Below are 109,560 nucleotides of genomic sequence, written 5' to 3'. Positions count from 1 at the left end.
CGGCCAGATGTCGCCGGTGGTGAAGGCGAAGCGGCCGGCGCCGAGCGCGACCGCGTGACTTCCCCAGGGCTCGCCGGCGCAGAAGCCCTCGATCGCGCCGTCGGCCAGGGCGCGCGCCATCTGCGGCGGTGGCACGACGACCAGGCGGCAGTCATGGTCGGGATCGAGCCCGCCCGACGCCAGCCATTCCCGCAGGAGGTAGTTGTGCGAGGAATGCGGGAAGACCACGCCGAGCGTCGGCGGCGGCATCCCGTCTTCGGCCCGGGCATGCAGCGCGGCGGCGAAGGCCTGCGCGGACAGCGGCGCGGCGTAGCCCTGCACGGCGTTCGCAAGCGCATGCGACAGGACCACTGTGTTGCCGTTGCGCGACATCCGGAGCGTGACGTCCAGCCGACGCCGCAGGCCGCCCGCGCCGGCAGCCAGCGCGACCGCCATCGGCGCGAGCAGATGTGCCCCGTCCAGCGCGCCGAAGGCCAACTTGTCCCGCAGCCCCGCCCAGGACCGCTCGGGCGAGAGCGTCACGCGCACCCCGGCAGCCGCGAAGAAGCCGAGCGCATCCGCCACCACCAGCGGCGCGGCGTCGGTCAGCGTCACAAAGCCGATGCGGAGGGCCGAAGCCATGCGGTCGCGTCCGGGAGGCCGAAGCCTCGGGGAGCGGACCGCCTTTGGACCGCCGGGTTGGGAATGATGGGCTCCGGCATCCCGCCACGCCGTTGCGGCGGGAGCCAGCCGCAATCGCTGCGACGGATCGGTGAAGAGCACGGGCTGGGCTGGCCCGGAAAGCCAAAAATGCTGCCCGCGAAGGCAATTTTGGCCAGATCAGACGGAGAATGCAAAATCGAAGCGCGAAATGCCTAGATTTCGCGCAGGAAGCGCTGCGCGACCTGCACCAGCTTTTCTCCGCGATCCATCGCCCAGCGCCGCATCAGGCGATAGGCCTCGTCCTCCGGCAGTCCGCGGCGCTGCATCAGCACGCCCTTCGCGCGCTCGATCACCACGCGGTCGGCCAGCGTGGCCTGCGCTTCCTCCAGCTTGGCGCGCAGCGCCTGGTGGGCGCGGAAGCGGCGGATCGCGACCTCGATCACCGGCCGCACGCGGCCCGGCGCCAGCCCTTCCACGACGTAGGCCGCGACCCCGGCCTCGATCGCGGCTTCGATCTGGTCGGGCTCCCCGCGCGCGGCGAAGACGACGACGGGGCGGGGCTCGTCGCGATGCAGCGCGCGCATGGATTCCAGCGCGTCGCGGCCGGGATCGTCGATGTCGCAGACGATGACCTCGGCCTCGGCCTCGCGCACGAGCGCGGTGAGATCGGCGGCGCTGGCGGCGACGGCCACCACTTGGCAGCCCGCGGATTCCAGGCCGGCCTGCACGGCCGCCGCCCGCTCCGGTTCGCCATCGACAAGAAGGACGCGCAAGGAAGCCCCTTCGACCCAAGGAGCCGTATGCCGCGATTGCCTCCGGCCCGAGAGATGGACCGGCCGGCAGCAAATGAGAAGAGGCCCCGTGCGCTACGCTTCGCCGAACCGGTAACCCACGCCAGGCTCGGTCCGGATCAGACCCGCAGCCGGCCCGAGCTTCTGCCGGAGGTGCCCGATATAGACGCGCAGATACTGCGCATCCTCGACATGAGCCGGCCCCCAGACCGCGGCGAGGAGCTGCCGCTGCGTCGTCACGCGACCCTCTCCGCCACGGACCAGCGCGGCGAGCAGGTCCCACTCGCGCGGCGTGAGCTTCAAGGGCTCGCCGCCCCCCACGCGCGCCGTCCTGCGCGCGAGATCGAGCTCCAGCGCGCCGACGCGCAGGATGCTGTCCGCGGGCTGCCTGGCCGCCGCGCCGGCGCGGCGAAGCGCGGCACGGAGCCGTGCGAGCAGCTCGCCCAGCGCGAAGGGCTTCTCGACATAGTCGTCCGCGCCCGCATCCAGCGACGCGACCTTCTCGGCTTCCTGGTCGCGGGCGGACAGCACGATGACCGGGGCCTCGGTGAAGCCGCGCAGCCTGGGGATGGCCAGCTTGCCGTCGCCGTCCGGCAGTCCGAGGTCGAGCAGCACCAGCGCCGGCGCGCGCTCCGCCGCCAGGCGCAAACCCTCGGCCATCGTCGTCGCACGCAGCGGCGCGTAGCCCGCCGCCTCCAGCGCGGGGCCGAGGAACCGGTGGATCTGCGGCTCGTCGTCCACGACGAGGATGCGCGGCGGGACGGCCTCGTTCATGCGCCGGGGAACCTCACCACCATCCGCGTGCCGCGCCCGTCCGGCATCGCCGGGCTTTCGGCGGCGATGCGCCCGCCCATGGCATGCACGAGGCCGCGGCAGATCGCGAGGCCGAGGCCGCTGCCTGCCGCGACGCGGTCGGTGCGCGTCGCGCGGAAGAAGGGATCGAAGACGCGATGGAGATCCTCGCCGGGGATGCCCGGCCCGTCATCCTCGACGGCGATCACCACCTCCGCTCCCTCACGCCCCACCCGCGCGGCGACGCGGCCTTCGGGCCCTGAGAATTTCAGCGCGTTGTCCAGCAGGTTGGTCAGCACCTGGTCGAGCAGCGCGGGATCCAGGCGCGGGGCGGTCGGGCGCGGGCCGAGGTCGAGCGCGACCTGCCGCCCATGCGTCCGCGCGGCGCGCGCGGCGGCGGTCTCCACGGCCTCGGCGACATCGACCGGCTCGCGCCGCGGCTCGACCTGGCGGTTCTCGATGCGCACCATGTCGAGGATGTTGGCGATCCAGCGGGACAGCCGCTCCGTCTCCTCCTCCGCGGTCGCCAGCAGATCGGCGCGCGTCGCTTCCGACAGCGTGTGGCCGGAGCTGCGCAGCGTCGAGATGGCGCCGCGGATCGAGGTGAGCGGCGTCCTGAGGTCGTGGCCGAGCGAGGTCAGCAGCGCCGTGCGCAGGGCCTCGGTCTCGGCCCGCGCCTCGCCGCGGGCGCGTTCCTCCATCAGCTCCGCGCGCTCCACCGCGATGGCGGCCTGGTCCAGCAGCGCGTCCAGCGCGCGGTCGGCCTCGTCATGCGGCGGCGTGTCGCCGATGCGCAGCCCGACCAGCCCGGCGAGGCCGCCCGCGGTGCGCATCGGCCGGAACTGCCAGGCGGCGGAGGGCAGCGTGTCCGTCCCGCGTCCCGCGGCGCGGCCATTGGCGACCGCCCAGCGCGCCGCTGCCATGCTGGCCTCGTCGGGCTCGGCGTCGATCGGCACGCTGGCGCGCAGCACGGGTTCGGGCGCGCTCTCGCCGGGCAGCGGCGGCAGCAGCAGCAGCACGCAGGCCGGCGCGCCCGCGATGCGCGAGGCCTGCCCGGCGATGGCCTGCACGAGGTCGCCCTTGTCGCCTGCGGCGCCGAGCTGGCGGCTGAGCTCCACCAGGCGCCGCAGGCCGAGAAGACGCGCGCGTGCCGCGCGCATCGAGCGCCCGAGGCGTCCGGTGGTGCCCGCCAGCAGCAGCGCGACGAGCGCGAAGACCACCACGCCCACGACGTCCTGGGGCCCCGCGATGGTGAGGCTGTAGCGCGGCGGCAGGAACAGGAAGTTCCAGCAGAGGAAGCTGAGCGCCGCGGCCACCGCGCCCTGCACCGGCCCGAAGCCCACCGCCGCCGCCACGATTGGCACGAGATAGACCATGCCGAGCGCGCCTTCCGGCACCACATCGTCGAAAGCGAGGCCGACCAGCGTCGCGGCGGCGACCAGCGCAAGGGTGAGCAGCCAGTCCGCCCAGCGCGGAAGGCCGCGGTGCTCGGGCGGCAGGGGACGCGGCGCGGCCGCCGGTTCCGGAACGAGGTGCAGCGTGAAGTCCGTGGCCTGTCGCAGCAGCGCCGCCGACAGCGTGCGGCCCGTCGCCCGTGCCCACCACCCCGGCCGGCCGCGGCCGATGACAAGATGCGTCACGTTGCGCGCCCGCGCTTCGCGCAGGATCGCGGCCGGCAGATCGGGGGCAACCACGGTTTCGGTCGTCGCCCCGAGCCGCTCCGCCAGCCGCAGCACGGCGCTGGGATCGGCGCCAGGGGCGGCGGTGGGCCGCTCGACATGCAGGGCGATCAGCGGCGCCTTCAGCGCGTCCGCCACGCGCCGTGCCTCCCGCACCACCGTCTCGGCCGAGGCGTCGGCGCCGACGAGCGCCATGACCCGGTCTCCGGCGGGCCAGGGGCCGGCGATGGCGTTGGCGCGCATGTAGCCCGTGACGTCGGCATCCACGCGCTCCGCCGTGCGGCGCAGCGCCATCTCGCGCAGCGCGGCGAGGTTGCCTTCCCTGAAGAAGCCCTGCAGCGCGCGGGTGGCCTGGTCGGGGCGGTAAATGCGGCCCTGGCGCATGCGCTCGAGGAGCTCGGCGGGCGGGATGTCGATCAGCTCGACGGCGTCGGCCTCCGCCAGCACGCGGTCGGGCACCGTCTCCGTCACGCGCACGCCGGTGATGCGGGCCACCGCCTCCGACAGGCTCTCCAGGTGCTGGACGTTCATCGTGGTCCAGACCTCGATGCCGGCCGCGCGCAGTTCCTCCACGTCCTGCCAGCGCTTGGGGTGGCGGCTGCCCGGCGCGTTGCTGTGCGCGAGCTCATCGAGCAGCAGGACCTGCGGGCGCCTTGCGAGCGCGGCGTCGAGGTCGAACTCCTCCAGCGCCTGCCCGCGATAGGGGATGCGGGCGCGCGGCAGGACCGGCAGGTCGCCGATCGCGGCCTGCGTCTCCGCCCGGCCATGCGTCTCGACGATGCCGGCCAGGACGTCGGTGCCGCCGGCAAGACGACGGCGGGCCTCGGCGAGCATCTCCATCGTCTTGCCGACGCCGGGGGCGGCGCCGAGGAACACCTTTAGCCGCCCGCGCCCTTCCCGCCGCGCCAGCGCGAGCAGGGCGTCGGGATCGGGGCGGGCGGGCTCGTCGGCCATTCCCTTCCGATAGCAGCCTCGCCGCGCCGCCGCCCGTGTCTTTACACCGTCTTTATGCGGGCGGCCCGGATCCCGCATGGAGCCTTTACGCGCCCCGGGCCTACTCCCTCCCCGATCCTTCGGACGGGAGCCACGCATGCTCGACATTCTCCTGCTGGCGCTGGGCGCCGGCCTGTTCGGCCTGATGGCGGCCTACGCGGCGGGTTGCGAGCGGGTGTGACCGCGGTGGCCGAACTCGTTCTCGGCGGCGTCGTGACCGCCGGCCTCCTGCTCTACCTACTGTGGGCGCTGCTGCGCCCCGAGGGTCTCTGATCCCATGACGCTGAACGGCTGGGCGCAGATCGCGCTCGTGCTCGCGGCCATCCTGGCGGCCGCCATCCCGCTCTCGCTCTATATTGCCGCTGTGGCGGCCGGGCGCGTCAGCTTCCTCGCGCCGCTCGAGCGCGCGATCTACGCGGCCGGCGGCATCGGCCCGACGCGCGGCATGGGCTGGAAGGCCTATACGCTCGCGATGCTGGCGGCCAACGCGGCCGGCTTCCTCGTCCTGTATGCGATCCTCCGGCTGCAGGGCGTGCTGCCGCTCAATCCGCAGGGCGTCGAGGGCGTTTCGCCCTGGCTCGCCTTCAACACCGCGATCAGCTTCGTCACCAACACGAACTGGCAGGCCTATAGCGGCGAGGCCGCGATGTCGTACCTCAGCCAGATGGCGGGGTTGGCGGTGCAGAACTTCCTCTCCGCCGCGACCGGCATGGCGCTGGCGCTCGCCCTCTGCCGGGCCTTCGCCGGCGGCGGGCTGAAGGAGCTCGGGAATTTCTGGGCCGATCTCGTGCGGCTGACCCTCTATGTCCTGTTGCCGCTGGCGCTGGCCGTGGGGCTTGCCTTCGTCGCGATGGGCATGCCGCAGACGCTGGCGCCCCATGTCGAGGCGACGACGCTGGACGGCGCGACGCAGACCATCCCGCTCGGTCCCGTTGCCTTCCAGGTCGCCATCAAGCATCTCGGCACCAATGGCGGCGGGTTCTTCGGCGTGAACTCGGCGCATCCCTTCGAGGGTCCGTCGGCGCTGGCGACCGCGCTGCAGATCTGGTCGCACCAGGTGATCCCCTTCGCGCTCGCGCTCACCTTCGGGCACGTCGTGCGCGACCGCCGCCAGGGCTGGGCGCTGCTGGCGGTGATGCTGGGCTTCGTGGTCGCCGGCACCGCGATCGTCTACGCCGCCGAGGCCGGCGGCAACCCGCTGCATCTTGCCGCCGGCGTCGATCCCGCGCTCGGCAACATGGAGGGCAAGGAGGTTCGCTTCGGCCAGGCGCTCGTCGCTCTGTTCACCGCGACGACCACCGGCGCGTCGAACGGCGCGGTGAATGCGATGTTCGACAGCTTCACGCCGATCGGCGGCCTCGTGCCGCTGTTCCTGATCCAGCTCGGCGAGGTGCTGCCGGGCGGCGTCGGATCCGGCCTCTACGGCATGATCGTCTTCGTGCTGCTCGCGGTCTTCGTGGCGGGGCTGATGGTCGGGCGCACGCCGGAATACCTCGGCAAGAAGGTGCAGGCGCGCGAGATCAAGCTCGCGATGCTCGCCGTGCTGGTGCTGCCGGCCGCGGTCCTCGGCTTCACCGCGATCTCCGTCGTGCTGCCGGTGGCGGCGGCGTCGATCCAGGAACAGGGGCCGCACGGACTGACCGAGATGCTCTACGCCTATTCCTCGGCGGCCGGGAACAACGGCTCGGCCTTCGGCGGGCTGACCGCGGACACGCCCTGGATGAACGTCACGCTCGGCATCGCCATGGTGCTCGGCCGCTTCGCCTACATCGTGCCGATGATGGCGATCGCCGGCAGCATCGCGGCGAAGCCGAAGCTCGCGGCCTCGGCGGGCACCTTCCCGACGCATGGGCCGCTCTTCGCCGGGCTGCTCGCCGGCGTGATCCTGATCCTCGGCGGGCTGCAGTTCATGCCCGCCCTCGCCCTCGGCCCGGTCGCCGAGCACTTCGTGCTAGCCGCCGGCAAGACCTTCTGAGGTCCCGCATCATGGACATGACAGTACCCGTTCCGGCCGGGCAGGCCCGCCGCGCGGCGCGCGGCGGCGCCCTGCTGTCCGGCCCCATCCTCCGCCGAGCCGCGGTGGACGCGGTCGCGAAGCTCGACCCCCGCCGCCTGCTGCGCAATCCCGTGATCTTCGTCACGGAGGTCGTCGCGATCCTGGTCGCGGTCCTGGCCGTGCGCGCCCTGGCGCTCGGGCAGCCCTGGACGTTCCAGGCCGGGATCGCGCTCTGGCTCTGGCTGACGGTGCTGTTCGCCACCTTCGCCGAGGCGGTGGCGGAGGGACGCGGCCGCGCCCAGGCCGACAGCCTGCGCCGGGCACGCACGGAGACGCAGGCGAAGCTGCTGCTGCGCGGCGACGACCGCAGCTTGTGGCAGCCCCGCGCGGCGACGGAGCTGCACGCCGGCGACCTGGTGCTGGTCGAGGCCGGTGACCTCATCCCCTCCGACGGCGAGGTAACGGATGGCATCGCCAGTGTGAACGAGGCGGCGGTCACGGGCGAATCCGCGCCCGTGATCCGCGAGAGCGGCGGCGACCGCAGCGCCGTCACCGGCGGCACGCTCGTCGTCTCCGACTGGATCGTGGTGCGGATCACCGCCGCCCCGGGCTCGACCTTTCTCGACCGCATGATCCGCCTGGTCGAGGGCGCGAACCGGCAGAAGACACCGAACGAGATCGCGCTCGACATCCTGCTGGCCGGCATGACGATCATCTTCCTGATCGCGGTCGCGTCGCTGGTCGGCCTGGCGAGCTGGAATGGCCAGCCTCCTTCGGTCGCCGTGCTGGCGGCGCTGCTGGTCACGCTGATCCCGACGACGATCGGCGGCCTGCTGTCGGCCATCGGCATCGCCGGCATGGACCGGCTGGTGCGCTTCAACGTGCTGGCAACCAGCGGCCGCGCGGTGGAGGCCGCCGGCGACGTGGACGTGCTGCTTCTCGACAAGACAGGCACGATCACGCTGGGCAACCGCCAGGCGGCGGGCTTCGTCCCCGTGCCCGGCGTGACGGAGCGCGAGGTCGCGGAGGCCGCCGTGCTGTCGAGCCTGGCCGACGAGACGCCGGAGGGCCGGTCCATCCTCGGCTTCGCGCGCGATCGCTTCGGCATCGCGGCGAAGGCGCTGCCCGTCGGCGCGCGCGCGGTTCCTTTCTCTGCGCAGACCCGCATCTCCGGGCTCGACCTGCCGCAGGGGAGCTACCGCAAGGGTGCGGTGGACGCCCTGCTGCGATCGGTGGGTGGCGACTCGCCGGCCGAGCTTCGCGCGGCGGTGGACCGCATCGCCCGCGCCGGCGGTACCCCGCTCGCCGTGGCGAAGGACGGGCGCCTGCTCGGCGCGATCGAGCTGAAGGACATCGTCAAGACCGGCATGCGCGCCCGGTTCGACGCGCTGCGCCGCATGGGCATCCGCACCGTGATGGTCACCGGCGACAACCGCCTGACCGCCGCCGCCATCGCCGCGGAGGCTGGCGTGGACGACTTCATCGCGGAGGCCACGCCCGAGGACAAGCTCGCCTACATTCGCAAGGCCCAGGCCGAGGGGCGGCTGGTCGCCATGGCCGGCGACGGCACCAACGATGCGCCGGCCCTGGCCCAGGCCGATGTCGGGCTGGCGATGCAGACGGGCACGCAGGCGGCGCGCGAGGCCGGCAACATGGTGGACCTCGACAGCGACCCCACCAAGCTCATCGAGGTCGTGGAGATCGGCAAGCAGCTGCTGATCACCCGCGGCGCGCTGACCACCTTCTCCATCGCCAACGACGTTGCGAAGTACTTCGCCATCCTGCCGGCAATCTTCGTGGCGTCCTACCCGGAACTCGGGGCGCTGAACGTGATGGCGCTGGCCTCGCCGGAAAGCGCGATTCTGTCGGCGGTGATCTTCAACGCCCTGATCATCGTGGCGCTCGTGCCGCTGGCGCTGCGCGGCGTGCGCTACGTGCCGGTGGGCGCGTCGGCGCTGCTGCGCCGGAACCTGCTGATCTACGGGCTGGGCGGCATCGCCGCGCCATTCCTCGGCATCAAGATCATCGACGTGATCATCACCTTCCTGGGGCTCGCCTGACCCATGACCGCCATCGTCCGCCCGGCCATCGCCGTCGTCGCCCTGTTCACGCTGCTGCTCGGCCTTGCCGTGCCGCTGGCCTTCACGGGCCTGGCCACCCTCGTCCTCCCGACCGAGGCCGGCGGCAGCCTGGTCGAGCGGGACGGCAGGGTGATCGGCTCTTCCCTGATCGGCCAGAACGTCACCTCGGCGCGCTACTTCCACCCGCGTCCGTCCGCGACGACCGAGGCCGATCCGGACAACGACGGCGGAACCAGGGCCGCTCCGTACAACGCGGCGTCCTCCGCAGCCTCCCAGCTCGGCCCGACCTCCGCGGCGTTGCTGGAGGCGGTCAGGGCGCGCGTCGTGGCCTCCGGCAGCGCGACGCTGCCCGCCGATGCCGCGACCGCCTCGGCCTCTGGCCTCGACCCGCACATCAGCCCGGAGAATGCGGCGCGGCAGGTGGCCCGGGTCGCGCGCCAGCGGGGCCTGCCGGAGGCGCGCGTCGCGGCGCTGGTCGCGCAGCACACGGAGGATCGCGAGTTCAACCTGCTCGGCGAGACGCGCGTCAGCGTCCTGCGCCTCAATCTCGCGCTCGACGCGTTGCGATGATCGCGTGCGGCAGGACAGGTCGGCGACGCGCCGGCTAGATCGGCGGCCTCCGGCGCTCCCCGGCGGTCGCGCATTCGAAGGCGTGGCCCGCGCGCAGCGCCAGCGCGTCCTCGAAGGGGCGCGCGACGATCTGCGCGCCGACGGGCAGCCCGCCCTCGCCGTAGCCCGTACAGACCGATACGACGGGCTGGCCCGTCAAGTTGAACGGCACGGTCAGGTTCGGCCCCTGCAGCGTCGCCCAGGTACCGAGGCTCTCGATCGGCGGCGCCTCCGCCGGCTGGCCCGCGGTGATCAGCAGGTCGCAGTCGCGCATCGCCGCCGCCACGGCGTCGCAGAGTTCGCGCCGGCGGCGCTGCGCCTGGACGTAGTCGGCGCCGGTGATGAGCGCGGCGATGGAAAGGCGTTCGCGCAGGATGCGGCCGTAATCCCGGAAGCGGGTCTGCAGCCAGGGCTGGTGGATCGCCAGGGCCTCGGCCATCAGCGCCACCCAGCCCGCGGCGTGGAATTCGCGCAGCGGCGGCAGCGTCACCTCGCGGATCTCGGCGCCTTCGCCTCGCAGCACCGCCAACAGTCGCTCGATGCCGGCGCGCACCGCGGGGCTCGCCGGCAGCTCGTCCTCGTGGAAGTGCCGGACGACGCCGATCCGTAGGCCGCGCACGCCGTGGCGAAGGCCCGACAGCAGGTCGGGCGTGGGGCGGTCGGCGGAGGACGGATCCTCCGCGTCGTGGCCCGCCATGGCCTGCAGAAGGATCGCGCAATCCTCCACTGTCCAGGCCATCGGCCCGACCGTGTCCATGCTGTGCGACAGCGGCAACACGCCGCGGCGGCTGCACAGGCCGTAGGTCGGCTTCACCCCGGCGATGCCGCACCAGGCCGCGGGCAGCCGGATGGAGCCGCCGGTGTCCGATCCCGTGCCGCCTAGGATGATTCCCGCGGCCACGGCAGCGCCCGTGCCGGAGGAAGAGCCGGCGGTGGACCGCGTCGTGTCCCAGGGATTGCGCGGCGGCGGCCAGGGCAGGTCGAAGGACGGGCCGCCGCTCGCGAATTCATGCGTCGCGAGCTTGCCGATCATCACCGCCCCCGCCGTCGCCCAGGATGCGACCGCCGCGGCGTCGCGCGCCGGGACGTGGTCGATCAGGATGCGCGAATTCGCCGTGGTCGGGATGCCCGCGGTCTCGTAGATGTCCTTGTGCGCGACGGGGATGCCGTCCAGCGCGCCGCGCAGCGTGCCGGTCATCTGGCGCGCCTCGGCCTCCTGCGCCTGGCGCAGCGCGACGTCGCCGGTGATGCGGAGGAAGGCGTGCAGGCGCGGGTTCAGCGCCTCGGCGCGCGCCAGCGCGGCGCGGGTCAACTCGACCGGCGAAAGCGCCTTCGCGGCGATCAGCCGCGCTGCCTCGGACAGGCTGCCGGGGATCGCGGTCATTTGCCGTCCCGGCGCGGCGCGAAGACGGGGGCGGGCTCGACCGCGACGCTGCCCGGCGTGTGCAGGCGCTCGATCAGCGCCATGAAGAGGCTGGACGCGCCGAGCACGCTCGCGCGGCCTTCCGGATCGAGCGTGATGCCGGCGCGCGCCATCAGCGCGTCGAAGACGGGTTCGGGAATTGGATCGGCCATGGTCGGTGTCCGTTCAGTCGAGCCGCGCGAGCCAACCTGCCGTACCCGGGGCGGAGGCGGGGTGCGCCTCCGTCACCCAGGGATCGTGGCCGGGGATGACCAGCGCGGGGTCGTCGGCCAGCGCCAGGACGGTGTCGAAGGCGTCCAGCGCATCGCCGACATGGAAGACGGCGGGGAAGGGGATGCGGCGATCGAGGTTGACGCGGTGCGCGACGGCGTCGGTCGCCAGGCACATCCAGCCGCGTCGCGTGCGCACCCGCACGACCTGCAGCCCGTCGGTGTGGCCGCCGACATGATGCAGCGTCAGGCCCTCGGCCAGCCGCACCTCGCCCTTGTGCAGCACCAGGCGGCCGGCGTGGAGCAGCGCCGTCGCGGCGGCGATGTCCTCGGTTTCGTAGCCCGCGCGCAGCACGGCATGGCGCATGGCCGGGCCGGTGACATGCGCCATCTCGCGCGCCTGCAGGTGGAAGGTCGCGGCGGGGAACAGGCCGGGCTGGCCGGCATGGTCCCAATGGAGATGCGTCTGCAGCACGATGCGGACGTCGCGCGGTGCGGTGCCGAGCACGGCCAGCGCCTCCTCGAGCGCGCGGAAACCCGCCTTGCCGTAGCGCGCGCAGCGCGCCGCGTCGGCTGCGGTGTCCATAACGACGATGCCGTCCGGCCCGCGCAGGATGAAGGCGTGGTAGGCGATCGGCATCGGCGCGTCGCCGCCAGACCCGCCCAGGAACCATTGGAAGGCGCGCCGCCCGTCATCCTGGGCATAGCGCAGCGCATGCACCTCCCACGTCACGCGCGCTGCCCCATCAGCGACAGGCCGCCGTCCACGGCGAGCGTCGTGCCCGTGACATAGTCCGCAAAGCCGCTGCACAGGAACAGGATTGCGCCGGCGACATCCTCCGGCAGGCCGGTGCGGCCGGCCGGGATCAGCGCGAGCTTCCGATCCCGCCAGCCCGGTTCCTCCCGCGCGGCGCGGTTGAGGTCGGTCTCGATCGTGCCGGGGGCGACGGCGTTCACCGTGATGCCGGCCGGCGCGAGTTCGAGCGCGAGCTGCCGTGCCAGCCCGCCGAGCCCCGCCTTCGACGAGCCGTAAGCGACGAGGCCGGGATTGGGCATCCACTGGTTGACCGAGGAGGTGAAGACGATCCGCCCGCCCGCGCCCATCAGCGCCGCGGCTTCCCGGGCCACAGCGAAGCCGGCGCCGAGGTTGATGGCGTGGATGCGCGCGAACTCGGCATCCGTGGTCTGGGCGAGAGGCTTGCGCAGCAGCGCGCCGGCATTGCTGACGAGGATGTCGAGCCCGCCCAGCGCGGATGCCGCGCGGCCTGGCAGTGCGGCGGCGGCTGCGACGTCGGACAGGTCCGCCTGCAGCGCGATGCCGCCGGTCTCCGCCGCCAGCGCGGCGGCGGCCGCGCCCTCATCGAGGTGATGCACCGCGACGCGCGCGCCGGCCCGCGCGAGCAGCATCGCCGTGGCGCGCCCGATCCCGTCCGTTCCCGCGCCAGTGACGAGCGCGCGTCGGCCGGACAGGTCGATGGCGACCCCCATCACTGGGCTGCCGGCAGCACCTCGATCGCCAGCGTCTCCTCGTCAGCGCGCGGGGTGAAGCGCACGCGGTCGGCGCGGCCCGCCCAGATCGCCTCGAAGGTCAGGATCGGGATCACCAGGTTCTGCGCGATGGTGCGCTCCATCGCCTCCTCCAGCACGCGGCGGCGCTGGCCGTCGTCCAGGATCTGGCGGCCGCGCTGGATCAGCGTGTCGATCTCCGCGTTGGAGATGCCGGAGTAGTTGATCGCGCCGAGGCCGAGATCGCGGTTCGGCGTGTGGATCTGGCTGGTCAGGAAGTAGCTGCTCTCGCCGGTCAGGCTGCCCCAGCCCGCGGCGTGCAGCGGCCATTCGCGGCGGGCGCGCTGCGGGAAGAAGGTGGCGCGCGGCTGGGCGGAGAGGTCCACGCGGATGCCGACGCGCTGTAGCTGCTGGGCCACCGCCTCGCAGATCTTGCTGTCGTTGACGAAGCGGTCGTTGGGACAGGCGAGGCCGGTTTGGAAGCCGTTGGCGTAGCCGGCCTCGCGCAGCAGGGCGCGGGCGCGGTCGGCGTCGAAGCGCGTGGGCGGGATGCGGTCGGAATGGCCGAAGAAGCCGGCGGGGATTGCCTGGTTCGCGACGCGTGCGCGGCCTTCCATCAGCCGCTCCACGATGGCCTCGCGGTTGATGGCGAGCGACATCGCCTCTCGCACGCGGGGGTCGAGCCAGGGGTTGCGCGGCAGCGCGTTGCCCTGCGCGTCGCGGGTGCCGGGCAGCGGATCCTTACCGACCTCCGGGAACAGCATGTAGACATAGGCCGAGGCGCCGCCATAGACGCGCGTGCGGCCAGATTGCAGCCGCGCGACATCCTGCAGCGGCACGCCGTTGATGAAGTCGACGTCGCCCGACAGCAGCGCGGCGACGCGCGCGCCGTCATTGGTGATCGGGCCGAAGGTCACGCGCTGCCAATGCGCCGGTCCCGCGAAGTACTCGGCGTTGCGCTCCAGCGCGAAGGGCTGGCCGGGCTGCCAGGATGACAGGCGATAGGGGCCCGTGCCGACCGCGGCCTGGCCGCTGTTGAACTCCTGCGTCGTCCGGACGCCCTTGGTGCCGGAGATGATGAAGATGTTGCTGATGTTGGTCGGCAGCAGCGGCACCGGCCCGTCGGTAAGGAATCGCACCGTCAACGGGTCCACCACCTGCACCTCTCGGATGCCCTGGATGTAGGTGGCGTAGGAATTCGGGTTGCCGGCGACCCGGGTGACACGATCGATGGTGAACTTCACGTCCTCCGCCGTCAGCGGGCTGCCGTCGTGGAAGCGGATGCCCGGGCGCAGCTTGAACTCCCAGGTCGTCTCGTCCACCGCGCGCCAGGATTCGGCCAGCGAGGGCCGCACCTGCAGGTTCGGATCGCGCGAGAGAAGCGTGTCGTAGATGTTGCGCAACGCCGAGGTGTTGGAGCCCAGCAGGTTGAACTGCGGGTCCAGCGTGCCGGGCTCGGTCTGCATGCCGATGGTGAGGTTCTGCGCGGCGGCCGGCATGGCAAGCGCGCTGGCGAGCAGGGCAACGGCTAGGCGCATCTCGGTCTCTCCTCGGGGCGTCGCGGCATTCACGCGCGGGGCGCGCGCGGTGTCAACGCGCCCGCGCCAGGTTGGCGCCGGCCTATTCCGGTAGTCCGAACAGTGCCGCGGGATTGGCGGCGCTCATCCGGCGCAGCTCGGCGTCGGTGAAACCCTCGCTCTGCAGCAGCAGCAGGTATTCCCGGAAGGCCTCGACGGGCGGCGGCAGCAGGAAGACGCCGGCATCGGTCGATACGATTGCCCGGTCGCCGGCCGCACGGAGCTTCGGCGTGAAGTCCTGGATCGTCGCGCTCACCGTGATCCTGTGCTTCTCCTCGTCCACATGCGTCAGCCCGACCTGCGTCGCATGCGTCAGGATGAAAAAGGACAACTCGACATAGCCGCCGAGCGCGACGACGGCCTGGATCTCCTCCGCGGTGAAGCGGCTGCCATGGCTGCGCAGCCTGGTCACGCCGCGGCGCTTCGCCTCCTCGGCCAGCGCCACCGCCTCCCGTCCGGAGACATGGCCGCAGTCGAAGACGACGTCCTTCTCCGCGCAGAGCTCCATGATGGCCGGCACGGGGTCGGGCACCTTGCCGCTGGGCGGCACCCAGAAGGTCGTCTCGAGGAAGGCGGGGCTGCGGCCCTCCGCGGTCGCGACGTGACGCGTGTGGTGCGTGGGCAGGCTGACGAAGCGCGCGCCGGTGCCCGGCCCGTAGCCGTAGCCGATGGCGGCCTTCGCGGCTTCCAGCGTCACGCCGCCGGCGGTCGGCTGCATGATCAGGCCGCCGAATGCATGCACGCCGAGATGGCCGAGTTCGTCGTTGCAGAGCGCGGCGAGGCCCGAGCTGTTCTGGAAGTTGCACATGATGCCGATGGCGCGCATGCCCGCCGCGGCGGCCTGGCGCACCGCTTCGAAGGCGTTGACAGAGCGTCCGTTCAGATGCGGCGCGCAATGCACGTGGCAGTCGATGGCTCCCTTGAGCAGATGCATCCCGGGCGGCGAATACGGCATCGCAGGTCTCCTGTCGCGGCGCGCGGCGTCTCCGCCGCCGCCGAAGTAGAGCACGGGACTGCCGGCCGGACAGCAGGGTGAGCGGCTGCCGCCGACCCGCGCAGCGCGCGCCGCCGCGGGGGAGCCCGCTCTCGACGCCTTCGCGCGCGCCCGCACGCCGCTCTGCCGCCGGGCGACGCCGGAGGACGTGGCGGACGCAGCGCTGCTCCTGCTTTCGCCCGGCAGCGACTTCGGCACTGGCCCCGTGATGGTCGATGGCGGGCTATCCGTCGGGATGTGATGGCGGCCGCGGCGGCGGCCGGCTTTGTCAGCGCAGCGTGTAGAGGAAGGCGACGATGTCGCGGGAATCCGCGCCGGTCGTCCCGGTGGGCGGCATGGCGGTGCGCGGATCGAGCGCGCGCGGATCCTCGATCCAGCGTCGCAGGTTGTCTGGCGTGTTCGCGGCCGTCCCGGCCAGCCAGACGCTCCGTCGCCGACACGTCAAGCAGACTGGTGGGGCTGGCCGGTGCGATGCGGCGGCCGATGAACCCGATGCGGATCAACCCCTCGGCACGCGCCGGTGCCGCGCCCAGCGAGGCCAAGCCAAGCGTCAACCGTGGAATCCTAGGCTGGCGGCGGGCAGGGCCGCCATCACGAACCGCGACGCCTGGGTTCACCTCGCCCGTGACCGCAAGCGCTTCAGCCTTCGTGGCCGACGCGCCGCGCGGGGTGGTCAGTCCGCGAAGCGGCCGACCGGTGCGCCGGCAATGCCGACATCCAGCACGACCAGGGCGCCGTCGGCCGGATGCGCCTCACCAGCCGGCGTCAGGCTGGTGACAAACAGCGTGCTCAGCCCGGGCCCGCCGAAGCAGGGCATGGTGGGCGCGCGCACGGGCATGGGGATGCTGCGATCCAGCCTGCCGTCGGGCAGGAAGCGGTTGAGCCTGCCGGCCGACACGCCCGCGCTCCAATAGCCGCCCTCCGCATCCACCGCGGCGCCGTCGGGGCGGCCCTGCTCCTCGGTGGGTCGGGCGAAGACGCGGCGGTTGGCGATCGCGCCGGTTGCCGCGTCGTAGTCCCAGGCCCAGATGATCGAGGCGCGGCTATCGGAGTGATACAGCGTGCGCCCGTCCGGGCTCCAGGCCAGGCCGTTCGACACGATGTAGCCCTCCGCCAGCCGCGTGCAGGCGCCGCCGGGATCGAGCCGGTGCAGCGCTGCGACGGGAAGCTTTTCCGGCCGGTCGTCCATCGAGCCCACGAGGAAGCGTCCGTCCGGCGACACCTTGCCGTCGTTCAGGCGGTTATGGGCGGGTTCGCCGGGGGGCCGCGCGACCAGCACCGGCGGCGCATCGGCGCGTGTCGGAACGAAGCGATGGATGCCCGATCTCAGCGCCAGCAGGATGGCGCCGGAGCGGCAGAGGCCGATGGAGCCGATCGCATCCGGCATCGGCCAGGTTTCTGTTGTGCCGGTCGCGGGATCGGTGCGGTGCAGCGCCGGAGCGCGGATATCCACCCACCACAAACGATGCGATTCCGCATCCCAGACCGGGCTTTCGCCGACGCCGGCGCGCGGCGCCGCTTCCAGGATCCGCACGCGGGGGCCCTCCCTGCCAGGGGAGAAGACTGCGGCAGCGTCGTCGCCTTGCCAAGTCAGTGGCGGCGCGCGGGACCGCGCGCCGCCGCCGTATCACAGGACGTCGGTGAAGCCGAAGCTCTGCGCGCTCTGAGTGTAGAGCACGGCGTCGCCGCCGATCCGGGTGCCGTCGTAGCTGATCGCCTCCACCCAGAGGTTGCGATCCTCGCTCAGCGTATTGCCCCAGAGGTCGTTGACGAAGGCGACCGAGACGCTGTGCTCGCCATTAGACCAGTCGCCGCTGATCTCCACCACGTCCACATCGCCACTGCCGTGCAGCGCGGAGGCCGTGCGCACGCCGCCCTGCTGCACGCCGTCCACGCTGACGGTGTACTGCGCGTCGCCGCGCCAGGCATCCTGCGAGATCTCCAGGACCAGAGTGTTGGCGCTGCCGTCGCCCGCCGGGGCCGGCGGGGTGGAGGAGCCCGTCGGCGGGGATGCCGGCGCGACCGGCGTGCCGGCGGAGGCGTTGTAGCTCGACCCCGACGTGTCGTAGCCCAGCGCCTGCCATTGCGACGCGCTGATCGACCCGCCGTAGTAGAAGCTCGCGCTGCCCGACAGGTTGTAGTCGTTGCCCTGGAACTGGATCGAGCCGTCATTCGTCGCGCCGCCGCCGATTCCGGTGGGCCCCTCGTCGGCGATGATGGTGTTGTCGTGCACGTTGACGTTGCGGGTCACCCAGGTGCCCTGCGTGCCGCTGCCGCGGCCCTCCTCGTACACGAAGACGCCGCCGCCATTGCCCGCGACGGTGTTGCCGGTAACCTCGGCGTCCTGCGCGTTGAAGATGTAGATGCCGGCGCCGCCCCAGCCGCTGAAGTTGCTGGTGTTGTTGTCGACCACCGTATTGCCGCGCAGGACGGAGCCGTAGTCGAGCTCGACCGCGATGCCCATCGCGCCATTGTGCTGGACCAGGTTGCCCTGGATCAGCGTGTTGTCGCAGTTGATGTCCGTCCAGATCCCGATGCCGTTCGCGGTGTCGTGGACATAGTTGTCCAGGATCTGGGTGCCCGTGGTCTGCGTGATCTTGATCGCCGCGGCATCCCCGGTGTTGCTGAAGGGTGAGTTGCCGGACGCGTTGTTGTTCCAGAACTCGTTGTTCTGGATGGTGGAGTTGGCAGTGCTCCAGGAACTGATGCCGTTCGACAGGTTGTCGTGGAAGGTGTTGTCCTGCACCAGCATCCCGTTGCCCAGGCGCAGCGCGGCGCCGTTGGAGATGTGGTCGAACTCGTTGCCTAGCACCTTCCAGCCCGTGGTGCTGGAATCGTTGCCGAGGATACCCGAGCCGTTGGGCGACGGCGCATAATCCGTGAAGCGGATGTTGGCGATGGTGACGTTCTGGTTGTTCCAGCCGTTGATGGCGTGGTCCGCGCCGTTGCCGTCGAGCACCGCGCCTTCCTGGCCGATGAAGGTGTCCCCGCTGCGCACCGAGAAGGTCTGCCCGTAATGGGTGCCGGCGCCGAGGACATAGGTCGTGCCGGCACCGTGCTGGTTGACGACAGACTGGATGTTGGTGCCGGCGCTGATGAAGACGGCGTTGGACGGCACGTTGTAGCTGTTGTTCAGAAGGCCTGCGGCCATGGCGATGCTTCTCCTGCATGGGCCGCCGGGACCGCGCGGCGCGATGGGGGGAAGCAGGCCGGTGCGTCGAGCGAAACGCAGCATCCCTTCCGGCATCGGGCGGGCCGATGCCGGTCGAGGTGCACGCGACGATCGCATGCCGAATCCCTCGCGATGGCGCGGACGCCATCACGCGGGTGGTTCCCATTCCCCTCCATCGCGCCGTGCGGACGGCGGCGGCGCGAGGAGGTCTAGAACGGATGGGCCGATATTCGCTGGTGCATAAGCAATCCGGCCGATCTCAACCCAGGCGTGAGCTCAGCCGGGCAGCCGTCCTTCCGGCGTATAGCGGTCCACTGCATCCGGCAGCGTGCGCGTCAGCCGCGACAGGACCTCCTCGCGGCTGAGTCCGGTATGCTGCGCGAGCTCGTCCAGCGTCTCCGGGCCGATCGCGGATTCCAGATGCGTCGGTTCGACGGGGCGGTTGGGGCCCGACCTCACCCAGGACTCCGCGGTCTCGCCATGCCCGGCGCCGCGGAAGCGATCGAGGAGGTCGCGCAGCCCATCGTTCAGCATCGCGCCCACGCTGCCGTCATTGCCCCGCGGCATCTGGGCGCCGGTCTGGCCGCCGGCGCGGCCCCCTTCACCAGGGACCCCCTGCCCGCCGGTGGCGCGGCCGAGCATCTCCGCCAGCTTGTCCCTGTTCTGGTATCCCGCCATGGCGAGGACCCCGAGTAGTGCCATCAGCGATGGCGTGCCGCGAGCCATGCGAACCTCCCTTGTGCCAGGCCGAGATCCGCCTTGGTGGACCGCGGCCCGGCCGCTGCTTGAGCGACTGAACCACCGCTTCGACACTTCGACGTCGGACACCAGGCGCTCGGCCAGGGAGAGGAAAGCCGGGCGCGGCGATCGGTTCCGCGCCGTGTCAGTCGCGCGGCGGGGCGGTGCTGCCGCGGACGACCACCTCGGGTTCCAGCAGCACTTCCTCCCGCCCGCTCGGCTCTGCCAGGGCACCGAGCAGCAACTCCGCCGCCCGGCGCCCCATCTCGGCATGCTGGATGCGCACGGTGGTCAGCGGCGGCGCGATGCGGTCGACGAAGGGCATATCATTGAAGCCGGTGACGGAGACGTCGTCCGGTATGCGCTGCCCAGCTGCCGCCAGCGCATCATAGGCGCCGAGGCAAAGCATGTCGTTCGCGACCGCGACGGCCGTGAAGCCGCCTTGCGCCAGCAGCGCCTCCATCGCGCGGCGCCCGGCTTCGATCGTATAGGCCTCGGCCGCCACGGTTGGTGCGGCGTCCGCGTCGAGGCCCGCCCCGCGCAGCGCCGCGCGGAACCCCGCCCGTCGGTCCGTCGCGGTCGAGACGCCGGCCGGACCGCCAAGATGCGCGATGCGCCGGTGTCCGAGGCCGAGCAGGTGCTTCACCGCCAGCGCCATGCCGCGGCGGTCGTCGTTCACGACCGCGGACAGCTCGGACCCCGGCAGGCGCCGGTTGATCAGCAGCGTCGGGATGCCGGCGCGGGCGCAGGCCTCGATCGCGCGGCTGCCCTTCGCGGCGGAGGCCAGCATCATCCCGTCCACGAGATGCGCGGCCATGCGTTCCACCAGCAGCAACTCGCGGGCGGGATCGTTGTCGGTGTTGGCCAGCAGCGTGGCGTAGCCCGCTTCGGCCAGGCGCGTCTCGGCCGCGCGCACGATGGGCGGGAAGACGGGATTGACCAGGTCAGGCACCAGGATGCCGATGGTGCGCGACCGCCGCGTTCGCAGCCCCGCGGCGAGGGTGGAGGGGCGCCAGCCCAGCTTCTCCGCCGCCGCGGTCACGCGCGCGGCGACCGCCTCCGTCACCATGCCGCGCGTCGCCGGGTTCAGCGCGCGCGAGACGGTGGAGGCGTGGACGCCCGCGGCCGCGGCGACATCGGCGATGGTCGCGCGGGCGGGGGCAGGGGACAGGCGGCGGGACATCCGGACCGGTATAGCCGCTGGCGGCGCGCCGTCCCAACGATCACGTCCGCAGGGCCCGCGTGCAATCGTTTGCAGAAATCGCTTGACCCCACCCCGGACGGGGGATAGTTGGACCGCCGAACGCCGGAGGATCGTCCCGCCCATGAGCATCGCCACTGCCCGTGCCGCTGCCGCCGCACCGCTGCCGGCCGAGGCGCGCGCGCTGCGTTTCGCGGCCTTCGGCGGGCCTGAAGTGCTGTCCTGCGGCCGCGTCCCGCTTGCCCCCGCCGCACCGGGTGAGGCGCTGGTGGCGGTGCGCGCGGCCTCCATCAACCCGTCGGACGTGAAGAACGTGGCCGGGCGCATGAAGCAGACGGTGCCGCCGCGCACGCCGGGCCGCGACTTCGCGGGCGTGGTGGTGGACGGGCCGGACGCCTGGCTCGGCGCCGAGGTCTGGGGCACGGGCGGCGACGTCGGTTTCGTGCGCGACGGCAGCCACGCGGAATACCTGCGCATCCCTGTGGAGGCACTGTCCCGCAAGCCGGCGAATCTGTCTTTCGCCGAGGCCGGCGCGGTCGGCGTGAATTACGTCACTGCGCTCATCGCGCTGGATTATGCCGAGGTGAAGCCGGGCGAGGTCGTGCTGGTGATCGGCGCGACGGGAGGCGTCGGGGGTGCTGCCTGCGGGGTCGCGGCCGGGCGTGGCGCGCGCGTGATCGCGGCCTGCCGCGGCGCGCCGGCGGAAGGCTCGCCGGCGCGGCATTCGACGGGCGAGTTCGTGGACCTGCAGTCGCAGGACCTCGGCGCCGCAATGGCTGCGATGACGGGCGGCAAGGGCGTGGACGTCGTGCTGGATTGCGTCGGCCGGCCGGACCTGGTGGAGGCGGCGATCGCCGCCCTCGGCTTCCGCGGGCGCCTCATCGCGATCTCCGGAACGCCAGGCGACCAGGTCAGGCTCGAGCTCATTCCCTTCTATCGCCGCGAATGCCGGCTGATCGGCCTCGACAGCCTGAAGCGCAAGGCGGCGGATTGCGCCGATCTGATGGACGCGCTGCGGCCTGGCTTCGAAGCCGGCACCTATCCCGCGCCGGCGATCGCGGAACTGATCCCGCTGTCGCGCGGCGCGGAAGGCTATACGGCGGTCGCGCGCGGCACGCGCGGGCGCGTCGTGCTCGACATGCAGGGCTGAGGAGCATCATCCCATGACCGACGGCCACATCACCTATACCGCGGAGAACCTGACCGACGCGGTGCTCGCGCGGATCCGCCCGGACGCGAACCCGCGCGTGCAGAAGGTCATGTCCGCGCTGATCCGCCACGTCCACGACTTCGTCCGCGAGGTCGAGCTGACGCCGGAGGAATGGGAACAGGGCGTCGCCTTCCTGTCCGAGCTCGGCCGCTGGTGCGACGACAAGCGGCAGGAGGTGATCCTGCTCTCCGACATCCTCGGCGTCTCCATGCTGGTGGACGCGATCGCCAACCGCACGCATGCCAGCGTGTCGGAAACCACGGTCCTCGGGCCCTTCCACCGGGAGAACCCGCCGCGCATGGAGAACGGCCAGCAGATGTCGCCCGGCGTGGCGGGCGAGCCCCTCGACGTCGCGGTGAAGATCTGCGACGAGGCCGGCAAGCCGCTGGAAGGCGCGCAGGTGGATGTCTGGCACACCTCGCCCGATGGCTACTACGACAGCCAGCTCGGCGACGAGCACAACATGCGCGGCCGCTTCGTCACGGGGAAGGACGGCGTCATCGCTTTCCCCACCGTGATGCCGTCGGCCTACCCGGTGCCGCATGACGGGCCCGTGGGGCGCGTGCTGGCCGCGATGGGCCGCGGACCGATGCGGCCAACGCATGTCCATTTCTGGATCAAGAAGCCGGGCTACCGCGACCTTATCACCCACATCTTCCGCGATGGCGACCCGTATCTCCACGACGACGCGGTCTTCGGCGTGAAGGCGAGCCTGGTGACGGACTGGGACGCCGCGAAGAAGACGGGCGGGCCCGCCCGACTGGAATACGAGTTCCGCATCCCCCGACAGGACGCCGCCTGATGCCGCTGTATCTGATCCACTGCACGCAGGTCGCCGACGGCCAGGCGATCCGCGACGCGCATTACGACGAGCACCGCGCCTACCTCAAGAACAGCCCGGTGGACATCAAGCTCGCCGGGCCGCAGGTGACGGACGACGATGCGAAGGCAATCGGCTCGGTCTTCGTCGTGGACGTGCCGGACCGCGCGGCGGCGGAAGCCTTTTCGGCCGGCGACCCCTTCACCAAGGCGGGTTTGTTCGAGCGCGTCATCATCACCCGCTTCCGCGACATCACCCGCGGCAAGCCGGCCTTCGGAGGAACGCCCGCGTGAAGCGGAAATACATCCTGACCTGCGCGCTCACCGGCAACATCACGACGCCGGAGCAGACGCCCCACCTGCCGATCACACCGAAGCAGATCGCCGATGCCGCGATCGACGCGGCGAAGGCCGGCGCCGCGGTCTCCCACATCCATGTGCGCGATCCCGAGACGGGCAGGCCCTCGATGTCGCTCGACCTCTACCGCGAGGTCGTGGACCGCATCCGCTCCTCCGGCACCGATGTCGTGATCAACCTGACGACGGGCCCCGGCGGGCGCTTCGTGCCGGACCGCGAGGACCCGCGGAAGCCCGCAGCCGGCACGACGCTGCTGCCGCCGGACCAGCGGGTCGAGCACATCGTCGCCCTCAGGCCGGAGATCGCGACGCTCGACTGCAACTGCATGTGGTCGGGCACCGGCGTGGTGATGAACACGCCCTGGTCCATCACCCGCATGGCCGAGCTGATCTACGCCGCCGGCACGATCCCGGAGCTTGAGGTCTTCGATTCCGGCGACATCGCGCTGGCGAAGTCGCTGATCGACCAGGGCGTGCTGAAGGGGCCGTGCCTGTGGCAGGTCTGCATGGGCATCCGCTACGGCTTCGACTGGAACCCGGAGACGCTGAACTACGCGCGTTCGATCATCCCCGCCGGCAGCCCCTGGGCGGCCTTCGCGATCGGGCGGATGGAGTTCCCGATGCTGGCGCAGGCCTGGCTGCTGGGCGGGCATGTGCGCGTCGGGCTCGAGGACAACATCTACCTCAACAAGGGCGAGCTCGCGACGAGCAACACGGTGCTTGTCGAGCGCGCCGTGCGCATCCTGCGCGAATTCGGCGCCGAGCCCATGACGGCGGCCGAAGCGCGCGCGGAACTCGGTTCGGTGGGTGGCTGGTCGCGATGAGCCGAGGCGTATTGGTCGTCACCGGCGCCGGCCGGGGCATCGGCGCTGCGATCGCGAAGGCCGCGGCGGCCGATGGCTGGATCGTCGCCGTGAACTACGCCCGCGACGCCGACAGCGCCGCGAAGACCGTCAGCGCGATCGAGGCCGCCGGCGGCCAGGCGTGCGCAATCCAGGCCGATGTCATGACGGAGGCCGGCATCGCCGCGCTGTTCTCCGCCGCCGACGCGCTGGGGCGCGTCAAGGGCCTGGTGAACAACGCCGGCGGCAGCGCGGAGGCGAGGATCGCCGACATCACTGCGGCCGACTACGACCGCATGATGGACGGCAATCTCCGCACCACCGTCTTCTGTTCGAAGGAAGCGGTGCGCCGCATGGCGACCGATCGCGGCGGCGAAGGCGGCGTCATCGTCAACATCGGCAGCCGCGCCAGCGTGCTCGGCGGCCAGCCCGGCCGCGTGATGTACGCCGCCGCCAAGGGCGCGGTGGACGGCTTCACCGCCGGGCTCGCCAACGAGGTCGGCAAGTCGGGCATCCGGGTCTGCTGCGTCCGCCCCGGCGTGATCCGCACCGAAAGCCACGAGGCCCGCGCCGGCGCCGACCGGCTGAAGCAGATCACGGCCCCGATCGCGCTCGGCCGCCCGGGCGAGCCGGAAGAGGTCGCCGCCCTTGCGGTGTTCCTGCTTTCGCCGGCGGCGAACTACATGACGGGCGCGCTGGTGGACATTGGCGGCGGCCGCTAGAACACGCCGCAACAGAGGAGAAACGTCGTAATGAAGCTTGCCCGTCGCAGCCTTCTCGCCGCCGCCTGCGCGGCCGGCCTGGCCGCTCCCGCCGTCGCGCAGAACTTCCCGAACCAGCAGGTCACGCTGGTGATCCCCTTCGGTGCGGGCGGCCCGACCGACATCGTCGGCCGCATGGTCGCCGAGGCGATGGGCCGCGATCTCGGCCAGCCCGTCATCGTGCAGAACGTGGGCGGCGGCGGCGGCACCATCGGCGTGCAGCGCGTGGTGCAGGCGCGCCCGGACGGGCACACCATCCTCTACACCAACATCGGCCTCGCCACGCAGCCGACGCTGTATCGCCGGCTTCCCTACAACCCTATCACGGACCTCGAGCCCTTCGGCCTGGTGACCTCGACACCGATGGTCATCACCGTGCGGCCGAACTTCGCGGGCAACACGCTGGCCGACTTCATCGCCTTCGCGCGCGAACGGCGCGACGCCGTGAACCTGGCCAATGTCGGCCTCGGCTCCGCTAGCCAGCTCTGCGGCACGCTCCTGCAGGCCGCCCTCGGCATCAATTTCACGCCCATCGCCTTCACGGGATCGGGCGGCGTCTTCCCCGAACTGATGGCCGGCCGGCTCGACGTCTATTGCGACCAGACCACCTCCTCCCTGCCCTTCGTGCGGGAGAACCGGATCCGCGGCCTCGCGATGACGACAGCGACACGACTGCCGCAGGCGCCCGAGATCCCGACCGCGGCCGAGGCCGGCCTGCCCGGCTTCGAGGTCGGCATCTGGAACGGCATGTACGCGCCGAAGGGCACGCCGGCGCCGGTGATCGAGCGCCTGAACCGCGCGCTGCGCGTCGCGGTGCAGGATCCGACGGTGATCGCGCGCCTCAACGACCTCGCCAGCCCGCCGGAGCCGCTGGAGCGCGTGAACCCCGCCGTGCACCGCGCCTTCCTCGAGGCCGAGATCGACCGCTGGCGGCCCGTGCTGCAGGCGGCGGGCCAGTTCGCGGACTGAAATCCCGCGATGGACGCGATCCGCGTCGTCGCCTTCGCGGGCGCGTCCAACCTGCCGCTCTGGGCCGGGCAGGAGCAGGGTCTTTTCGCCCGCCACGGCATCGAGGTCTCGGTCGAGATCACCCCGAACTCGCGGGCGATGGCGCGCGACCTGTTCGACGGCCGCTTCGACCTCGCGCTGACGGCGGTGGACAACATCGTCGCTTACGACGAAGGGCAGGGCGAGGCGGAACTGCCCGGCACCGCCGACTTCGTCGCCCTGTTCGGCGTGGATGACGGCATGCTGAACGTCATGGCGCAGGCCGATGTGGCCGACCTGCCCGCGCTGGCCGGCCGCAAGGTCGCGGTGGATGCCATGACCACCGGCTTCGCCTTCGTGCTGAAGGAGATGCTCGGACATGCAGGCGTCGCATACCGCGTGCACTGGGTCGCGGTCGGCGGCGGCGCGCAGCGCCTGGGCGCGCTGACCGCCGGCGAGCAGGCCGCGACGCTGCTCAACACGCCGCTCGACCTGGCGGCGGAGGCCGCGGGCTGCCGGCGCCTTGCGCGCGCGAACGACGTGATCGGTCCCTATCAGGGCATTGTCGGCGCGGTGCGCCGCGGGACAGTGGTGTCGCGCCGCGCGGCGCTGGTCGGCTTCATGCGCGGCTTCCGGGACAGCCTGGCCTGGCTCGCGGCGGAGCCGGCGGGGGCAACTGCGCTGCTCCAGCAGCGCATGCGGATGGCGCCCGCCGTGGCGTCCTGCGCGGCGGCGGCGCTGCTGGACCCCGTGCGGGGGATCTTCCGCGACCTCCGGGTGGACGAGGACGGGATGCGGACCGTGCTCGCGCTGCGCAGCCGCTACGGCGTGCCGGCGCGGCACCTCGACGATCCCTTACGCTATCTCGACCTGTCGCTGCGCGGGGAAGCGCTCGGCTGAGCCTTTAGCGGCAGGCCCCGCGCTCCACCGGGACGGGCCCGTCCGGCGTGGCCAGGGGACAGGTCTCGGACGCCAGGGGCTCCGGCGGGAAGGGGCCGGTGTAGGGCCGGATACCGGCCTGGGCCGGGGCGAGGAGAGCCATTACCAGCAGGACGGCGGAGCAGGCGAGGCGGGTCATCGGGGTGGTCCTTCAGGGGTTCCTGGCGCAAGCGCCGATGACCCCTTGTCGCACCCAGCCGTTTCACCGCGACTTCGCAGCCCGTTTCCAATGCGGCGCGCCACTGCGCCGCGGCGGTCTCAATGTTTCGATTGTCGCGCCGACGGTTTCAGCCGAACACGTCCGCCGGGCTGTCCCGGCGCAGGCTGTCGCCGAGCTCCCGGCCCATCCGCGCGGCATCCGCCGCCGCGCCGCGCAGCCTGCGCTTCAGCAGGAAGGACCCGTCGGCGCGCGCGACCAATCCCGTCAGCTCCACCTGGCCCTCGTCCAGCAGCCTCGCATGCCCCCCGATCGGCGTCCGGCAGGACCCGTCGAGCTCCGCCAGCAGCGCGCGTTCCGCCTGCGCCGCGACCGCGGCCTGGCGGCATTCGATCAGCGACAGCAGCTCGCGCAGCTCCACGTCGTCCGCGCGCACGGTGACGCCGACGATGCCCTGGCAGGCCGCGGGCACCATGACCTCGGGGTCGAGCACCTGGCCCGCCTCATGCGCCATCCCGAGCCGCCGCAGGCCGGCCAGCGCCAGCAGCGAGGCCTGCGGCCCGCCTTCCGCCCGCACCTTGGCCAGGCGCGATCCGACATTGCCGCGGATCACCTCGACCGACAGGTCGGGCCTCGCGTGCAGCAGCTGGCTCTGCCGCCGGACCGAGGCGGTGCCGACCATCGCGCCGCGCGGCAGGCAGGCGAAAGGATCATCCTCGCATGCCGCATGACACGCCGGCCCCAGCACGATGGCATCCCGCGAATCCTCGCGCCGCAGCGTGCAGGCCAGCACGATGCCGGGCGGCAACTCGGTCTCAAGGTCCTTCAGGCTGTGGACCGCGAAATCCACCCGGCCATCGGCCAACGCCTCATGGATCTCCTTGGCGAACAGGCCCTTGCCGCCGATATCGGCGAGCCGCTTGTCCTGCTCACGATCGCCCGCGGTGGAGATCACGCTCTCCTCGAAGGGCGAGGGCATGTCGGCCATCACGGGGCAGACCGCATTGATCAGCGACAGGAAGTGCCGAGTCTGCCACAGCGCGAGCGGCGAGCCCCGCGTGCCCACCTTCAGCGGCAGGCTGCGCGAGACGACGTGCCGATGCGGGCTGCCCACGCCTGTGGGGCGCAGCTGCTGCAGCGGCGCGTCGAGGGAGGAGAGGTTCATGCGGTGATCGCTCCGCTTCTCGCGCCGGTCATGCCCGCGCGAAGCCCAGCAGGTGGGCCATGTCCTTGAAGAAGATCTTCACGTGCGCCAGGGGATCGCGGCGCACGAGTTCCTTGTTCATGTAGCTCTGCCAGGTCAGGCGCTGGACGTCCTTGTCCTCGCAGATCTTGACGAACTTCTCGCGGCGCTTGTCCGACGAGTACCAGAAGTACTGCATGATCCCGAGCACCCAGAAGACGCGCCCGTGCTGCTTCATGAAGCGCTTCCGCGCCAGGCCGAGCGCGGCGGGGCTGCCGCTGCGGCAGAACTCCTCGGCCGCCTCGGCCGCCAGGCGTCCGCCGAGCATGGCGTAGTAGATTCCCTCGCCGGAGGCCGGCGCGACGACGCCCGCGGCATCGCCCGCCAGCAGCACGTCGCGGCCGTTGTCCCACTTCCTCAGCGGCTTCAGCGGGATCGGCGCGCCTTCGTGGCGGATGGTGCGGAGCTTGTCGAAGCCGGTGGCCTTCCGCAGGTCGGCGACGGAGCCGCGCAACGAGAAGCCCTTGTGCATCGAGCCCGTGCCGATGCTGACCTTGTCGCCATGCGGGAAGATCCAGGCATAGAAATCGGGCGACAGCTTGCCCTGGTAGTAGACGTCGCAGCGGTCAGCGTCGTAGCTCGGCACCTCGTTCTTCGGCGCCTCGACGATCTCATGATAGGCGAAAACGCACTTCACCTTGTCGGCGCCCGGCACGGCCTGTCGGCCGACCTGGCTGCGCGCGCCGTCCGCGCCGATGACGAGCCTGGCGCGCGCGCGGGTCAGTGGCGCATCGTCGGGCGCGCCCTTCGCGCGATACTCCACGACAGCGGTGCCGTCGGGATCGCGGGCCAGGTTCTCGAAGCTGCCGGTTGCGCGCGTCGCACCGGATTCGGCGGCGCGAATCCGCAGGAACTCGTCGAAATCCTCGCGGTCCACCATGCCGACGAAGCCGCCGGTGTCGATCGGCATGTCCACTTCCTTGTCGGAAGGCGAGACCATGCGGGCGGAGGTGATGCGCGCCACCAGAAGATGCGCGGGGATGTCGAAGTCGCGTATCAGCCGCGGCGGGATTGCGCCGCCGCAGGGCTTGATGCGCCCTGCCTTGTCGAGCAGCAGCACGCTGCGGCCCTGGCGCGCGAGGTCGTGCGCGCAGGTCGCGCCCGAAGGCCCGCCGCCCACCACCACGACATCGAAGGTCTGGGTCGTCATGCCGCTGTCCTCCGTCACGAAGCCGCCGCGGCGGCGCCGGGGTAGCGCGAAGGCGCCCGCGCCGCTTGCCCGATGCGCAGCGCCAGCCAGGCCGAGGCCAGGAACAGCGCTGCGTCGCCCAGGAACACCAGGGCGTAGCCGCCGACCGTGCTGCCGGTGGCGATGCGGCCGACGTCCAGCATCGCCGTGCCGAGGAAGCCGCCGAGCCCGAAGGCGATCGCCTGCGCCGCGCCGAACAGGCCCATCCGCACGCCCTCTCGCCCTGGCCGGCCCGCATTGACCAACTGCATCATGGCGGCGATGGCGGCCGCGGCGAAGGCGCCGTTCGCCATGCCGAGCGCGAAGCAGGCCGCGCGGAGCGGATAGGACTCGGCGGATTGATGCGCGAAGGCGAGCGACAGCAGCACGAGGAAGGCCACGCCGCAGCCGCCGACGATCCAGCAGCGCAGCGCACGCAGCCCACCCTTCGCGAGGCTCCCCACCACCGCGATCAGGATCATCCCCGCCAGCACCCCGCCATGCTGGACCGAGGACAGCCGCGTGGATTCGCCGAGCGTCATGCCGAAGACCGCGCCGGCGAAGGGCTCCAGGATCAAGTCCTGCGCGCTGTAGGCCAGCATCGAGACGAAGACAAAGATGGTGAAGTGCCGCGCCACCGGCTCCGACCAGACCTCGCGCAGCGCCGGCAGGAAGGCCGAGGGCGCGGAGGCTTCGCGCCGCGCCGCGCGGCTGCCCTCGACGCCGGCCACGGCCAGCAGGCTGACGAGGAAGGCGATGGCCGAGACGGCGGCGGTGACTGCCACCAGCCGCTCCGGCGAATACGGGTCAAGCAGCCGTCCCGTCGTCGCGGTCGTCACCACGAAGCCCGCGATCATCATGATCCAGACGATGGAAGCCGCCGCCGGCTTGCGCTGCGGCGCGACGCGTGCGGCCAGCAGCACCAGCAGCGACGTCCCCGCCGCCCCGACGCCCAGGCCCACCAGCAGGAAGGCCAGCACGGCGAGCAGGATCCCGGGGATCAGCGCCGTGCCCATCCAGGCCGTCGCCGCCGCCGCCAGCACGCCGCCGAGTGCCAGCACCGCCATGCCGCCGATGATCCAGGGCGTGCGCCGACCACCCTGGTCGGAGCCATGGCCGAGCCTCGGCCGCAGCATCTGCACGGCATAGTGAAGCGCCACCAGCGCGCCCGGCAGCATCGCAGGCAGCGCGTGCTCCACCACCATCACGCGGTTCAGCGCCGCGGTCGTCAGCACGACGATCGCGCCCAGCGACGTCTGCACCAGGCCGAGCCTCACGATGCCAGGCCAGCCAAGGGGAGGCTGCATGCTCATGGCGCCAGCGCCACCGAGCACGCCATCATGCCCGTCACGAAGAGCGTCACGCCGGCGCCGTTGTACCAGGGCGCCAGGCCCCGCGGGTCGGTGAGCCACTTCCGCATGGACAGGCCCTGCAGCGCCAGCACGACGGTCACGATCGCGGCGGCGATGGGATGCCCGAAGCCCAGCAGCAGCCCGATCACGACCATCTGCGGCACGGCCATCATCCAGCACGCCGCCAGCGCCGCGCGTTCCGGCCCCAGCATCACCGGCAGGGACCGCAGGCCGAATCGCCGGTCGCCCTCGATCGACTTGAAGTCGTTGATCGTCATGATGCCGTGCGCCGCGACGCCGTAGAGGAGTGCGATGGCGACCACGCGCGGATCCGGCGCCGCGCCCGACAGCACGGCCGCACCCGTGATCCAGGGCAGCGACTCGTAGCTGATGCCGCAGGCCAGCGGGCCCCAGATGCCGCTGCCCTTCAGCCGCAGCGGCGGGGCCGAGTAGATCCAGGCGGAGATGCAGGCCAGCACCGTCGCCGCGAAGCCCCACGGGCCTAGCATCCCGCCGACCAGCAGGGACAGCCCCGTCCAGACGATCGCGACATGAAGCCCCCAGCGCCCCGGCATCCGGCCGGAGGGGATCGCGCGATGCGGTTCGTTGATCGCGTCCACATGCCGGTCGAACCAGTCGTTCACCGCCTGGCTCATCCCGCAGACCAGCGGCCCGGCCAGCAGGATGCCGAGCACCGCATAGGGCCAGCGTTCCGCGAGCGACGCACCGGACGCCACGATGCCGCAGCCGAACGCCCACATCGGCGGGAACCAGGTGATCGGCTTCAGGATCTCCAGCACCGCCGATGGCGCGGGATAGCGGCGCTGCCGGCCGGCCGTGAGGTTGGCGGGATCGGCCATCTCAGCCCTCCGCGCCGTCATCGGCGCCGAGGTCGCCGAGCCCGTAGCGCCTGAGCTTCACATAGAGGCTTTGCCGCGACAGCCCGAGCATCTCGGCGGCCGAGGCGCGGTTGTCGCCGGTCAATTCCAGCGCCGCCTCGATGCAGAGCCGCTCGATCGCGTCCGTGGCTTCCCGCACCAGGTCCTTCAGCGGCACGCGCCCGATCAGCTCCGTCAGCTGCTCGACGGACCGGGTCGCGCCGGCACCGATGCGCGCCGGCGGCTTGACGCGCGCGCCGACGTCGCGGATCGCGAAGCCGTAGCAGGTCTGCCCGCCCTGCAGGACGGACACCGCGGCGATCTCCGCCTCCACCTGCCCGCCGAGCTCGCCGCTCAGCGTGGCGTTGTACAGCCGCACGGAGCCCCGCCCGCGCAGGCTGGCCATCAGCACCTCGAACTCGACGCCCTGCCGGCCGAGCCAGCGGTCCAGCGGCTCGCCGCGCGCCTGCTCCTCCGACGTCAGCTGCGCCATGTCGAGGAAGGCGGCGTTCGCCGTGATGATCTGGCCTTCGGCGTCGGTCACGACGAAGCCGTCCGGCACGCCATCCACCACCTTCAACATGCGCGCCCGCGCCTCGCCGAGCGGGCCCTCGCCTTCGGCCTGGCTGAGCTCGAGCCGCACCAGCACCAGCAGCCCGCCTTCCTGGCGGAAGGTGGTGGCGGAGACCATGACCTCCGGCCCGTCCTCGGCCAGGCGCGCGCGCAGGTCGTCGGCGCGGCCGGCGCTCCGCAGGCTGGCCAGCAGCCCCTGCAGGGCGGACCGGTCCTCCTGCGCGAAGACCTCCGGCAGCGGGCGGCCGGGCAGGCGGCGCGCGGCGCGCGCGAACAGGCGCTGGGCCGCGGGATTGGCTTCCAGCACGCGCAGCGACTCCGCATCCAAAACCAGGAGCGGGTCCACCGACATCTGGAACAGCAGGCGGTAGCGCGTCTCGGCCTGGCGCAGGCGCGAATAGTCGCGCTCCATGGATTGCTGCACCTCGACCAGGCGCTGCTGGAGCTGCGACAGCGGCCGCAGGTCGCGCCCGAACACCACGCGCCGCCCGCCCCGGCCCAGCGGCGCGATCGAGCAGAGCATCGGCAGCGCCGTGCCTTCCCCCGCCAGGTGGTTCACATGCCGCCAGCGCGGGGCGTCGCGCGATTCCTTGCCTGTCAGCAGGGCCTCGACCTTGGTGCGGCTGTCACGGGCGACGGCGTCGATCCAGGGACGGCCGACCCAGGATTCCGCGCCGTCGAGGTCGCGCGCGAGCTCCTCGCTGCCGAAGCCGATGTCGCGGATGGCGCCGGCATCATCAAGCACGAGCGCAAGGTCCGCCGACGCCACGACGAGACCCGCTGCGGCTTCCGCGTCGAGCTGTCCGAGCGACGTCCGAGGTGACCTGAACGCTCTCACGCAGCATCCCGTCCTTCGAGCCCCGCGCCCCCATTGCTGCAACAATCCTCCTCGGGCCGGACGGCGATGCCGCCGGACCGGCCGGTCGAAACGTCACGCCTCCGGCGCAAGGAGCGCCAGCAATGTCTCCGCCTTCAGCACCGCCTGCTGCCCGTCCGTCGCCGTGGCATCGGCGCCAACCAGGGTTGCAAGCTCCGGCTGCTCCATGAAGAGACCGCCGCCGACCAGCACGCCGATCTGCGGATTGCGCGAGGCGCGGCGGATCTCGTGGATCAGCGAGGCCAGGGGCTGAAGGCGGCTTTCGCAGGACATGGACAGCCCGATCATGCTGAACCACTGCTTGCGGGTGGTCGCGACGAGCTCCCGCGCCGAGGCGCCAGTGCCGCTGCAGACGTCCCATCCCTGGCGACGGAAGAACTCGCCGACCATCACCAGGCCGAAGCTGTGCTGTTCCCCGGGCACCGGCGCCAGCAGGATCCGGCGATGCCCGTCGCGGCGCCCGGGCCGCGGACCGAAGGACCCGCTGTTCTCCAGCAGCAACTGCTGCAGGCAACACAGGCCGACCGTCACAGCGGTGAAGTCGCAGCGATCCTCCTGCCACATGGTGCCGAGCAGCCGCGCCACCGGCGCCAGCACCTCGAGGTAGATGCGCTCCAGCGGCAGATTGCGCGCGCGCAGTGCAGCGACACCCGCCATCGCCGCCTGCAGGTCGCCGCGCAGCACCGGCTCGGCCAGCGTGCGGACATCCTCGGCGGTCGGGGCGATCGCGCGGTCGTCGCGGTAGCTCGGCGCGGCCGCGTTCTGCCGCGCCAGCACCAGGCGCGGGATGACTTCCGATTCCAGTGCGCGCGCGAGCAGTGCGACGCGCCGTTGCTCGGCAGGACGGCCGACCGGCGTCGCGAGATCGTCTAGATCGAAGGGAAAGTCGCGACTGCCCGACGGGCCGTCCGAATAGGCGGTGAGGGAGGTCGACGCGCTGTCGGTCATGCCGTCGAATCTCCCGCGCAAGTGGGCCTGGAGGCCATTGCCCTCTCCACGATGGTTACTGTCAGGTTCCCGGACCGATCTGTCAATCCCGATTTACGTCAATGGAGCTTGACACTACGCGCCGGCAGTCATTAGCCTTCCCTCATCAAGCGCGACGTGGGGAGAGACGATGAACCGCTGCCTTTCCCTCGCTGCCGGATGCCACCGTCTATGCGGTGCGTCCCCCGGCGTCCCGCCGCGTCAACCCGCGGCTGAACTCACGCGGCCGACAGCGGACTGCCATTGACGGGGGGTTGTCAAGCAATGCTTACAGCGAACCGCTTTTCCGGCCTGTTGGACAAGCTCGACGCCTCGCCCTGGGGCGCAGCGTCAGGACGCAAGGTCCACATGGCGCAGGAAAGCATCCGGGGCGGGCTCTACACGCCGGAAGAACGCGTGCGCCGTGACGCCACGCCCTGGACGCTGGTGCAGGGCGTGCTGGCGCCGGTGCAGTTCCTGGTCTTCCTGGTCAGTCTCGGCCTGGTGCTGCGCTACCTCGCGACGGGCGAGGGACTCGGCGCTGCGACGGCGTCCGTCGTGCTGAAGACGCTCGTGCTCTACACCATCATGATCACGGGCTGCATCTGGGAGAAAGAGGTCTTCGGCAAGTACCTCTTCGCGCCAGCCTTCTACTGGGAAGACATGTTCTCGATGCTCGTGCTGGCGCTGCACACCGCCTATCTCGGCGCGGTGTTCGCCGGCATCGGCGACGGCTACGGCCAGATGCTGCTCGCCCTGGCTGCCTATGCCGCTTACGTCGTCAACGCCACCCAGTTCGTGCTGAAGCTGCGCGCGGCGCGGCTGCAGGAAGCACGCATGACCGCGATGGGCGGGATGCGCTCCGCATGAGCCTTTCGGCTGCTGCCACCTCCGCCGCCGGCTGCGCCACCGCGCCGGTCCTGCGCGATGGCGGGCAGCACGTCCTGCGGGAACGCGGGCAGCACGAAGTCTTCTGCGGGCTCACCGGCATCGTCTGGCTGCACCGCAAGATCCAGGACGCCTTTTTCCTCGTGGTGGGCAGCCGCACCTGCGCGCATCTCCTGCAATCCGCCGCCGGCGTGATGATCTTCGCCGAGCCGCGCTTCGCAACCGCGATCATCGACGAACGCGACCTCGCGGGGCTGGCGGACTGCAACGACGAGCTCGATCGCGTGGTGACGCGCCTGATCGAGCGGCGGCCCGATATCCGCATGCTATTCCTGGTGGGCTCCTGCCCGTCGGAGGTCATCAAGCTCGACCTCTCGCGTGCCGCGCAGCGCCTGTCGAAGCGCTTCTCCCCGAAGGTGCGGGTCCTCAGCTACAGCGGCAGCGGTATCGAAACGACCTTCACCCAGGGCGAGGATGCCTGCCTCACCTCCCTGGTGCCGGAGATGCCGGCCGAGCCCGGCACCGCGCGATCGCTGCTCGTCGTCGGTGCGCTGGCCGAGGTGGTCGAGGACCAGATGCTGCGGCATTTCGCCGCGCTCGGCGTCGGCCCCGTGCGCTTCCTGCCCGGACGCAGCGCGGCTGAACTCCCGGCAATCGGGCCCGGCACGCGCTACCTGCTGGCGCAGCCCTTCCTCGGCGACACTGCGCGTGCACTGGAGTCGCGCGGCGCGACGCGCATCGCGGCACCCTTCCCGCTCGGCGCCGAGGGCACCACGGCCTGGCTGCGCGCCGCGGCCGAGGCCTGGGGCACGCCCGATGCGACGATCCGCGAGGTGACGTCCGTCGGCGAGGCGCGTGCCAGGGCCGCGCTGGCCGGGCATCGCGCGAAGCTCGAGGGCAAGCGCATCTTCTTCTTCCCCGACAGCCAGCTCGAGATCCCGCTGGCGCGCATGCTGTCGCGAGAACTCGGCATGCAGCCGATCGAGATCGGCACGCCCTATCTGCACCGCGCCCACATGGCCGAGGAACTCGCGCTGCTGCCCGCCGGCGTGCAGCTCAGCGAGGGCCAGCATGTCGAGCGCCAGCTCGACCGCTGCCGCGCGGCGAAGCCCGACCTGACGGTGTGCGGGCTCGGCCTGGCCAACCCGCTGGAAGCCGAGGGGATGGCCACCAAGTGGTCCATCGAGCTCGTCTTCACGCCGATCCAGGGCTACGACCAGGCCGGCGACCTCGCGGGGCTCTTCGCGCGGCCGCTCGACCGCCGCACCAGGCTGGAGCTGTAGCCATGCAGCTCTCCGTCTGGACCTACGAAGGTCCTCCCCATATCGGCGCGATGCGGATCGCCACCGCGATGCGCGGCGTGCACTACGTGCTGCACGCGCCGCAGGGCGACACCTACGCCGACCTGCTCTTCACCATGATCGAGCGGCGCGCCGCGCGGCCGCCTGTGACCTACACCACCTTCCAGGCGCGCGACCTCGGCGCCGACACGGCGGAGCTGTTCAAGACCGCCGCGCGCGAGGCCTATGAGCGCTTCCGGCCGGAGGCGCTGCTGGTCGGTGCGTCCTGCACGGCCGAGCTGATCCAGGACGATCCGGGCGGCCTGGCGAAGACGCTTGGCCTGCCGATCCCCGTCGTGCCGCTGGAACTTCCGGCCTATCAGCGCAAGGAGAACTGGGGCGCGTCGGAGACCTTCTACCAGCTCGTCCGCGCCATGGCCGGCCCGCATGCGCCGCCGCCCGGAACGAAGAAGGCGCCCGGGCCCATCTGCAATGTCCTCGGCCCCACCGCGCTCGGTTTCCGCCATCGCGACGACGTCGCGGAGATCGTCCGCCTGCTGGAGGCAATGGGCCTGCAGGTCAACGTGGTGGCCCCGCTGAACGCGACGCCCGCCGATCTCGCGCGGCTCGGCGAGGCCGACTTCAACGTCGTGCTGTATCCCGAAATCGCCGGCCAGGCCGCCGGCTGGATGAAGCGGACGTTTGGCCAGCCCGCGACCACCGTGATCCCGATCGGCGTCGCCGCGACGCGGCGCTTCATCGCGGAAGTGGCGGCGCTCGCCGGCCTTGAAGCCGCGCCGGACGAATCCACGCTGCGCCTGCCCTGGTACTCGCGCTCGGTGGACAGCACGTATCTGACGGGCAAGCGCGTCTATGTCTTCGGCGACGCGACCCACGCCATTGCCGCGGCCCATGTCGCGCAGCACGAGATGGGCTTCGAAGTGGTGGGGCTAGGCACCTATTCGAGAGAATTCGCCCGCGACGTCCGCGACGCCGCCAAGCTCTACGGCGTCGAGCCGCTGATCACCGACGACTATCTCGACGTCGAGCAGGAGATCGCGGGGCTTCAGCCGGAACTCGTGCTCGGGACGCAGATGGAGCGCCACATCGCCAAGCGGCTCGGCATTCCCTGCGCGGTGATTTCGGCGCCCGTCCACGTGCAGGACTTCCCGGCGCGCTACTCCCCGCAAATGGGGTTCGAGGGCGCGAATGTCCTGTTCGACACCTGGGTCCACCCCCTGATGATGGGGCTCGAGGAGCATCTGCTGACGATGTTCCGCGAGGACTTCGAGTTCCATGATGGTGCGACGCCCTCGCACCTGGGCGCGGCGAAAGTCGCGCCGGAGATGGGCATCGGGGGGGCGCCCGCCGCGCCGCCCTTGCCCGCGCCCGCAGCGGTGACTCCCCACGCCGCTGCGGGCGACCCTTCGCTGTCCTGGGGCCAGGACGCCGAGAAGGAGCTGAAGAAGATACCGTTCTTCGTCCGGGGCAAGGCTCGACGGAACACGGAGCGCTTCGCCGCCGAACGCGGCATCGCGACCATCACGCTCGAGACATTGTATGACGCCAAAGCGCACTTCTCTCGCTGACGCGCCGATGCGCGTGACGATCGTGACGATGGACAGCCACTTCGCGGGCGCGATGCTGCTTGCCCGCGGCGACCTGCGGCGGGAACTGCCGGGGCTGGAACTCACGATCCACGCGGCGGACGAATGGTCGGCAGATGCGCAGGCGCTGCAGCACTGTCTCGACGACATCGCGCAGGCCGACATCGTCATCGCAGCGATGTTGTTCCTCGAGGACCACATCAAGGCCGTGCTGCCGGCCCTGCAGGCGCGCCGGGCGAAGTGCGACGCGATGGTCTGCATGCTCTCGGCCGGCGAGGTGATGAAGCTGACCCGCATCGGCCGCTTCGACATGGGCGTCGAGGCCACCGGCATCATGGGCCTGCTTAAGAAGCTGCGGGGGTCGAAGAAGGCGGGCGGCAACTCCGGTGCCGGCCAGATGAAGATGCTGCGGGAGCTGCCGCGGCTGCTGCGCTTCATCCCCGGCACGGCGCAAGACGTGCGGGCGTATTTCCTCGCGCTGCAATACTGGCTCGCGGGCTCACGCGAGAACCTTGCGAACATGGTCCGGCTGCTGGTGAACCGCTATGCGGCGGGCCCGCGCGCCGGCATCGCCGGCACGCTGAAGGTCGCGCCGCCGATCCACTACCCCGATGTCGGGCTGTATCACCCAAAGCTCGGCGCCGGTGTGACGGAACGGCTGGAGGATCTGCCGCGCGGCGGGCGCACCGGCACGGTCGGCCTGCTGTTGATGCGGAGTTACGTGCTCGCGCAGAACGCCGCCCACTACGACGGCGTGATCGAGGCGCTGGAATCCCGCGGTTTGAGGGTGATCCCGGCCTTCGCTTCCGGCCTCGACAACCGGCCGGCGGTGGAACGCTTCTTTGTCAGGGACGGCGTGGCGGTGGTGGATGCCGTGGTTTCGCTGACCGGCTTCAGCCTGGTCGGCGGCCCCGCCTACAACGACAGCCACGCCGCCGAGGAGCTGTTGGCGAAGCTCGACGTGCCCTATGTCTCCGCGCATCCCCTGGAATTCCAGACGATGCGCCAGTGGCAGGCCGATCCGCGCGGCCTGCTGCCGGTCGAGGCGACGATGATGGTCGCGATCCCCGAACTCGATGGCGGCATCTGGCCCATGACCTATGGCGGCCGCTGCGGCGCCGACAGCCAGGGCAGGACCTGCCCAGGCTGCGACGGCATATCCTGCCAGCGCGACATGCGCGTGCACCCCGAACGCGCAGGCCGCCTGGCGGAGCGCGTCGCCCGCCTGGTCGCGCTGCGCCGCGCCGAGCGGCGGGAGCGCAAGGTCGCGATGGTGCTGTTCAGCTTCCCGCCAAACGCGGGCAACATCGGGACGGCGGCCTATCTCGGCGTCTTCGAATCCCTGCACAACACGCTGCGCGCAATGGCCGCCGCCGGCTACGACGTGGACGTGCCGGCCAGCGTCGATGAGCTGCGCGATCGCGTGCTGCACGGGAACGCCTCGCAGTTCGGCGCGATCGCCAACGTCGCCGCTCGGATTGGCGCCGACGATCATGTCCGGCGCGAGACCCACCTCGCCGAGATCGAGAAGCAGTGGGGCCCGTCGCCGGGCCGCGCGCAATCCGACGGCGCGACCATCCATGTGCTCGGCGCGCGCTTCGGCAACGTCTTCGTCGGCATCCAGCCCGGCTTCGGTTGGGAAGGCGATCCGATGCGCCTGCTCTTCGAGCGCGGCTTCGCCCCCACCCACGCCTTCAGCGCCTTCTATCGCTGGATCCGAGAGGATTTCGGCGCCCATGCCGTGCTGCATTTCGGCACCCATGGCGCGCTGGAGTTCATGCCGGGCAAGCAGGCCGGCCTCTCCGCCGAATGCTGGCCCGACCGGCTCATCGGCGAGCTACCGAATTTTTACCTGTACGCCTCCAACAACCCGTCCGAGGGAATGCTGGCGAAGCGCCGCGCGGGCGCGATGCTGATCTCCTACCTCACGCCGCCGGTGGCGAATGCGGGGCTGTATCGCGGCCTGCTGGACCTCAAGGCATCGCTCGACCGCTGGCGCGGCCTCGATCCCGATTGCGACCCAGGGGTGCGGCAGTCGCTGGCAGAACTCGTGCAGGCGCAGGCCGCAGCGGTGGATCTCGCACCGGCCGAACCCGCCTGGGCGCCGGCTGAGCTGGAAGGCCGCATCGTGAAGCTCGCGGAGGAGCTTCTCGAACTGGAATACACGCTGATCCCGCACGGCCTGCACGTGATCGGGGAGACGCTGACCCGCCAACAGCGTGCAGAGACGCTCGACGCCGCCGGCGTGACCGACGATGCGGAGCGCGCGCGCCTCGACGCCCTTCTCGCGACCGACCCCGAGATCCCCGCGATCCTGCATGCGCTCGACGGCGGCTTCATCCGCCCTGCGCCCGGCGGCGACCTGCTGCGCAGCACGGCCGTCCTGCCGACGGGCCGCAACCTCCACGGCTTCGACCCCTTCAAGATTCCTTCCGCCTTTGCCGTGAAGGACGGCGCGCGCCAGGCCGACCGGCTGCTGGCCCGCCACGCCCAGGATGGCGGCAGCCTGCCGGAGACGGTCGCGATCGTCCTCTGGGGCACCGACAACCTGAAGACCGAGGGCGGCCCGATCGCCCAGGCGCTGGCGCTGATGGGCGCCGAGCCCCGCCACGACAGCTACGGCCGCGTGTCGGGGGCCAAGCTGATCCCGCTGGAGCAGCTCGGCCGCCCGCGCATCGACGTGATGGTCACCCTCTCCGGCATCTTCCGCGACCTGCTGCCGCTGCAGACCAGGCTGCTGGCCGAGGCCGCGCTGCTCTGCGCCGAGGCCGAGGAGCCCGCGGAGCTCAACTACATCCGCAAGCACGCGCTGGCCTTCCAGGCGCAGCATGGCGGGGACATCCAGCAGGCGAGCCTCCGGGTCTTCGGCAATGCCGACGGCGCCTATGGATCCAACGTCAACGGCATGATCGACGCCGGCGTCTGGACCGACGAGGACGAACTCGCCGAGACCTATGTCCGCCGCAAGGGCTACGCCTACGGCATCGACGGCAAGCCCGCGCGCCAGGACAAGGTGCTGACGCATCTGCTCGGCAGCGTTGAGGTCACCTATCAGAACCTCGACAGCGTCGAGGTCGGGTTGACCACGATCGACCAGTATTTCGACACGCTCGGCGGCATCAGCCGTGCCGTGCGCCGCGCCCGCAACGGCGCGGAGGCCGCGGTCTATGTCGGCGACCAGACCCGCGGCGAGGGCACGATCCGCACGGTGGCCGAGCAGGTCGCGCTGGAGACCCGCACCCGCGCCCTGAACCCCAAATGGTTCGAGGCCCTGCTGTCCCACGGCTATGAGGGCGTGCGCCAGATCGAGGCGCAGGTCACCAACACCATGGGCTGGTCCGCCACCACCGGCCAGGTCGCGCCCTGGATCTACCAGCAGCTCGCCCAGACCTACATGCTCGACCCCGCCATGCGGGAACGACTCGCGAAGCTGAACCCGACGGCGTCGGTGAAGATCGCGAACCGCCTCATCGAAGCCCACGAACGCAATTACTGGCAGCCCAGCGAGGAAACCATCGAAGCACTCCGCCAGGCCGGCGAAGAGCTCGAGGACCGCCTCGAAGGCATCGCCGTGGAGATGGCTGCATGACCGTGATCATGAGACCCCCGCCGAATTCCAGCCTGTCGAGCCTCGGCGACGGGGAAGGGTCCGTACAGGTGCATGCGGATGGCGCCGCGAAGATCGAGGGCGCCACCGTCTTCGCGATCTACGGCAAGGGCGGCATCGGCAAGTCCACCACCAGCTCCAACCTGTCGGTGGCCTTCAGCAAGCTCGGCAAGCGCGTGCTTCAGATCGGCTGCGATCCCAAACACGACAGCACCTTCACGCTGACGGGCAAGATGATCCCGACGGTGATCGACGTGCTGGATTCCGTCGGCTTCCACGCCGAGGAGCTGCGCCCCGAGGACTTCGTCTTCGAAGGCCATAACGGCGTCCTTTGCATCGAGGCCGGCGGCCCGCCCGCGGGCACCGGTTGCGGCGGCTATGTCGTCGGCCAGACCGTGAAGCTGCTGAAGGAACACCACCTGCTCGAGGAAACGGACATCGTCATCTTCGACGTGCTCGGCGATGTGGTATGCGGCGGCTTCGCGGCACCCCTTCTCCATGCCGACCGCGGCCTGATCGTGGCGGCGAACGACTTCGACAGCATCTTCGCGATGAACCGCATCGTCGCCGCCATCAAGGCGAAGTCGGCGAATTACGGCGTGCGGCTCGGCGGCGTGATTGCCAACCGGTCGAAGGACACCGACCAGATCGAGAAGTTCAACGCGGTGTCGGGCATGAAGACGCTGGCGCACTTCCCCGACCTCGACGTCATCCGCCGGTCGCGCCTGGCGAAGAAGAGCCTGTTCCAGATGGACGACACCATCCCGGAGGTAAAGGCGGTGCAGGACGAGTACCTGCGGCTCGCCGCCGGGCTGCTGGCGGGCGTCACGCCGCTCGACGCCAATCCGCTCAAGGACCGCGAGATCTTCGACCTGCTGGGGTTCGACTGAGATGCCCACGGCGACCTACCAGGCCCGCAGGGGCGAGCTGCACGAATACTTCGACCGCACGGCGATCCGCGCGTGGGAGAGGCTGACCTCCGACGCGCCGGTCTCCGGCATCCGCGCCACGGTGCGCGCAGGCCGCGACGCGATGCGCGCGACGCTGCTGTCCTGGCTGCCGGCGGATCTTTCGGGAAAGCGGCTGCTGGATGCGGGCTGCGGCACCGGCGCGCTGGCGGTCGAGGCCGCCAGGCGCGGCGCCGAAGTCCTGGCCGTGGACATCGCGCCCGGCCTGATTGAGATCGCCAAGCAGCGCTCGAGCGATATCGCGGGGCGCGGCCGGATCGAGTTCCTGGCCGGCGACATGTTCGACCCTGGCCTCGGCCGCTTCGACCATGTGGTCGCGATGGACAGCCTGATCCACTACGCGCCGGCCGATACGGTCCGCGTGGTCGCGGGCCTCGCCGCGCGCACCGACGACTCGCTCGCCTTTACCTTCGCGCCGCGCACGCCGCTGCTGTCCGCCATGCACGCGGCCGGCCGGTTCTTCCCGCGCGGCGACCGCGCGCCCTCCATCGTGCCGGTGGCCGAGGCGCAGCTGCGCCGGCTGATCGGCCATGATCCCGCCCTGACCGATTTCGCGACGGGACGGGACCGCCGCATCGCCTCCGGCTTCTACACCTCGCACGCGCTGGAGATCGTCCGTCGATGAACAGGGTCGAGGCCAAGATCGCCAGGCTCTGGATGAAGGTCGGCACCGACCTTCTGCCCTTCGCCGATGCGACCTCGGACGACCTGCCGTGGTCGCGGCTGCTGCGGCTGTCGCTGTTCCAGATCTCCTGCGGCATGACGGCGGTGCTGCTGATCGGCACGCTCAACCGGGTGATGATCGTGGAGCTGCATGTCGCAGCCAGCGTGGTCGCGATCATGCTCGCCCTGCCTCTGGTCTTCGCGCCGGTGCGCGCGCTGATCGGCTTCAAGTCCGACACCCACAAATCGGTGCTGGGCTGGCGGCGCGTGCCCTATATCTGGTTTGGCAGCATCTGGCAGTTCGGCGGCCTGGCGATGATGCCCTTCGCGCTCATCGTGCTGTCCGGCGACACCTGGGCGCCGCCCTGGGCCGGTCAGCTTGCCGCGGCGATCGCCTTCCTCATGGTGGGGGCCGGGATGCACACCGTGCAGACGGTGGGCCTGGCGCTCGCGACCGACCTCGCGCCGGAGAAGTCGCAGCCGAACGTCGTCGCCGTGCTGTCGCTCATGCTGCTGCTGGGCATGGTGATCTCGGCCGTGGCGTTCGGTCTGTTCCTGTCGGATTTCAGCCAGCTCCGGCTCATCCAGGTGATCCAGGGCTGCGCGGCTGCGACGCTGATCCTGAACTTCATCGCGGTCTGGAAGCAGGAAGCGCGGGACCCGACCCGCACCCAGGGTATGCAGGATGGCGAGCCCGGCTTCGGCGAGAGCTTCCGCCTTCTCTGCGGCACCGGGCCCTGGAAGCGCCGGCTCTGGGCCGCGGGCCTCGGCTTCGCGGGCTTCTCGATGCAGGACGTGCTGCTCGAGCCCTACGGCGGCCAGATCCTGGGCCTCGGCGTCGGCGCGACGACGGGCCTGACGGCGCTGCTGGCCGGTGGCGGCGCGATCGGGTTCTGCGCGGGCGCGCGCTGGCTGTCGCGCGGGGTGGATGCGCATCGGCTCGCCGCCTATGGCTCGCTGGTCGGGGCCTTTGCCTTCGCGCTGGTCATCCTGGCCGGGCTGACCCTGTCCGTCGTTGTCTTCGCCATCGGTTCGCTCTGCATCGGGCTCGGCGGCGGGCTCTTCGCCCATGCGACGCTGACCGCCTGCATGCGTATGGCGCCGCCGAAGCAGATCGGGCTGACGCTCGGCGTCTGGGGCGCGGTCCAGGCCACTGCGGCGGGCACGGCGGTCGCGTTCGGCGGCATCCTGCGCGACGTCGTCAGCGAACTCGCCGTGCAGGGCCGGCTGGGCGAGGCGATGTCGGGCCCGGAAACCGGCTACCTCGTGGTCTACGCGATCGAGATCGTCCTGCTCTTCCTCACCCTGGCCGTGGTCGGCCCGCTCGTGCGCGGCACGGGCGCGTCCCGCACGCGACCTCAACCGGGATCCGGCCTGGCCGGGTCCGCCCACGTCTAGGCACACACGGAGGCTCGTCATGAATGCAGCCCATACCGGGGTCTTCCAGGATCCCGCGCTACTCTCGCTCTACATCTTCTTCGCGTTCTTCGTCGGCCTGGTGCTGTACCTGCACCGCGAGGGCAAGCGCGAGGGCTACCCGCTGATCTCGGACCGCGAGGGGCGCGTGCTCGCCACGCCGATCCAGGGCTTCCCGGCGGTGCCCGATCCCAAGACCTACCTCCTGGCGCACGGCCACGGCACCGTCTCCGCCCCCGCCCAGCGGGAGGAGCGCGACATGACCGGGATCCTGAAGGCCTATGACGCCTTCCCCGGCGCCTCGCAGATCGCGCTCGGCGATCCCATGCAGGATGGCGTCGGCACGGCGTCCTATGCGCTGCGCGCCGACACACCCGATCTCGACTGGGACCATGGCGCGCCGAAGATCGTGCCGCTGCGCGCCGCGCCGGGCTGGACGATCGCGGAAGGCGACCCCGAGATCCGCGGCCGGCCCCTGATCGGGCTGGATGGCAAGGTCGCCGGCACCATCGTCGACCTCTGGGTCGATAAATCCGACGTGCTGCTGCGCTATGTGGAGGCCGAGGTCTCCGGCAGCGGCAAGCGCGTGATCATGCCGATCGGCGTCGTTCACTGGAGCGGCAACGGCCCCGTGAAGTGCGACACCGCGACCTGCGCGCAGATTGCGGCCGCGCCCACCACCGCACACCCCGAGCAGGTCACCCTGCGCGAGGAGGACCGCATCAGCGGCTATTTCGGCGGCGGCGAGCTCTACGCCCTGCCCGGCGACCGCGAGAGCTTCGTATGAGCAAGCAGCTCCCCGGCTTCTTCGAACACGACAACGAGCCGGTGCCCGGCCTGCCGGCCGAGCTGCCGGCGGGCGAGCAGATCCTCTGGCAGGGCACGCCGAAGCTCGGCGGCCTGGCCCGGCGGGCGCTGCACCTGCGTTGGATGTCGGTCTACTTCGTGCTGCTGGCGCTCTGGCGCGGCGCCACGCTGGCGGGCGAAGGCGCCGGCGCGCTCGAGGTGATCCAGGGCGCGGCCTTCATCCTGCTGCTCGGCGCGGTGCCGATGGGCCTGCTGCTGGCCTATGGCTGGGCCAGCGCGCGGATGACGATGTACACCATCACCTCGCGCCGCGTGGTCATCCGTACCGGCGTCGCGCTGCCCGTGACGGTGAACATTCCCTTCGCCGTGATCGGCAGCGCCGGCGTCGCGCCGCATGCCGACGGCACCGGCGACATCGCGCTGCAGGTGATGCCGCCGCATCGCGTGTCCTGGATCGCGCTGTGGCCGCATACGCGGTCCTGGCACCTGACGAAGCCGCAGCCGACGCTGCGCGCCGTCGCGCAGCCCGAGCAGGTGGCCCAGGTGCTGGGCCGCGCGCTGGCCGCCGCGTCCTCGATGCCGGTCCGGCCCGTCGCCAACCAGCCCGTCCGCGCGGCCGACCGGCCCGCGGCCGAGGCGATGGCCTGAGGGAGGGCGCGATGGGGAGCGCCGTTTCCCGCCCGGGCACGCTGCCGCGGCACATGGTCATCGGCACCGCGCTGGTGGTCGCCGGCACACTGGCGCTGGCCAGCCTCGGTCACCGCGCGCCGACCAACCCGGCCGATGCGGGCGCGCGGCCGGTCGCGACCCGCGACCTGCGCTTCGCCGACCGCGCGGATGGCGCGATCGTCGTCACCGACGCCCGCAGCTTGCGCGTGGTGGAAACCCTCGCCCCGGGCACGGAGAACTTCGTGCGCGGCGGCATGCGCGGCCTGGCCCGCGAACGCAACCGCGCCGGCATCGGCGAGGACGTGCCCTTCCGCCTCAGCACCTGGCCGGACGGGCGGATCACCCTGCAGGACATGGGGACCGGCAACACGATGGAGCTGCACGCCTTCGGCAGGACCAATGCGGAGGCTTTCCTGAAACTCTTGGCAACCGAGGAGTAGAGCCATGACGGACCACTGGGGAGTGGGCCGGGCGATCTTCGGCGGAAAGACCGTCGAAGTGCCTTGCACAGTGGAGATCGAGCGGACGGCGGACTACTTCTTCGCCAACGCCATCCCCGAAGGGATCGAGCTCAGGCCGGGCGACCGCGTGCTGGTGCATGGCGCGCCCGACCACATCGACTTCGGCCGCACGCTGCGGTTCGAGACGACGGCCACCGTCTACCGCGCCGGCGCGATCGAGCGCTTCTGGACGCAATGGTCGGCGCTGTTCGAGGTGACCGAGCTCTATCACTGCGGCTTCGAGCCGAAGGAGTTCGCGGCATGAACGCCATGACACCCGGCGGGCGGCCGTCCTCCTCGTCCGAGACGACGAAGATGGCGATGACCGAGACGGCCCTCTCGCCGCGCTTCTACACCACCGACTTCGCCGCGATGGACGCGATCAGCGTTGACTCCGTGCGCGAGCAGTGGGACGCGCTGATGAAGGAGTTCCACGACGACCCGAACCGTGGCCACTTCATGCGCACCGAGGAATTCGACGCCTTCGACATCAACGCGCTGCCGGAAGGGCTGCAGAAGGAGCTGCTGGAGTTCCTGGTCAGCAGCGTGACGGCCGAGTTCTCGGGCTGCGTGCTCTATGCCGAGATCAGGAAGCGGGTGAAGAATCCCGACATGAAGGACCTGTTCGGCGTCATGGCGCGCGACGAGTCCCGCCATGCCGGCTTCATCAACGACACGCTGAAGGACATGGATGTCGGCGTGGACCTGGGCTTCCTGACGCGCGCCAAGAAGTACCACTACTTCCAGCCGAAGTTCATCATGTACGCGACCTATCTGTCGGAGAAGATCGGCTACGCCCGCTACATCACGATTTTCCGCCAGTTCGAGCGGCACCCGGAGCTCCGCTTCCACCCGATCTTCAAGTGGTTCGAGAAGTGGTGCAACGACGAGTTCCGCCACGGCGAGGCCTTCGCGCTGCTGATGCGCGCCAACCCGGACCTGGTGCGCGGCGTCAACCGCTACTGGGCGCGCTTCTTCCAGCTCGCGGTCTTCGCCACGATGTTTGTCCGCGACCACGCCAGGCCGGAATTCCACAAGGCGCTGGGGATGGATCCCACGGAATACGACATGCGAGTCTTCCGCATCACCGAGGAGATCTGCCGCCAAGTCTTCCCCGACACGCTCGATGTGGACAACCCGGCCTTCCTGCGGAACCTGCAGCGCCTGAACGGCATCGCGGAAGGGCTCGGCCGGGCCAAGGCGCAGGGCGGGGTCGCCGGCGGCCTCAAGCGCCTTGGCCTCTCGGCCGCCGCGGCGGCGGTGTTCGGGCGGCTCTACTTCATGCGCCCGCGCCGGCATGCGCTGCCGGACGACGCGCGCCTGTCGCCGGCCTGGTAGGGATGGGGGATCGCACCTTCATGGCCGACTACTGGCTTCCCGCCCTGGTGACGCTTCTCGTCTGGTGGGCCAGCACGGGGCTCATCATCTATCTCGACGGGCTGCGGCGGGAGACCTTCCGCTGGACCATGCTGGGTGCGACCTCGCTGCTGCTGGTCGCGCTGACCGGGCTGCATTCCGTCGCCTGGGACACCAGCGCGACGGGCGCCTGGCTTGCCTTCGCCTGCGGCCTGGTGGCCTGGGCCTGGATTGAGATCGCCTTCCTGACAGGCCTGGTCACGGGCCCGCGGCGGGAAGCGATCCCGCGCTCCACCCGCGGCTGGCCGCGCTTCCGCGCCGCGGTCGCCGCGATCCTCTGGCATGAACTCGCCATCATCGCGATGGCGGCGGTGATCGTCGCGCTGTCCTGGCGCGCGCCGAACCAGATCGGCACCTGGACCTTCGTCGCCTTCTGGGTGATGCGGCAGAGCGCGAAGCTCAACGTCTTCCTCGGCGTGCGGAACCTGTCGGAAAGCTTCCTGCCGGACCACCTGAAGTACCTCGAGAGTTTTTTCACGCGCCGCCCGATGAACCTGCTCTTCCCGGTCTCGGTCCTCGCCGGCGTGGTGGGCGTGGTGCTGCTGGCGCTCGCCGCGGTAGACCCCATTGCGACGCGGCACGAGACGATCGGCTTCACGCTGCTGGCCACGCTGGTCGGCCTCGGCCTGATCGAGCACGTCTTCATGGTGCTGCCAATGTCGGCGGACGGTCTGTGGAAATGGAGCCTGGCGGCGCGCCGGGCTCCAGCCCCCGCCGCACCGCAGGAGGGACGGGCCAGCCCGTCGTCGTTGACTTGATCGCGATCGAACCAACGTCCTCGCCGCTCCGCGGGGATGCCTGCCGCGCAGCGCCGCCGCGGAAGGGCCAGGTCGTCCCGGCGCCAACAGGGAAGTGGGGACCAAGATGAACTACGAGAGCTTCTTCCGGGCGCAACTCGACAGCCTGCGGCGCGAAGGCCGCTATCGCGTCTTCGCCGACATCGAACGCCAGCGCGGCGAGTTCCCCCGCGCCATCCGCCACGACTCGGGCAAGCAGCGCGAGGTGACGGTCTGGTGCTCCAACGACTATCTCGGCATGGGCCAGCACCCCAAGGTCATTGCGGCGATGCATGAGGCGCTGGACCGCTACGGCGCCGGCGCCGGCGGGACGCGCAACATCTCCGGCACCAACCACGCGCATGTCCTGCTCGAGAAGGAGCTCGCGGACCTGCACGGGACGGAATCGGCGCTGCTGTTCAATTCGGGCTACATGTCGAACTGGGCGACGCTGTCCACCCTGGCGTCGCGTATGCCGGGCTGCGTGATCATCTCGGACGAGATGAACCATGCCTCGATGATCGAGGGGATGCGGCATTCTCGCGCCGAGCGCCGCCTGTTCCGCCACAACGACGTCGCCGACCTCCGGCGCGTGCTGGCGGAGCTGCCGTCGGACTGCCCGAAGCTCGTCGCCTTCGAATCCGTCTATTCCATGGATGGCGACATCGCCCCGATCGCGGCGATCTGCGACGCGGCGGACGAGTTCGGCGCCATGACCTATTGCGACGAGGTGCATGCCACGGGCCTCTATGGCGCGCGCGGCGGCGGCATCACGGAACGCGATGGCGTTGCGCATCGCGTGACGGTCATCGAAGGCACGCTCGCCAAGGCCTTCGGCGTCATCGGCGGCTACATCGCGGGCTCCGCCGCCATGGTGGATTTCGTGCGCAGCTACGCCTCAGGCTTCATCTTCTCGACCGCGTTGCCGCCTGCGGTCGCGGCCGGCGCGCGCGCGGCCATCCAGCACCTGAAGGGCAGCCAGGTGGAGCGCGCCGCGTTGCAGGAACGCGCGCGCACGCTGCGCCGGCGGCTGGATGCGATCAACGTCCCGCATCTCGACAATCCGAGCCATATCGTGCCGGTGATGGTCTACGACCCCGTACAATGCAAGCGGATCAGCGACATCCTGCTCGACCGCTTCGGGGTCTATGTGCAGCCCATCAACTACCCCACCGTCCCGCGTGGCACGGAGCGCCTGCGCATCACGCCGGGCCCCGTGCACACGGATGCCGACATGGATCACCTCGTGAACTCCCTCGAAGCCGTCTGGTCGCAGTTCAGCCTGAGGCGCGCCGCCTGATGGACGCCGCCGGCCCCCGGGGAGGGGGTGCCGGCAGCGACCACCAGGTTGCAGCCGCACCAGGGATGAAGACCCGCAAGCCGCCGGCGAAGCCCGCGCGGCTGGTCTTCCCCTTCTCCGCCATTGTCGGGCAGGACGAGATGAAGCTCGCCCTGCTGATCGCGGCCGTCGATCCCGCGGTGGGCGGCGTGATGGTGTTCGGCGATCGCGGCACCGGGAAATCGACGACGGTCCGCGCGCTGGCCGCGCTGCTGCCGCCGATGAAGGCGATCGCGGGCTGCGCGTTTTCCTGCGATCCCGCGAAGCCCGGCCAGTTGTGCGAAGCGTGCCGCAGCGCATCCCGCCGCGTCGTGGTCACCGTGCCCGTGCCGGTCGTGGACCTGCCGCTCGGCGCGACGGAGGACCGCGTCACCGGCGCGCTCGACATCGAACGAGCGCTGGCCGAGGGCGTGAAAGCCTTCGAGCCCGGGCTGCTCGCCCGCGCGCATCGCGGCTTCCTCTACATCGACGAGGTCAACCTGCTGGAAGACCATCTGGTGGACCTCCTGCTCGATGTCGCGGCCTCCGGCGAGAACGTGGTGGAGCGCGAGGGCATCAGCGTGCGGCATCCCGCGCGCTTCGTCCTGATCGGATCCGGCAACCCCGAGGAAGGCGAGCTCCGCCCGCAGCTCACCGACCGCTTCGGCCTGGCCGTCGAGGTCCGCACGCCGAAGGACCTGCCGACCCGCATCGAGGTCGTGAAGCGCCGCGACGCGTTCGAGCAGGACCCGAAGAAGTTCGTGGCTTCCTGGTCAAAGCAGGAAGCGGCGACCCGCCGGCGCATCCTCGCCGCGCGCCGCCTGTTGCCGAAGGTCGCGGTGCCGGACGAGGCACTGGAGGCCGCGGCGAGGCTCTGCCTCGCGCTCGGCACGGACGGGCTGCGGGGCGAGCTGACCCTGATGCGCACGGCGCGCGCCCTGGCGGCGCTGGACGGCGATGTCGAGGTGACGTTGGACCACCTCCGCCGCATCGCGATCCCCGCGCTGCGCCATCGCCTGCGGCGCGATCCGCTCGACGAATCGGTCGCCGGCACGCGCGTCGAGCGCGCCCTGGCCGAAGTGCTGCCGTCGTGACTCCCGCCCCCGCCTCTTCCCCGTCCCCCGCTGTCGCGGGGAGCCGACGCACTGCGTCGGGGCCGGAGCGGCCGCCTTCGGCCGACGACGCGCAGGCTGGCCGCGCTGGGGGCAGCGATCCGTCAACCGACGTCACGCTCGCGGCGCAGTTGCTGGCGATCGACCCCGTCGGCCTGGGCGGCGCCGTCCTGCGGGGTGCGGCCGGCCCGGCGCGCGACGCCTGGCTCGCCGCGCTTCGCAGGTCGCTGCCGCCCGACGCCCCCTGGCGCCGCCTGCCGCTCGGCGTTCCGGACAGCCGCCTGCTCGGTGGGCTCGATCTCGCCGCGACGCTCGCCGCCGGCCGGCCGGTCGCGGAACGCGGCGTGCTGGCGGAAGCAAATGGCGGCGTGGTGGTCGCCGCCATGGCCGAGCGCATGGAGACCGCGACGGCCGCACGCATCGGCGCGGTGATGGATCGCGGCGAGGTCTCAATGCAGCGCGACGGGTTGTCGGGGCGACTGGACGCGCGCTTCGGGCTGGTGGCGCTGGATGAAGGTCTCACACCCGAAGAAGCAGTGCCCGCGGTGCTGAAGGCGCGGCTGGCGTTCCACCTTCAGTTGGACGACCGCTTCCCCCACCCCATCCCTCCCCCGCTTGCGGGCGCGCGTCCTGCAGCCGTGACCGCCGACGACACCATCGCCGAGGCCCTCTGCGGCGCCGCGCTCGTGCTCGGCGTGGACGATCTCCGCGCGCCGATCTTCGCGCTCCGCGCCGCCCGCGCGGCGGCGGCGCTGGCCGGCCGCACCGAGGTCACGCGCGAGGACGCCAACCTCGCCGCGCGCCTCGTCCTTGCGCCCCGCGCGACCCGCCTGCCTGCGCGGGAGGACGACCAGCCCGACCAGCCGCCCGAACCGCCGCCGCCCGAGGACCAGCAGAACAGGGACGACCAGCCGGACCGCGGGCCCGATCCGCAGGAGCTTCAGGAGATGCTGGTCGCCGCCGCGCAGGCCGCGCTGCCGGCCGGCCTGCTCGAGGCCCTCCAGCTCCGCGAACTCGCGCGCAAGCGGCACGGCGCTGAAGGCAAGGCCGGCGCCCGGCGCGATCAGGCACAGCGTGGCCGTCCCATCGGCACGCGGGCCGGGCCGCTTCGCTCCGGCGCCCGCCTCGCCCTGGTCGAGACGCTGCGCAACGCCGCGCCCTGGCAGCCGCTCCGTCGCCGCGAACGCCCGGGAGGCCCGCCGATCCAGGTGCGGAAGGAGGACATCCGCCTTCGCCGCTTCCGTCACAAGGCCGGCACGACCGCGATCTTCGTCGTGGACGCCTCCGGCTCCTCCGCGTTGCACCGCCTGGCCGAGGCGAAGGGCGCGGTAGAGATGCTGCTGGCCGATTGCTATGTCCGGCGCGACCAGGTCGCGGTGGTCGCCTTCCGCAACCGCGGTGCGGAGATCCTGTTGCCGGCGACGCCGTCCCTCGTCCGCGCCAAGCGCAGCCTGGCGGGGCTGCCGGGCGGCGGGCCGACGCCGCTCGCCGCGGGGCTCGACGCCGCGACCGCGATCTGCGCCGACACCGCGCGGCGCGGCCGCACGCCGCTGCTGGTGCTGCTGACGGATGGCCGCGCGAATATCGCGCGCAACGGCGAACCCGGCCGTCCGGCGGCGGAGGCCGATGCGCTCGCTGCTGCGGCACCAATCCGCCTCGCCGGCATCCCCGCGCTGCTGGTGGACACCGCGCCGCGGCCGCATCCCTTCGCGAAGCGCGTGGCCGAGGCGATGGGCGCGCGCTACCTGCCGCTGCCCGCCGCCGATGCCGCGCGGCTGTCCGGCGCCGTTGCCGCCGCCCGGCCGGCGGCGTGAGCCATGGGGGACCGCCCGACCTGGGACCGTGAAGGCCGCGACTGGCCGAACCGCGAGCACAGCCGCTTCGTCACCGCCGCCGGCCTGCGCTGGCACGTGCAGATCGCCGGCGATGGCCCGGACCTGCTGCTGATCCACGGAACCGCCGCCGCCACGCATTCCTGGCGCGACCTGCTGCCGCTGCTCGCGCGCCGGTTCCGCGTCGTCGCGCTCGACCTGCCCGGGCACGGCTTCACCGACCTGCCTTCGACGTCGCGGCTCACGCTCCCGGCCATGGCGCAATCCGTCGCCGCGCTGCTGCAGACGCTGAACGTCCATCCCGTCCTCGCCGCCGGCCATTCCGCCGGCGCGGCGATCCTGCTGCGCATGGCGCTCGACGGCCGCATCGCGCCGGAGGCCGTGGTCAGCCTCAACGGCGCGCTGATCCCCTTCGCCGAGAAGCACGCCGCCTTCTTCAGCAAGGCCGCGCGCATGCTGGTGACGCTGCCCTTCGTGCCGAGCCTGATGGCCTGGCGCGCCTCCAACCGCGCCGTGGCGGAACGCCTGCTGCGCGACACCGGCAGCCGCATCGATGCGCGCGGCGTCGATCTCTATGCAAGACTGATCCGCCACAGCGACCATGTCGCCGCGGCGCTCGGCATGATGGCGAACTGGGACCTGGTGCCGCTGCTGCGCGACCTGCCGCGGCTGCGCTGCCGGCTGGTGCTCGTCGTCGGCGCCAGTGACCGCACCATCCCGCCGGCCCAGGCCGAGAAGGTGCGCGCCCGCCTGCCCTCGGCGCGCATCGTGACCCTGCCGGGCCTCGGGCACCTCGCGCATGAGGAGCGCCCTCAGGTCGTGGCGGACCTGCTGCTCGACATCCACGCCCAGGCCCGGCCCGCCCCGGCCCTGGACGAGGCAAGCTGAACGCTGGCACCTTGTGTCAGCTTCGGTTTACACTTCCAACCGGACGTCGGGGACCCCGCCCATGCCGCCAGCGACTGCCGAGACCGTGCAAGCCGACCTCGCGGCCTGCCGGGCGATGCTGGCCGGCGGGTCCAAATCCTTCGCCGCCGCGGCGAAGCTGCTGCCGCGCCGCGTGGCGGAGCCCGCGACCGCGCTCTACGCCTTCTGCCGGGTCGCCGACGACCTGATCGACGAGGGCGGCGGCGCCGCGCGCCTCGCCGAGCTGCGCGTTCGCCTCGAGGGCATCTATGCCGGCCGCCCGCACGGTCATGTCGCCGACCGCGCCTTCGCCCGCGTCGTCTCCCGCTTCGCCATCCCCCGCGCCCTGCCAGAGGCCCTGCTGGAAGGCCTGGCCTGGGACACCGAGGGAAGGCAATGCCCCGACGAGGCCGCTCTCGAAGACTATGCCGCCCGCGTCGCGGCCGCCGTCGGCGCCATCATGACCCTGCTGATGGGCTGCCGCGATTCCCAGGCGCTGGCCCGCGCCTGCGATCTCGGCGTCGCCATGCAGTTGACCAACATCGCCCGCGACGTGGGGGAGGATGCGCGCAACGGCCGCCTCTACCTGCCGCATGACTGGCTGCGGGAGGAAGGGATCGCGCCCGCGGCCTTCCTCGCCGCGCCGGCCTTCACGCCGGCGCTCGGCCGGGTCGTGGCGCGGCTGCTGCGCCGGGCGGATGCGCTCTATCGCCGTTCGGAGGCCGGGATCGCCAGGCTGCCGCGGGACTGCCGCCCCGGCATCGCCGCGGCCCGCTTCGTCTATGCCGCGATCGGCCGCCAGGTGGAGCGGCAAGGGCTCGATTCCGTCTCCCGCCGCGCCGTGGTGCCCGCGCATCGCAAGCTCCGGCTGATGGCGCGCAGCCTGATCCTGCTGGGCAACCGCCCCGCCGACCTCGAGGCGCCGGCGCTGCCAGGCACCGCCTTCCTGGTCGAGGCGGTGGAGGCCACCCCGCTGCGCGAGGCGCCGCTGCCCCTGCCGGGCTTCCGCGATCGGCTGGTCTGGGCCGTGGACCTGTTCGACAGGCTCGACCGCATCGACGGCCGGGCAGCCGTTCCCGTCAGGTGAAGCTGACGCGCAGGCTCCGCCGGCGCGTTCGAACGCCGCCGGGGGGCTACGCCACGACCTGCCGATAGAGATGCCAGGTCGCGTGCCCCAGCACCGGCAGCACGACGGCCAATCCGACAAACAGCGGGATCGAGCCCAGCAGCAGCAGCGCTGCCACGACCAGTCCCCAGGCCGTCATCGGCACCGGATTGACCATGAAGGCCCGCACCGAGGTCGAGACCGCGCGCACCACGCCGCCATCGCGGTCGAGCAGCAGGGGGAAGGACATCGTGGTCAGCACCAGCACCGCGGCCGCGAAGACGAAGCCGACGAGGTTCCCCAGCAGGATCATGCGCCGCCCCTCCGGCGTGCCCGTCAGCGCGGCCCAGAAATCCACTCCCGCGGGCAGGCGCCCCATCGTCGCGCGCCAGATCGCATCCGCCGCCCACAGCCACAGGAAGAACATCACCAGCAGCACGACGCCGAGCGCCACGATCTCTCCGATCGCCGGAGAGCGCAGCACGTCGAAGACGTTGCGCCAGTTCGCGGGCTGGCCCCATTCCCGCCGCCGGCTGATCTCATAGAGGCCGAGCGCCGCGATCGGCCCGACCAGCGCGAAGCCCGCCGCCATCGGGTAGAACAGGTGCATCGCGTTGCCGCCGGCGGCCAGAGTGCCTGCGACCAGCCCGATGGCGGGATACAGCACGCAGAGGAAGATCAGCTGCGTCGGCGTCTCCAGGAAATCGGACCAGCCCCGCCGCAACGCGATGCCAAGCGCATCCAGCCCGATCCGTCGGATCGCGGGCTCGGCCGCCGAGACGGCCGTCGTCGTCCAGACCTCAGCCATGCACGCCTCCATCCCCATCGGGCGGTGGCCGGGGCCGAGCGGCCTCGGGCCACACGTTTCGGGAGATGGCACGGCCGGCCGTCGTGTCAGCCTCACAAGCCGGTGAGTGCGGAAAGCCGTTGACTTGAGTGTCAGGAAAGACTGACAGTGTCTACTGACAGGATGACTTGACGACCTGGCCAGGGAGTAGCCGCATGGATGTCGCCGCGCGTATCGAGGCCAGCCTCGCGGACGCCGTCCTTCTCGCGGAGGCGGCCGGCGCGCCGCCGCGCCTCGCCGCCGCCATGCGCCACGCCGTCTTTCCCAGGGGTGCGCGCATACGCCCGCGGCTGACGCTGGCCGTCGCCGGTGCCTGCGGGGACGACAAGCCTGCCTTGGCCTCCGCCGCCGCCGCCGCGATCGAGCTGCTGCACTGCGCGAGCCTGGTGCATGACGACATGCCCTGCTTCGACGACGCGGAGACGCGGCGCGGCAAGCCGAGCGTCCACCGGGCCTATGGCGTGCCGCTGGCGGTGCTGGCCGGCGATGCGCTGATCATCCTGGCCTTCCAGACCCTGTCGCGTGCCGCGCCCTGCGCGCCCGAGCGCCTCGGTCTCGTGCTGGCCGCGGTCGGGGATGGCGTCGGCGTCCCCTTCGGCATCGTCGCTGGCCAGGCCTGGGAATGCGAGCCCGCCGTGGATCTGTCGGAATACCAGCGCCAGAAGACCGGCGCCCTGTTCGCCGGCGCCTGCGTCGCCGGGGCCGCCGCGTCCGGCCATGCCGAGCCCGAGGCCTGGCGCCTGCTCGGCGATCGGCTGGGCGAGGCCTATCAGGTCGCCGACGACCTCCGCGACGCCGTGGAGACCGAGGAAAGCCTCGGCAAGCCTGTCGGTCGCGACGTGGTGCTCGGCCGTCCCAGCGCGGTGCAGGAATTCGGTCTGGACGGCGCCGTCGCCCGCCTGCGCCGCCTCAGCGAGGCCGCGGTCGCCGCCATCCCGGCCTGCCCGGGCCAGGCCATGCTGCGCGCCCTGATGCTGCAGGAAGCGCAGCGCCTGGTGCCCCGGAAGTTCGCCACCGCGGCATGAGTGCCACGACGGGCATCGCGTCGGTGCCCTCCTGGCGCGACCGGTTCCGCGCCTGGCGCGAGGGCCTGACCGCCTCGCCAGGCTTCCGCCGCTGGGCGGCGGGCTTCCCGCTCACGCGGCCCTATGCCCGCAAGCGCGCGCGCGCGCTCTTCGATCTCTGCGCGGGCTTCGTCTATTCGCAGGTTCTCTTCGCCTGCGTCCGGCTGCGCCTGTTCGACCACCTCCAGCAGGGCCCGGTCGAGGAAGCACGCCTGGCGCAGCTGCTCGACCTGCCACATGAGGGCGCGTTGCGCCTGCTGCGCGCAGCGGCGGCGCTGGACCTCGTCACCTGCCGGGATGACGGGCGCTGGGCGCTCGGGCCGCTCGGCGCGGCCATGATCGGCAATCCCGGCATCGCGGCGATGGTGGAGCACCACGCGCTGCTCTACGCCGACCTCGCTGACCCCGTCGCACTGCTGAAGCGTCCGCGCGGCGGGAACGCGCTGTCGGGCTACTGGGCCTACTCGGGCAACGATGGCGCCTCGGCGCTCGGCCGCGACTCCACCCACGACTACACCGCCCTGATGGCGGCCTCCCAGCCCATGGTGGCCGAGGAGATCATCGCCGCCTACGACTTCCGCCGGCATCGCTGCCTGCTCGACATCGGCGGCGGCAGCGGGGCCTTCCTCGCGGCGGTCGCGGCTGCCGCGCCCGACCTCCGGCTGATGCTCTTCGACCTGCCCGCCGTCGCCGAGCAGGGCAGGGAGCGTTTCCAGCGCCTGCGACTCGACGGCCGTGCGACGACGCATGGCGGCGACTTCACGCGGGATCCTTTCCCGACCGGTGCCGACCTCGTCAGCATCGTCCGCGTGCTGCACGACCATGACGACGAGGTCGTCATGGCGCTGCTCCGCCGCGTCCGCGACGCGCTGCCGCCCGGCGGTCGCCTGCTGGTCGCGGAGCCCATGTCCGGCACTGCCGGCGCCGAGCCCGCCGGCGACGCCTATTTCGGGTTCTACCTTCTCGCCATGGGCCGCGGCCGGCCGCGCACGCCGGCCGAGCTGCAGGCGATGCTTGCGGCGGCAGGCTTCGCGACATCGCGCCTGCTGCCCACCCACACGCCGCTGCTGACACGCGTCATCGTGGCCGATATCGCGCCGGCCTGACAAATGACTGTCAGTTTTGCTTGACATAAAACGCTGTCAGGCTACCCTGACGTTTCGGAGGGACACCCTGGAAATCGTGGATACGCTCGCTGTCGTCCTCGAAGCACCCGAACGGCTTGCCCTCAGCAGGCTGGAGCTTGTCGCCCCTGGTGATGGAGACGTCATCGTCGACGTCGAATGGAGCGGCATCAGCACCGGCACGGAGCGCCTGCTCTACACCGGCCGCATGCCGCCCTTCCCGGGCATGGGGTACCCGCTGGTCCCGGGCTACGAATCCGTTGGCCGCGTGACACAGGCCGGCCCGCAGGCATCGCGCAGGATCGGCGAGCGTGTCTTCGTTCCCGGCGCGCGCTGCTTCGGTCCGGTGCGTGGCCTCTTCGGCGGTGCCGCGCAGCGCCTGGTCGTCGCGGCCTCGAAGGCGGTGCCGCTCGACGAGGAGCTCGGCGAGAACGGCGTGCTGATCGCGCTGGCCGCGACCGGCCATCATGCGATTGCGCCGGGCGACGTGCCGCCCGACCTCATCGTCGGCCACGGCGTGCTGGGTCGGCTGATCGCGCGCATCGTCGTCGCGATGGGCGCACCGCCGCCGGTGGTGTGGGAACTCAATCCCGCGCGGGCCGGTGGCGCGAAGGGCTACCAGGTTCTCTCACCCGACGATGATCCGCGCCGCGACTACCGCTGCATCTGCGACGTCAGCGGCGACTCCACGATCCTGGACACGCTGGTGCAGCGCCTGGCGCCGGGCGGCGAGATCGTGTTGGCCGGCTTCTACAGCGCGCCGCTCTCCTTCTCCTTCCCGCCGGCCTTCATGCGCGAAGCCCGCATCCGCATCGCCGCGGAATGGCGCGAGCCCGACCTGGTCGCGGTGCGCCGGCTGCTCGGCGAAGGGCGCCTGCCGCTGGATGGCCTGGTGACGCATCGCCGCGACTTCGCCTCGGCGTCGGAGGCGTATCGCACGGCCTTCGAGGATCCTGGGTGCCTGAAGATGGTCCTCGACTGGAGAGACTGCCAATGAACGCGCCCGCCGGATTCCAGCCGAACCGAGACCCCCAGGCCAGCATGGCCGATGCGCTGCGCGAAGAGGCCGCGCAGGGCCCCGAACCCGTGCACACCGAGCCCGCGAAGAAACAGACGCAGATCATCGCGATCTACGGCAAGGGCGGCATCGGCAAGTCCTTCACGCTGGCCAACCTCAGCTACATGATGGCGCAGCAGGGCAAGCGCGTGCTGCTCATCGGCTGCGACCCGAAGAGCGACACGACGTCGCTGCTGTTCGGCGGCAAGGCCTGCCCGACCATCATCGAGACCTCGTCCCGCAAGAAGGCCGCCGGCGAGCCCGTCGTGATCGGCGATGTCTGCTTCAAGCGCGACGGCGTCTTCGCCATGGAGCTCGGCGGGCCTGAGGTCGGCCGCGGCTGCGGCGGGCGCGGGATCATCCACGGCTTCGAGCTGCTGGAGAAGCTCGGCTTCCACGAATGGGATTTCGACTTCGTCCTGCTGGACTTCCTGGGTGACGTGGTGTGCGGCGGCTTCGGCCTGCCGATCGCGCGCGACATGTGCCAGAAGGTCATCATCGTCGGCTCGAACGACCTGCAGAGCCTCTACGTCGCCAACAACGTCTGCTCGGCGGTGGAGTATTTCCGCAAGCTCGGCGGCAATGTCGGCGTCGCCGGCCTGGTGGTGAACAAGGACGACGGCACGGGTGAGGCCGCGGCCTTCGCCCAGGCCGCCGGCATTCCGGTGCTCGCCGCGATCCCCGCCAACGAGGACATCCGCAGGAAGTCCGCGAATTACGAGATCGTCGGCCGCCCCGGCGGCGAATGGGCCCCGCTGTTCGAGGCACTGGGCGTCCAGGTTTCCGAAGCACCGCCGCTTCGTCCGACGCCGCTGACCCAGGAAGGGCTGCTCGGCCTTTTCAAGGGCGACGTGGTCGGCCGCAACGTGGTGCTCCAGCCCGCGAGCCAGGACGACATGCGGGCCGCCGGCGCCGTGACCAAGCCCTCCCTCGAAGTGGTCTACGAGGGCGCCTGAGGTGGACACGCTTCCCCCCACCACCGCGCCGCCCGTCGAGGGATCCGGCTGCCACGGCGGCCGGGAGACGCTGGAGGCTGCCGCGCGTGCGGCCGGCAAATCGGAGACGATGGATCGTCTCGCCAAGGACTATCCGCGCGGCCCGCACGACCAGCCGCAGAGCATGTGCCCGGCCTTCGGGTCCCTGCGCGTCGGCCTGCGCATGAAGCGGGTCGCGACCATCCTCTCGGGCAGTGCCTGCTGCGTCTACGGCCTGACCTTCACGAGCCACTTCTACGGCGCGCGGCGGACCGTGGGCTACGTGCCCTTCAATTCCGAGACGCTCGTCACCGGCAAGCTCTTCGAGGACATCCGCGACGCGGTGCATGAGATCGCGAAGCCCGAGGATTACGACGCCGTCGTCGTGACCAATCTCTGCGTGCCCACGGCCTCCGGCGTGCCGCTGGAGCTGCTGCCGAAGCAGATCGACGGCGTGCGCATCATCGGCATCGACGTGCCGGGCTTCGGCGTACCGACGCATGCGGAAGCCAAGGACGTGCTGTCGGGTGCCATGCTGCGCTACGCGCGGCTCGAGGCCGAGGCCGGCCCGGTCGCGCGCCCGCGCAACCTGGTGGAGGGCGAGCGCACCATCGCTCTGATCGGCGAGCTCTTCCCCGCCGACCCAATGGGCATCGGCGCGCTGCTGGCGCCGATGGGCCTGGGCCTCGCGCCGCAGACGCCGGCGCGGGAATGGCGCGATCTCTACGCCGCGCTGGATGCGGCGGCGGTGGCGGCGATCCATCCCTTCTACACCGCCTCAATCCGCGAGTTCCGCGCCGCCGGGCGGCCGGTGGTGGGTTCGGGCCCCGTCGGCGTCGAAGGCACAGCGTCCTGGATGGACGCGATCGCCCGGGCGGCCGATGTGCCCGCAGCGATGCTGGATGCGGCCAAGGCCCGCATGCTGCCCGCGATCAAGGGCGCGCTCGCCGCCGCGCCGATCAAGGCGCGCATCACCGTCTCGGGCTATGAGGGCAGCGAGCTGCTGGTCGCGCGGCTGCTGAGCGAGGCCGGCGCCGAGGTGCCCTATGTCGGCACGGCCTGCCCGCGGACCGAATGGTCGGACCCCGACCGCGAATGGCTGGAAGCACGCGGTACGCATGTGCAGTACCGCGCGAGCCTTGAGAACGACGTCCATGCGATGCTGGATGCGAAGCCCGATCTCGCGCTCGGCACCACGCCGCTGGTGCAGAAGGCAAAGGAGCTCGGCATCCCCGCACTGTATTTCACCAACATGGTGAGCGCCCGCCCGCTCTTCGGGCCGGCGGGCGCGGGCTCCATGGCCGGGATCGTCGCCGCGCAGACCGGCGGGCGCGAACGCTTCGCCCGCATGGTGTCCTTCTTCGAAGGCGTCGGCACGCCGGATGGTGCGGGCTACGGCTTCAAGGACAAGCCGCAGGACCCGCCGGGCTTCCGCGACCGCCAGAAGAAGCTCCGCCTTGCCAAGGCGAAAGCCGAAGAAGCAGTGGGCACGTAGCGCCATGCTCGTCCTCGACCACGATCGCGCCGGCGGATACTGGGGGGCGATCTACGCCTTCTCGGCGATCCGCGGCCTGCGCGTGGTGATCGACGGCCCCGTCGGCTGCGAGAACCTGCCGGTGACCGCGGTGCTGCACTACACCGACGCGCTGCCGCCGCACGAGCTGCCGATCGTCGTGACCGGCCTGGACGAGGACTCGCTGAGCCAGAACGGCACCGAGCCGAACCTGCGCCGCGCCGCGGCGACGCAGGATCCGGACCTGCCGGCCGTCGTCGTCACGGGCTCGATCGCCGAGATGATCGGCGGCGGCGTGACGCCGCAGGGCAGCAACCTGCAGCGCTTCATCTGCCGCACCATCGACGAGGACCAGTGGCAGGCCGCGGACCGGGCCATCATGTGGCTCTGGACGGAGTTCGGCGCGCGCGGGCGCAAGATGCGGGCGCGCAACCCCAAGCTCGGGCCGACGCCGCGCGTCAACATCATCGGGCCGATCTACGGCACCTTCAACATGCCGTCCGACCTGGCCGAGATCCGCCGCCTGGTCGAAGGCATCGGTTGCGAGGTGAACCTGGTCTTCCCGCTCGGCAGCCATGTCGAGGACATCGCGAAGCTGCCCGACGCGGACGTCAACATCTGCATGTACCGCGAGTTCGGCCGCAAGCTCTGCGAGGAGCTGGACCGGCCCTGGCTGCGCGCGCCGATCGGCCTGTTCGCGACGACCAACTTCCTGCGCAAGCTCGGCGAGCTCACCGGCCTCGACCCCGAGCCCTTCATCGAGCGCGAGAAGCACACGACGATCAAGCCGCTCTGGGATCTGTGGCGGTCGGTGACGCAGGACTTCTTCGCCTCCGCGTCCTTCGCCGTGGTCGCGACGGAGACCTACACGCGGGGCCTGCAGCGCTTCCTCGGCGAGGAGATGGGCGTGCCCTGCGCCTTCGCCTTCGCGCGCAAGGCCGGCGAAAAGCCCGACAACGCCGCGGTGCGCGACGCCATGAAGAAGTCGCCGCCGCTGGTGCTCTTCGGCTCCTACAACGAGCGGATGTACGCCGCCGAGCTGCGGTCCCGCGCGATGTACATCCCCGCGAGCTTCCCGGGTGCGATCATCCGGCGCGCCACCGGCACGCCCTTCATGGGCTACGCCGGCGCGACCTACGTCGTGCAGGAATACTGCAATGCGTTGTTCGACGCGTTGTTTCACATCCTGCCCCTGGGGACGGATCTCGACAGGGTGGAGGCGACGCCCGCGCGGACGCCGGAGCCCTGGGACGAGGATGCGCTGCGCATCCTCGACGATCGCGTGGAGGCGGAGCCCTTCCTGCTCCGCATCTCCGCCGCGAAGCGCCTGCGCGAGCAGGTGGAGAAGGCCGCACGCACTGCTGGGGAGCAGCGCGTCACAGCGGACCGTGTCACGGCGACACTGGCGGAGAGTGTCGCATGAGCATGGCCCTTGGACGATGGCGGAGCATGAGGTCGGCGCAGCTGCGCCGCATGCCGAGTCGGGGGAGCACCCGCGCGCCGATCCCGCGCGCACGGCGCTCTCCAGCGAATCCCTCGCCTGGTGCGTGTCCGGCCTGCGGGCCGGATCTGTATCGAGCGCGGGTGCGCCATGGCGGTTCGCCGCCTGGCAACCCGGCCGCGCGGGCTCTGCGCGGTAACGGCCGAAAGGCCAATAGGAGGCTCGAAGGATGGCCGAAGGTTCACGGACCGGCCTGACCGAGGGCGAAGCACGGGAAATCCACCGCCTGCTGATCCAGGGCTGGGCTTTCTCTGTCTTCGCATCGATGGGCGCCCACATCCTGGTGTGGCTGTGGCGTCCGCTTGTCTACGCGGGCCAGACGGTGCCGCCGGACTGGCGCTTCTTCTAACCCTGAACGAAGGAGAGCAAGTCCATGCACAAGATCTGGATGGTGGTTGACCCGCGACGCTCGCTGTTCCTGGCGATGATCGCGGTCATTGCCGTGGCGACGATCATTCACTTCGTCGTCATGAGCTCGCCCCGCTACTGCGATCACTGGGGCTGGTGCGCGACGTCGCCGACCTTCACGCCGGGCCAGCCCGTCGGAAGGTAGCGGCAGTCGCCGATGTCGACCCGCGACAGTGGGCGAGGATCGATCGATCCCGCGGCGCCGGCTGCATCCCCGCGATGCAGCGACGCCGCGGCAAGGCGGGCCTCGCCCGCTGTCCGGGACGACGAATGGGTTAGGCAGGTCGTTGCCTGGCCAGGATGGGAGCTCAATCCATGGCAATGCTGACCTTTGAACAGAAATACCGGGTCCGCGGCGGCACGCTGGTGGGCGGCGACCTCTTCGACTTCTGGATCGGGCCCTTCTGGGTCGGGTTCTTCGGGGTCACCACCGCGTTCTTCACCGCGGTCGGCGTCGCGCTGATCTGCATGGGGGCGGCCATCCAGGGGACGTGGAATCCCTGGCTGATCAACATCGCCCCGCCGGACCTCGCCTATGGCCTGCGCCTCGCGCCGATGCGCGAAGGCGGCCTGTGGCAGTGGATCACTTTCTGCGCCGTCGGCGCGTTCGTCTCATGGACGCTTCGCCAGGCGGAGATCTCCCGCAAGCTCGGCATGGGCTACCACGTGCCCGTCGCCTACAGCTTCGCGGTCTTCGCCTACATCACGCTGGTGATCATCCGCCCGCTGCTGATGGGCGCCTGGGGGCACGGTTTCCCCTACGGCATCTGGAGCCACCTCGATTGGGTGTCGAACGTCGGCTACCAGCATCTGCACTTCCACTACAACCCCGCGCACATGATCGCCATCACCTTCTTCTTCACGACGGTGCTCGCGCTCTCGATGCACGGCGGCCTGGTGCTCTCAGCCGCGAACCCTGGGAAGGGCGAGGTGATGAAGAGCGCCGAGCACGAGAACACCTACTTCCGCGACCTGATCGGCTACTCCATCGGCACGCTGGGCATCCATCGGCTCGGCCTGTTCCTCGCCCTCTCGGCGGCCTTCTGGAGCGCGATCTGCATCGTGATCAGCGGTCCGTTCTGGACCCGCGGCTGGCCCGAGTGGTGGGGCTGGTGGCTCAACCTGCCGATCTGGCCGCACCGCTAGGCCAGGGGAGGGACCGATGACAGCCTTCGTCCACTACCAGAACATCTTCACCCGCATCCAGGTGCGCCCGCCGGAGGCCTATCCCGGCACGCATCTCGGGCCAGGCGATTCGAACCGCGAGGGAACGCCGCGCTTCCATCACCTGTTCGGCCGTTTCGGCGACTCGCAGGTCGGGCCCATCTACCTCGGCTACCTCGGCGTGCTGTCCATCTTCGCGGGCAGCATCGCGATCTGCATCATGGGCCTGAACATGCTCGCCTCGGTGCGGTGGGACATCTTCGAGTTCATCCGCCAGCTGCCCTGGCTCGCGCTCGAGCCGCCGGCGGCGAAGTGGGGGCTGAAGGTGCCGCCACTGCGCGAGGGCGGGTGGTGGATCGTCGCGGGCTTCTTCCTGACGATCTCCATCCTGCTGTGGTGGGCGCGCACCTACCGCCGCGCGCGCCAGCTCGGCATGGGCACCCATGTCGCCTGGGCCTTCGCCGCGGCGATCTGGCTTTACCTGGTGCTCGGCTTCATCCGACCGCTGGCGATGGGCTCCTGGAGCGAGGCGGTGCCCTTCGGCATCTTCCCGCATCTCGACTGGACCGCGGCCTTCTCGATCCGCTACGGGAACCTCTTCTACAACCCGTTCCACGCGCTCTCGATCGTCTTCCTCTACGGCTCCACGCTGCTCTTCGCGATGCATGGCGCCACGATCCTGGCGCTCGGCCGCTACGGCGGCGAGCGTGAGCTCGAGCTGATCGCGGATCGCGGCACGGCGGCGGAGCGCGGCGCCCTCTTCTGGCGCTGGTGCATGGGCTTCAACGCCAGCTTCGAGAGCATCCATCGCTGGGCCTGGTGGTTCGCGGTGCTGTGCCCGCTCACCGGCGGCATCGGCATCCTGCTGACGGGCACCGTCGTGGACAACTGGTACCTCTGGGCGGTCGAGCGCCACTTCGCGCCCTCCTACCCGCAACTCTGGGCGCCGGTCCTCGACCCCGCCCTGACCGCAGGAGCCGCCCGATGAGGTCCATCAAGCTCAGTTGGACGGCTCAGGCCGGCATCGTCATCGCCGGCCTGCTGGTCCTGCTGCTCGTCGTCACCACCTTCGAACGGCCGCCGGTCCGCAGCACGCAGAACGGCTTCCGCGGCACGGGGATGGAGCAGCTGCAGAACCCGCGCACCGCCCGCCTGGCGGTCGCGCGCAACCAGGTGCCGGAGGCCCCTCCCGAAGCCGACACCGAGGGCGACAAGGCCTCCGCGCAGTTCCAGAACGTCCAGGTTCTGGGCGATCTGAGCAGCGCGCAGTTCCTGCGCATCATGGTGGCGATGACGGAATGGGTCGTGCCCCAGGCCGTCCGCGACGCCGGTAATGGCTGCAACTACTGCCACAATCCCGAGAACATGGCCTCCGACGAGGTCTACACGAAGGGCGTGGCGCGGCGGATGCTGCAGATGACCCGTACGGTGAACGCGGACTGGTCGACCCACGTCGCCCAGACCGGCGTCACCTGCTACACCTGCCATCGGGGCCAGCCGGTGCCGGCCTATTCGTGGTCGACGCCGACCTCGGACAACCGCGCCGGCATGGTCGGCCCGACCGGGCAGAACCACCCGACGGCCGCGATCAACTACAGCTCGCTGCCCTATGATCCCTTCACGCCGTTCCTGCTGAACGACCAGCCGATCCGCGTGCAGGCCACCACCTGGCATCCGGGCACGGACACCAGCAACGTGCAGAGCACCGAGTGGACCTATGCGCTCATGACCCACATGTCGCAGGGCCTCGGGGTGAACTGCACCTTCTGCCACAACAGCCGTGCCTGGGGTAACTGGGCGCAGAGCCCGCCGCAGCGGCTGACGGCCTGGCATGGCATCCGCATGGTGCGGCAGCTGAACCACGACTACATCCAGCCGCTGACGCCGGTCTTCGCGGCCAATCGCCGTGGCCCCGCCGATGGCCCGCACACCGCTCGTGTCGGCCCGCAAGGCGATGCGCTGAAGGCGAACTGCGCGACCTGCCACCAGGGTGCGAACCGTCCGCTGCTCGGCGCGCCGATGCTGCGGGACTATCCGGAGCTCAACCTGGTCAGCCGCAATCCGCTGCGGACCAGCGAGGCCGCTCCGGCCACCGGGGCCGCCCGCAACTAGCGTGTCCCGTCGGGCGACAAGGCGTCGGCCGGCATGCCCTTGCCAGGGTGTGCCGGCCGAGTCTTTTTTCACCCGTGACGTCGCTTACCGCCTATGGCGGATTGTTCGCCGCCGCGCTCGGCGCGGCCTCCATCCTGCCGATGCAGTCCGAGCCCGTGTTCGTCGCGCTGCTGCTGTTCGGCGACCAGCCGGCCTGGGCGCTGGTGCTGGTGGCCAGCGTCGGGAACACGCTGGGCTCCTGCCTGAACTGGCTGCTCGGCCGCTGGATCGAGCATTACCGCGACCGGCGCTGGTTTCCCGTGAAGCCCGAGCAACTCGCCAAGGCCGAGGCCTGGTACCGGCGCTGGGGCAAGTGGTCGCTGCTGCTAAGCTGGGCGCCGATCATCGGCGACCCGCTGACCGTCATTGCGGGCGTGCTGCGCGAGGATTTCTGGGTCTTCCTGGCCCTCGTCGCGATTGCCAAGACCGGCCGCTACGTCGCGCTCGCGCTGGTCACGCTCGGCTTCTTCTGAACCGCCGCGTGCCGGCGGGAGAGGTGTCATGCTGGATTCGATGAGCGATCCGCGCCCGCATGCCGTGGTGGTCGGCGCGGGCTTCGGCGGCCTCGCCGCCGCCGCGCGACTCGGCGCGCGCGGCTGGCGCGTGACGGTGGTCGAGAAGCTCGATGCGCCGGGCGGCCGCGCCTATGTCTTCCGGCAGGACGGCTTCACCTTCGACGCCGGCCCTACCATCATCACCGCGCCCTACCTGCTGGAGGAGCTCTGGGACCTCTGCGGCCGGCGGATGGCCGACGACGTGACGTTGCGCGCGATTGATCCGTTCTACCGCATCCGCTTCGACGATGGCGACGTCATGTCCTGCTCCGCCGATCCCGAGGCGACGCGGGCCGAGATCGCGCGCATCGCGCCGGAGGACCTGGCCGGCTTCGACCGCTTCATGCGAGATTCCGAGGCGATCTACCGCGTCGCCTTCGGCGAGCTCGCGGACAAGCCCTTCCACAGGATCGCGACCCTGCTGCGCGCCGCGCCGGCGATGATCCGGCTGCAGGGCTACCGCACGGTCTTCGGCAAGGTCGGCGACTACTTCACCAATCCGAAGCTGCGGGTCGCCTTCAGCTTCCACCCGCTGCTGATCGGCGGGAATCCCATGACCACCACGGCCTATTACTGCCTGATCGCCCACCTCGAACGCATGCATGGCGTGCACTACGCCATGGGCGGGATGGGCGCGCTGGTGAAGGGGATCGTCGGGCTGATCGACGGTCTTGGCGGCTTCGTGCGCTGCAACACGGAGGTCGAGGAGATCCTGGTGGAAGGCGGCCGCGCGGCCGGCGTGCGGCTTGCGTCGGGCGAGCGCATCCGTGCCGACATCGTGGTCTCCAACGCCGATGTCGGCTGGACCTATTCGAAGCTGCTGTCGAAGCAGCCGCGCCGCCGGTGGACCGACCGCAGGGTGGGCCGCGCGCGATATTCCATGAGCCTCTTCGTCTGGTACTTCGGCACGAACCGCCGCTTCGACGACGTCTACCACCACACCATGGTGCTGGGCCCGCGCTACGAGGGACTGCTGAAGGACATCTTTACGCGCAAGCACCTGGCGGACGATTTCTCGCTCTACCTTCACCGGCCTTCGATGACCGATCCGTCGCTGGCGCCGGAGGGCTGCGATGCCTTCTACGTGCTCTCGCCCGTGCCGCATCTCGGCAGCGGCGTGGACTGGAGCGAGCGCGCCGAGCCCTATCGCGCCGCGATCGAGAAGCGGCTGGAGGAGACGGTGATGCCGGGCCTGAGCGGCTCCATCGTCACGTCGCGCATGATGACGCCGCAGGATTTCCGCGACCGTCTGCTGTCGGTGAACGGCGCGGCCTTCTCGCTGGAGCCGCAGCTCTTCCAGTCCGCCTGGTTCCGCCCGCACAACCGGAGCGAGGAGGTGGAGGGCCTGTTCCTCGTCGGCGCCGGTACCCATCCCGGCGCGGGCGTGCCGGGCGTGATCAGCTCCGCGCGAATCCTGGACCAGTTGGTGCCCGAGGGCGTGGCCTACCGGCGGTAGCCACGCCTCATGCGGGCGCGGCGACCCTCACCGCGCGCCGGACCGACCCTGCCAGGTCCTCCATTACCCGCGCCGCCGCGAGCCGCCCGGACATCGCCGCCATCGGGATGCCCGCGCCCGGATGCACCGATCCTCCGGCGGCGTAGAGCCCTGGCAGGTTCGTCACACCGCCCGGCCGCGCGAAGGTCCCCATGGCGCCATGCCCCGCACGGCCGTACAGCGCGCCGCCACTGGCCGGGAACAGCCTGTCGAAGCCGGTCGGCGTCGTCGGTGTCGCTTCGCCCTCCTTCAGGTCCAGCCGCAGCCCGCAGGCCTCCAGCAGCGCCACCGTCCGGCGCGCGAGGTCCGGCACGTCCTGCCCGATGTCGCGCGTGTCGCCATCGGCCGGCGCGTTGATCAGCAGAAGCAGGCGCTCAGCCTCGCCTTCTGCCACATCGCCGATGCCGCGGTCCTGCGCGCAGAGGTAGACCGTCGGTGCCGCGCAGATGGCGCGCCGCCGGAACACCGCGTCGAACTCCTCGGCGTAGTCCTCGGCGAAGAAGACGTTGTGGTGCAGCAGGGGGAAGCCCGTGGTCGCGACCTCCGCGCACCAGGTCACCGCGGACAGCGACCGCGCCGCGTCCGGGGTATCCGGCGCCGCGCGCCGCGCGCCCTGGCCCAGCATCCCGCGCGCGAGCGCTGCGATGTCGCCGTTGAAGACGACGGCGTCGGCCTCGATCTCCTCGCCTTCCGCCAGGCGCACGCCGCGGGCGCGGCCGTCGCGCACCAGGATCTCCGCGACATGCGCGCCGAAGTGGAAGCGCGCGCCCTGGCGCTCGGCCAGCCCCTGCAGCGCGCGGGCGACCTGGACCATGCCCCCATTCACCAGCCAGACGCCGTCCTGCTCGACATGAGCGATCAGCATCAGCGTCGCCGGCGCCAGGAAAGGCGAGCAGCCCGTATAGGTTGCGTAGCGCCCGAAAAGCTGCCGCAGCCGCGGGTCGCGAAAATGGTCGCGCAGCGCCGACCACAGCGACCGCCACGGCGTCGTGCGCCACAGCGCGTCCAGCCGACCCCAGCCCACGCGCCGCACGAGCTCGAGCGGCGACGGCCGCTCCGCCGCCATGAAAGACCCGACCAGCGTGTGATGGATGTCTGCGCTGCGGGCGACGAAGTCGCGATAGCCCTGCGCCTCGGCCGCGCCCGCGAAGTCGCCGATCGCGTCCGCGGATCGCGCGACATCGGCAAACAGGTCCAGCCGGCCGCCGGCGCGCCAGGCATGCCGCGCCAGGGTCTCCGCCTCGTGCAGATCCAGCGCATCCCCGATCCGCTCGCCCGCATCGGCGAAGAGGCCTTCGAAGATCCAGCGCATGGTGAAGACGGTCGGGCCGGCATCCACGCCGCGCAGCTGACGCATCTTGCCGCCCGCGGCGCTGGCGCGTTCCAGAACGATCACCTCGGCCCCGCGGCGCGCCAGGTCCACCGCGGCCGCCAGCCCGCCCATCCCCGCGCCGATGACCACCACGCGGTCGCGCCGGCGGGTCACCGGTCCGTCCAAGGCGTCAGGCCGCCTGCAGCCCCGCGCGGCGCCTCTGCCGCGCGGCGCGGTCGATCGCCAGCCGATGCCAGATGATAATCGTCATCCCGACCGACAGAGGGATGGCCCACATCGCGGGATGCAGCGCGAGCTCGGGGAAGATCCGCACCGACCCGAAGGCCATGAAGGCGGTGTAGACGCTGATCCCCGCGCCTACCAACGCCTTCACATGCTCCTTCAGCCAATCCTCGCGCGTCGGCTTGTCCTTGGCCAGGAACCAGAGGTTCGTCGCACCCGTCACAAGCCCGACGATCGCCAGCCCGATCAGCAGCTTCTCGTCCATCAGCCACCCCTGGATGGCGCAGTTCACCGACGTCGCGATCACGACGACCTGCAGCGCATACATCGCGGGCGTGCGGTTCAGCGCCGGGTTGCCGCGGTTGCGCACCAGCATCCAGCCATACCAGGCCAGGTTGATCGTCAGCGTCGCCGCGCAGAGCATGAGATGCCCGAAGAAGCCGCGCACGAAGACCTCGTCGAAGCGGCCGACCAGCTGCGGATGCGTGCCCATCGGGTCATACAGCGAAAGCAGGCTCATGCAGACGGCGTAGCTGCCGGTGCAGAGCAAGGCGAGGGTGAAGACCTGGCCCCATTTCCGGTGCGCCGGCCCGCCCTTCCTGCCGATCACCGGAACCCAGAAGCTGATCGCACCGGTCGCGCCGGCGAGGATGTGGGCGATCACCAGCGTATGGAAAACCCAGTGTTCCATGAGGCCCTCGTGTCCGAAGTGACAATGCCACTTGACACTTCGGGGTGTAAAGCGCCGGAATCAGCACTGGCGCAGGCCACACCGACAAGCTGCGTTCACAGGACCGCATGATCGACGCGCCCATGGCCGAGGACGTCGCCCGCCGTGCCGGCGCGCAGGGCTGGGCGCCCTTCATCCCGCCCTACACGCCGCCCTGGCCCGCGCTGCCGTCGCTGGTGCGTGCGATGCTGCGGGGCGACGGCGACCTGCTCTCGCTGCTGCCACGCGAGGCCTATCACATGAAGATCGGCCCGCTCGGCTATTCCAGGCGATCCATCGTCGTGGTGAACGATCCCCCGCTTGTCCGCCACGTGCTGTCTGACCCCGAGGGCATCTTCCCGAAATCCGACCTGATGGTGCATGCGCTGGAGCCGCTGATTGGCGACAGCATCTTCGTTTCCTCCGGCGCGACCTGGAAGCGCCAGCGCGAGATGATCGATCCCGCGCTGTCGCTGATGCGCGTGAACCGCGCCTTCCCCGCGATGCAGGCCGGCGTCGCGGATGCAGAGGCCGAATACGACGTCCATGCGAAGGACGGCACGCGCTTCAGCCTCGACCTCGCGATGAGCCACCTGACGGCGGATATCATTTGCCGCACGGTGTTCACCACGACGCTGGCGACCAGGACCGCGCACGACGTCTTCGACGCCTTCACCGAGTTCGAGCGCCGCGTCGCCCAGGTCGAGATCCGCCGTCTGATCTGGGACAAGGCCTGGACCAGGGCGCCGCAGAAGACGCCGGTGCTGGAAGCCTGCGCCGTCATCCGCGCCCGCATCGGCGAGATGCTGGACACGCACCTCGCGGCCGGCGCCAGCTTCGACGACATCGCGCAGCAGGTGATCGAGGCGCGCGACGACCTCGGCGGCAAGGCCTTCACGTGGGAGGAGCTGATCGACCAGCTCGGCGTGCTGTTCCTCGCGGGGCACGAGACCAGCGCGAGCGCGCTGACCTGGGTCTTCGCGATCCTCGCGACGCAGCCCGCGCTGGTTGCGCGGCTGCGCGCGGAGGTCGAGGAGGTCACCAACGGCGGCCCAATCGAATACGACCACATCAAGCGCCTGACGCTGACGCGCAACATCTTCCGGGAGACTTTGCGGCTCTATCCCCCCATCACCTTCCTGCCGCGCGTGGCGATGCAGGACACCGCGCTGAACGGCTACCGCCTCAAGAAGGGCGCGCTGGTGATGGTCGCACCCTGGGTGCTGCACCGGCATCGGCTCTACTGGAAGGACCCGAACCGCTTCGACCCCGACCGCTTCCTGCCGGAACGCGAGGGGAAGATCACCTCGGGCGCCTACATTCCCTTCGGCATCGGGCCGCGCATCTGCGCCGGCGCCGCCTTTGCGACGATCGAGGCGACGCTTCTCATCGCGCGCCTGTTCCGCCGCTACGACTGGACGCTGGATGCGCCCGACAGCATCCGTCCGGCGGCCAGGCTCACCACCCGCCCGGTGGACCAGGTCATGTGCCGCGTCGCACGCGCATGACCGGCACCGTGATCGTCACGCTCGGCCGCCTGCCCAAGGGCCTCGACATCTGCCGCAGCTTTGCCGCGATGGGCTGGCGCGTGGTGGTGGCGGAGCCGCATGCCCGCCATCTCTGCGGCGCCTCGACCAGTGTCAGCCGTTCCGTCCGCATGCCCGCGCCCGCCGAGGGCAAGCGTGCCTATCTCCGCCTGCTGGCCGAGGCCGTGCGCAAGCATGGCGCGGACCTCGTCGTGCCGGTGTCGGAGGAAGCGATGCATGTCGCCTTCCTGCCGACCTGGTTGCCCAAGACGCCGGTCCTCGCCATGGCGCCTGAGGTGATGCTGGCGCTGCACCACAAGGGCCGCTTCATCGAGGTCGCGCGCGATGCCGGCGTCGCCGTGCCCGACACCTTCATGCTTGGCTCCGACCAGGCCGCGGCGATGGCGCGCGAGTGCCGCGTCGTCGTGAAGCCCGCCCACTCCGCCGCCGGCCGCGGCGTGCGCGTGGTGGCCCCCGGCAAGCTTTTGCCGGCGCCGGATGGCGAGACCGTCGTGCAGCGTTTCCTGCCGGGCGCCGAATACTCCTCCTGCACGCTGGCGCGGGACGGGCGTGTCATCGGCACCACGATCTATCGCGGCGTGCAGTTCGCGGGCTCCGTCGCCTGCGCCTTCGAACGCGTGGACCACGAGCAGGCGGAGGCCTGGATAGCGCGGGTGGTCGAGACGCTCCGCTGGACCGGCTTCATCTCCTTCGACCTGCGGGAGGATGCCGACGGCCGGATCCACGGCATCGAGTGCAACCCCCGCACCACCAGCGGCCTGCACTTCTTCGAAACGGCCGACATCGCGCCGGCGATCCTCGGCGACCGCGACACGCTGCGGCACCGCCAGGCGCGGCGGCTGCAGCAGTTCTGGTCCTGCCTGACGGAGACGCAGCTGTCGGCGTTCCGTCTGGAACGCGCGGCGCTCGGTCATCTGAAGAACCTGCTGAGGACGCGCGACGTGACCTGGGCCGCGCGCGATCCGCTGCCGCTGCTCACCATGCCCTACACCGCCTGGCCAATCATGCGCGACGCGGCGCGGAAGCGCGTGCCCTTCGGCGAGGTCGCGACGCTGGATGTCGGCTGGTTCGAAGGGGAGGTGCGCGACGCGCCTACCGCAACGGCCGAGGCACCCGGAACGGCAGCATCGCGTACATCAGCGGCGACCTGAAGCGATCCAGCGACAGGCTCTCATGCACCGCCGGCGCGTCGCGCCCGAGCAGCCGCGTCTCGATCTCCGACCTTGAATAGAAGGGCGCGTCGGTCAGCGTCCGCGTCACCCGCGCCGGGCCCTCGGCCCGCGTCGGCCGCCGCAGGCGCCACAGCGTGCGCGGCAGTTCGACGGGCGGGGGCGGCGCAAAATCCGTCAGCGCGCCGTCATCCGTCGCGCGCGCTGCGATCGAGATCGTCGATCCGTCGCGACGCTCCGCGTTGTAGAGGATGGCCGTGGCGTCCGGCAGCGCCGCGCGGCACCAGTCCCACTGACGAAAATCCTGCTCGAGCGGCGCCCCGCCCTCGTTGGTGTCGAAATACGCGTCGCCCGACCAGCGCAGCGCCGGGCTTTCCAGCTCGACCTCCACGCGCGAGCGCGGCGCGATGGGCTGCCAAGTATGGCGCCCGTCGGAATCCAGCACGAAGCGACGCGTGTGCAGCGCAGTCGGATGCAGACGCACCACGCCGCGCAGGCGTGACGGCAGCGGCGCCGTCACCTCCTCGATCCGCACCGTCAGGGTGGTGCCGTCCCATTCCAGTCCGCTCGGCCCGATCGCCAGGTGATCCGCGTCGCGATGCAGCGCGTGGCGGCGCCGGTCCGTCATCGCCCAGCGCGAGGGCGTGCCGTAGAGCACGACGTTCAGGCAGCAATGGTCGTGCGGGTCGCCGCCGGTCCCGCCCTCGGCCCTGCGCGCCAGCGCATACCACGGCGAGAACACCGTCCCGATGAAGGCGATGATGGTGATGCCGTGCCTGCCGTCATCGGACAGCGCGTCGAGGTACCACCAGCAATAGCCCCGCCGGCCGACCGGCCGGTCGAAGGCCCAGCTTCGCGTCGCCGGAACGGCGCGGTCATTCGCCTTCGGCATGATGGCGTTCATGCCTTCTCCTCCATCACCCGCGCCGCGGCCAGGCGGCCGGAGATCGCGGCCATCGCCACCCCCGCGCCGGGATGCGCGCTTGCCCCGGCCAGGAACAGGCCGGGCAGTTTCGTCCGTGCGCCGGGCCGGCTGAACGCAGCCTGCCAGCCATGCACCGCCGGCCCGTAGAGTGAACCGCCGACGCCGGGGAACAGGCGGTCCCAGCCGGCCGGCGTGGTGACCACCTCCGCCTCCGGCCGCCGGTGGACGGTCAGGCCGGCGCGGCCCAGCCGGTCGAACACGACCTCGCCGCAACGCGCGATCGCGTCCTCCGTCAGCGGCCGCGAATCCGCGCGAGCCGGGGCGCTGATCATCGCGAGCAGCCGTTCCGGGCCCTCCGGCACGGCGCCATCACCGCGGTCCTGCGCGACCAGCGTCACGGTCGGCGTCGTCGGCAGCTTCGCGCGGTAGCCGATCTCCGCGTATTCCGCGGTGGGGTCGTCGGCATGCACGACGGTCTGGCGCGCCGGGGCGAAGCCCTCGACCGTCGCGCGCAGCGCCCAGGTGACGGCGGAGAAGGACCGCCTCTCCGGCGCCAGAGCCTCCACCGCCGATGTGACGGCACGGCCGTAGCGCCCGGCGGCGAGCGTGGGCGCATCGCCGTTGAACACCACGGCGGAGGCCTCGACGACCTCGCCATCCGCCAGCGTCACGCCTGCCGCGCGCCCGCCCGCGACCGTGATTGCCCGCGCCTCCGCGCAGTAGCGGAATGCGGCGCCGCGCGCCTCGGCGAGCGCGGCGAGCGCCTCGGCGAGGCAGGGCATGCCGCCCGGCACGGCCCAGAGCCCCTGCTGCTCGACATGCGACACCATCATCAGCGTCGCCGGCGCCTGCAGCGGCGACGAGCCGACATAGGTCGCGACCCGCGCGAAGACCTGGCGCAGCCGCGGGTCCGGGAACAATACGGCCAGCGATTCCCAGAGACCGCTGAAGGGCGAGGTGCCGAGCAGCCGCCGCAGTCCCGACTGCATCGCCAGCGCCAGCGCGCCCGGCCGCTGCGCCGTCAGGAAGGGGCCCTCCAGCGCGTCATGGATGCGCTTCGCCCGGTCTCGGAAGGCGCGGTAGCCCGTCACCGCCGCCGCCCCCGCGAAGTCTCCGATCGCGGCCTCCGCCGCCGCCGGGTCCACCGGCAGGTCGAGCCGCCGGCCATCCACCCAGGCGTGCCGACCCAGCAGCGCTTCCGGCACCAGGCCTAGACGGTCGAGATGGCCGCCCGCCTCGGAGAAGATCGACTCGAAAAGGGGACGCAGGGTGAGCAGGGCAGGGCCCACACCCACGGGGACGCCGTCGACCATCACCTCCCGGATCTTGCCCCCGGGCATGGCGGCGCGTTCGAGCACCAGGACGTCGCGCCCCTTGGCCGCCAGCAGCGCCGCCGTGACGAGGCCGCCCATCCCGGCGCCGATCACCACGACAGGCCGGCTGCGGGCACCCATGCGGCACTGAAGGCGCTGACACTGTCTTGTGTCAAGTCAACCTGACAACTCCGCCGTTTTTCACGCAACCCCGAGCGCGAAACGGCGTAGGACAGGGGTCAGGCATTCCCGACGGTCTCAGCCGTCATTACTTATTGACGTCAAAGGGCTTCAGGCTCACATGGCAAGTCAGGAAGGCCAGAAGCGCTGCCAATAACCGGTGAGGGCCGGGCCGTCGTGGCCCGTGCGGGGCCGGGCGTTCGGGAAACACCGGCATGTCTCGCGTCGCCATCACCCAGCCCGACGTCACCCTGGTCCTCGACTGGGACGGCATCATCCGCGACGCCTCGGTCTCCACCACCATCGCCAAGGAGGGGCTGGAGGGCTGGGTCGGCCGCCGCTGGACGGACACCGTCAGCGACCTCGCCGGAGAGCAGGTCCGCCGCATGGTCGAGGATGCGCGCGACCGCGGCGTCTCCGCCTTCCTCCAGGTCACGCAACGCTTCCCCAACGGTCTCGAGCTGCCGATCGAGTACACGACCGTCCGCCTCGGCGGGCAGGCCGGGCTGATCGCGGTCGGCAAGTCGCTCCAGGCCGTGCAGGAATTGCAGACCCGCCTGGTCGCCGCCCAGCAGGCGCGCGAGCAGGATTACTGGAAGCTGCGCGAGATCGAGATGCGCTCGCGCCTGCTATTCGACGCGTCTTCCGAGGCCGTGCTGGTGATCTCCGCCGCCGACCTCCGCATCATCGAGGCCAATCCCGCCGCGATCCGCGAACTCGGCTTGGCGCCGGGCTGGGACTTCGCGCAGGAGGTGGCACCCCGCGACCGCACCGCCTTCCAGGAACTGCTGGCCCGCGCGCGGGAGCATGGGCGCACGCCGGGCGTGCTGCTGCATCTCGGCGCGACCGCCACGCCCTGGCTGATGCGCCTGTCGGTGATGGCGCGCGACCCCGGGCCGGTCTTCCTGATCCAGCTCGCCTCCGCTACGCCCGAGCCCGGCCGCGCCCTGCCGCGCGCCGTCCCGCCGCGCACGGACGAGCTGCTGGAAGCGCTGCCCGACGCCTTCGTGGTCTGCGACGCCGATGGCCGCGTCCGCCGCGCCAACCGGACCTTCCTCGAGCTCGCGCAATCCGCGACCGAGGCCACCGTGCTCGGCGAGCCGCTTGGCCGCTGGCTGGCGACGCCGGGCCAGGACGCCGCGGTGCTGCTGCGCACGCTGCGCGAGCATGGCGAGGTCAGCCTGTTCCAGACCACGCTGACCGGCATCCTCGGCACCGAGGCGACGGTCGAGATCTCCGCCACTGCCTCGAGCAAGGGCGGGCCGCTCGCGCTCGGCCTGATGATCCGCGACGTCGGCCGCCGCATCCGCGGCGTGGACGCCGCCAGCGACGAAATGCACGCCGCGCTGGCCGAGGTGCTGCGCGACATGGGCCGCCTGCCGCTGCCCGTGCTGGTCCGCAACACCGCCGCGGTGGTGGAGCGCGCGCGGATCGAGCAGGCGCTGCGCGATGCCAATGGCAACCGCACCGCCGCCGCCGACGCCCTCGGCCTGTCGCGGCAGAGCCTCTATGCCAAGCTCGAACGCTATGGCATGCAGGAGGCGCGCGACACGGAGGAGGACGTCACGGGATGAGCGCGCCCGGCCCCGCGCCCTCCGCGGAGCCTGCCTTCGGCGAGGCGAGCCTCGCCGACTGCGAACGCGAGCGCATCCACCTCTCCGGTTCGATCCAGCCACATGGCGTGCTGCTGGCGGTGCGCGAGCCCGACCATGTCGTGGTGCAGGCCAGCGCCAACGCGCCCGCGGTGCTCGGCTTCGATGCCGTCATCGGGCAGAAGCTGCGCGACCTCGGCGGCGACATCGCCTCCGCCATCCTGCCGCGCACGCTCGAAGGGCTGGAAAGCACGCCGGCGACGCTGCGCCTGACCGCGGGGGCCGAGCCCGCCGCCTTCGATGCGATGATGCACCGCCCGGCCGGCGGCGGCCTGATCCTGGAACTCGAGCCCGCCCAGCCGCAGCCCGACATCGCGCGCCGGGTGGAAACCGCGATGCAGGCCTTCCTGTCGTGCTACGCGCTGAAGCAGCTCTGCGAGGAAGCGGCCCGCGTCTTCAAGGAGATCTCCGGCCATGACCGCGTCATGGTCTATCGCTTCGCCGAGGAAGGGCATGGCGAGGTCTTCGCGGAATGCCGCGAGGGCAACCTCGAATCATTTCTCGGCAACCGCTATCCCGGCTCCGACATCCCGCAGGTCGCGCGCAAGCTGTATGAGCGCAACCGGCTGCGCGTCGTCGCCGACGTCCACTACACCCCTATCCCGATCGAGCCGCGGCTGAACCCGCTGACGGGCGACGACCTCGACCTCTCGCTCGCGATGCTGCGCAGCGTCTCGCCGATGCACCTGCAGTTCCTGAAGAACATGCGGGTGGGTGCCACGATGATCTGCTCGGTCATGTCGGGCGGGAAGCTCTGGGGCCTGGTGGCCTGCCACCACGAGACGCCGCGCCGCCCGCCGCTGTCGGTGCGCGCCGCGGCCGACCTGCTGGCCGAAGCGCTGGGCACGCGCATCGCCGCGCTGGAATCCTTCGTCCAGGCGCAGGCGGAGCTCTCGGTCCGCCGGCTAGAGCAGCGGCTGGTGGAGGCGATCTCGCGCGAGGGCGATTGGCGCGCCGCGCTGTTCGACAGCCCCGCGACGCTGCTGCAGCCCCTCGGCGCGACCGGCGCGGCGCTGCTCTTCGAAGGCCAGGTGCAGACGCTGGGCGACGTGCCGTCCACCGCCGTGCTGCGCGAGCTCGGCAGCTGGCTGGACGGCCGCCCGCACGGCCTCGTGCACACGCAATCGCTGAAGCGGGACATGCCGGCGCTGGCCGCTGCCACGCCGGTTGCGGCGGGCGTGCTGGCCGCGCCGATCTCGGCCTCGCCGGGCGAGTACCTCATCTGGTTCCGGCCGGAGCACCAGCGCACGCTGGTCTGGGGCGGCAATCCGGACAAGCCCGTCGAACTGGTGGGCGAGGAGCGTACGGTTTCGCCGCGGCGTTCCTTCGCGAAGTGGCACCAGCTGGTGGAAGGCTGCGCCGATCCCTGGACGCCGCGCGACCTCGCGACGGCGCGTCTGGTCGGCGATTCCGTCTCCGACGTGGTCATCCAGTTCCGCGCCGTGCGCATGCTGATCGCGGAGGACCAGCTGGCGCAGGTGCGCCGCCAGGTCGCGCTGTCCGACCAGCCCGTCGTGGTCTGCGATTCCCGCGGCGGCATCACGCTGGCGAACGAGGCCTTCGACCGGCTGCTGCCGGCGCTGGCCGGTGCGCGGCCGCGGCGGATGGAGGAGCTCGCCCCCTTCTTCGCCAACCCCGCCGAGATCCGCCGGCGCCTCTTCGACCTGCTGGAGAACCGGCAATCCTGGTCGGGCGAGGTGCGGCTCGCCGACGACGAGGGCGCGGGCAGGCCGATGCTGGTCCGCGCCGATCCCGTGTTTTCCTCGCCCGACCGGATCCTCGGCTTCGTGTTTCTCTTCAACGACCTCGGCGAGCGCAAGGCGGCGGACGCCGCGCGCAAGCGCTTCCAGGACGTGATCGCGGAAAGCCACCGGACGCGGGCGGGCTGGCTCGATCGCCACGCCGACATGGTCTTCCAGGGCATCCTGGCCTCGCTGGTGGAGAACGCGCAGCTCGCCGCGCTCGAGATCGCCGAAGGCGTGGACGTGTCGCGGATGCCGGCGATGCTGGAGAGCGTGCGCGCCTCCGTCGCGCGCACGACCGAGGTGCTGGAGATGCTGGCCAAGCAGCTCGGTTCGGCGAAGCCCGATCGCTGGGACGATGGCTGAGGCCTCGGCGCGGGAGAGGTTGCGACTCGCGACCCAGGCCGCGCATGAGCGGCTGCATGTGATCCCTGCCTTCGAGGCGCTGGCGCAGGGCCGCATCGCGCTGCCAGACTATGCCGCGCTGCTGCGCCGCAAGCTGGCCTTCCACCTGGCGCTGGAGCGGCGGCTGGCGCAGGCGCCGTCCTTGGCGCCGTACGGGATCGAGCTCGCGGCGCGCCGCCGGTCGCCCCTGCTGCGCGCGGACCTCGCCTTCCTCGGCGCATCGGACGATGTCGAGCTTGCGCCGCTTCGGCCCTTCGCGACCGCGCCAGCGGCGCTCGGCGGTCTCTATGTCGCGGAGGGCTCGACGCTCGGCGGAAGGCAACTCGCGCGTGCGCTGGACGGCGTGCTGCCGCCGACCGGCGACGGCCGCCGGTTCCTGCTCGGCCACGGCGCGCGCCACGGCGCGCTGTGGCGTGCCTGCTGCGACGCGATCGAGCTGTGTGGCGGCGCCGAGCCCGCGCTGGCCGAGATGATCCGTGGCGCGGACGCGACCTTCGCGGCGTTCGAGGCGTGGTTCACCGCTTCTTCCCCCGCCCGATCTTTCCCCTCTCCCGCCGTTGCGGGGGAAGCCTGGGGAGGGGGCTGAGAGCCGCGCCGCCGACCGCGACGCGGTCCCGGTTCTGCGCCCTTTTCCGGACCGACGACGGGCGCCGCGCCCGTGCTGTCAATCGCGCCGGCGTCGCCTATATCGGCGCCGATGGATCCCCAAACCGAACTCGCCAAGGTGAAGGCCCGCATCCGCGCGCTCGCTGCCCGCACGGTCGATCGCGGCTGTTCCGAGGCCGAGGCGATGGCGGCCGCCGCCAAGGTGGGCGAGCTGCTCGAGATCTATGGCCTCTCCATGTCCGAGGTCGAGCTGCGCGAGGAGGCCTGCATCCAGCGCGTGATGGTCTTCGACGACCCGCGCCGGCAGGCCATGAACTGGCTGTTCCCGGCGCTGCTGCGCTTCACGGAATGCCGGGGCTGGACCGTCGGCCGCGCGGACTACGTGATGTTCGGCCTGGAGCCCGACGTGCAGATGGCGGAGTACCTGATGCATGTCATCGCGACCGCGCTGGCCCATGAGGAAGCGCGCTTCCGCCAGGCCGAGGACTACGCGGCGCGCCTGGCCGGGCCCGGCCGCAAGCCGGCCTCCGCCCGTGCCCAGGCCGCGCTGCGCAGCTTCCGCATCGGCTTCGCGGACCGTGTCTCCGCGCGACTTGGAGAGCTCGGCAGCCACCGCCGCGCGACGGAACAGGCGCAGCAGCAACAGGCCATGCGCCGTGGCAGCGCGGGAACGGCGCTGGTCCTGCTGAAGGAGCGCAAGATCGAGGAAGGCTTCCGGGCGCTCGGCGTGCGGCTGCGGACGGTGACCCGCAGCACCGCGATCCGCGACCGCGGCGCCTATGGCCGGGGTCGCGAGGCCGGAGGCCGCGTCGGCCTGGACCGCCCGGTCGGCGCCGGCGCGACGGGCCGCCTGCCGCGCAAATGACCTGGCACGACCGCCAGGCCCGCAAGCTGTATGAGTGGGAGGACGCCGTCGTCGCGCCGCGCGACCGCAGCCTGGTGCCCTTCGCGCAACTCCAGTCCCTGGTTGATCACGTCTGGGCCGAGGAGGGCCGGCAATGGCCGCCCCGCGTGCGGCCCCTGCCGAAGCAGGCCCGCCGCACCGTCGCCCGCGCCACGCGCACCGCGATCGAGGCGCCGGCGGAGCTGCCGAGCTGGGTCCTGCTGCACGAGATCGCGCATGCCCTGACGGCCGATGTGGACGGCACCCATGCCGGCCATGGCCCCGACTTCGTCGCGGCCTATCTGCGGCTGCTGGCCAGGCATGCGCGCATGGACCGTGCGATGCTGGAGGAAAGCCTCGCGCGGGCCGGCATCGCCTGGACCCGGGACGAAGCTAATCCGCCCTCGCCCCGCTGATGCGGATAATCTCGGCGTAGCGCGCGCGTTCCGCCCGCATGAAGGCGCCGAACTCCTCCGGCGTCATGGAGAGCGACTCCGCGCCGATCCCCGTCAGCTGCTCCTGCACCGCCGCCTCGGACACCGCGGCGCGCATCACCGCGTTGACCCGCGCCACGATCTCGGGCGGCGTGCCCATCGGCGCCGTCACGCCGAACCAGGAAGTGATGTCGAAGCCCGGTACGCCGGCCTCGATCATCGTCGGCAGTTCCGGGATGAAGCGCGAGCGCTCCTTGCTGGTCACGGCCAGCCCGCGCATCGCGCCGCTGCGGACATGCGGCAGGATCTGGGGCAGGTTGTCGAAGGCCATCTGCACGCGCCCGGCCAGCATGTCCGTCAGCATCGGCGCGCCGCCGCGATAGGGCACATGCGTGATGTCCACCTGCGCGAGCATCTTGTAGAGCTCGCCCGCGAGATGGACCGACCCGCCCGACCCCGCAGAGGCGAAGTTGATCTTCCCGGGCTCGGCCTTCGCCAGCGCCGTCAGCTCCGCGACCGACCGCGCGGGAACGGATGGATGCACGACCAGGATGCTGCCGATCGTCGCGAAGGCGCCGACCGGCATGACGTCGCTGACGCCGTCATAGCCTGGGGAGGGGAACAGCAGCGGCCCGCTGACATGCGTGGACGGCGCCGCGAAGGCCAGGGTGTAGCCATCCGGCGCCGCGCGCACCGCGGCCTGGGTGCCGAGCGTCCCGCCCGCGCCCGCGCGGTTGTCCACCACCACGGGCTGGCCGAGCCCCTCCGACAGCTTCGTCGCGACCATGCGCCCCATGACGTCGCTGAGGCCCCCCGGCGGGAAGGCGACGACCAGGCGCACGGGCCGGCGCGGCCAGGCCTCCTGCGCCATCACGGCAGGCGCGGCGAGCAGGCCGAGGGCGAGCGATGCCAGGCTGCGGCGAAGCATGGGCGAAGTCTCCGGAGTTCTTTCCGCCCAGCATGTCGGGGCGGCATGCGGTGCGGCAAGCGTCATCCCGGTGTCGCGCCGACGACGACCGGCCGATCGGGATCGGCCGCCCAGGCAGACCAGGAGCCCGGGAACATCGCCGCCGTGACGCCGATGGAAGCGAGCGCCGCCGTGCCATGCGCGGCCGAGATCCCCGCGCCGCAGGTGAAGCCCACCGGCCGCGACCCGTCCGCGCCGAGCGCGTGGAAGAGGTGCCGCAGCGTCTCCGCGTCGGCGAAGCGCCCGTCCTCCATCAGCACGTCGGCGGCCGGTGCGCTGACCGAGCCCGGGATGTGCCCGCGCCGCGGCGCGCCGGGTGGCGTGGCGCCGCCGATGTAGTTCACGCGCACGCGGGTATCCAGCAGCACGCCCTCGCGCGCCATTCGCGCCGTCGCGTCGGCATCCATTACCGGCAGCCCGCCGGGCGTCAGCACGACGTCGCTCGGTGGCGGCGCACCTGGCGTCGTCGCAACCGGCAGACCCGCCGCGAGCCAGGCGGGAAAGCCACCGTCGAGCAGCCGCACATCGCTCAGCCCGGCCCAGCGCAGCACCCACCAGCCGCGCGCCGCGACCAGGCAGCGATCGTGGTCGTAGACCACCACTGGGACGCCGGTGCGCAGTCCCCAGCGCCGCGCATCCGCCTGCAGCTTGTCGATCGCCGGCAGTGGCCGGCTGCCCGCGGTGCCGCCGCCGGGAGACGCCAGCTCCGTCGGCAGGTCCACATCCACCGCGCCCGGGATGCGCGGCGCCCCAGCGAAGTCGCCGGGCCCGTTGCGCACCGCCAGCACCGACACCGGCTTCCCCGTCGCGATCAGCGCGCCGAGTTCCTCGGCCGTCGCCAGCACCTGCGCGCGCGGATCCATCGCCCTATCCCTCCACCGACAGCACGCCGCGATGATCGAGCGAGAGCCCCGCCACGCCCGGCCGCGCCGCGAACAGCTCCACGGGATGGAAGAGGTAGAGCCAGGGGGGATTCTCGCGTAACCGCGCGAGACAGCGCCCATAGGCCCGCGCGCGCGCGGCATCGTCCACGCAGCGCCGTGCCGCGGCGATCAGCGGCTCCAGAGCCGGGTCCTCGTAGCCCTGCCACCACTGGCCGCGCGTCGTCGCGGAGATCTTGTCGTCCAGCACCCGGAAGCTGCTGTTGGGCGAGCTGTCGAAGATCGCGAGATCTCCCATCTCGCCGCGCCCGCATTGCCGCGCATAGTCCGGGCGGTCGGCCTCGGTCTCGACGCGCACGGACAGCCCCGCGCGTTCCAGGTCGCGCGCGACCATCGCGCTGATCGCGGGCGCGCGTTCCGGCATGTGCAGCGGCGTGCGCAGCACGACCTCGCCGCCGCCCGCTTTCGCGAACAGCGCCTTCGCGCGGTCCGGATCGTGCGGGATCGGCGCCACGCCGGCCTCGCGGAAGCCGAGATGGAAGGGGCTGACGATCGTCGCGGCCGGCACGCCGAGACCGTGGAACACCTCGTTGACGATCGCGTCCACGTCCACGGCAAGGTTCGCCGCGAGCCGGGCCTCTGCGCTGGCGAAGAGCCCGCGCCGGCAGTTCAGGTAGTACATCACCGACAGCGTGTTCGCCGCCTCGCCCCAGATCAGCCCGTCCGCGCCCCGAGGCGCGCGCGCCATGCGTTCGAGGTTGGTCGCGGCATCCGCCTCGCCCACCAGCACCGCGTCGTGCCGCGCCTCGGGCGAGGGGATCGCGCGCAGCACCAGCCGCGCCGGCCGCCGCGCGGGATCCACCGCGCGCAGATCGGCCATCACCCTCGGCTCATGCGCTTCCACCCGGTAGGGCCCGGTGCCGAGCAGCGCGTCGCCGCCCGCGGCGGCGCGGGCGCAGAAGAACTCGGCCAGCACCTCAGGCAGGTCGGCAAGCGGCGCCAGCGTCGAGATCCGCAGCAGGTCGGTGCCCGCCGCCTCGATCACGGCGCCGCGGAGGTAGCGCGCGTAGGGCCAGGGCATGCCGAACATGTCGAGGCCCGCGGTGTGGTGCCCGATCGTCGCGACGACGTCCTCGGCCGTGCAGCGCGCGCCGTCATGGAAACGCGCGCCCTGGCGCAGCCGGAAGTGCCAGTCCCGGCCTTCCGGGTCCACCGTCCAGGACGCGAGCAGCCCCGGCCCCACCACCCCGTCGCGCCAGCGGCAGAGCGGCTCGAAGACCAGGGAGCGCAGCGTCAGGATGGAGGTGTCGTCGGTGACGCGCCCGAACGGAAGGAACTCGACCCGTTCGAGAGCCAGCGTCAGCGCATCTGCGGTCACTTCTTCTGCAGGGACTCGAGCTGCGCCTTCAGCCGGTCCACCTCGGCCTGCAGCGCCGCGATGCGCGCGGCCTCGCCCGACGGCTCCTCGAGCCCGCCGCGGAAGGGGGCGAAGAGGCTCATGGCGCGCTCCATCATCGCCATGTTCTGCTTGCCCATCTCCTCGAGGCCCATCAGCGGGTTGAAGCCCCCTATGGTGCTCTCCATCGCCCGCCGCACCTGGTCCTGCTGGCGGGAGAAGGCGCCCATCACGCTTTCCAGGTAGCGCGGCACCAGCGACTGCATGCTGTCGCCGTAGAAGCCGATGATCTGGCGCAGGAAGCTCGTCGGCAGCAGGTTCCGCCCCTTCGCCTCCTCCTCCACGATGATCTGGGTCAGGACGGATCGCGTGATGTCCTCGCCCGACTTGGCGTCGTAGACCACGAAGTGCCGGCCCTGCCGGACCATGGTCGCGAGGTCGTCGAGCGTGACGTATGACGAGGATTCCGTGTTGTAGAGCCGCCGGTTCGCGTATTTCTTCACGACGACAGGCGGGCTGGCCGGCGCCTCGGCCGCGTCCGCCGGGGGGTGTGCGGTGTCTGACATGCTTTTGCCTTCCGTGCGGGGGTTTGCCCCTTGGACCCGCCGCTTGGCACCGATGCTATCATGGGCCGCGCTGCGGTGCGAAACACCAGATGGACGAAAATTGCTGGTCCGGCCCTCAATCCCGAGGCATGGCGGCCCGCTGTCCGCTCCCCACCGGTTTCCAGCCTGCACGGTCGCGCGCTAGTGAAGCTCCATGACTGCGCCCGACCCGGACGCCGATCTCGAGAAGCTGGCCGAGGATTGGATCACGCTCTGGCAGAGCGAGATCGCCGGGCTCGCCTCCGACCGCGAGGCCGCCGAGGCCTGGGCCGCGGCGGCGTCCGCCTGGGCGGCGCTCGGCGCGGCCTGGATGCGTGCTGCCGCAGCACCCCCCTTTGGCCGGGCTGCGCCTGGCTGGCCGCCCTTCACACCGCCGCATGACGGCCCCGCTGCGCCGCCGCGGCCCGCGCCCGCTCCCGCTGCACCTGATGCTGGCAGCCAGCCGGGGGTGGCTCGCGCTGGCCGACGCGACGATGCCCTCCTCCAGCGCCTGGCCGAGCTGGCGCGCCGCCTGGCCGATCTCGAGGGCGGGCCAGGCGGAACGTCAGAGGATCCTGGCAAGCCTCGCCGACGGAAACCACGCGCCTGAGGCCTTCCGCGCCGCCCTGTTGCGGCGTCTGATGCGGCAGGACCGGGCGCTGCTGGCCGGCATCGCCGCCTATCGCCGCCATCCCTGGCAGCGCGACCTGCCCGATCCGCTCGCGCCGTGGTCGGAGGGCGGGTCGCGGTTGCTGGACTATTCGCTCCCCGGCGCGAAGGGGCCGTCCGTCCTCTTCGTGCCCTCGCTGGTCAATCGCGCGCATGTGCTCGACCTCACGGCCGAGACCTCGATGATGCGGTTCCTGGCGGGGCAGGGGGTGCGGCCGCTGCTGCTGGACTGGGGATGGCCGGGCGAGGCCGAGCGCGCCTTCACGCTCACGGACTATGTCGCGGGACGGCTGGAGCGCGCGGTGATGGCGCTGCCCGGGCCGGCCGTCTTGGTGGGCTACTGCATGGGAGGCTTGCTCGCGCTTGCCGCCGCGATCCGCCGGCCGGACCGCGTCGCCGCGCTCGGCCTGCTGGCGACGCCATGGGATTTCCATGCGACCGAAGAGGACGCGACCCGCGCCCGTGCCGCGGCTGCCCTGCTGCCGGCGATCGAGCCGCTGATGGAGGCGACCGGGACGCTGCCGGTGGACGTGATCCAGATGCTCTTCGCGGGTCTCGACCCCTTCGGCATCGCCCGCAAGTTCCGCGCCTTCGCCCGGCTCGACCAGCGCAGCCCCCGCGCCGCGCTGTTCGTCGCGCTGGAGGACTGGCTGAACGACGGCGTCCCGCTGGCCGCCCCCGTGGCGCGCGAGGCGCTGGGCGGCTGGTACGGCGCCAACACCCCCGCCCGCCTGGCCTGGCGGGTCGCCGGCGCCGTCGTGGACCCCGCCGCGGCCCGCCTGCCTGCCTTCGTCGCCATCCCGCATCGCGACCGGATCGTGCCGCCGGCCTCGGCCCGGGCGCTGGCGGAACGGCTGCCGTCGGCGGTGGTGCACGAGGCCGAGGCCGGCCATATCGGCATGGCGGCCGGCAGCACGGCCGAAACGGCGCTCTGGCGCCCGCTGCTGGCATGGCTGCAAAGCTTGTAGCGGGCGCGGCAACGCACCAGACTGCGACCCACGCCAGTTCCTGAGGAAGGGAAGCAACCCCCATGACCGAGATCGTCATCGCCTCCGCCGCGCGGACCCCCGTCGGCGCCTTCAACGGCGCTTTCGCCAGCCTGCCCGCCCACACGCTGGGTACCGTCGCCATCAAGGCCGCGATGGAGCGCGCCGGCGTGAAGGCCGAGGAAGTGGACGAGGTCATCCTCGGCCAGATCCTGACCGCCGGTCAGGGCCAGAACCCCGCCCGACAGGCAGCGGTGGCGGCCGGCATCCCGGTCGAGCGCACGGCCTTCGGTATCAACCAGCTCTGCGGCTCCGGCCTGCGCGCCGTGGCGCTCGCCGCCCAGCAGATCGCCACCGGCGACGCCGCCATCGTGGTCGCCGGCGGGCAGGAGAGCATGACGATGTCGCCGCACGCCGCGAACCTGCGCGCCGGCACCAAGATGGGCGGCCTCGAGCTCGTGGACACGATGCTGAAGGACGGGCTCTGGGATGCCTTCCAGGGCTACCACATGGGCACGACGGCGGAGAACGTCGCGCAGAAGTACCAGCTGACGCGCGAGGAGCAGGACCGCTTCGCCGCCGATAGCCAGCGCAAGGCCGGCGAGGCCATGAAGGCCGGCCGCCTGAAGGACGAGATCGCGCCGGTGACGGTGAAGTCGCGCAAGGGCGACATCGTCGTGGACAGCGACGAATACCCGAAGCCCGAGACCACCTTCGAGGTGCTGCAGAAGCTCCGCCCAGCCTTCAGCAAGGACGGCACGGTCACCGCGGGCAACGCCTCCGGCATCAATGACGGCGCCGCGGCGGTCGTCGTCATGTCGGCGGCCGAGGCCGCGAAGCGCGGCATCAAGCCGATGGCGAAGATCGTGTCCTGGGCGACGGCGGGCGTGGATCCCTCCATCATGGGCACGGGCCCGATCCCGGCCTCGCGCAAGGCGCTGCAGAAGGCGGGCTGGGACATCGCGAGCCTCGACCTGATCGAGGCGAACGAGGCCTTCGCCGCGCAGGCCTGCGCGGTGAACAAGGACCTGGGCTGGGATCCCGCCAAGGTCAACGTGAACGGCGGCGCGATTGCGCTTGGCCACCCCATCGGCGCGTCCGGCGCGCGCGTGCTGAACACGCTGCTGTTCGAGATGCAGCGCCGCGGCGCGAAGCGCGGCCTGGCGACGCTGTGCATCGGCGGCGGGATGGGTGTCGCGATGTGCGTCGAGCGGGCGTGAGGGTGGCCCGGGGAGGACGCTGTCCTCCCCGTACCCCTCCTGCCAAGGGTCGGTGGACCCTTAGAACCCATGAGACTTAACGACGAAGGGGGAGGGGGCCGAAGTGCCCCCTCCCCCTTCGGCGTTGAAAACTGATTGCGGTCCAGGGGCCCATCGGCCCCTGGCGGGGAGGGCCTGGGAGGGGCAGCGCCCCTCCCGGTGCGAGCTCGCGCCCGCTCACCGCGACCGGGCGCGCGATCTGGTCCTGCATCCGCGCGATCTCGCCGGTGATGCGCTCCTCGCCCATGTCGGCGAGCTGCACGCCGGCATGGATCTCGGCGCTCAGCTCCGCGATGCGGCGGTCCACGAAGGCGCGCAACTCCGCCAGCCGCGGGTCGAGCTCGACGCGAATCGCGTCGCGGACGGCGTGGGTTGCCGGTGTCAGGGCGTCCATGGGGCCAAGGTGACGCGGCCGCATGAACGGGGCGTTGACGCGCGCCCCGTCACCGTCCCGCGCTTGCAACGGGCCGCGGCCCCGGGCGAGGCTGCGGCATGACCGCCTCCCCCTGGACCGTCCTCGACAGCCGCACGCTGATCGACGACCGCTGGATCCGCCTGCGCGCCGACCGCCTGCGCAACGCGCGCGGCGAGGAACTCTCCCCGTGGTACGTGCTGGACTATCCGGACTGGGCGGTGGCGCTGGCGCTGACCGAGGACGACCGCCTGGTGCTGGTTCGGCAGTGGCGCCACGCCGCGCAGGCCTGGTGCCTGGAACTGCCGGGCGGCGTGGTGGACGAGACGGATGCCGACGCCACGGACGCGACGAGGCGCGAATTGCTGGAGGAAACCGGCTTCGCCGCGCGGTCGTGGCGGTATCTCTACGCCGGCTTCCCGAACCCCGCGATCCAGACCAACCGCTTCCATGTCGTGCTCGCGACCGGCGCGCACCGCATCGCCGATCCCGCGCACGAGGCTGGCGAGGCGATTGAGGTGGTGCTGATGCCCGTGGCCGAGGTGCTGGCCGGCATCGGAACCGGCCTGATCAACCAGGCCATGCATGTCGGCGCCGTGCTGGTGGGGCTGGCGGCGGCGGGGCGCATCCGGCCGTGACGTCGCGGCGTTGGACCACGATGACCCGACGCGTGATGCTGGGCGCCCTCGGCGCGGCCAGTCTGCCTGCCGCCGCCGCGCCGCTGCGCGACACCTGGCGCGATGCCGCGCGCGGCCGCGACATCCCGGTGCTGCTTCGCCTGCCGGCGGCGGCGGGACCGCGGCCGGTGGTCATCGTCAGCCACGGCCTCGGCGGCTCGCGCGAGGGGCTGGGCTACCTCGGCGAGGCCTTCGCGCAGGCCGGCTGGATCGCGGTCCATCTCCAGCATCCCGGCAGCGACGACAGCGTCTGGCGCGGGGCGGGCGCCGGGATGGCGGGGCTGGCGGCGGCGGCGCTCGACGTCACGCAGGCCGCGGCGCGGCTGCTGGACGGCATCTTCGCAGTGGAGGAAGTGCTGCGTCGGACCGCGCGCGCGGGCGATGCGCTGGCCGGGCGCGTGGACGGCGCGCGGCTGGCGGTGGCTGGGCATTCCTACGGCGCCTGGACGGTGCAGCATCTGGTGGGCCAGCGCATCCCGGGTGGCGACCGCGGCATCCCGCTGCCCGAGCGGCGGCTGAAGGCGGGCATCGCGCTGTCGCCGCTGCCGCCGCGCGGGCTGCCGCCGCGGCTCGCCTTCTCACGCGTCGCGACGCCCATGCTGCATGTCACGGGCACGCTCGACAGCAGCTTCGTGGACGGCACGACGCCGGCGGACCGCGAGATCCCCTTCCGCAGCATCGAGGGCGTGGCGCAGGCGCTGGTCGTCTTCGACGGCGCCACCCATGCCGCCTTCGCCGGCGAGCCTGCTGCCGGCGCGCGCTGGGCCGATGAAACCTTCCACGCGCGCACCGCGGGGATCGCGGTGCTGTTCCTGCGCGCGATCCTGGAAGGCGACGCCGCCGCGCGGACGACGCTGCGCGCCGGCGCGGCAGGCCTGGTGGCGCCGGGCGACCGCGTCGAGATCAAGGCGATCTGATCGCGCCTCACGCCCTGCTGCGTTGCGCGTGACGTCCGCGGCCGGCCTTTCGCTCGGTGATGCGACGACGTCTCCTGCTGGCCGCGACCATCGCGGCCGCCTTTCCGGCGCAGTCCGCGCCGCTGCGCGATGTCTGGCGCGACCGCCAGCGTGGCCGCGCCGTGCCCGTGCTGATCCGATTACCATCGGAACCGGGGCCGCGGCCCGTGGTGCTGCTCAGCCACGGCCTGGGCGGCACGCGCGAGGGGCTGGCGTATCTCGGCAACGCCTTCGCCGGGTCCGGCTGGATCGCGGTCCACCTGCAGCATGCCGGCAGCGACGCAGAGATCTGGCGCGACGCCTGGGACAAGGAAGCAGCGATCGCCGCGGCGGGCAGTGACGGCGCGGCGGCGGTCGCGCGGCTGCGCGACGCGACATTCGCGCTGGACGAGGTGCTGCGCCGCGCCGCGCTGCCGTCAGGGCCGCTCGCGGGGCGCGTGGATCCTGAGGCGATCGCGATCGCCGGTCATTCCTCCGGCGCCTGGACGGTGCAGCATGTGCTGGGCCAGTCCATGGGCGGCGGCGAGGCGGCGCTCGGCCTGCCCGACGAGCGCTTCTGCGCGGGCATCGCGCTGTCGCCCATCCCGCCGCGCGACCGCCGCGCGCGCGGGACCTTCGCGCGCGTCGCGACGCCCATGCTGCATGTCACGGGCACGCGCGATTCCGGCGTGCTGGAGAACGCGACCGCGACTGATCGCGAAATCCCGTTCCGGATGATCGAGGGTGCGCCGCAAGTGCTCGCGGTGTTCGACGGCGCGACGCACACCGCCTTCGCCGACGAGCCGCCCGGCGGTCCGCGCTGGGCGCCGCCGACGTGGCATCCGCGTGTCTCGGCGCTGTCGGTGCTGTTCCTGCGCGCGATGCTGGAGGACGACGCGGGTGCCGTCGCTGCCCTGCGCGACGGCGCGCGCGGGCTGGTGGGGCAGGCCGACCGGGTGGAGGTGAAAGGAGTTTAGCGCCACAGGACCCTCTCCACCCGCAGGGGGAGAGGGAAGGGTGAGGGGGGCGACGAGGACGGAGGACACGCTCGCCGCCTTGCGCGTCCCCCTCACCCAACCCTCTCCCCCATGAGAGGGGGAGAGGGCTTATCCCGGCGTCACGCCTGCTTCCGCTCGATTAGCCCGCGCCGGATCTTCCGGCCGCGCGCGATGCGGTCCTCGATGTACTCCGCCTGGCCCCAGCGCACCGCGCGGCCCAGCGCATGCGCATCCTCGGTGAAGCGCGCCAGCATCTCCAGCAGCGCCTCGCGATTGTTGAGGAAGACGTCGCGCCACATCGTGGGATCGCTCGCCGCGATGCGCGTGAAGTCGCGGAAGCCCGACGCCGCGAATTTCAGCACCGCTTCCTTCGTCTCCTCCGCCAGGTCGTCGGCGGTGGAGCAGATGGTGAAGGCAATGAGGTGCGGCAGGTGGCTGACGATCGCGACGACCTTGTCATGCGTCGCGGGATCGAGCGTCTCGATCATGCTGCCGCAACGCCGCCAGAGCTCCTTGACCTTCTCGAGCGCCTCGGCGTCGGTGCCAGGCAGCGGCGTGACGATGGTGTAGCGGCCCTGGAACAGCTCGGCGAAGCCGGCATCCGGGCCGGAATACTCCGTTCCCGCCATGGGGTGCGCGGGCACGAGATGCACGCCCCGCAGCAGCAGCGGCGCGAGGTCACGCACCACGCTGCCCTTGGTGGAGCCGACATCGGTGACGATCGTGCCGGGCGTGAGATGCGGCGCGACGGCCTTCATCACCGACGCATAGGCGCCGACGGGAACGCAGAAGATCACGCAATCCGCGCCCTCGACGGCCTTGGCGGGATCGGCCTCCACCACATCGGCGATGCCGAGTTCGCGCACGCGCTCCAGCGTCGCCGGCGTCCTGGCGTGCGCGACGATGGTGCGCGCGACGTCGCCGCGCTGCTTCGCGACGCGCGCGATCGAGCTGCCGATCAGCCCGACGCCGAGCAGGCAGAGACGGTCGAAGAGAGGCGTCGCGCCGGCAGCGCGCGGAGCATCGCTAGCCACGGGCGAAGGCGGTCAGCGCCTCGATCACCAGGCCGCATTCCTCCGACGTGCCGATGGTCACGCGCAGGCACTTCGCCAGGCCGTAGCCGCCCATCGCGCGCACGATCAGCCCGCGCGAGCGCAGATGCGCATCCGCGGCCTTGGCGCGGTCCGCCGTGCCGAAATCGACCAGCAGGAAGTTGCCCTCGCTCGGCCAGACCTTGAGCCCCGCGCCGGTCAGCGCGGCGGCGACGCGGGCGCGCTCCCGCGTGTTGTGCTCGACCGAGGTCTCGACCCAGCCGCGCTCCGCCAGCGCCGCGATGCCGGCCGCCATGGCAGAGGCGTTGACGTTGAACGGGCCCCGGACGCGGCCCAGCACGTCCACGATCGCCGGCGGCGCATAGGCCCAGCCCAGCCGCATCCCGCCCATGCCGAAGATCTTGGAGAAGGTGCGGCACATCACGGTGTTGGTCGCGGCGTCCACCAGCCGCACGCCGGGATCGTAGTCCGGCCGCGTGACGTATTCCGCATAGGCCGAGTCCAGCACCAGCAGGATGTCGTCGCGCAGCCCCGCGCGCAGGCGCTCGACCTCGGATTGCGGCAGGATGGAGCCCGTCGGGTTGTTCGGGTTGGCGAGGAACATCATCGTCGTCCGCGGCCCGACCGCGGCGAGCAGCCCGTCCACGTCGGCCGTCAGGTTCCTCTCCGGCACCTTGATGACGCGGCAGCCGGCCCAGCGCCCGGTGATGTCGTACATCATGAAGCCATGGGCGGACATGACCAGCTCCGTGCCCTCCCCGCCATAGGCGAGGATCAGCATGGACAGCAGCTCGTCGGAGCCGTTGCCGCAGACGATGCGCGCGGGGTCGAGGCCGAAGCGCCTGCCGATCGCCTCGCGGATCGCGGTGGCGCCGCCGTCGGGGTAGCGATGCGCCTCCTTCGCACTTTCCGCGATCGCGGCGATGGCGCCGGGCGGCGGTCCGAAGGCGCCCTCGTTGGAGGACAGCTTGATGATCCGGTTGACGCCCGGGACCTTGGACTCGCCGCCGACATAGGGCTCGACCGACAGGATGGAGGGGCGCGGCATCACGGGCATGGCGGTCAACCCTGGTCGGGAACGGGGGTGGCGTAGAAGCCCAGCACCGTGCCGCCGAGCGCGGCGAGCCTGGCATCGCCGGCCGAGACCACGCCCGGCAGTTCGGCGAGCACGAGGTCGTCGGTGCGCGACAGCTCGGTCGCCGGCAGGCCCGACGCCGCGAGCTGCGGCATGGCGCGCGCGGGCAGACGGACCAGGCTGCGGTCGTCGCCGGACGCGTCGGGAGCGTTGGGCGACAGCAGGAAGATCGTCGGGCCGGCGCCGAGGAAGGGCAGCCGCGCCGCGACATGCAGGCGGGACGGCAGGTGGACGCGCCACCATCGCCCGCCCGGCGGCAGCGCCACCAGCATCTCCGCGTCGGTCCCGGCGACCGCCAGCGCCGAGGCATCGTCGGCGCAGCGCGTCACCACCGCGGCATGGCCGAGATGGGCGCGAAGGACGTCGAGCTGCCCGTCATCGGCCCAGGCCGCGACCGCCACCGGCGCCTGCAGCGAAGCCGTCGCCGCCAGCATTTCGCGCCACAGCCGCAGCAGGGACGCCCGCGGCAGCGGCCCGGCATGGCGCGACAGCAAGCGGCGGATGATCAGCGCCTCCCGCCCCGGGCGGATGGCCGGGGCGTTGCCCTTGGCGCCGCTGGCCGCGAGGCGCGCGACGACGTCCACCCGCCGCATCAGCAGGTCGTGCATGGCGTCATCCAGCGTGTCGATCTCGGCGCGGAGCGCGGCGAGGTCGGCCTCGTTGGTCGGAGCGGGCGAGGCGTTTGACATGGGGCTGCCTGCATAGAACCGCCCGCCCGTGCCGCCAAGGCGGGGGCCAAGGCGGGGGAAGTGTTGCGGCGGGCGGGGCACCCGCCTATTCCTGCCGGCCCCGATGAACCAGGTCTCGCCCCCGCTCGTCCATCAGCGCGTCCTCTTCGAGGACGGGCTGGCGCTCGACTGCGGGGCGGTCGTTGCGCCGCTGGCCGTGGCCTACCGCACCTATGGGAAGCTGAACGCGGCGAAGTCGAATGCCGTGCTGATCTGCCATGCGCTGACCGGCGACCAGTATGTCGCGGAGATCCACCCCCTGACCGGCAAGCCAGGCTGGTGGGAGAGCATGGTCGGTCCCGGCAAGCCGATCGACACCGACCGCTACTTCGTGGTCTGCGCCAATGTGCTGGGCGGCTGCATGGGCTCCTCCGGCCCGCCGGAGGAGATGGCAGATGCCGAGGGGCGGCCCGCCGGCCGGCCCTGGGGCGTGGATTTTCCATCCGTCACCATCCGCGACATGGTCCGCGCGCAGAAGCGGCTGGTGGACCATCTCGGCATCGCGCGGCTGATGGCTGTCGTCGGCGGCTCGATGGGCGGGATGCAGGTGCTGGAATGGGCGGCGACCTACCCCGACATGGTCGTCGCCGCGGCGCCGATCGCGACCGCGACAAACCATTCCGCCCAGAACATCGCCTTCAACGAGGTCGGCCGCGCCGCCATCCAGGGCGACCCCGACTGGAAGGGCGGCGCCTATTGGGAGGACGGGCGGATCCCGGCGCGTGGCCTGTCGGTCGCGCGCATGGTCGCCCACATCACCTATTTGTCCGAGCAGGCGCTGACGCGGAAATTCGGCCGCAAGCTGCGCGGCGCGAACGCACTCACCTTCCTGGAAGACGTCTTCGAGGTCGAGAGCTACCTCCGCCACCAGGGCAGCACCTTCGTCCGCCGCTTCGACGCGAACAGCTACCTCACCATCACGCGGGCGATGGATTTCTTCGACATGGCCGCCGAGCATGGCGGCGACGTCGCCGCGGCCTTCCGCGGCACGGAGACGCGCTTCCTCGTGGTGTCCTTCAGCTCGGACTGGCTGTTCCCGACCGAGGAAAGCCGCGCCCTGGTGCGCGCGCTGAACGCGGCGGCGGCAAACGTCTCCTTCGTCGAGATCGCGACCGACAAGGGCCATGACGCCTTCCTGCTGGACGAGCCCGTCTTCCACCGCGCGCTGGGCGGCTTCCTGCGCGGGGCGGCGGCGAAGGCGGGGGTGTAGCCGCCGGCACCGCTGGCAGGGTTGTTGCATCGCAACGCGGCGACAGCAGGGAGCCGTCGCCATGATCATCACCCGCCGCCGCCTCGCCCTGGCTTCCGCCGGGCTGCTCGCCGCGCCCGCCATCGCCCGCGCCCAGGGCCTGCCGCGCGTGAAATACCAGGTGGACTGGGCGTTCCAGGGCCCCAATGCCTACATGCTGTTCGGCCGCGACCGTGGCTATTTCCGCGAAGCCGGCGTGGACATCCAGATCGACCGCGGCTTCGGCTCGGGCCGCGTGCCGATCGACGTCGCCGGCGGCGCCTATGAGATGGCGCAGGCCGACATCAACCCCGTGATCAAGTTCATCGCCGAGAACCCTTCGGCCGGCCTGGTCGTGGTCGGCGTCTGGGGCGACAAGAGCCTGCTCTGCGCGACGGTGCGCGCCGACGGCCCGGTGCGCACGCCCAAGGACCTGGAAGGCCGCACGCTCGCCGCGCCGGACAGCGACGCCGGGCGCCAGATCTTCCCCGCCTTCGCCCGCGCCGCCGGCATCGATGCCTCGAAGGTGAACTGGCTGACGGTCCGGCCGGAACTGCGCGAGCCCATGCTGGTTCAGGGCCGCGCCGACGGCATCACCGGGGCGGCGACCAGCACGGGCATGTCGCTGAAGGCGCTGGGGATGGATTTTCCGCAGCAGCGCATCCTCTGGTACCGGGACTACGGTCTGCCGCTCTATGGCACCTGCTGGCTGACGACGCAGGACTATGCAAGGCGCAACCCGCAGCTTGTACGCGCCGTGCTGCGCGGCGCCGTGCGGTCCCTGCGCGAGGCCTATCGCGATCCCGCGGCGTCCATCGCCGCGCTGAAGGCCGCCGAGCCGCTGACCGACGTCGCGATCGAGACCGAGCGCCAGCAGCTTTCCTTCGCCGAGCAGGTGATCTCCGACCACAGCCTGGCCAACGGCATCTCCGCCGTCGTGCCGTCGCGCTTCCAGCTCGGCCTGACCGCGGTGGAGGAAGCGTATGGCATGGCGCCTCGGCTGAAGCCGGAGGATGTCTACACCGACGCCTTCCTGCCGCCCGCGGCCGAGCGGCAGTTGCGCCCGACCTCCTGACGGCCGCCCGAAGCGAAGGCAGGCTGCCGTCCGGCACGGCAGCCTGCCCGGCCCAGGGCGAAGCGCACCAGGCGGCGAAGCGTCGTCCTTTACGCGGCACCATAACTGCTTGACCTCGCTCCCGGCTCCTGGAGGCCCGCCCCATGCACCCCACCCGCCGTTCGCTCCTCTCCGCCGGCGCGCTGCTCGCCACGCCCGGCATCGCCCGTGCGCAGGGGGCGCCGACGCGCCTGCGCTGCACCCTGGACTGGGCCTACCAGGGCCCGAACTCCTACGCGCTGCTCGGCCGCGACAAGGGCTTCTTCCGCGCCGAGGGCATCGACATCCAGCTCTCCCGCGGCTTCGGATCGGGCCGCGTGCCCGTGGACATCGCCGGCGGCTCCTTCGAGATGGGGCAGGCCGACATCAACCCGACGCTGAAATTCATGGCGGAGAACCCGAATGCCGGGCTGGTCGTGGTCGGCATCGCGGCCGACCGGAACGGCCTCTGCTGCACGGTGCGCGCCGACGGGCCGATCATGGTGCCGAAGGACCTGGAGGGCAGAAGCCTCGCCGCCCCGCAGGAGGATGCCGGGCGGCAGCTCTTCCCGGTCTTCGCGAGCCGTGCGGGCATCGACCAGTCGAAGATCTCCTGGCAGACCGTCCGCGGCGAGTTGCGCGAGCCCATGCTGGTGCAGCGCCGCGCCGACGGGATCACCGGCATCGTCACCTCGACCGCGCTGAGCCTCAAGGCGCTCGGCATGGACCTGCCGCAGCAGCGCATCATGTTCTACCGCGACCATGGGCTCGACCTCTATTCCACGGCCTTCCTCACCACGCGCGCCTATGCGCAGCAGCACCCCGACATCGTGCGCGGCGCGCTGAAGGCGCTGTTCCGCAGCCTCGCCTATGCCTGGCACCACCCGGATGAGAGCATCGCCGCGCTGAAGGCGCAGGAGCCGCTGACCGACACGGCGATCGAGCGCGAGCGCTACGTCTTCAACACCGAGCAGCACCTCATCACCGACAACGTGCGCCAGAACGGCTTCTCCAACGTCGATCCCGCGCGGCTGCAGCGCGGCATTCGCGCGGTGGAGGAAGCCTTCGGCCTGCCGCAGGGCCTGACGGTGGAGCAGGTCTATACCGACGCGTTCCTGCCGCCGCGCGCCCAGCGTTCGCTCGACATCGGCATTTCGTGACGGAGAGGACGACCATGGACGCGATCCCCACGCTCGACTTCAGCCCCTTTCTCTCCGGCACGCCGGACCAGCGCCAGGCCGTCGCGCAGTCGCTCGGCGAGGCCTTCGAGCGCTATGGCTTCATTCAACTCGTCGGTCATGGCGTGAAGCAGGAGACGATCGACGCGACCTTCGCCGCGGCCGAGGCCTTCTTCGACAAGCCCGAGGAGTTCAAGCGCCAGGTCCAGGACCGCAGGACCAACCGCGGCTTCATCCCGATGTTCGACGGCATCGCCGAGGCCACGAGGAAGCCCAACGGGCAGGAGGCCTACAGCGTCGGCCACCTCTGGCGCCCGGAAGACCCGGAACTGCTGAAGCTGCCGCTCTATGCCGCGACGCCCTGGCCCGACATGCCGGGTTTCCGCGAACGGCTCGAGGCCTACTATACCGCGATGTATGGCCTGTCGCAGCGGATCCTGGCCGCCGCCGCCATGCATCTCGGCGTTGCCGAGGATTTCTTCGCGGAAGCCTCGAAGGCCAGCTATTCCAACATGCGCATCATCCACTACCCGCCCGCTGAGAAGGTCGCGGAGGTCACCGACATCGGCGTCCGCCCGCATGAGGACCAGGGGCTGATCACGCTGCTGGTGCAGGACATGAACGGGGGCCTGTCGGTGCTCGGCCCCGCCGGCGACTGGCTGCCCGTCGTGCCGAACCCGGACGCGATGGTGATCAACGTGGGCAAGCTGCTGAAGCGCTGGACGAACGGCCGCTACCAGGCGGCGCTGCACAAGGTGTTCAATGCCTCGGGCCGCGAGCGCTATTCCATGCCGCTCTTCGTCCACCCGTCCTGGCACACCCGCATCGACCCCATGACGCTGGTCGGCCAGGCGCCGGCCGGCCCGGATTTCGAGCCGATCGTGGCGGGCGAGCAGGTCTATCGGAACTTCATGGCGCAGCGGAAATCCTGGCAGGAGGCGGCGCCGACGGCGGCGGTGATCAACTAGGGGCAGCGTCGCCTCCCCTGGACCCCGCCGCCCGGTCCGACTAGATCACCTCGCCAGCCAACCAGAACGGAAAGACCAGTGCCGGACGCCCCGGGCGAGGTGCGCTTCGTCGCGAAGAACATGCGGCTCGATCTCCGGCTTATCGCTGAGATGGTCGAGCCTGGCGCGCGCGTGCTCGACATCGGCTGCGGCGACGGCGCGCTGATCGAGCACCTCACGCGCGAGAAGGGCGCCGATGCGCGCGGCATCGAGATCGACATGGCGGAAGCCACCGAGGCCGTCGCCGCCGGCTTGCCTGTCATCCACGGCGACGCCGACGCCGACCTGGCCTTCTATCCCGACGACGCCTTCGACTACGTCGTGCTGTCGCGCACGTTGCAGGCCGTGGAGCGCCCGCGCGAGGTGCTGCGCCAGATGCTGCGCATCGGGCGGCACGCCATCGTCTCCTTCCCGAACTTCGGCCACTGGCAGCTCCGCTGGAAGCTGCTCACCAGCGGGCGGATGCCGGACAACGAGACCTGGGACCGCAAGTGGTACGAGACGCCGAACATCCACCCCTGCACGATCCGCGACTTCTTCGACCTTTGCGCGCGTGAGGGCTATGTCGTGGAGCGCTGGCTGGCGGTGGACGACAAGGGGCTCAAGAGCCCGTGGAAGCGATCGCCGTGGCTGGCCAATCTGTTCGGCGAGCAGGGGCTCTTCCTGCTGCGGAAGGGTTGAGCGCCGGCGCGGAGCCGGCGCCCTCCGTCAGATCGCCTGGTCCACCAGCACGCTGCGGCCGACCAGCTCGGCCTTCTCCATCACGCGCTTCAGCAGCGCCTGGTACTTGGCGTCGCCGGTCAGCGCGTCCTGGGCCTTGCCATAGGCTTCCCAGTTCGCATAGCGCGCGACGACCAGCCATTCCCCGATGAAGGCGCCGCTGTGGAAGCGGTGCATCTCCACGGACTGCGCCCCGGCCTTCATCATGTGCTGCTTCGCCGCCGAGGCTTCCTCGCGCATCAGCTCCTGCTCGCGGCTCTTCCACCGCGTGAAGCTCATCACGGGCATCGCCCGATCCTCCCTTTCCTTGGTTGCGGGCGCCGCCGCGGAGCGGCGGCGCGGAACGGAGGCTAGCGATCGTGGGCCCGCAAAGAAATCTACTTTACTTCACCCGACAGGATGCCTGCAGGGTCACGCCGGCCCAAGCTCAATGCACCACGAAGCGCGCCGCGCCGTCGCCCGGCACCAGCGCCGCGGCCATCGCGGCGTGCTGCGCGGCCGCCTCCGCGCCGAGCCGACGGCACTCCGCCTCGACATAGGCCAGCATCAACAGCAGCGCCGAACGGTCGCAGGGCTTGTCCTCGGTCGTCTTCACGCGCATCTGATGGTCCTATCGTTTCACAAGCCCCCGGCACCCCAAGCGGTGCGGCAGCCTTCCATCGCACGATCATCACGCCGGCGTGAAGACGCAATCGCTCCGCGCAATGTTCAACCAATGATTGCAGCCGAGCTCCCCTGATCCAAAAAAATACCCGGCGGGAGCCCCGCCGGGTGGGAGTTGAGGGAGGAAACGTCCAGGAACGTCCGTGCGGCGCATTGCACCTCGGGACGGCCAAGAGACTGCGCCGCACCGCCACACCTTTCCTTGATCCACATCAACCCCCCGAACCGTCACGCTGGCGCGCGACGTTTGCCTCGCCCGGCGAGGCTTGCGAAAAGGGGGTTGGCGCATGGAGCGCGCCGCAAGCCTGGGATCAAGGGAAGGAAACCACATGGCACGCGTGGCACTGGTCACCGGGGGACAGCGCGGCATCGGCGCCGCCATCAGCGAGGCCCTGCAGGCCGCGGGCCGCAAGGTCGTCGCCAGCTACGCCGGCAACGACGAGGCCGCGAAGGCCTTCACCGAGCGCACCGGCATCCCCTGCTACAAGTTCGACGTCGGCGACTTCGCAGCCTGCCAGGCCGCCGTGCAGAAGATTGAGGCCGAGGTCGGCCCGATCGAGGTCCTGGTGAACAACGCCGGCATCACCCGCGACGCCATGATGCGCAAGCTGACGCGCGACATGTGGGACCAGGTGATCGATACCAACCTCGGCAGCTGCTACAACATGTGCAAGGCCGTGTGGGACGGCATGAACGCCCGCAAGTTCGGCCGCATCGTCAACATCGGCAGCGTCAACGGCCAGGCGGGCCAGCTCGGCCAGGTGAACTACGCCGCGGCCAAGTCCGGCATCCACGGCTTCACCAAGGCGCTGGCGCAGGAAGGCGCGCGCAACAAGATCACGGTGAACGCGATCGCGCCGGGCTACGTGGACACCGAGATGGTGCGCGCCGTGCCGGCCGAGGTGCTCGAGAAGATCATCGCGCGCATCCCGATCGGTCGCCTCGGCCATGCCGAGGACATCGCGCGCGGCGTCGTGTTCCTGACCGCCGACGATGCGGAATTCGTCACGGGCTCCACGCTCTCCATCAACGGCGGGCAGCATATGTACTGAATTCCCCATGACAACGCGTTGCGTTGTCATGGGGGCCCCGGATTGGCGCTTCTTCCTGCGTTGATGGCGCCACCTGCCACGGCAAAGCCGCGGCAGGATTCCGGGGGGCCTTTTGGGCTTGCGAGGTTCCTCCGAATGACCTGGTTGATCATTGCCTTCGACGGCACGGATGCCGAAGCCCCCGCGCGGCGCATGTCCGCGCGGGATGCGCATGTCGCGCACATCACCGCGGCGGCGCGGGACGGGCGGCTGCTGCTCGGCCTGCCGCTGCATGACGAGAACGCGCAGAGCCTCGGCTCACTGATGGTGATCGAGGGCGACCGCGCCGCGCTCGACGCCTATCTCGCCGCCGAGCCCTTCGCGACCTCGGGCGTGTGGAAGCGGACCGATATCCATCCCTTCCGCATCGCCCCGCTGCCCTATGCGCCCTGGCCCTCGCCCGGCAGCGCCATGCCCGGGCCGCGCAGCCACACCATCGTCGTCGCGCGCGACGGCACCGACGAGGGCGCCGCCGCCCGCCGCCTCGCCGCGCGGCCCGTGCATTTGGACCGCGTCCGCTCGATCGCCGAGGACGGCACGTTGCTGATGGGCGGCGCGATCCTGGACGAGGCGGGCACGATGCGCGGCTCCGTCGCCGTCACGCGCCACGCCGACCACGCGGCGGCGCAGCGCTTCTGGGCCGCCGATCCCTATGTGCAGCAGGGCGTCTGGCGCGAGATGACGTGGTACGGGACGCTGCTGCGCCCGCTGCCCTACCGTCCGCTGCCGCGTGCATGACGACGCTGGTGGAATACGCTGACGCGCCGGCGGAGGTCCGCGCGGTCTACGATGCCATCAAGGCCGCGCGGGGCGTGCCCGACGTCAACAATTTCTGGAAGGCGCTGGCGGTGCACCCGCCGACGCTGAAGCGCATCTGGGAGAGCCTCAGCGCCGTCATGGCACCCGGCGCGCTCGATCCGCTGGTGAAGGAGATGCTCTACCTCGCGGTTTCCGTCGCGCATGGCTGCGACTACTGCATCGCCAGCCATACGGCCGCGGCGAAGGCCAAGGGCATGACCGAGGTCCAGCATGGCGAACTGCTGGCGATCATCGGCATCGCGAGCGAGACGAACCGCCTGGCGCAAGCGATGCGCGTCCCGGTCGATCCGCAGTTCGACGTCTAACGCCGCGGATCATCCCTGCTTGCGGGCGGGGTGCGGGTCAGCGCGACCTTTTCTTCGGCGACGCTCGTTGCCGCTTCGGCGCCGGCTTCGCGGCCTTCGTCGCGGCCGTCAGCCATGCCGACTGGGCCTGTCTGACCGCATTCGCGGCATGGCCCATCCACCACCCGACCGCGCGGTTGGCGCCAGACAGGAACAGGCTGCGAGGCGATCCCTTCATGGCTGGGGCAACGCCGCCGGGCTGGGCGGGTTCGGCGCGCGCCGCTATCAGCCCTCCCCATGTCCCCCGCCACGCTCGCCGGCTGCGGCGCGCTGATCCTCTGGGCCTTCCTCGCGCTGCTGTCGCGGCTCGCCGCCGGCATCCCGCCGCTGCAGCTGACGGCGATCGGCTTCGCGATCGGCGGCGGCGTCGCGCTGCTGGTCGTGCTGGCCCGCGGCCAGGCCCGCGCCCTGGCGCAGCCGCCCATCGCCTGGATCCACGGCGTGGGCGGGCTGTTCGGCTACCACGCGCTCTATTTCCTCGCCTTTGCCCTCGCCCCGGCGGTGGAGGTCAACCTGATCAACTATCTCTGGCCGCTGCTGATCGTGCTGCTCTCGGCGCCGATCCGCGGCCTCCGGCTCGGCCCCGCGCGCATCGGCGGCGTCGCGCTCGGCTTCGCGGGCTGCCTGCTGATCGTCGGCCCCGGCGCGTCCTTCCCGCCCGAGGCAATCCCGGGCTTCCTCGCTGCGCTGGGCTGCGCCGTCGTCTGGTCGGTCTATTCCGTCACCGCCGGCCTGCCGCGCCTGGCCCGCGTGCCGACCGAAGCCGTCGCCGGCTTCTGCCTGGCGACCGCGGCCCTCGCCGCCGCACTGCACCTGGTGTTCGAGACCACCGTCGCGCCGAGCGCGGGCGAATGGCTGGCGCTGGTCGTGCTCGGCCTCGGGCCCGTCGGCGCCGCCTTCTTCCTGTGGGATGTCGGCATGAAGCGCGGCGATCCGCGCCTGCTCGGGACGCTGGCCTATGCCGTGCCGGTGGCGTCCACGCTGCTGCTGATCCTCGCCGGAGAGGGCGCGCTGTCGCTGCGCGTCCTCGCCGCCACGCTGATGGTCGCCGGGGGCGGCTTCATCGCGGCGCGGGCACGGTAGCCCCGGCGCTCAGGCTTTCCGCAGCAGCGCCCGCACCACCTCGGCTGGGCCCTGGTGCCGAGGTCCCTCGTCCAGGCTGACCGTGCCTTCCAGCAGTTCCAGCACCTCGAGCGTGCCGAACAGGTCTTCCACGATCGCGCGCGACCACAGCAGCTCGACCATCTTCGGCCCGCCGCTGCGCCGTCCCTGCTGCGCCGGCGTGAAGCATTCCAGCGCGAGCAGCCCGCCCGGCGCCAGCCCGCGCACCACGCCGCGCGCCGCCGCCGCGCGGTCGGCGGGCGGCAGGTGCAGGTAGATCCAGGCCACCAGGTCGAACGCGCCTTCCCTGTAGTCCCAGGAAGCGGCATCCGCGACGATCGTGACCATCGCCACGCCGCGCCGCGCGGCCAGCGCTGCCGCCTTCGCCATCCCCACGCCCGACCAGTCGAGCGACGTGACGCGCAGCCCCTGCTCCGCCAGCCACACGCCGTTCCGCCCCTCGCCATCGCCGAGCGACAGCGCGCGCATCCCCGGCGAGAACCAGGGCCGCAGCGCCTGCAGGTAGCGGTTCGGCGCCTCCCCGAACTGGAAGTCGCCGCCCGCGAAGCGCTCGTCCCAGGCGAGCGACGTGCTCATCCCACGGGAACGGTGCGCGCCATCGGCGGCAGCTTCGACACCTCGGTGAACCAGGCCGCGAGCGCCGGATGCGCCCCACGCCAGGGCTCGTCGGCGAAGCGGAAATCCAGGTAGCCCAGCGCGCAGGCCACCGCGATCGCGCCGATATCCGCCAGCCCCTTCGGCGGATCGGATTCCAGCCGCGCGAGGCCGCGCGCCACCGCCGCCTTCTGCCGGTCCAGGAAGGCCGCGCGCGTCTCGTCCACCGGCTTCCCCGCGCGCATCCGCCGCGCGACCGCCGCATCCATGATGCCGTCGGCCAGCGCATGCATCACGCTGATCCGCACCCAGCGCGGCGTGCCGGAGGATGGGAACAGCCCGTTCGCCTCCCCCACGCTGTCGAGGTATTCGCAGATCACCGGGCTGTCGTAGACCGCCGTGCCATCCTCCAGCACCAGGCAGGGGACCTTGGACAGGGGGTTGTGCCTCAGCAGCGCCTCCGGCGAGACATGCGGGTTCACCGGGACCAGCTCGATCCGGTCGTCGATCCCGCGCGCGATGGCGCAGGCCACCACCTTGCGGGCGAAGGGGCTGGCATGGGCGTGGTGCAGCTTCATCGTCATCGAGGTCTCAGCCTTTGAAGTGATTCTTCTCTTCGCGCCTTGCCGTGAACTCCGCGAGGTCGCGTGCGCGCAGGAACGGGTTCGCCGCCAGCTCCTGCGCCAACGTCGTCGGCACCGTCGGGCGGCCCGCCGCGCGCAGCGCGCCGGCGGCCTCGGCCTCGGCCTTCAGCGCCCTGTTGTCGGGGTCCAGGTGCAGCGCGAAGCGCGCATTGGCTTCGGTGTATTCATGCCCGCAGCAGAGCCTGGTGTTCACCGGCAGCCTGGCCACGCGCCGCAGCGAATGCCACAGCGCCTCCATGCCGCCGGCCTCCAGCGGGCGGCCGCAGCCCAGCGCGAAGATCACGTCGCCGCAGAGCAGCACATGATCGGCCGAGAAGTGATAGGCGATGTGCCCGGTGGTGTGCCCGGGCAGGTGCAGCACCTCGGCCTGCGCGGCGCCCAGCGGCACCACGTCGCCTTCCTTCACCACGACATCCAGCGGTGGCAGCCGGTGCGCGTCCAGCGCCGCGCCTACAACCTTCGCCCGCGGGTAGCGCGCCTTCAGCCCAGGCACGCCGTTCACGTGGTCGCCGTGGTGGTGGGTCAGCAGGATCAGGTCCAGCCGCCCGCCGCCGAGCTCCTCCACGGCCGCGATCGCCGGCTGGTCCTCGGCGGGGTCGCAGATCGCCACCGCGCCCGTCGCCTGGTCCTTCAGCAGCCACAGGTAGTTGTCCTGGAGGCAGGGAACCGCCTCGACCCTCAGCGACATCGGCCAACCTCCTCGAACGATTTCCCGCTGCCGAAGACCATGCCATGCGGCGCCGGATGGTCCTATATCTGCCCGGCATGACGATCGAGGTCCACGGCCTCAGCGCCTTCTACGGCTCGCGCGGCGGGGAGACCGCGGCGCGGCTCGTGGCGGCGCGCCTGGCGGCACTCTGGCCGCGCCTGCCCGGCCAGTCCGTGCTCGGCCTCGGCTGGGCTGCGCCCTATCTCGGCCTCTGGCCCGAGGCGACGCGGCGCATCGCGCTCGTTCCCGCCCATCTTCCCGGCGCGCAGGACCTGGCCCGCCCGGTCGGCCCGACCCTGCTGGCGGCGGAGGAGACGCTGCCCCTGCCGGATGCGAGCTTCGACCGCGTGCTGCTGGTCCATGGGCTCGAGGCCGCGGACAACGCCCGGCGCCTGCTGCGGGAGGTCTGGCGCGTGCTGCGCGACGACGGGCGGCTGATCCTGGTCGTGCCGAACCGCGTCGGCATGTGGGCGCATCTGGACCGCACGCCCTTCGGCCACGGCCAGCCCTATTCCCGCGGCCAGATCGAGCGCCTGCTCGCACGCCACCTGTTCCGCGCCGACCGGCGGGAGGCCGCGCTCTTCGTCCCGCCCTACGGGCTGCGCTTCCTCGGTGCCGCCGCGCCGGCGCTGGAAGGGATGGGGCGGGTGCTCTGCCCGCGGCTGGCCGGCGTCTTCGTCGTGGAGGCCGCCAAGGACATCTTTGCCGCCATGCCCGCCGGCGCGGTCGAGGTCGAGCGCCAGGTCATGGTCGCCTCGCCGGCCTGATACCAACGGCGGTATTGGCCGACCTGCAGCCGGCGAAGCCGGCTGAGGCCGCGAATGCGGCCCGCGCCCAATGGCGCGAGGCAAGCGGGCGGAGGCCGCGCCCGCCGCTTGAGGGCAGAAGACAATACCACCCGGGCCATCCCGTCCCGGCAGGGCAGGGGCCCGCCCGCCGGGCCTGCCGCGGCGTGCCTGGCGTGGCATAAGCCCGGTCCATGATCCGTCTCGACAACATCGGCAAGCAGACCGGCACGCGCATCCTCTTCATCGAGGCCTCGGCCGCGCTCCAGAAGGGCGAGAAGACCGGCCTGGTCGGGCCCAACGGCGCCGGCAAGACCAGCCTCTTCCGCCTGATCACTGGGCAGGAGGAGCCCGACGAGGGCCAGGTGATCGTCGAGCGCGGCGTCACCATCGGCTTCTTCAGCCAGGATGTCGGCGAGATGGCAGGCCGCCCCGCGGTCGCCGAGGTCATGGACGGCGCCGGCGCCGTCAGCGAGGTCGCGGCCGAGCTCGCGCAACTCGAGGCCGCCATGGCCGACCCCGACCAGACCGACGATCTCGACGCCATCATCGAGCGCTTCGGCGAGGTGCAGGCCCGCTTCGAGGCGCTCGGCGGCTACGCGCTGGAGGGCCGCGCGCGGGAGGTCCTGGCGGGCTTAGGCTTCAGCCAGGCGATGATGGACGGGGACGTCGGCGCGCTGTCCGGGGGATGGAAGATGCGCGTCGCACTCGCCCGCATCCTGCTGATGCGCCCCGACGTCATGCTGCTCGACGAGCCGAGCAACCACCTCGACCTCGAAAGCCTGATCTGGCTGGAGAACTTCCTGACCGGCTATGACGGCGCGCTGCTGATGACCTCGCACGACCGCGAGTTCATGAACCGCATCGTCAACCGCATCATCGAGATCGACGGCGGCAGCCTGACCACCTATGCCGGCGACTACGCCTTCTACGAGCAGCAGCGCGCGCTGAACGAGCGCCAGCTCCAGGCGCAGTTCGAGCGCCAGCAGGCGATGCTGGCCAAGGAGATCAACTTCATCGAGCGCTTCAAGGCCCGTGCGTCGCACGCGGCCCAGGTTCAGAGCCGGGTCAAGAAGCTCGAGAAGATCGACCGCGTGGAGCCGCCGAAGCGCCGCCAGGCCGTCGCCTTCGACTTCCTGCCGGCGCCGCGCTCGGGCGACGACGTCGCGAATCTGCGCAACGTCCACAAGCGCTACGGCAGCCGTCCGATCTACGAGGGGCTCGACCTGCTGGTCCGGCGGAAGGAGCGCTGCGCGGTGCTCGGCGTGAACGGCGCGGGCAAGTCCACGCTGCTGCGCTTGGTCTGCGGCGCGACGCAGCCGGACGAAGGCACCGTGACGCTCGGCGCCAGCGTGAAGCTTGGTTATTTCGCGCAGCACGCGATGGAGCTGCTGGACGGCGACGACAGCGTCTTCGAATCGCTGGAGCACCGCTTCCCCCGCGCCAACCAGGGATCGCTGCGCGCGCTGGCGGGCTGCTTCGGCTTCTCCGGCGACGAGATCGAGAAGAAATGCCGGGTGCTCTCGGGTGGGGAGAAGGCGCGGCTGGTGATGGCGCAGATGCTCTTCGACCCGCCCAACTTCCTGGTGCTGGACGAGCCGACCAACCACCTCGACATGGCGACGAAGGAGATGCTGATCGCCGCACTCGCGCAGTACGAGGGCACGATGCTCTTCGTCTCGCACGACCGGCACTTCCTGGCCGCGCTGTCGAACCGGGTGCTGGAACTGACGCCCGAGGGCATCCACCAGTATGACGGCGGCTACACCGAGTATGTCGCGCGCACCGGCCAGGAAGCGCCGGGCCTGAGGAGCTGACAAACCGTCGCCGCGCCACGTCCGCGCGGCGTCGCGCCGCTACACCCCCGGCAGCGCCACGCCGACCAGGTGATCGCGGGTCACGATCGCCGCGAGCCTCTCCGCATCCCAGCCCTCGGTCCCGGCCGGCCGCTGCGGCAGCACCATCCAGCGGTAATCCGCGGTGCTGTCCACGACGCGCACCTCGACGCCCGCCGGCAGCACCGTCCCCCATTCCGCCAGCACGCCACGGGGGTCCCGCACCGCGCGGGCGCGGTACGCCGCCGACTTGTACCAATGCGGGGGATAGCCCAGCACCGCGCGCGGATAGCAGGAGCACAGCGTGCAGACCACGAGGTGATGCACGCGCTGCGTATCCTCCAGCACGCCGAGCGGCGGCATGCCGGCCATGGACACGCCGGCCTGCTCCGCCGCCGCGCTGCCATCCGCCAGCAGCAGCTTGCGATAAGCGGGATCGGTCCAGGCTCGCGCGACCATGCGCGCGCCGATCTCGGGGCTGGCGCGGTCGGTGCGCTCGATGCGGTCTGCGATCTCCTCCTCGGTCACCACGCCCTTCGCCTTCAGCGCGGCGACGAAGCGCTCCAGCAACGCGATGCTCTCTGCGGTCGGCGGAGCAGCCATGGTTATCGCGCCTCCAGCCAATGCTCGAAGATCTCGACCAGCAGGGTGTCGCCCTGCGCGCCCTCATTGAAGAGGGCGGGCTGGTCGAAGCGCACGTGGTACAGCGGCACCGTCGCCGCCGGCCGGCCGAAGGCCAGGTCCTCGGGGTTCGCGAAGGAGCCGAGCGGCCGCTCCACCACGCCCGACAGCCCGCGGACGTAATGCGGCGTGCGGATGTGGCAGGGCCCGCGCAGCTCCGGGAAGTCGCGCTTCACACGCACCTTCGTGCCGGGTGCGAAGCTCATGGCTTCAGCGCCTCCGCGTCCACCACGCCCTTCTCCGCCATGATCGAGGAGATCGAGCGCAGCCAGCGCTCGTAGTAGCCGAGCGCGTGGTAGTCGGCCTCGGGGATCGCCTCCACACCGCGGCGGAGCTCGTCCACCGTCATCAGCCCCTTGGCCGCGAGAAGCTGGCGCAGCGCGTCCACGCGCTTGCCGAAGGGATCGGGCGGTGCCTCGTCGTCGGGCTCGACCGGCGTGCAGCGGAAGCGCAGCGAGCCGCCCAGGTCATGGGTTGCCGGCGGCGGTGTCCCGACGTCGCTCATTTCACCTCCTCCTCCGGCAGCAGGCCCCAGGTGTCGCCGCGCTTCACATAGCCCCGCATGCCCTGCACCTGCACCTCGCACCAGGCGGAACTGGCGTCGCATTCCCGCACCCGTGCGATCACGCCTCCGCGCAGCCGCGCGACGGGGCTCGCACTTTCCTCGGGCCGGCGGCGCAGCACGGCTTCCTCGGCATTGGCGGGCGGCTTGACCAGCACGGTGCGGCGTCCCGCGAGGGTGGATTGGTGCACCCAGCCCTCGGCGCCGTCCACGTCGCGGATGCGGCGCCAGACCTGGAACTCACCGACGATCATCACGGGCAGGTCGCGCCGCTGGAAGGTCCATTCGATCGGGAAGGTCGTGTTGGGCCCGACGCGCATGTTGACCTGGTCCGAGCGCAGCGAGGCGAAGCGCGGGATCGGCAGGCCGCTGACCGAGCCGGTCGAAGGCGGGGGCAGGGGGGGAGGCCCCGGCGGCGGCGCGGGCTGGGCA

110 protein-coding genes (1 of these 110 only partly in view) are annotated in these 109,560 nt (G+C 71.4%); 66 read left to right on the top strand and 44 right to left on the bottom strand.

The features are described from left to right. The 4 genes from ACLF3M_RS10430 to ACLF3M_RS10415 all read right to left on the bottom strand — a co-directional run. Positions 1–621: the 5' portion of a CmpA/NrtA family ABC transporter substrate-binding protein gene (locus ACLF3M_RS10430; RefSeq protein WP_430656854.1), read on the bottom strand. It extends 444 nt beyond the left edge of the window; 621 of the gene's 1,065 nt are visible here — the first part of the coding sequence; the start codon lies at positions 619–621; the stop codon falls past the left edge of the window. A 233-nt stretch (positions 622–854) separates the two neighbouring features. Continuing rightward, positions 855–1,415 carry an ANTAR domain-containing response regulator gene (locus ACLF3M_RS10425; RefSeq protein ID WP_430656853.1) on the bottom strand — a complete coding sequence of 187 codons (561 nt, stop codon included), beginning with the start codon at positions 1,413–1,415 and terminating at the stop codon, positions 855–857. Between the two features lie 93 nt (positions 1,416–1,508). Continuing rightward, positions 1,509–2,207 carry a response regulator gene (locus ACLF3M_RS10420; protein WP_430656852.1) on the bottom strand — a complete coding sequence of 233 codons (699 nt, stop codon included), beginning with the start codon at positions 2,205–2,207 and terminating at the stop codon, positions 1,509–1,511. Continuing rightward, positions 2,204–4,858, bottom strand: a complete 2,655-nt coding sequence (locus ACLF3M_RS10415; RefSeq protein WP_430656851.1) for an ATP-binding protein — start codon at positions 4,856–4,858, stop codon at positions 2,204–2,206. Before ACLF3M_RS10415 ends, ACLF3M_RS10420 begins: the two co-directional genes overlap by 4 nt. 54 nt (positions 4,859–4,912) lie before the next feature. On the opposite strand from ACLF3M_RS10415, the gene ACLF3M_RS10410 reads away from it, so the two are divergent. The 4 genes from ACLF3M_RS10410 to kdpC are packed head-to-tail and all read left to right on the top strand — an operon-like array spanning position 4,913 to position 9,544. Then, positions 4,913–5,170 (top strand): potassium-transporting ATPase subunit F, encoded by a 258-nt coding sequence (locus ACLF3M_RS10410; protein ID WP_430656850.1) that lies wholly within the window; start codon positions 4,913–4,915, stop codon positions 5,168–5,170. Positions 5,171–5,174: 4 nt separating this feature from the next. Then, positions 5,175–6,872, top strand: a complete 1,698-nt coding sequence (gene kdpA, locus ACLF3M_RS10405) for a potassium-transporting ATPase subunit KdpA (RefSeq protein WP_430656849.1) — start codon at positions 5,175–5,177, stop codon at positions 6,870–6,872. Positions 6,873–6,883: 11 nt separating this feature from the next. Continuing rightward, a complete protein-coding gene (gene kdpB, locus ACLF3M_RS10400) occupies positions 6,884–8,953 on the top strand; it encodes a potassium-transporting ATPase subunit KdpB (protein ID WP_430656848.1) in 2,070 nt (689 codons plus the stop codon). A 3-nt stretch (positions 8,954–8,956) separates the two neighbouring features. Further along, positions 8,957–9,544: a potassium-transporting ATPase subunit KdpC gene (kdpC, locus tag ACLF3M_RS10395; protein WP_430656847.1), complete on the top strand. Its 588-nt coding sequence runs from the start codon at positions 8,957–8,959 to the stop codon at positions 9,542–9,544. A gap of 34 nt (positions 9,545–9,578) precedes the next feature. Here the strand turns inward: kdpC and ACLF3M_RS10390 are convergent, their stop codons facing one another. The 6 genes from ACLF3M_RS10390 to ACLF3M_RS10365 all read right to left on the bottom strand — a co-directional run bounded on the left by ACLF3M_RS10390 (position 9,579) and on the right by ACLF3M_RS10365 (position 15,253). Further along, positions 9,579–10,967 (bottom strand): amidase, encoded by a 1,389-nt coding sequence (locus ACLF3M_RS10390; protein WP_430656846.1) that lies wholly within the window; start codon positions 10,965–10,967, stop codon positions 9,579–9,581. Further along, positions 10,964–11,158 (bottom strand): hypothetical protein, encoded by a 195-nt coding sequence (locus tag ACLF3M_RS10385; RefSeq protein ID WP_430656845.1) that lies wholly within the window; start codon positions 11,156–11,158, stop codon positions 10,964–10,966. The genes ACLF3M_RS10390 and ACLF3M_RS10385 overlap by 4 nt, the downstream gene beginning before the upstream one ends. 13 nt (positions 11,159–11,171) lie before the next feature. Further along, on the bottom strand, positions 11,172–11,948 hold the full coding sequence (locus ACLF3M_RS10380; RefSeq protein WP_430656844.1) for an N-acyl homoserine lactonase family protein: 777 nt from the start codon (positions 11,946–11,948) through the stop codon (positions 11,172–11,174). After that, the gene (locus tag ACLF3M_RS10375; protein ID WP_430656843.1) at positions 11,945–12,703 is read right to left on the bottom strand and encodes an SDR family NAD(P)-dependent oxidoreductase; all 759 of its coding nucleotides are present in this window, start codon (positions 12,701–12,703) and stop codon (positions 11,945–11,947) included. Before ACLF3M_RS10375 ends, ACLF3M_RS10380 begins: the two co-directional genes overlap by 4 nt. Next, positions 12,703–14,259: an ABC transporter substrate-binding protein gene (locus ACLF3M_RS10370; protein ID WP_430656842.1), complete on the bottom strand. Its 1,557-nt coding sequence runs from the start codon at positions 14,257–14,259 to the stop codon at positions 12,703–12,705. Before ACLF3M_RS10370 ends, ACLF3M_RS10375 begins: the two co-directional genes overlap by 1 nt. An 82-nt stretch (positions 14,260–14,341) precedes the next feature. Then, positions 14,342–15,253: a DUF6282 family protein gene (locus ACLF3M_RS10365; protein ID WP_430656841.1), complete on the bottom strand. Its 912-nt coding sequence runs from the start codon at positions 15,251–15,253 to the stop codon at positions 14,342–14,344. Positions 15,254–15,311: 58 nt separating this feature from the next. Here ACLF3M_RS10365 and ACLF3M_RS10360 point away from each other — a divergent pair, with 58 nt between their 5' ends. Beyond that, the gene (locus ACLF3M_RS10360; protein ID WP_430656986.1) at positions 15,312–15,533 is read left to right on the top strand and encodes an SDR family oxidoreductase; all 222 of its coding nucleotides are present in this window, start codon (positions 15,312–15,314) and stop codon (positions 15,531–15,533) included. Positions 15,534–15,560: 27 nt separating this feature from the next. Here ACLF3M_RS10360 and ACLF3M_RS10355 read toward each other — a convergent pair whose 3' ends face one another. The 5 genes from ACLF3M_RS10355 to ACLF3M_RS10335 all read right to left on the bottom strand — a co-directional run bounded on the left by ACLF3M_RS10355 (position 15,561) and on the right by ACLF3M_RS10335 (position 20,385). Beyond that, positions 15,561–15,737: a c-type cytochrome gene (locus tag ACLF3M_RS10355; RefSeq protein ID WP_430656840.1), complete on the bottom strand. Its 177-nt coding sequence runs from the start codon at positions 15,735–15,737 to the stop codon at positions 15,561–15,563. Positions 15,738–15,965: 228 nt separating this feature from the next. Continuing rightward, a complete protein-coding gene (locus tag ACLF3M_RS10350; RefSeq protein ID WP_430656839.1) occupies positions 15,966–16,826 on the bottom strand; it encodes an SMP-30/gluconolactonase/LRE family protein in 861 nt (286 codons plus the stop codon). 93 nt (positions 16,827–16,919) lie between these two features. Continuing rightward, entirely contained in the window at positions 16,920–18,443 is a 1,524-nt protein-coding gene (locus ACLF3M_RS10345) for a right-handed parallel beta-helix repeat-containing protein (RefSeq protein ID WP_430656838.1), read from the bottom strand. Between the two features lie 297 nt (positions 18,444–18,740). Next, complete coding sequence (locus ACLF3M_RS10340) at positions 18,741–19,190, bottom strand: YidB family protein (protein WP_430656837.1); 450 nt, start codon at positions 19,188–19,190, stop codon at positions 18,741–18,743. Positions 19,191–19,347: 157 nt separating this feature from the next. Beyond that, positions 19,348–20,385, bottom strand: coding sequence for a LacI family DNA-binding transcriptional regulator (locus ACLF3M_RS10335; protein ID WP_430656836.1), 1,038 nt, complete (start codon positions 20,383–20,385; stop codon positions 19,348–19,350). A gap of 142 nt (positions 20,386–20,527) precedes the next feature. Between ACLF3M_RS10335 and ACLF3M_RS10330 the strand changes: the two genes are divergently transcribed. Genes ACLF3M_RS10330 through ACLF3M_RS10300 form a run of 7 tightly spaced genes read left to right on the top strand, consistent with a single transcriptional unit; the run spans position 20,528 to position 26,279 of the window. Continuing rightward, positions 20,528–21,553, top strand: a complete 1,026-nt coding sequence (locus tag ACLF3M_RS10330) for a quinone oxidoreductase family protein (RefSeq protein ID WP_430656835.1) — start codon at positions 20,528–20,530, stop codon at positions 21,551–21,553. Between the two features lie 13 nt (positions 21,554–21,566). Continuing rightward, positions 21,567–22,415 carry a dioxygenase gene (locus tag ACLF3M_RS10325; RefSeq protein WP_430656834.1) on the top strand — a complete coding sequence of 283 codons (849 nt, stop codon included), beginning with the start codon at positions 21,567–21,569 and terminating at the stop codon, positions 22,413–22,415. Further along, positions 22,415–22,726, top strand: coding sequence for a YciI family protein (locus ACLF3M_RS10320; protein WP_430656833.1), 312 nt, complete (start codon positions 22,415–22,417; stop codon positions 22,724–22,726). Before ACLF3M_RS10325 ends, ACLF3M_RS10320 begins: the two co-directional genes overlap by 1 nt. Continuing rightward, a complete protein-coding gene (locus tag ACLF3M_RS10315) occupies positions 22,723–23,613 on the top strand; it encodes a 3-keto-5-aminohexanoate cleavage protein (protein ID WP_430656832.1) in 891 nt (296 codons plus the stop codon). Before ACLF3M_RS10320 ends, ACLF3M_RS10315 begins: the two co-directional genes overlap by 4 nt. After that, a complete protein-coding gene (locus tag ACLF3M_RS10310) occupies positions 23,610–24,353 on the top strand; it encodes an SDR family oxidoreductase (RefSeq protein ID WP_430656831.1) in 744 nt (247 codons plus the stop codon). Before ACLF3M_RS10315 ends, ACLF3M_RS10310 begins: the two co-directional genes overlap by 4 nt. Positions 24,354–24,383: 30 nt before the next feature. Next, entirely contained in the window at positions 24,384–25,361 is a 978-nt protein-coding gene (locus tag ACLF3M_RS10305) for a tripartite tricarboxylate transporter substrate-binding protein (protein ID WP_430656830.1), read from the top strand. A gap of 9 nt (positions 25,362–25,370) precedes the next feature. Further along, positions 25,371–26,279, top strand: coding sequence for an ABC transporter substrate-binding protein (locus ACLF3M_RS10300; protein ID WP_430656829.1), 909 nt, complete (start codon positions 25,371–25,373; stop codon positions 26,277–26,279). 4 nt (positions 26,280–26,283) lie between these two features. Here the strand turns inward: ACLF3M_RS10300 and ACLF3M_RS10295 are convergent, their stop codons facing one another. From ACLF3M_RS10295 to ACLF3M_RS10265, 7 genes are all read right to left on the bottom strand, one after another. Then, entirely contained in the window at positions 26,284–26,457 is a 174-nt protein-coding gene (locus tag ACLF3M_RS10295) for a hypothetical protein (RefSeq protein ID WP_430656828.1), read from the bottom strand. A 148-nt stretch (positions 26,458–26,605) separates the two neighbouring features. Next, the gene (hemC, locus tag ACLF3M_RS10290) at positions 26,606–27,640 is read right to left on the bottom strand and encodes a hydroxymethylbilane synthase (protein ID WP_430656827.1); all 1,035 of its coding nucleotides are present in this window, start codon (positions 27,638–27,640) and stop codon (positions 26,606–26,608) included. Positions 27,641–27,668: 28 nt separating this feature from the next. Continuing rightward, positions 27,669–28,868: a geranylgeranyl diphosphate reductase gene (locus ACLF3M_RS10285; RefSeq protein WP_430656826.1), complete on the bottom strand. Its 1,200-nt coding sequence runs from the start codon at positions 28,866–28,868 to the stop codon at positions 27,669–27,671. Between the two features lie 14 nt (positions 28,869–28,882). Further along, entirely contained in the window at positions 28,883–30,199 is a 1,317-nt protein-coding gene (locus ACLF3M_RS10280; RefSeq protein ID WP_430656825.1) for a BCD family MFS transporter, read from the bottom strand. After that, on the bottom strand, positions 30,196–31,098 hold the full coding sequence (gene chlG / locus ACLF3M_RS10275; protein ID WP_430656824.1) for a chlorophyll synthase ChlG: 903 nt from the start codon (positions 31,096–31,098) through the stop codon (positions 30,196–30,198). The genes ACLF3M_RS10280 and chlG overlap by 4 nt, the downstream gene beginning before the upstream one ends. 1 nt (position 31,099) lies before the next feature. Then, a complete protein-coding gene (ppsR, locus tag ACLF3M_RS10270) occupies positions 31,100–32,527 on the bottom strand; it encodes a transcriptional regulator PpsR (RefSeq protein WP_430656823.1) in 1,428 nt (475 codons plus the stop codon). A 93-nt stretch (positions 32,528–32,620) separates the two neighbouring features. Continuing rightward, positions 32,621–33,514, bottom strand: coding sequence for a cobalamin B12-binding domain-containing protein (locus ACLF3M_RS10265; RefSeq protein WP_430656822.1), 894 nt, complete (start codon positions 33,512–33,514; stop codon positions 32,621–32,623). Between the two features lie 303 nt (positions 33,515–33,817). Here ACLF3M_RS10265 and bchF point away from each other — a divergent pair, with 303 nt between their 5' ends. The 18 genes from bchF (at position 33,818) to ACLF3M_RS10175 (ending at position 54,384) form a co-directional block, all read left to right on the top strand. Further along, the gene (gene bchF, locus ACLF3M_RS10260) at positions 33,818–34,402 is read left to right on the top strand and encodes a 2-vinyl bacteriochlorophyllide hydratase (protein WP_430656821.1); all 585 of its coding nucleotides are present in this window, start codon (positions 33,818–33,820) and stop codon (positions 34,400–34,402) included. Beyond that, a complete protein-coding gene (locus ACLF3M_RS10255) occupies positions 34,399–35,703 on the top strand; it encodes a ferredoxin:protochlorophyllide reductase (ATP-dependent) subunit N (protein ID WP_430656820.1) in 1,305 nt (434 codons plus the stop codon). Before bchF ends, ACLF3M_RS10255 begins: the two co-directional genes overlap by 4 nt. Before the next feature lie 2 nt (positions 35,704–35,705). Next, positions 35,706–37,289, top strand: coding sequence for a ferredoxin:protochlorophyllide reductase (ATP-dependent) subunit B (gene bchB / locus ACLF3M_RS10250; RefSeq protein ID WP_430656819.1), 1,584 nt, complete (start codon positions 35,706–35,708; stop codon positions 37,287–37,289). A gap of 7 nt (positions 37,290–37,296) precedes the next feature. Further along, positions 37,297–40,896 carry a magnesium chelatase subunit H gene (locus ACLF3M_RS10245; RefSeq protein WP_430656818.1) on the top strand — a complete coding sequence of 1,200 codons (3,600 nt, stop codon included), beginning with the start codon at positions 37,297–37,299 and terminating at the stop codon, positions 40,894–40,896. Then, entirely contained in the window at positions 40,893–41,804 is a 912-nt protein-coding gene (bchL, locus tag ACLF3M_RS10240) for a ferredoxin:protochlorophyllide reductase (ATP-dependent) iron-sulfur ATP-binding protein (protein ID WP_430656817.1), read from the top strand. Before ACLF3M_RS10245 ends, bchL begins: the two co-directional genes overlap by 4 nt. A gap of 1 nt (position 41,805) precedes the next feature. After that, on the top strand, positions 41,806–42,507 hold the full coding sequence (gene bchM / locus ACLF3M_RS10235) for a magnesium protoporphyrin IX methyltransferase (RefSeq protein ID WP_430656816.1): 702 nt from the start codon (positions 41,806–41,808) through the stop codon (positions 42,505–42,507). Further along, positions 42,504–43,943, top strand: a complete 1,440-nt coding sequence (locus ACLF3M_RS10230; RefSeq protein WP_430656815.1) for a BCD family MFS transporter — start codon at positions 42,504–42,506, stop codon at positions 43,941–43,943. Before bchM ends, ACLF3M_RS10230 begins: the two co-directional genes overlap by 4 nt. Positions 43,944–43,962: 19 nt before the next feature. Beyond that, positions 43,963–44,748 carry a photosynthetic reaction center subunit H gene (gene puhA, locus ACLF3M_RS10225; RefSeq protein WP_430656814.1) on the top strand — a complete coding sequence of 262 codons (786 nt, stop codon included), beginning with the start codon at positions 43,963–43,965 and terminating at the stop codon, positions 44,746–44,748. Beyond that, the gene (gene puhB / locus ACLF3M_RS10220; protein WP_430656813.1) at positions 44,745–45,416 is read left to right on the top strand and encodes a photosynthetic complex putative assembly protein PuhB; all 672 of its coding nucleotides are present in this window, start codon (positions 44,745–44,747) and stop codon (positions 45,414–45,416) included. Before puhA ends, puhB begins: the two co-directional genes overlap by 4 nt. Positions 45,417–45,427: 11 nt before the next feature. Beyond that, positions 45,428–45,877, top strand: a complete 450-nt coding sequence (gene puhC / locus ACLF3M_RS10215) for a photosynthetic complex assembly protein PuhC (protein ID WP_430656812.1) — start codon at positions 45,428–45,430, stop codon at positions 45,875–45,877. A 4-nt stretch (positions 45,878–45,881) separates the two neighbouring features. Continuing rightward, a complete protein-coding gene (locus tag ACLF3M_RS10210; protein WP_430656811.1) occupies positions 45,882–46,202 on the top strand; it encodes a hypothetical protein in 321 nt (106 codons plus the stop codon). After that, complete coding sequence (gene acsF, locus ACLF3M_RS10205; protein ID WP_430656810.1) at positions 46,199–47,275, top strand: magnesium-protoporphyrin IX monomethyl ester (oxidative) cyclase; 1,077 nt, start codon at positions 46,199–46,201, stop codon at positions 47,273–47,275. The genes ACLF3M_RS10210 and acsF overlap by 4 nt, the downstream gene beginning before the upstream one ends. Positions 47,276–47,277: 2 nt before the next feature. Next, entirely contained in the window at positions 47,278–48,111 is an 834-nt protein-coding gene (gene puhE, locus ACLF3M_RS10200) for a putative photosynthetic complex assembly protein PuhE (RefSeq protein ID WP_430656809.1), read from the top strand. Between the two features lie 106 nt (positions 48,112–48,217). After that, complete coding sequence (gene hemA, locus ACLF3M_RS10195) at positions 48,218–49,429, top strand: 5-aminolevulinate synthase (RefSeq protein ID WP_430656808.1); 1,212 nt, start codon at positions 48,218–48,220, stop codon at positions 49,427–49,429. A gap of 65 nt (positions 49,430–49,494) precedes the next feature. Beyond that, entirely contained in the window at positions 49,495–50,541 is a 1,047-nt protein-coding gene (bchI, locus tag ACLF3M_RS10190) for a magnesium chelatase ATPase subunit I (RefSeq protein WP_430656807.1), read from the top strand. Next, entirely contained in the window at positions 50,538–52,373 is a 1,836-nt protein-coding gene (locus tag ACLF3M_RS10185) for a magnesium chelatase subunit D (protein WP_430656806.1), read from the top strand. Before bchI ends, ACLF3M_RS10185 begins: the two co-directional genes overlap by 4 nt. 3 nt (positions 52,374–52,376) lie before the next feature. Then, a complete protein-coding gene (bchO, locus tag ACLF3M_RS10180; RefSeq protein WP_430656805.1) occupies positions 52,377–53,279 on the top strand; it encodes an alpha/beta fold hydrolase BchO in 903 nt (300 codons plus the stop codon). A gap of 61 nt (positions 53,280–53,340) precedes the next feature. Then, on the top strand, positions 53,341–54,384 hold the full coding sequence (locus ACLF3M_RS10175; RefSeq protein WP_430656804.1) for a phytoene/squalene synthase family protein: 1,044 nt from the start codon (positions 53,341–53,343) through the stop codon (positions 54,382–54,384). A gap of 46 nt (positions 54,385–54,430) precedes the next feature. Here ACLF3M_RS10175 and ACLF3M_RS10170 read toward each other — a convergent pair whose 3' ends face one another. Further along, positions 54,431–55,210: a DUF2189 domain-containing protein gene (locus ACLF3M_RS10170; protein WP_430656803.1), complete on the bottom strand. Its 780-nt coding sequence runs from the start codon at positions 55,208–55,210 to the stop codon at positions 54,431–54,433. A gap of 194 nt (positions 55,211–55,404) precedes the next feature. Here ACLF3M_RS10170 and ACLF3M_RS10165 point away from each other — a divergent pair, with 194 nt between their 5' ends. The 13 genes from ACLF3M_RS10165 to ACLF3M_RS10105 all read left to right on the top strand — a co-directional run bounded on the left by ACLF3M_RS10165 (position 55,405) and on the right by ACLF3M_RS10105 (position 68,215). Beyond that, positions 55,405–56,274 carry a polyprenyl synthetase family protein gene (locus ACLF3M_RS10165; protein WP_430656802.1) on the top strand — a complete coding sequence of 290 codons (870 nt, stop codon included), beginning with the start codon at positions 55,405–55,407 and terminating at the stop codon, positions 56,272–56,274. Then, positions 56,271–57,419, top strand: a complete 1,149-nt coding sequence (locus ACLF3M_RS10160; RefSeq protein ID WP_430656801.1) for a methyltransferase — start codon at positions 56,271–56,273, stop codon at positions 57,417–57,419. The genes ACLF3M_RS10165 and ACLF3M_RS10160 overlap by 4 nt, the downstream gene beginning before the upstream one ends. A gap of 76 nt (positions 57,420–57,495) precedes the next feature. Further along, positions 57,496–58,434, top strand: a complete 939-nt coding sequence (bchC, locus tag ACLF3M_RS10155) for a chlorophyll synthesis pathway protein BchC (RefSeq protein ID WP_430656800.1) — start codon at positions 57,496–57,498, stop codon at positions 58,432–58,434. Continuing rightward, a complete protein-coding gene (locus tag ACLF3M_RS10150) occupies positions 58,431–59,450 on the top strand; it encodes a chlorophyllide a reductase iron protein subunit X (protein WP_430656799.1) in 1,020 nt (339 codons plus the stop codon). The genes bchC and ACLF3M_RS10150 overlap by 4 nt, the downstream gene beginning before the upstream one ends. Position 59,451: 1 nt before the next feature. Continuing rightward, on the top strand, positions 59,452–60,963 hold the full coding sequence (bchY, locus tag ACLF3M_RS10145; RefSeq protein WP_430656798.1) for a chlorophyllide a reductase subunit Y: 1,512 nt from the start codon (positions 59,452–59,454) through the stop codon (positions 60,961–60,963). Positions 60,964–60,967: 4 nt separating this feature from the next. Further along, positions 60,968–62,404 (top strand): chlorophyllide a reductase subunit Z, encoded by a 1,437-nt coding sequence (gene bchZ, locus ACLF3M_RS10140; RefSeq protein WP_430656797.1) that lies wholly within the window; start codon positions 60,968–60,970, stop codon positions 62,402–62,404. A gap of 247 nt (positions 62,405–62,651) precedes the next feature. Then, positions 62,652–62,831, top strand: a complete 180-nt coding sequence (locus tag ACLF3M_RS10135) for a light-harvesting protein (RefSeq protein WP_270933249.1) — start codon at positions 62,652–62,654, stop codon at positions 62,829–62,831. A gap of 24 nt (positions 62,832–62,855) precedes the next feature. Beyond that, complete coding sequence (gene pufA, locus ACLF3M_RS10130) at positions 62,856–63,035, top strand: light-harvesting antenna LH1, alpha subunit (protein WP_430656796.1); 180 nt, start codon at positions 62,856–62,858, stop codon at positions 63,033–63,035. Between the two features lie 170 nt (positions 63,036–63,205). Beyond that, positions 63,206–64,036: a photosynthetic reaction center subunit L gene (gene pufL, locus ACLF3M_RS10125; protein WP_430656795.1), complete on the top strand. Its 831-nt coding sequence runs from the start codon at positions 63,206–63,208 to the stop codon at positions 64,034–64,036. A gap of 16 nt (positions 64,037–64,052) precedes the next feature. After that, a complete protein-coding gene (pufM, locus tag ACLF3M_RS10120; RefSeq protein WP_430656794.1) occupies positions 64,053–65,042 on the top strand; it encodes a photosynthetic reaction center subunit M in 990 nt (329 codons plus the stop codon). After that, a complete protein-coding gene (gene pufC / locus ACLF3M_RS10115; protein ID WP_430656793.1) occupies positions 65,039–66,166 on the top strand; it encodes a photosynthetic reaction center cytochrome PufC in 1,128 nt (375 codons plus the stop codon). Before pufM ends, pufC begins: the two co-directional genes overlap by 4 nt. Positions 66,167–66,240: 74 nt before the next feature. Then, the gene (locus tag ACLF3M_RS10110) at positions 66,241–66,678 is read left to right on the top strand and encodes a YqaA family protein (RefSeq protein WP_430656792.1); all 438 of its coding nucleotides are present in this window, start codon (positions 66,241–66,243) and stop codon (positions 66,676–66,678) included. 40 nt (positions 66,679–66,718) lie between these two features. After that, on the top strand, positions 66,719–68,215 hold the full coding sequence (locus ACLF3M_RS10105; RefSeq protein ID WP_430656791.1) for a phytoene desaturase: 1,497 nt from the start codon (positions 66,719–66,721) through the stop codon (positions 68,213–68,215). 7 nt (positions 68,216–68,222) lie between these two features. Here ACLF3M_RS10105 and crtD read toward each other — a convergent pair whose 3' ends face one another. After that, positions 68,223–69,740: a 1-hydroxycarotenoid 3,4-desaturase CrtD gene (gene crtD / locus ACLF3M_RS10100; RefSeq protein ID WP_430656790.1), complete on the bottom strand. Its 1,518-nt coding sequence runs from the start codon at positions 69,738–69,740 to the stop codon at positions 68,223–68,225. 16 nt (positions 69,741–69,756) lie between these two features. Beyond that, entirely contained in the window at positions 69,757–70,500 is a 744-nt protein-coding gene (locus ACLF3M_RS10095; protein WP_430656789.1) for a hypothetical protein, read from the bottom strand. A gap of 107 nt (positions 70,501–70,607) precedes the next feature. On the opposite strand from ACLF3M_RS10095, the gene ACLF3M_RS10090 reads away from it, so the two are divergent. Both ACLF3M_RS10090 and ACLF3M_RS10085 read left to right on the top strand, forming a co-directional pair. Beyond that, positions 70,608–72,026 carry a cytochrome P450 gene (locus ACLF3M_RS10090; protein WP_430656788.1) on the top strand — a complete coding sequence of 473 codons (1,419 nt, stop codon included), beginning with the start codon at positions 70,608–70,610 and terminating at the stop codon, positions 72,024–72,026. Continuing rightward, a complete protein-coding gene (locus ACLF3M_RS10085) occupies positions 72,023–73,216 on the top strand; it encodes an ATP-grasp domain-containing protein (protein WP_430656787.1) in 1,194 nt (397 codons plus the stop codon). The genes ACLF3M_RS10090 and ACLF3M_RS10085 overlap by 4 nt, the downstream gene beginning before the upstream one ends. On the opposite strand, the gene ACLF3M_RS10080 is transcribed toward ACLF3M_RS10085, so the two are convergent. Beyond that, positions 73,158–74,138: a carotenoid 1,2-hydratase gene (locus ACLF3M_RS10080; RefSeq protein ID WP_430656786.1), complete on the bottom strand. Its 981-nt coding sequence runs from the start codon at positions 74,136–74,138 to the stop codon at positions 73,158–73,160. The genes ACLF3M_RS10085 and ACLF3M_RS10080 overlap by 59 nt on opposite strands. Continuing rightward, positions 74,135–75,613, bottom strand: coding sequence for a phytoene desaturase family protein (locus ACLF3M_RS10075; protein ID WP_430656785.1), 1,479 nt, complete (start codon positions 75,611–75,613; stop codon positions 74,135–74,137). The genes ACLF3M_RS10080 and ACLF3M_RS10075 overlap by 4 nt, the downstream gene beginning before the upstream one ends. Before the next feature lie 254 nt (positions 75,614–75,867). On the opposite strand from ACLF3M_RS10075, the gene ppsR (ACLF3M_RS10070) reads away from it, so the two are divergent. The 5 genes from ppsR (ACLF3M_RS10070) (at position 75,868) to ACLF3M_RS10050 (ending at position 81,356) form a co-directional block, all read left to right on the top strand. Further along, complete coding sequence (gene ppsR / locus ACLF3M_RS10070) at positions 75,868–77,226, top strand: transcriptional regulator PpsR (protein WP_430656784.1); 1,359 nt, start codon at positions 75,868–75,870, stop codon at positions 77,224–77,226. Next, the gene (locus tag ACLF3M_RS10065; RefSeq protein ID WP_430656783.1) at positions 77,223–79,412 is read left to right on the top strand and encodes a GAF domain-containing protein; all 2,190 of its coding nucleotides are present in this window, start codon (positions 77,223–77,225) and stop codon (positions 79,410–79,412) included. The genes ppsR (ACLF3M_RS10070) and ACLF3M_RS10065 overlap by 4 nt, the downstream gene beginning before the upstream one ends. After that, positions 79,405–80,037, top strand: a complete 633-nt coding sequence (locus tag ACLF3M_RS10060) for a biliverdin-producing heme oxygenase (protein WP_430656782.1) — start codon at positions 79,405–79,407, stop codon at positions 80,035–80,037. The genes ACLF3M_RS10065 and ACLF3M_RS10060 overlap by 8 nt, the downstream gene beginning before the upstream one ends. A gap of 111 nt (positions 80,038–80,148) precedes the next feature. Next, positions 80,149–80,922: a DUF7168 domain-containing protein gene (locus tag ACLF3M_RS10055; RefSeq protein ID WP_430656781.1), complete on the top strand. Its 774-nt coding sequence runs from the start codon at positions 80,149–80,151 to the stop codon at positions 80,920–80,922. Beyond that, a complete protein-coding gene (locus ACLF3M_RS10050; protein ID WP_430656780.1) occupies positions 80,919–81,356 on the top strand; it encodes a hypothetical protein in 438 nt (145 codons plus the stop codon). Before ACLF3M_RS10055 ends, ACLF3M_RS10050 begins: the two co-directional genes overlap by 4 nt. Here ACLF3M_RS10050 and ACLF3M_RS10045 read toward each other — a convergent pair. The 4 genes from ACLF3M_RS10045 to phaR form a co-directional block, all read right to left on the bottom strand. Further along, complete coding sequence (locus ACLF3M_RS10045; RefSeq protein WP_430656779.1) at positions 81,334–82,302, bottom strand: Bug family tripartite tricarboxylate transporter substrate binding protein; 969 nt, start codon at positions 82,300–82,302, stop codon at positions 81,334–81,336. The two genes, ACLF3M_RS10050 and ACLF3M_RS10045, sit on opposite strands and share 23 nt — an antisense overlap. Before the next feature lie 62 nt (positions 82,303–82,364). Continuing rightward, positions 82,365–83,204, bottom strand: a complete 840-nt coding sequence (locus tag ACLF3M_RS10040) for a sulfurtransferase (RefSeq protein ID WP_430656778.1) — start codon at positions 83,202–83,204, stop codon at positions 82,365–82,367. A gap of 4 nt (positions 83,205–83,208) precedes the next feature. Then, on the bottom strand, positions 83,209–84,600 hold the full coding sequence (locus ACLF3M_RS10035) for an ABC transporter substrate-binding protein (protein ID WP_430656777.1): 1,392 nt from the start codon (positions 84,598–84,600) through the stop codon (positions 83,209–83,211). Next, positions 84,597–85,184, bottom strand: a complete 588-nt coding sequence (gene phaR, locus ACLF3M_RS10030; protein WP_430656776.1) for a polyhydroxyalkanoate synthesis repressor PhaR — start codon at positions 85,182–85,184, stop codon at positions 84,597–84,599. The genes ACLF3M_RS10035 and phaR overlap by 4 nt, the downstream gene beginning before the upstream one ends. A gap of 416 nt (positions 85,185–85,600) precedes the next feature. Here phaR and ACLF3M_RS10025 point away from each other — a divergent pair, with 416 nt between their 5' ends. Then, positions 85,601–86,839, top strand: a complete 1,239-nt coding sequence (locus ACLF3M_RS10025) for an alpha/beta fold hydrolase (protein WP_430656775.1) — start codon at positions 85,601–85,603, stop codon at positions 86,837–86,839. Between the two features lie 62 nt (positions 86,840–86,901). Next, positions 86,902–88,077 (top strand): acetyl-CoA C-acetyltransferase, encoded by a 1,176-nt coding sequence (locus tag ACLF3M_RS10020; RefSeq protein ID WP_430656774.1) that lies wholly within the window; start codon positions 86,902–86,904, stop codon positions 88,075–88,077. Between the two features lie 76 nt (positions 88,078–88,153). Here ACLF3M_RS10020 and ACLF3M_RS10015 read toward each other — a convergent pair whose 3' ends face one another. Next, positions 88,154–88,510, bottom strand: coding sequence for a hypothetical protein (locus ACLF3M_RS10015; RefSeq protein WP_430656773.1), 357 nt, complete (start codon positions 88,508–88,510; stop codon positions 88,154–88,156). 98 nt (positions 88,511–88,608) lie between these two features. On the opposite strand from ACLF3M_RS10015, the gene ACLF3M_RS10010 reads away from it, so the two are divergent. Genes ACLF3M_RS10010 through ACLF3M_RS10000 form a run of 3 tightly spaced genes read left to right on the top strand, consistent with a single transcriptional unit; the run spans position 88,609 to position 91,117 of the window. Then, positions 88,609–89,166 carry an NUDIX hydrolase gene (locus ACLF3M_RS10010; RefSeq protein WP_430656772.1) on the top strand — a complete coding sequence of 186 codons (558 nt, stop codon included), beginning with the start codon at positions 88,609–88,611 and terminating at the stop codon, positions 89,164–89,166. Positions 89,167–89,186: 20 nt separating this feature from the next. Further along, positions 89,187–90,122 (top strand): alpha/beta hydrolase family protein, encoded by a 936-nt coding sequence (locus tag ACLF3M_RS10005; protein WP_430656771.1) that lies wholly within the window; start codon positions 89,187–89,189, stop codon positions 90,120–90,122. Between the two features lie 59 nt (positions 90,123–90,181). Next, the gene (locus tag ACLF3M_RS10000; protein WP_430656770.1) at positions 90,182–91,117 is read left to right on the top strand and encodes an alpha/beta hydrolase family protein; all 936 of its coding nucleotides are present in this window, start codon (positions 90,182–90,184) and stop codon (positions 91,115–91,117) included. A gap of 140 nt (positions 91,118–91,257) precedes the next feature. Here ACLF3M_RS10000 and ACLF3M_RS09995 read toward each other — a convergent pair whose 3' ends face one another. Genes ACLF3M_RS09995 through ACLF3M_RS09985 form a run of 3 tightly spaced genes read right to left on the bottom strand, consistent with a single transcriptional unit; the run spans position 91,258 to position 94,014 of the window. Continuing rightward, a complete protein-coding gene (locus ACLF3M_RS09995; RefSeq protein WP_430656769.1) occupies positions 91,258–92,172 on the bottom strand; it encodes a prephenate/arogenate dehydrogenase family protein in 915 nt (304 codons plus the stop codon). Beyond that, complete coding sequence (gene hisC, locus ACLF3M_RS09990) at positions 92,165–93,256, bottom strand: histidinol-phosphate transaminase (RefSeq protein ID WP_430656768.1); 1,092 nt, start codon at positions 93,254–93,256, stop codon at positions 92,165–92,167. The genes ACLF3M_RS09995 and hisC overlap by 8 nt, the downstream gene beginning before the upstream one ends. Then, positions 93,253–94,014 (bottom strand): chorismate mutase, encoded by a 762-nt coding sequence (locus ACLF3M_RS09985; protein ID WP_430656767.1) that lies wholly within the window; start codon positions 94,012–94,014, stop codon positions 93,253–93,255. The genes hisC and ACLF3M_RS09985 overlap by 4 nt, the downstream gene beginning before the upstream one ends. A 103-nt stretch (positions 94,015–94,117) precedes the next feature. On the opposite strand from ACLF3M_RS09985, the gene metX reads away from it, so the two are divergent. The 5 genes from metX to metW all read left to right on the top strand — a co-directional run bounded on the left by metX (position 94,118) and on the right by metW (position 99,240). Then, the gene (gene metX, locus ACLF3M_RS09980) at positions 94,118–95,263 is read left to right on the top strand and encodes a homoserine O-acetyltransferase MetX (protein WP_430656766.1); all 1,146 of its coding nucleotides are present in this window, start codon (positions 94,118–94,120) and stop codon (positions 95,261–95,263) included. Between the two features lie 61 nt (positions 95,264–95,324). Next, positions 95,325–96,356: an ABC transporter substrate-binding protein gene (locus ACLF3M_RS09975; RefSeq protein ID WP_430656765.1), complete on the top strand. Its 1,032-nt coding sequence runs from the start codon at positions 95,325–95,327 to the stop codon at positions 96,354–96,356. Between the two features lie 143 nt (positions 96,357–96,499). Then, complete coding sequence (locus ACLF3M_RS09970) at positions 96,500–97,534, top strand: ABC transporter substrate-binding protein (protein ID WP_430656764.1); 1,035 nt, start codon at positions 96,500–96,502, stop codon at positions 97,532–97,534. A gap of 14 nt (positions 97,535–97,548) precedes the next feature. Continuing rightward, the gene (locus ACLF3M_RS09965; protein WP_430656763.1) at positions 97,549–98,520 is read left to right on the top strand and encodes an isopenicillin N synthase family dioxygenase; all 972 of its coding nucleotides are present in this window, start codon (positions 97,549–97,551) and stop codon (positions 98,518–98,520) included. Between the two features lie 120 nt (positions 98,521–98,640). Then, positions 98,641–99,240, top strand: coding sequence for a methionine biosynthesis protein MetW (gene metW, locus ACLF3M_RS09960; protein ID WP_430656985.1), 600 nt, complete (start codon positions 98,641–98,643; stop codon positions 99,238–99,240). A gap of 27 nt (positions 99,241–99,267) precedes the next feature. Here metW and ACLF3M_RS09955 read toward each other — a convergent pair whose 3' ends face one another. Further along, entirely contained in the window at positions 99,268–99,567 is a 300-nt protein-coding gene (locus ACLF3M_RS09955; protein ID WP_430656762.1) for a hypothetical protein, read from the bottom strand. Positions 99,568–99,706: 139 nt separating this feature from the next. Further along, entirely contained in the window at positions 99,707–99,880 is a 174-nt protein-coding gene (locus ACLF3M_RS09950) for a hypothetical protein (protein WP_430656761.1), read from the bottom strand. A gap of 391 nt (positions 99,881–100,271) precedes the next feature. Here ACLF3M_RS09950 and phbB point away from each other — a divergent pair, with 391 nt between their 5' ends. The 4 genes from phbB (at position 100,272) to yddG (ending at position 103,279) form a co-directional block, all read left to right on the top strand. After that, entirely contained in the window at positions 100,272–100,994 is a 723-nt protein-coding gene (gene phbB / locus ACLF3M_RS09945; protein WP_430656760.1) for an acetoacetyl-CoA reductase, read from the top strand. A gap of 135 nt (positions 100,995–101,129) precedes the next feature. Beyond that, positions 101,130–101,771 (top strand): YciI family protein, encoded by a 642-nt coding sequence (locus tag ACLF3M_RS09940; RefSeq protein ID WP_430656759.1) that lies wholly within the window; start codon positions 101,130–101,132, stop codon positions 101,769–101,771. Continuing rightward, positions 101,768–102,157, top strand: a complete 390-nt coding sequence (locus ACLF3M_RS09935) for a carboxymuconolactone decarboxylase family protein (protein WP_430656758.1) — start codon at positions 101,768–101,770, stop codon at positions 102,155–102,157. Before ACLF3M_RS09940 ends, ACLF3M_RS09935 begins: the two co-directional genes overlap by 4 nt. A 276-nt stretch (positions 102,158–102,433) precedes the next feature. Beyond that, a complete protein-coding gene (yddG, locus tag ACLF3M_RS09930; protein ID WP_430656757.1) occupies positions 102,434–103,279 on the top strand; it encodes an aromatic amino acid exporter YddG in 846 nt (281 codons plus the stop codon). A 9-nt stretch (positions 103,280–103,288) separates the two neighbouring features. Here yddG and ACLF3M_RS09925 read toward each other — a convergent pair whose 3' ends face one another. From ACLF3M_RS09925 to gloB, 3 genes are read right to left on the bottom strand one after another with little or no spacing between them, the layout of a single operon-like run. Continuing rightward, positions 103,289–103,894, bottom strand: coding sequence for a class I SAM-dependent methyltransferase (locus ACLF3M_RS09925; RefSeq protein ID WP_430656756.1), 606 nt, complete (start codon positions 103,892–103,894; stop codon positions 103,289–103,291). Next, entirely contained in the window at positions 103,891–104,496 is a 606-nt protein-coding gene (locus ACLF3M_RS09920) for a glutathione S-transferase (RefSeq protein WP_430656755.1), read from the bottom strand. Before ACLF3M_RS09920 ends, ACLF3M_RS09925 begins: the two co-directional genes overlap by 4 nt. Positions 104,497–104,503: 7 nt before the next feature. Continuing rightward, positions 104,504–105,244 carry a hydroxyacylglutathione hydrolase gene (gene gloB, locus ACLF3M_RS09915; RefSeq protein ID WP_430656754.1) on the bottom strand — a complete coding sequence of 247 codons (741 nt, stop codon included), beginning with the start codon at positions 105,242–105,244 and terminating at the stop codon, positions 104,504–104,506. A 77-nt stretch (positions 105,245–105,321) separates the two neighbouring features. Here gloB and ACLF3M_RS09910 point away from each other — a divergent pair, with 77 nt between their 5' ends. Continuing rightward, on the top strand, positions 105,322–106,032 hold the full coding sequence (locus tag ACLF3M_RS09910) for a class I SAM-dependent methyltransferase (protein WP_430656753.1): 711 nt from the start codon (positions 105,322–105,324) through the stop codon (positions 106,030–106,032). Between the two features lie 212 nt (positions 106,033–106,244). After that, a complete protein-coding gene (locus ACLF3M_RS09905) occupies positions 106,245–107,867 on the top strand; it encodes an ABC-F family ATP-binding cassette domain-containing protein (RefSeq protein WP_430656752.1) in 1,623 nt (540 codons plus the stop codon). Between the two features lie 39 nt (positions 107,868–107,906). Here the strand turns inward: ACLF3M_RS09905 and ACLF3M_RS09900 are convergent, their stop codons facing one another. From ACLF3M_RS09900 to ACLF3M_RS09885, 4 genes are all read right to left on the bottom strand, one after another. Further along, positions 107,907–108,488 (bottom strand): nitrile hydratase subunit alpha, encoded by a 582-nt coding sequence (locus ACLF3M_RS09900; protein WP_430656751.1) that lies wholly within the window; start codon positions 108,486–108,488, stop codon positions 107,907–107,909. 2 nt (positions 108,489–108,490) lie between these two features. After that, positions 108,491–108,772: an SH3-like domain-containing protein gene (locus tag ACLF3M_RS09895; RefSeq protein ID WP_430656750.1), complete on the bottom strand. Its 282-nt coding sequence runs from the start codon at positions 108,770–108,772 to the stop codon at positions 108,491–108,493. Beyond that, the gene (locus tag ACLF3M_RS09890; RefSeq protein WP_430656749.1) at positions 108,769–109,071 is read right to left on the bottom strand and encodes a nitrile hydratase; all 303 of its coding nucleotides are present in this window, start codon (positions 109,069–109,071) and stop codon (positions 108,769–108,771) included. The genes ACLF3M_RS09895 and ACLF3M_RS09890 overlap by 4 nt, the downstream gene beginning before the upstream one ends. After that, positions 109,068–109,560 (bottom strand): SH3 domain-containing protein (locus ACLF3M_RS09885; protein WP_430656748.1); only part of this gene is annotated, 493 nt, incomplete at its 5' end. The genes ACLF3M_RS09890 and ACLF3M_RS09885, both read right to left, overlap by 4 nt.

This window comes from Falsiroseomonas sp. HW251, assembly GCF_050563545.1.
In the GTDB taxonomy this organism is placed as follows: domain Bacteria; phylum Pseudomonadota; class Alphaproteobacteria; order Acetobacterales; family Acetobacteraceae; genus Falsiroseomonas.
This window is presented reverse-complemented; position numbering and strand designations above follow the sequence as displayed.

Excerpts from the sequence above, each read along its gene's own strand:
- ACLF3M_RS10300 (WP_430656829.1), top strand. The coding sequence starts at position 25,371 with ATGGACGCGATCCGCGTCGTCGCCTTCGCGGGCGCGTCCAACCTGCCG.
- ppsR (WP_430656784.1), top strand. The coding sequence starts at position 75,868 with ATGTCTCGCGTCGCCATCACCCAGCCCGACGTCACCCTGGTCCTCGAC.
- ACLF3M_RS10065 (WP_430656783.1), top strand. The coding sequence starts at position 77,223 with ATGAGCGCGCCCGGCCCCGCGCCCTCCGCGGAGCCTGCCTTCGGCGAG.
- ACLF3M_RS10040 (WP_430656778.1), bottom strand. The coding sequence starts at position 83,204 with ATGGATCCGCGCGCGCAGGTGCTGGCGACGGCCGAGGAACTCGGCGCG.
- ACLF3M_RS10390 (WP_430656846.1), bottom strand. The coding sequence starts at position 10,967 with ATGACCGCGATCCCCGGCAGCCTGTCCGAGGCAGCGCGGCTGATCGCC.
- ACLF3M_RS10285 (WP_430656826.1), bottom strand. The coding sequence starts at position 28,868 with ATGACGACCCAGACCTTCGATGTCGTGGTGGTGGGCGGCGGGCCTTCG.
- gloB (WP_430656754.1), bottom strand. The coding sequence starts at position 105,244 with ATGTCGCTGAGGGTCGAGGCGGTTCCCTGCCTCCAGGACAACTACCTG.
- ACLF3M_RS10410 (WP_430656850.1), top strand. The coding sequence starts at position 4,913 with ATGCGGGCGGCCCGGATCCCGCATGGAGCCTTTACGCGCCCCGGGCCT.
- ACLF3M_RS10085 (WP_430656787.1), top strand. The coding sequence starts at position 72,023 with ATGACCGGCACCGTGATCGTCACGCTCGGCCGCCTGCCCAAGGGCCTC.
- puhE (WP_430656809.1), top strand. The coding sequence starts at position 47,278 with ATGGGGGATCGCACCTTCATGGCCGACTACTGGCTTCCCGCCCTGGTG.
- ACLF3M_RS10160 (WP_430656801.1), top strand. The coding sequence starts at position 56,271 with ATGAGTGCCACGACGGGCATCGCGTCGGTGCCCTCCTGGCGCGACCGG.
- ACLF3M_RS10090 (WP_430656788.1), top strand. The coding sequence starts at position 70,608 with ATGATCGACGCGCCCATGGCCGAGGACGTCGCCCGCCGTGCCGGCGCG.
- bchF (WP_430656821.1), top strand. The coding sequence starts at position 33,818 with ATGCTTACAGCGAACCGCTTTTCCGGCCTGTTGGACAAGCTCGACGCC.
- kdpC (WP_430656847.1), top strand. The coding sequence starts at position 8,957 with ATGACCGCCATCGTCCGCCCGGCCATCGCCGTCGTCGCCCTGTTCACG.
- pufL (WP_430656795.1), top strand. The coding sequence starts at position 63,206 with ATGGCAATGCTGACCTTTGAACAGAAATACCGGGTCCGCGGCGGCACG.
- ACLF3M_RS09950 (WP_430656761.1), bottom strand. The coding sequence starts at position 99,880 with ATGCGCGTGAAGACGACCGAGGACAAGCCCTGCGACCGTTCGGCGCTG.
- ACLF3M_RS10330 (WP_430656835.1), top strand. The coding sequence starts at position 20,528 with ATGAGCATCGCCACTGCCCGTGCCGCTGCCGCCGCACCGCTGCCGGCC.
- ACLF3M_RS10060 (WP_430656782.1), top strand. The coding sequence starts at position 79,405 with ATGGCTGAGGCCTCGGCGCGGGAGAGGTTGCGACTCGCGACCCAGGCC.
- yddG (WP_430656757.1), top strand. The coding sequence starts at position 102,434 with ATGTCCCCCGCCACGCTCGCCGGCTGCGGCGCGCTGATCCTCTGGGCC.
- bchB (WP_430656819.1), top strand. The coding sequence starts at position 35,706 with ATGCAGCTCTCCGTCTGGACCTACGAAGGTCCTCCCCATATCGGCGCG.
- ACLF3M_RS10075 (WP_430656785.1), bottom strand. The coding sequence starts at position 75,613 with ATGGGTGCCCGCAGCCGGCCTGTCGTGGTGATCGGCGCCGGGATGGGC.
- puhC (WP_430656812.1), top strand. The coding sequence starts at position 45,428 with ATGGGGAGCGCCGTTTCCCGCCCGGGCACGCTGCCGCGGCACATGGTC.
- kdpB (WP_430656848.1), top strand. The coding sequence starts at position 6,884 with ATGGACATGACAGTACCCGTTCCGGCCGGGCAGGCCCGCCGCGCGGCG.
- ACLF3M_RS10245 (WP_430656818.1), top strand. The coding sequence starts at position 37,297 with ATGCGCGTGACGATCGTGACGATGGACAGCCACTTCGCGGGCGCGATG.
- ACLF3M_RS09900 (WP_430656751.1), bottom strand. The coding sequence starts at position 108,488 with ATGGCTGCTCCGCCGACCGCAGAGAGCATCGCGTTGCTGGAGCGCTTC.
- ACLF3M_RS09890 (WP_430656749.1), bottom strand. The coding sequence starts at position 109,071 with ATGAGCGACGTCGGGACACCGCCGCCGGCAACCCATGACCTGGGCGGC.
- ACLF3M_RS09895 (WP_430656750.1), bottom strand. The coding sequence starts at position 108,772 with ATGAGCTTCGCACCCGGCACGAAGGTGCGTGTGAAGCGCGACTTCCCG.
- ACLF3M_RS10025 (WP_430656775.1), top strand. The coding sequence starts at position 85,601 with ATGACGGCCCCGCTGCGCCGCCGCGGCCCGCGCCCGCTCCCGCTGCAC.
- ACLF3M_RS09965 (WP_430656763.1), top strand. The coding sequence starts at position 97,549 with ATGGACGCGATCCCCACGCTCGACTTCAGCCCCTTTCTCTCCGGCACG.
- ACLF3M_RS09920 (WP_430656755.1), bottom strand. The coding sequence starts at position 104,496 with ATGACGATGAAGCTGCACCACGCCCATGCCAGCCCCTTCGCCCGCAAG.
- ACLF3M_RS10310 (WP_430656831.1), top strand. The coding sequence starts at position 23,610 with ATGAGCCGAGGCGTATTGGTCGTCACCGGCGCCGGCCGGGGCATCGGC.
- pufM (WP_430656794.1), top strand. The coding sequence starts at position 64,053 with ATGACAGCCTTCGTCCACTACCAGAACATCTTCACCCGCATCCAGGTG.
- metX (WP_430656766.1), top strand. The coding sequence starts at position 94,118 with ATGAACCAGGTCTCGCCCCCGCTCGTCCATCAGCGCGTCCTCTTCGAG.
- metW (WP_430656985.1), top strand. The coding sequence starts at position 98,641 with ATGCGGCTCGATCTCCGGCTTATCGCTGAGATGGTCGAGCCTGGCGCG.
- kdpA (WP_430656849.1), top strand. The coding sequence starts at position 5,175 with ATGACGCTGAACGGCTGGGCGCAGATCGCGCTCGTGCTCGCGGCCATC.
- ACLF3M_RS10175 (WP_430656804.1), top strand. The coding sequence starts at position 53,341 with ATGCCGCCAGCGACTGCCGAGACCGTGCAAGCCGACCTCGCGGCCTGC.
- ACLF3M_RS10255 (WP_430656820.1), top strand. The coding sequence starts at position 34,399 with ATGAGCCTTTCGGCTGCTGCCACCTCCGCCGCCGGCTGCGCCACCGCG.
- ACLF3M_RS10415 (WP_430656851.1), bottom strand. The coding sequence starts at position 4,858 with ATGGCCGACGAGCCCGCCCGCCCCGATCCCGACGCCCTGCTCGCGCTG.
- ACLF3M_RS10325 (WP_430656834.1), top strand. The coding sequence starts at position 21,567 with ATGACCGACGGCCACATCACCTATACCGCGGAGAACCTGACCGACGCG.
- bchZ (WP_430656797.1), top strand. The coding sequence starts at position 60,968 with ATGCTCGTCCTCGACCACGATCGCGCCGGCGGATACTGGGGGGCGATC.
- ACLF3M_RS10375 (WP_430656843.1), bottom strand. The coding sequence starts at position 12,703 with ATGGGGGTCGCCATCGACCTGTCCGGCCGACGCGCGCTCGTCACTGGC.
- phaR (WP_430656776.1), bottom strand. The coding sequence starts at position 85,184 with ATGTCAGACACCGCACACCCCCCGGCGGACGCGGCCGAGGCGCCGGCC.
- ACLF3M_RS10365 (WP_430656841.1), bottom strand. The coding sequence starts at position 15,253 with ATGCCGTATTCGCCGCCCGGGATGCATCTGCTCAAGGGAGCCATCGAC.
- ACLF3M_RS10385 (WP_430656845.1), bottom strand. The coding sequence starts at position 11,158 with ATGGCCGATCCAATTCCCGAACCCGTCTTCGACGCGCTGATGGCGCGC.
- ACLF3M_RS10295 (WP_430656828.1), bottom strand. The coding sequence starts at position 26,457 with ATGACCCGCCTCGCCTGCTCCGCCGTCCTGCTGGTAATGGCTCTCCTC.
- acsF (WP_430656810.1), top strand. The coding sequence starts at position 46,199 with ATGAACGCCATGACACCCGGCGGGCGGCCGTCCTCCTCGTCCGAGACG.
- ACLF3M_RS10170 (WP_430656803.1), bottom strand. The coding sequence starts at position 55,210 with ATGGCTGAGGTCTGGACGACGACGGCCGTCTCGGCGGCCGAGCCCGCG.
- bchM (WP_430656816.1), top strand. The coding sequence starts at position 41,806 with ATGCCCACGGCGACCTACCAGGCCCGCAGGGGCGAGCTGCACGAATAC.
- ACLF3M_RS09970 (WP_430656764.1), top strand. The coding sequence starts at position 96,500 with ATGCACCCCACCCGCCGTTCGCTCCTCTCCGCCGGCGCGCTGCTCGCC.
- ACLF3M_RS10335 (WP_430656836.1), bottom strand. The coding sequence starts at position 20,385 with ATGTCCCGCCGCCTGTCCCCTGCCCCCGCCCGCGCGACCATCGCCGAT.
- ACLF3M_RS10210 (WP_430656811.1), top strand. The coding sequence starts at position 45,882 with ATGACGGACCACTGGGGAGTGGGCCGGGCGATCTTCGGCGGAAAGACC.
- ACLF3M_RS10015 (WP_430656773.1), bottom strand. The coding sequence starts at position 88,510 with ATGGACGCCCTGACACCGGCAACCCACGCCGTCCGCGACGCGATTCGC.
- ACLF3M_RS10105 (WP_430656791.1), top strand. The coding sequence starts at position 66,719 with ATGAGCGATCCGCGCCCGCATGCCGTGGTGGTCGGCGCGGGCTTCGGC.
- ACLF3M_RS10095 (WP_430656789.1), bottom strand. The coding sequence starts at position 70,500 with ATGGAACACTGGGTTTTCCATACGCTGGTGATCGCCCACATCCTCGCC.
- ACLF3M_RS10340 (WP_430656837.1), bottom strand. The coding sequence starts at position 19,190 with ATGGCTCGCGGCACGCCATCGCTGATGGCACTACTCGGGGTCCTCGCC.
- ACLF3M_RS10345 (WP_430656838.1), bottom strand. The coding sequence starts at position 18,443 with ATGGCCGCAGGCCTTCTGAACAACAGCTACAACGTGCCGTCCAACGCC.
- ACLF3M_RS10305 (WP_430656830.1), top strand. The coding sequence starts at position 24,384 with ATGAAGCTTGCCCGTCGCAGCCTTCTCGCCGCCGCCTGCGCGGCCGGC.
- ACLF3M_RS09975 (WP_430656765.1), top strand. The coding sequence starts at position 95,325 with ATGATCATCACCCGCCGCCGCCTCGCCCTGGCTTCCGCCGGGCTGCTC.
- bchI (WP_430656807.1), top strand. The coding sequence starts at position 49,495 with ATGAAGACCCGCAAGCCGCCGGCGAAGCCCGCGCGGCTGGTCTTCCCC.
- ACLF3M_RS10045 (WP_430656779.1), bottom strand. The coding sequence starts at position 82,302 with ATGCTTCGCCGCAGCCTGGCATCGCTCGCCCTCGGCCTGCTCGCCGCG.
- ACLF3M_RS09935 (WP_430656758.1), top strand. The coding sequence starts at position 101,768 with ATGACGACGCTGGTGGAATACGCTGACGCGCCGGCGGAGGTCCGCGCG.
- ACLF3M_RS10280 (WP_430656825.1), bottom strand. The coding sequence starts at position 30,199 with ATGAGCATGCAGCCTCCCCTTGGCTGGCCTGGCATCGTGAGGCTCGGC.
- puhA (WP_430656814.1), top strand. The coding sequence starts at position 43,963 with ATGAATGCAGCCCATACCGGGGTCTTCCAGGATCCCGCGCTACTCTCG.
- bchO (WP_430656805.1), top strand. The coding sequence starts at position 52,377 with ATGGGGGACCGCCCGACCTGGGACCGTGAAGGCCGCGACTGGCCGAAC.
- ACLF3M_RS10000 (WP_430656770.1), top strand. The coding sequence starts at position 90,182 with ATGCGACGACGTCTCCTGCTGGCCGCGACCATCGCGGCCGCCTTTCCG.
- ACLF3M_RS09940 (WP_430656759.1), top strand. The coding sequence starts at position 101,130 with ATGACCTGGTTGATCATTGCCTTCGACGGCACGGATGCCGAAGCCCCC.
- ACLF3M_RS10370 (WP_430656842.1), bottom strand. The coding sequence starts at position 14,259 with ATGCGCCTAGCCGTTGCCCTGCTCGCCAGCGCGCTTGCCATGCCGGCC.
- ACLF3M_RS09910 (WP_430656753.1), top strand. The coding sequence starts at position 105,322 with ATGACGATCGAGGTCCACGGCCTCAGCGCCTTCTACGGCTCGCGCGGC.
- hemC (WP_430656827.1), bottom strand. The coding sequence starts at position 27,640 with ATGAACCTCTCCTCCCTCGACGCGCCGCTGCAGCAGCTGCGCCCCACA.
- ACLF3M_RS10055 (WP_430656781.1), top strand. The coding sequence starts at position 80,149 with ATGGATCCCCAAACCGAACTCGCCAAGGTGAAGGCCCGCATCCGCGCG.
- hemA (WP_430656808.1), top strand. The coding sequence starts at position 48,218 with ATGAACTACGAGAGCTTCTTCCGGGCGCAACTCGACAGCCTGCGGCGC.
- ACLF3M_RS10150 (WP_430656799.1), top strand. The coding sequence starts at position 58,431 with ATGAACGCGCCCGCCGGATTCCAGCCGAACCGAGACCCCCAGGCCAGC.
- ACLF3M_RS10420 (WP_430656852.1), bottom strand. The coding sequence starts at position 2,207 with ATGAACGAGGCCGTCCCGCCGCGCATCCTCGTCGTGGACGACGAGCCG.
- ACLF3M_RS09955 (WP_430656762.1), bottom strand. The coding sequence starts at position 99,567 with ATGCCCGTGATGAGCTTCACGCGGTGGAAGAGCCGCGAGCAGGAGCTG.
- ACLF3M_RS10135 (WP_270933249.1), top strand. The coding sequence starts at position 62,652 with ATGGCCGAAGGTTCACGGACCGGCCTGACCGAGGGCGAAGCACGGGAA.
- ACLF3M_RS09925 (WP_430656756.1), bottom strand. The coding sequence starts at position 103,894 with ATGAGCACGTCGCTCGCCTGGGACGAGCGCTTCGCGGGCGGCGACTTC.
- pufC (WP_430656793.1), top strand. The coding sequence starts at position 65,039 with ATGAGGTCCATCAAGCTCAGTTGGACGGCTCAGGCCGGCATCGTCATC.
- ACLF3M_RS10080 (WP_430656786.1), bottom strand. The coding sequence starts at position 74,138 with ATGAACGCCATCATGCCGAAGGCGAATGACCGCGCCGTTCCGGCGACG.
- ACLF3M_RS10265 (WP_430656822.1), bottom strand. The coding sequence starts at position 33,514 with ATGACCGACAGCGCGTCGACCTCCCTCACCGCCTATTCGGACGGCCCG.
- ACLF3M_RS09985 (WP_430656767.1), bottom strand. The coding sequence starts at position 94,014 with ATGTCAAACGCCTCGCCCGCTCCGACCAACGAGGCCGACCTCGCCGCG.
- ACLF3M_RS10020 (WP_430656774.1), top strand. The coding sequence starts at position 86,902 with ATGACCGAGATCGTCATCGCCTCCGCCGCGCGGACCCCCGTCGGCGCC.
- ACLF3M_RS10050 (WP_430656780.1), top strand. The coding sequence starts at position 80,919 with ATGACCTGGCACGACCGCCAGGCCCGCAAGCTGTATGAGTGGGAGGAC.
- ACLF3M_RS10230 (WP_430656815.1), top strand. The coding sequence starts at position 42,504 with ATGAACAGGGTCGAGGCCAAGATCGCCAGGCTCTGGATGAAGGTCGGC.
- puhB (WP_430656813.1), top strand. The coding sequence starts at position 44,745 with ATGAGCAAGCAGCTCCCCGGCTTCTTCGAACACGACAACGAGCCGGTG.
- ACLF3M_RS10165 (WP_430656802.1), top strand. The coding sequence starts at position 55,405 with ATGGATGTCGCCGCGCGTATCGAGGCCAGCCTCGCGGACGCCGTCCTT.
- chlG (WP_430656824.1), bottom strand. The coding sequence starts at position 31,098 with ATGGCCGATCCCGCCAACCTCACGGCCGGCCGGCAGCGCCGCTATCCC.
- bchL (WP_430656817.1), top strand. The coding sequence starts at position 40,893 with ATGACCGTGATCATGAGACCCCCGCCGAATTCCAGCCTGTCGAGCCTC.
- ACLF3M_RS09905 (WP_430656752.1), top strand. The coding sequence starts at position 106,245 with ATGATCCGTCTCGACAACATCGGCAAGCAGACCGGCACGCGCATCCTC.
- phbB (WP_430656760.1), top strand. The coding sequence starts at position 100,272 with ATGGCACGCGTGGCACTGGTCACCGGGGGACAGCGCGGCATCGGCGCC.
- ACLF3M_RS10005 (WP_430656771.1), top strand. The coding sequence starts at position 89,187 with ATGACCCGACGCGTGATGCTGGGCGCCCTCGGCGCGGCCAGTCTGCCT.
- ACLF3M_RS10010 (WP_430656772.1), top strand. The coding sequence starts at position 88,609 with ATGACCGCCTCCCCCTGGACCGTCCTCGACAGCCGCACGCTGATCGAC.
- ACLF3M_RS10320 (WP_430656833.1), top strand. The coding sequence starts at position 22,415 with ATGCCGCTGTATCTGATCCACTGCACGCAGGTCGCCGACGGCCAGGCG.
- pufA (WP_430656796.1), top strand. The coding sequence starts at position 62,856 with ATGCACAAGATCTGGATGGTGGTTGACCCGCGACGCTCGCTGTTCCTG.